This is a genomic window from Halorientalis sp., from assembly GCF_028275115.1.
Taxonomy (GTDB): Archaea; Halobacteriota; Halobacteria; order Halobacteriales; family Haloarculaceae; genus Halorientalis.
In genome coordinates this window covers 1-112,270 of record NZ_JAQCNH010000055.1, presented here as the reverse complement: position 1 = coordinate 112,270, position 112,270 = coordinate 1, and the positions used below count along the sequence as shown (strand labels likewise).

At 66.0% G+C, this 112,270-nt stretch carries 109 protein-coding genes and 2 pseudogenes (1 of these 111 cut by a window edge); 61 read left to right on the top strand and 50 right to left on the bottom strand.

Features of this window, described 5'->3' with window-relative positions; translation table 11 throughout:
* Both Q0964_RS08665 and Q0964_RS08660 read left to right on the top strand, forming a co-directional pair.
* Positions 1-904: the 3' portion of a CHAD domain-containing protein gene (locus tag Q0964_RS08665; protein WP_349254453.1), read on the top strand. It extends 77 nt beyond the left edge of the window; only the last 904 of its 981 coding nucleotides appear in the window; its start codon lies off the left edge, out of view; the stop codon is at positions 902-904.
* Between the two features lie 123 nt (positions 905-1,027).
* Entirely contained in the window at positions 1,028-1,828 is an 801-nt protein-coding gene (locus tag Q0964_RS08660) for a hypothetical protein (protein ID WP_299266035.1), read from the top strand.
* Between the two features lie 328 nt (positions 1,829-2,156).
* Here the strand turns inward: Q0964_RS08660 and Q0964_RS08655 are convergent, their stop codons facing one another.
* Positions 2,157-2,831 (bottom strand): cupredoxin domain-containing protein, encoded by a 675-nt coding sequence (locus Q0964_RS08655; RefSeq protein WP_299266033.1) that lies wholly within the window; start codon positions 2,829-2,831, stop codon positions 2,157-2,159.
* 374 nt (positions 2,832-3,205) lie between these two features.
* On the opposite strand from Q0964_RS08655, the gene Q0964_RS08650 reads away from it, so the two are divergent.
* Positions 3,206-3,511: a putative quinol monooxygenase gene (locus tag Q0964_RS08650; protein WP_299266030.1), complete on the top strand. Its 306-nt coding sequence runs from the start codon at positions 3,206-3,208 to the stop codon at positions 3,509-3,511.
* 273 nt (positions 3,512-3,784) lie between these two features.
* Positions 3,785-4,555, top strand: a complete 771-nt coding sequence (locus tag Q0964_RS08645) for an enoyl-CoA hydratase/isomerase family protein (RefSeq protein ID WP_299266027.1) — start codon at positions 3,785-3,787, stop codon at positions 4,553-4,555.
* A gap of 6 nt (positions 4,556-4,561) precedes the next feature.
* On the opposite strand, the gene Q0964_RS08640 is transcribed toward Q0964_RS08645, so the two are convergent.
* Complete coding sequence (locus Q0964_RS08640) at positions 4,562-4,975, bottom strand: GIY-YIG nuclease family protein (RefSeq protein ID WP_299266025.1); 414 nt, start codon at positions 4,973-4,975, stop codon at positions 4,562-4,564.
* 141 nt (positions 4,976-5,116) lie between these two features.
* Between Q0964_RS08640 and psmA the strand changes: the two genes are divergently transcribed.
* The 7 genes from psmA to Q0964_RS08605 all read left to right on the top strand — a co-directional run bounded on the left by psmA (position 5,117) and on the right by Q0964_RS08605 (position 13,099).
* Positions 5,117-5,857, top strand: coding sequence for an archaeal proteasome endopeptidase complex subunit alpha (psmA, locus tag Q0964_RS08635; RefSeq protein WP_299266022.1), 741 nt, complete (start codon positions 5,117-5,119; stop codon positions 5,855-5,857).
* A complete protein-coding gene (gene psmB, locus Q0964_RS08630; protein WP_349254450.1) occupies positions 5,854-6,573 on the top strand; it encodes an archaeal proteasome endopeptidase complex subunit beta in 720 nt (239 codons plus the stop codon). Before psmA ends, psmB begins: the two co-directional genes overlap by 4 nt.
* A 94-nt stretch (positions 6,574-6,667) precedes the next feature.
* Entirely contained in the window at positions 6,668-8,551 is a 1,884-nt protein-coding gene (locus Q0964_RS08625; protein ID WP_299266020.1) for a DUF4129 domain-containing protein, read from the top strand.
* Positions 8,544-9,281, top strand: coding sequence for a DUF7269 family protein (locus Q0964_RS08620; protein ID WP_299266017.1), 738 nt, complete (start codon positions 8,544-8,546; stop codon positions 9,279-9,281). Before Q0964_RS08625 ends, Q0964_RS08620 begins: the two co-directional genes overlap by 8 nt.
* Positions 9,278-10,576 (top strand): DUF58 domain-containing protein, encoded by a 1,299-nt coding sequence (locus Q0964_RS08615; protein WP_299266015.1) that lies wholly within the window; start codon positions 9,278-9,280, stop codon positions 10,574-10,576. Before Q0964_RS08620 ends, Q0964_RS08615 begins: the two co-directional genes overlap by 4 nt.
* Positions 10,573-12,006: a DUF7519 family protein gene (locus tag Q0964_RS08610; protein WP_299266012.1), complete on the top strand. Its 1,434-nt coding sequence runs from the start codon at positions 10,573-10,575 to the stop codon at positions 12,004-12,006. Before Q0964_RS08615 ends, Q0964_RS08610 begins: the two co-directional genes overlap by 4 nt.
* 40 nt (positions 12,007-12,046) lie before the next feature.
* Complete coding sequence (locus Q0964_RS08605) at positions 12,047-13,099, top strand: AAA family ATPase (protein WP_299266009.1); 1,053 nt, start codon at positions 12,047-12,049, stop codon at positions 13,097-13,099.
* 26 nt (positions 13,100-13,125) lie between these two features.
* Here the strand turns inward: Q0964_RS08605 and Q0964_RS08600 are convergent, their stop codons facing one another.
* The 3 genes from Q0964_RS08600 to gfcR form a co-directional block, all read right to left on the bottom strand.
* The gene (locus tag Q0964_RS08600; RefSeq protein ID WP_299266006.1) at positions 13,126-14,322 is read right to left on the bottom strand and encodes a glycosyltransferase family 2 protein; all 1,197 of its coding nucleotides are present in this window, start codon (positions 14,320-14,322) and stop codon (positions 13,126-13,128) included.
* A 177-nt stretch (positions 14,323-14,499) separates the two neighbouring features.
* Positions 14,500-15,552: an HTH-type sugar sensing transcriptional regulator TrmB gene (trmB, locus tag Q0964_RS08595; RefSeq protein ID WP_299266004.1), complete on the bottom strand. Its 1,053-nt coding sequence runs from the start codon at positions 15,550-15,552 to the stop codon at positions 14,500-14,502.
* A gap of 39 nt (positions 15,553-15,591) precedes the next feature.
* Positions 15,592-16,230 (bottom strand): transcriptional regulator GfcR, encoded by a 639-nt coding sequence (gene gfcR, locus Q0964_RS08590; protein ID WP_299266001.1) that lies wholly within the window; start codon positions 16,228-16,230, stop codon positions 15,592-15,594.
* Between the two features lie 243 nt (positions 16,231-16,473).
* On the opposite strand from gfcR, the gene Q0964_RS08585 reads away from it, so the two are divergent.
* Complete coding sequence (locus Q0964_RS08585; protein WP_299265998.1) at positions 16,474-17,727, top strand: HAD family hydrolase; 1,254 nt, start codon at positions 16,474-16,476, stop codon at positions 17,725-17,727.
* Positions 17,728-17,737: 10 nt separating this feature from the next.
* Here the strand turns inward: Q0964_RS08585 and Q0964_RS08580 are convergent, their stop codons facing one another.
* Entirely contained in the window at positions 17,738-18,034 is a 297-nt protein-coding gene (locus Q0964_RS08580) for a MoaD/ThiS family protein (RefSeq protein WP_299265995.1), read from the bottom strand.
* Positions 18,035-18,153: 119 nt separating this feature from the next.
* On the opposite strand from Q0964_RS08580, the gene Q0964_RS08575 reads away from it, so the two are divergent.
* From Q0964_RS08575 to Q0964_RS08565, 3 genes are read left to right on the top strand one after another with little or no spacing between them, the layout of a single operon-like run.
* Positions 18,154-19,077, top strand: coding sequence for a dihydrodipicolinate synthase family protein (locus tag Q0964_RS08575; protein WP_299265992.1), 924 nt, complete (start codon positions 18,154-18,156; stop codon positions 19,075-19,077).
* Between the two features lie 26 nt (positions 19,078-19,103).
* Complete coding sequence (locus Q0964_RS08570) at positions 19,104-19,370, top strand: hypothetical protein (protein ID WP_299265991.1); 267 nt, start codon at positions 19,104-19,106, stop codon at positions 19,368-19,370.
* Positions 19,371-19,419: 49 nt separating this feature from the next.
* Positions 19,420-20,658 (top strand): mandelate racemase/muconate lactonizing enzyme family protein, encoded by a 1,239-nt coding sequence (locus Q0964_RS08565; RefSeq protein WP_299265988.1) that lies wholly within the window; start codon positions 19,420-19,422, stop codon positions 20,656-20,658.
* A 7-nt stretch (positions 20,659-20,665) separates the two neighbouring features.
* Here the strand turns inward: Q0964_RS08565 and gfo6 are convergent, their stop codons facing one another.
* Complete coding sequence (gfo6, locus tag Q0964_RS08560; protein ID WP_299265986.1) at positions 20,666-21,748, bottom strand: D-xylose 1-dehydrogenase Gfo6; 1,083 nt, start codon at positions 21,746-21,748, stop codon at positions 20,666-20,668.
* A gap of 131 nt (positions 21,749-21,879) precedes the next feature.
* On the opposite strand from gfo6, the gene Q0964_RS08555 reads away from it, so the two are divergent.
* On the top strand, positions 21,880-23,703 hold the full coding sequence (locus Q0964_RS08555) for a histidine kinase N-terminal 7TM domain-containing protein (protein WP_299265984.1): 1,824 nt from the start codon (positions 21,880-21,882) through the stop codon (positions 23,701-23,703).
* Position 23,704: 1 nt separating this feature from the next.
* Here Q0964_RS08555 and Q0964_RS08550 read toward each other — a convergent pair whose 3' ends face one another.
* Positions 23,705-24,265 (bottom strand): hypothetical protein, encoded by a 561-nt coding sequence (locus Q0964_RS08550; RefSeq protein WP_299265983.1) that lies wholly within the window; start codon positions 24,263-24,265, stop codon positions 23,705-23,707.
* Positions 24,266-24,423: 158 nt separating this feature from the next.
* On the opposite strand from Q0964_RS08550, the gene Q0964_RS08545 reads away from it, so the two are divergent.
* Positions 24,424-24,750 carry a hypothetical protein gene (locus Q0964_RS08545; protein ID WP_299265981.1) on the top strand — a complete coding sequence of 109 codons (327 nt, stop codon included), beginning with the start codon at positions 24,424-24,426 and terminating at the stop codon, positions 24,748-24,750.
* A 3-nt stretch (positions 24,751-24,753) separates the two neighbouring features.
* Positions 24,754-26,340 (top strand): methyl-accepting chemotaxis protein, encoded by a 1,587-nt coding sequence (locus Q0964_RS08540; protein ID WP_299265979.1) that lies wholly within the window; start codon positions 24,754-24,756, stop codon positions 26,338-26,340.
* A gap of 128 nt (positions 26,341-26,468) precedes the next feature.
* Here the strand turns inward: Q0964_RS08540 and Q0964_RS08535 are convergent, their stop codons facing one another.
* Together Q0964_RS08535 and Q0964_RS08530 are read right to left on the bottom strand one after the other, a co-directional pair.
* Positions 26,469-27,275, bottom strand: a complete 807-nt coding sequence (locus Q0964_RS08535; RefSeq protein WP_299266178.1) for a hypothetical protein — start codon at positions 27,273-27,275, stop codon at positions 26,469-26,471.
* A gap of 29 nt (positions 27,276-27,304) precedes the next feature.
* A complete protein-coding gene (locus tag Q0964_RS08530) occupies positions 27,305-28,588 on the bottom strand; it encodes an RNA-guided endonuclease InsQ/TnpB family protein (protein WP_299265976.1) in 1,284 nt (427 codons plus the stop codon).
* A 460-nt stretch (positions 28,589-29,048) separates the two neighbouring features.
* Between Q0964_RS08530 and glpK the strand changes: the two genes are divergently transcribed.
* Positions 29,049-30,590: a glycerol kinase GlpK gene (glpK, locus tag Q0964_RS08525; RefSeq protein WP_299265973.1), complete on the top strand. Its 1,542-nt coding sequence runs from the start codon at positions 29,049-29,051 to the stop codon at positions 30,588-30,590.
* A gap of 645 nt (positions 30,591-31,235) precedes the next feature.
* On the opposite strand, the gene Q0964_RS08520 is transcribed toward glpK, so the two are convergent.
* The 5 genes from Q0964_RS08520 to Q0964_RS08500 form a co-directional block, all read right to left on the bottom strand.
* Positions 31,236-31,421, bottom strand: a complete 186-nt coding sequence (locus Q0964_RS08520) for a hypothetical protein (RefSeq protein ID WP_299265970.1) — start codon at positions 31,419-31,421, stop codon at positions 31,236-31,238.
* 403 nt (positions 31,422-31,824) lie between these two features.
* Positions 31,825-32,790 (bottom strand): ROK family protein, encoded by a 966-nt coding sequence (locus Q0964_RS08515; protein WP_299265967.1) that lies wholly within the window; start codon positions 32,788-32,790, stop codon positions 31,825-31,827.
* 90 nt (positions 32,791-32,880) lie between these two features.
* Positions 32,881-34,626 (bottom strand): pyruvate kinase, encoded by a 1,746-nt coding sequence (gene pyk, locus Q0964_RS08510; RefSeq protein ID WP_299265965.1) that lies wholly within the window; start codon positions 34,624-34,626, stop codon positions 32,881-32,883.
* Between the two features lie 237 nt (positions 34,627-34,863).
* Positions 34,864-35,817 (bottom strand): bifunctional 2-dehydro-3-deoxygluconokinase/2-dehydro-3-deoxygalactonokinase, encoded by a 954-nt coding sequence (kdgK1, locus tag Q0964_RS08505; protein WP_299265962.1) that lies wholly within the window; start codon positions 35,815-35,817, stop codon positions 34,864-34,866.
* Between the two features lie 87 nt (positions 35,818-35,904).
* Positions 35,905-36,072, bottom strand: a complete 168-nt coding sequence (locus tag Q0964_RS08500; RefSeq protein ID WP_299265959.1) for a DUF7331 family protein — start codon at positions 36,070-36,072, stop codon at positions 35,905-35,907.
* Positions 36,073-36,360: 288 nt separating this feature from the next.
* Between Q0964_RS08500 and Q0964_RS08495 the strand changes: the two genes are divergently transcribed.
* Positions 36,361-36,879, top strand: coding sequence for an HTH domain-containing protein (locus Q0964_RS08495; RefSeq protein WP_299265956.1), 519 nt, complete (start codon positions 36,361-36,363; stop codon positions 36,877-36,879).
* On the opposite strand, the gene Q0964_RS08490 is transcribed toward Q0964_RS08495, so the two are convergent.
* Positions 36,880-37,245: a winged helix-turn-helix transcriptional regulator gene (locus Q0964_RS08490; protein ID WP_299265953.1), complete on the bottom strand. Its 366-nt coding sequence runs from the start codon at positions 37,243-37,245 to the stop codon at positions 36,880-36,882.
* Positions 37,246-37,420: 175 nt separating this feature from the next.
* Between Q0964_RS08490 and Q0964_RS08485 the strand changes: the two genes are divergently transcribed.
* Positions 37,421-37,822, top strand: coding sequence for a universal stress protein (locus Q0964_RS08485; protein ID WP_299265951.1), 402 nt, complete (start codon positions 37,421-37,423; stop codon positions 37,820-37,822).
* A gap of 225 nt (positions 37,823-38,047) precedes the next feature.
* On the opposite strand, the gene Q0964_RS08480 is transcribed toward Q0964_RS08485, so the two are convergent.
* Complete coding sequence (locus Q0964_RS08480) at positions 38,048-38,626, bottom strand: response regulator (protein ID WP_299265948.1); 579 nt, start codon at positions 38,624-38,626, stop codon at positions 38,048-38,050.
* A 108-nt stretch (positions 38,627-38,734) separates the two neighbouring features.
* Between Q0964_RS08480 and Q0964_RS08475 the strand changes: the two genes are divergently transcribed.
* Both Q0964_RS08475 and Q0964_RS08470 read left to right on the top strand, forming a co-directional pair.
* Positions 38,735-38,959, top strand: a complete 225-nt coding sequence (locus tag Q0964_RS08475) for a DUF7996 family protein (RefSeq protein WP_299265946.1) — start codon at positions 38,735-38,737, stop codon at positions 38,957-38,959.
* Positions 38,960-39,014: 55 nt separating this feature from the next.
* The gene (locus tag Q0964_RS08470) at positions 39,015-39,275 is read left to right on the top strand and encodes a DUF8006 family protein (protein WP_299265944.1); all 261 of its coding nucleotides are present in this window, start codon (positions 39,015-39,017) and stop codon (positions 39,273-39,275) included.
* Here Q0964_RS08470 and Q0964_RS08465 read toward each other — a convergent pair whose 3' ends face one another.
* Positions 39,276-40,106 carry an NAD(+)/NADH kinase gene (locus tag Q0964_RS08465; RefSeq protein WP_299265941.1) on the bottom strand — a complete coding sequence of 277 codons (831 nt, stop codon included), beginning with the start codon at positions 40,104-40,106 and terminating at the stop codon, positions 39,276-39,278.
* A gap of 149 nt (positions 40,107-40,255) precedes the next feature.
* On the opposite strand from Q0964_RS08465, the gene Q0964_RS08460 reads away from it, so the two are divergent.
* The gene (locus Q0964_RS08460) at positions 40,256-41,443 is read left to right on the top strand and encodes a KaiC domain-containing protein (RefSeq protein WP_299265939.1); all 1,188 of its coding nucleotides are present in this window, start codon (positions 40,256-40,258) and stop codon (positions 41,441-41,443) included.
* A 109-nt stretch (positions 41,444-41,552) separates the two neighbouring features.
* Here Q0964_RS08460 and Q0964_RS08455 read toward each other — a convergent pair whose 3' ends face one another.
* Entirely contained in the window at positions 41,553-41,978 is a 426-nt protein-coding gene (locus Q0964_RS08455) for a universal stress protein (RefSeq protein WP_299265937.1), read from the bottom strand.
* Between the two features lie 293 nt (positions 41,979-42,271).
* Entirely contained in the window at positions 42,272-44,188 is a 1,917-nt protein-coding gene (locus Q0964_RS08450) for an ATP-binding protein (RefSeq protein WP_299265934.1), read from the bottom strand.
* A gap of 105 nt (positions 44,189-44,293) precedes the next feature.
* On the opposite strand from Q0964_RS08450, the gene Q0964_RS08445 reads away from it, so the two are divergent.
* A complete protein-coding gene (locus Q0964_RS08445; RefSeq protein WP_299265930.1) occupies positions 44,294-44,635 on the top strand; it encodes a DUF7113 family protein in 342 nt (113 codons plus the stop codon).
* On the opposite strand, the gene Q0964_RS08440 is transcribed toward Q0964_RS08445, so the two are convergent.
* Positions 44,632-45,882 carry a DNA double-strand break repair nuclease NurA gene (locus tag Q0964_RS08440; RefSeq protein WP_299265928.1) on the bottom strand — a complete coding sequence of 417 codons (1,251 nt, stop codon included), beginning with the start codon at positions 45,880-45,882 and terminating at the stop codon, positions 44,632-44,634. The genes Q0964_RS08445 and Q0964_RS08440 overlap by 4 nt on opposite strands.
* A 75-nt stretch (positions 45,883-45,957) precedes the next feature.
* Positions 45,958-46,353, bottom strand: a complete 396-nt coding sequence (locus Q0964_RS08435; protein WP_299265925.1) for a DUF7522 family protein — start codon at positions 46,351-46,353, stop codon at positions 45,958-45,960.
* Between the two features lie 348 nt (positions 46,354-46,701).
* Here Q0964_RS08435 and gpmI point away from each other — a divergent pair, with 348 nt between their 5' ends.
* Positions 46,702-48,270 carry a 2,3-bisphosphoglycerate-independent phosphoglycerate mutase gene (gpmI, locus tag Q0964_RS08430; protein WP_299265922.1) on the top strand — a complete coding sequence of 523 codons (1,569 nt, stop codon included), beginning with the start codon at positions 46,702-46,704 and terminating at the stop codon, positions 48,268-48,270.
* On the opposite strand, the gene Q0964_RS08425 is transcribed toward gpmI, so the two are convergent.
* Positions 48,271-48,675 (bottom strand): hypothetical protein, encoded by a 405-nt coding sequence (locus Q0964_RS08425; protein WP_299265920.1) that lies wholly within the window; start codon positions 48,673-48,675, stop codon positions 48,271-48,273.
* A gap of 200 nt (positions 48,676-48,875) precedes the next feature.
* On the opposite strand from Q0964_RS08425, the gene Q0964_RS08420 reads away from it, so the two are divergent.
* Positions 48,876-49,634: a GNAT family N-acetyltransferase gene (locus Q0964_RS08420; protein ID WP_299265917.1), complete on the top strand. Its 759-nt coding sequence runs from the start codon at positions 48,876-48,878 to the stop codon at positions 49,632-49,634.
* On the opposite strand, the gene nadC is transcribed toward Q0964_RS08420, so the two are convergent.
* The 4 genes from nadC to Q0964_RS08400 form a co-directional block, all read right to left on the bottom strand.
* Positions 49,613-50,428 carry a carboxylating nicotinate-nucleotide diphosphorylase gene (nadC, locus tag Q0964_RS08415; protein ID WP_299265914.1) on the bottom strand — a complete coding sequence of 272 codons (816 nt, stop codon included), beginning with the start codon at positions 50,426-50,428 and terminating at the stop codon, positions 49,613-49,615. The two genes, Q0964_RS08420 and nadC, sit on opposite strands and share 22 nt — an antisense overlap.
* Positions 50,428-51,972, bottom strand: a complete 1,545-nt coding sequence (locus Q0964_RS08410; protein WP_299265911.1) for an L-aspartate oxidase — start codon at positions 51,970-51,972, stop codon at positions 50,428-50,430. Before Q0964_RS08410 ends, nadC begins: the two co-directional genes overlap by 1 nt.
* 14 nt (positions 51,973-51,986) lie before the next feature.
* Positions 51,987-53,108 (bottom strand): quinolinate synthase NadA, encoded by a 1,122-nt coding sequence (nadA, locus tag Q0964_RS08405; protein WP_299265908.1) that lies wholly within the window; start codon positions 53,106-53,108, stop codon positions 51,987-51,989.
* Positions 53,109-53,249: 141 nt separating this feature from the next.
* Positions 53,250-54,779: an amidohydrolase gene (locus tag Q0964_RS08400; RefSeq protein WP_349254449.1), complete on the bottom strand. Its 1,530-nt coding sequence runs from the start codon at positions 54,777-54,779 to the stop codon at positions 53,250-53,252.
* Positions 54,780-54,977: 198 nt separating this feature from the next.
* Here Q0964_RS08400 and Q0964_RS08395 point away from each other — a divergent pair, with 198 nt between their 5' ends.
* From Q0964_RS08395 to Q0964_RS08385, 3 genes are read left to right on the top strand one after another with little or no spacing between them, the layout of a single operon-like run.
* Positions 54,978-55,685 (top strand): hypothetical protein, encoded by a 708-nt coding sequence (locus tag Q0964_RS08395; RefSeq protein WP_299265902.1) that lies wholly within the window; start codon positions 54,978-54,980, stop codon positions 55,683-55,685.
* A 6-nt stretch (positions 55,686-55,691) separates the two neighbouring features.
* Entirely contained in the window at positions 55,692-57,509 is a 1,818-nt protein-coding gene (locus tag Q0964_RS08390) for a spermidine synthase (protein WP_299265899.1), read from the top strand.
* Complete coding sequence (locus Q0964_RS08385) at positions 57,481-57,984, top strand: DUF2617 family protein (RefSeq protein WP_299265897.1); 504 nt, start codon at positions 57,481-57,483, stop codon at positions 57,982-57,984. Before Q0964_RS08390 ends, Q0964_RS08385 begins: the two co-directional genes overlap by 29 nt.
* Here Q0964_RS08385 and Q0964_RS08380 read toward each other — a convergent pair.
* From Q0964_RS08380 to Q0964_RS08370, 3 genes are read right to left on the bottom strand one after another with little or no spacing between them, the layout of a single operon-like run.
* On the bottom strand, positions 57,975-58,583 hold the full coding sequence (locus tag Q0964_RS08380; RefSeq protein WP_299265895.1) for a hypothetical protein: 609 nt from the start codon (positions 58,581-58,583) through the stop codon (positions 57,975-57,977). The genes Q0964_RS08385 and Q0964_RS08380 overlap by 10 nt on opposite strands.
* A 59-nt stretch (positions 58,584-58,642) precedes the next feature.
* Positions 58,643-59,302, bottom strand: a complete 660-nt coding sequence (locus tag Q0964_RS08375) for an HAD family hydrolase (protein WP_299265894.1) — start codon at positions 59,300-59,302, stop codon at positions 58,643-58,645.
* Between the two features lie 40 nt (positions 59,303-59,342).
* Positions 59,343-61,463, bottom strand: coding sequence for a pentapeptide repeat-containing protein (locus tag Q0964_RS08370; protein WP_299265891.1), 2,121 nt, complete (start codon positions 61,461-61,463; stop codon positions 59,343-59,345).
* A 107-nt stretch (positions 61,464-61,570) separates the two neighbouring features.
* On the opposite strand from Q0964_RS08370, the gene hmgA reads away from it, so the two are divergent.
* Positions 61,571-62,782 carry a hydroxymethylglutaryl-CoA reductase (NADPH) gene (gene hmgA, locus Q0964_RS08365; protein ID WP_299265888.1) on the top strand — a complete coding sequence of 404 codons (1,212 nt, stop codon included), beginning with the start codon at positions 61,571-61,573 and terminating at the stop codon, positions 62,780-62,782.
* Positions 62,783-62,798: 16 nt separating this feature from the next.
* Here the strand turns inward: hmgA and Q0964_RS08360 are convergent, their stop codons facing one another.
* Together Q0964_RS08360 and Q0964_RS08355 are read right to left on the bottom strand one after the other, a co-directional pair.
* Complete coding sequence (locus Q0964_RS08360) at positions 62,799-63,158, bottom strand: hypothetical protein (RefSeq protein ID WP_299265886.1); 360 nt, start codon at positions 63,156-63,158, stop codon at positions 62,799-62,801.
* Entirely contained in the window at positions 63,155-63,679 is a 525-nt protein-coding gene (locus Q0964_RS08355; protein WP_299265883.1) for a DUF5817 domain-containing protein, read from the bottom strand. The genes Q0964_RS08360 and Q0964_RS08355 overlap by 4 nt, the downstream gene beginning before the upstream one ends.
* A 90-nt stretch (positions 63,680-63,769) precedes the next feature.
* On the opposite strand from Q0964_RS08355, the gene Q0964_RS08350 reads away from it, so the two are divergent.
* Together Q0964_RS08350 and Q0964_RS08345 are read left to right on the top strand one after the other, a co-directional pair.
* Complete coding sequence (locus tag Q0964_RS08350) at positions 63,770-64,567, top strand: hypothetical protein (RefSeq protein ID WP_299265881.1); 798 nt, start codon at positions 63,770-63,772, stop codon at positions 64,565-64,567.
* A gap of 234 nt (positions 64,568-64,801) precedes the next feature.
* The gene (locus tag Q0964_RS08345; RefSeq protein ID WP_299265878.1) at positions 64,802-65,581 is read left to right on the top strand and encodes a hypothetical protein; all 780 of its coding nucleotides are present in this window, start codon (positions 64,802-64,804) and stop codon (positions 65,579-65,581) included.
* A 15-nt stretch (positions 65,582-65,596) separates the two neighbouring features.
* Here the strand turns inward: Q0964_RS08345 and icd are convergent, their stop codons facing one another.
* The 3 genes from icd to Q0964_RS08330 all read right to left on the bottom strand — a co-directional run bounded on the left by icd (position 65,597) and on the right by Q0964_RS08330 (position 68,057).
* A complete protein-coding gene (icd, locus tag Q0964_RS08340; protein ID WP_299265875.1) occupies positions 65,597-66,859 on the bottom strand; it encodes an isocitrate dehydrogenase (NADP(+)) in 1,263 nt (420 codons plus the stop codon).
* A 141-nt stretch (positions 66,860-67,000) separates the two neighbouring features.
* Positions 67,001-67,354: a hypothetical protein gene (locus tag Q0964_RS08335; protein ID WP_299265872.1), complete on the bottom strand. Its 354-nt coding sequence runs from the start codon at positions 67,352-67,354 to the stop codon at positions 67,001-67,003.
* Between the two features lie 4 nt (positions 67,355-67,358).
* Positions 67,359-68,057: a metallophosphoesterase family protein gene (locus Q0964_RS08330; protein ID WP_299265870.1), complete on the bottom strand. Its 699-nt coding sequence runs from the start codon at positions 68,055-68,057 to the stop codon at positions 67,359-67,361.
* A gap of 325 nt (positions 68,058-68,382) precedes the next feature.
* Here Q0964_RS08330 and map point away from each other — a divergent pair, with 325 nt between their 5' ends.
* On the top strand, positions 68,383-69,276 hold the full coding sequence (map, locus tag Q0964_RS08325) for a type II methionyl aminopeptidase (protein WP_299265867.1): 894 nt from the start codon (positions 68,383-68,385) through the stop codon (positions 69,274-69,276).
* A gap of 36 nt (positions 69,277-69,312) precedes the next feature.
* On the opposite strand, the gene Q0964_RS08320 is transcribed toward map, so the two are convergent.
* Positions 69,313-69,513 (bottom strand): DUF7835 family putative zinc beta-ribbon protein, encoded by a 201-nt coding sequence (locus Q0964_RS08320; protein ID WP_299265864.1) that lies wholly within the window; start codon positions 69,511-69,513, stop codon positions 69,313-69,315.
* Between the two features lie 271 nt (positions 69,514-69,784).
* On the opposite strand from Q0964_RS08320, the gene Q0964_RS08315 reads away from it, so the two are divergent.
* The 3 genes and pseudogenes from Q0964_RS08315 to Q0964_RS18450 all read left to right on the top strand — a co-directional run bounded on the left by Q0964_RS08315 (position 69,785) and on the right by Q0964_RS18450 (position 72,539).
* Positions 69,785-70,327 carry an HIT family protein gene (locus Q0964_RS08315; protein ID WP_299265863.1) on the top strand — a complete coding sequence of 181 codons (543 nt, stop codon included), beginning with the start codon at positions 69,785-69,787 and terminating at the stop codon, positions 70,325-70,327.
* A 46-nt stretch (positions 70,328-70,373) separates the two neighbouring features.
* Complete coding sequence (locus Q0964_RS08310; RefSeq protein ID WP_299265861.1) at positions 70,374-71,309, top strand: cation diffusion facilitator family transporter; 936 nt, start codon at positions 70,374-70,376, stop codon at positions 71,307-71,309.
* Positions 71,310-71,808: 499 nt separating this feature from the next.
* A pseudogene (locus tag Q0964_RS18450) lies at positions 71,809-72,539 on the top strand (sporulation protein).
* A 15-nt stretch (positions 72,540-72,554) separates the two neighbouring features.
* Here the strand turns inward: Q0964_RS18450 and Q0964_RS08295 are convergent.
* Together Q0964_RS08295 and deoC are read right to left on the bottom strand one after the other, a co-directional pair.
* Positions 72,555-73,814, bottom strand: a complete 1,260-nt coding sequence (locus Q0964_RS08295) for a tRNA (N(6)-L-threonylcarbamoyladenosine(37)-C(2))-methylthiotransferase (protein ID WP_299265857.1) — start codon at positions 73,812-73,814, stop codon at positions 72,555-72,557.
* Between the two features lie 48 nt (positions 73,815-73,862).
* Entirely contained in the window at positions 73,863-74,513 is a 651-nt protein-coding gene (deoC, locus tag Q0964_RS08290; protein ID WP_299265855.1) for a deoxyribose-phosphate aldolase, read from the bottom strand.
* An 80-nt stretch (positions 74,514-74,593) separates the two neighbouring features.
* On the opposite strand from deoC, the gene Q0964_RS08285 reads away from it, so the two are divergent.
* From Q0964_RS08285 to Q0964_RS08270, 4 genes are all read left to right on the top strand, one after another.
* The gene (locus Q0964_RS08285; protein WP_299265853.1) at positions 74,594-75,436 is read left to right on the top strand and encodes a DUF63 family protein; all 843 of its coding nucleotides are present in this window, start codon (positions 74,594-74,596) and stop codon (positions 75,434-75,436) included.
* Between the two features lie 292 nt (positions 75,437-75,728).
* Positions 75,729-76,397, top strand: a complete 669-nt coding sequence (locus Q0964_RS08280; RefSeq protein ID WP_299265851.1) for a hypothetical protein — start codon at positions 75,729-75,731, stop codon at positions 76,395-76,397.
* A gap of 45 nt (positions 76,398-76,442) precedes the next feature.
* A complete protein-coding gene (locus Q0964_RS08275) occupies positions 76,443-77,168 on the top strand; it encodes a nucleoside phosphorylase (RefSeq protein WP_299265848.1) in 726 nt (241 codons plus the stop codon).
* A gap of 70 nt (positions 77,169-77,238) precedes the next feature.
* The gene (locus tag Q0964_RS08270; protein WP_299265846.1) at positions 77,239-78,873 is read left to right on the top strand and encodes an HPP family protein; all 1,635 of its coding nucleotides are present in this window, start codon (positions 77,239-77,241) and stop codon (positions 78,871-78,873) included.
* A 3-nt stretch (positions 78,874-78,876) separates the two neighbouring features.
* Here Q0964_RS08270 and Q0964_RS08265 read toward each other — a convergent pair whose 3' ends face one another.
* Complete coding sequence (locus Q0964_RS08265; protein WP_299265843.1) at positions 78,877-80,043, bottom strand: NAD-binding protein; 1,167 nt, start codon at positions 80,041-80,043, stop codon at positions 78,877-78,879.
* A 942-nt stretch (positions 80,044-80,985) separates the two neighbouring features.
* Between Q0964_RS08265 and Q0964_RS08260 the strand changes: the two genes are divergently transcribed.
* A complete protein-coding gene (locus Q0964_RS08260; protein ID WP_299265840.1) occupies positions 80,986-81,264 on the top strand; it encodes a ubiquitin-like small modifier protein 1 in 279 nt (92 codons plus the stop codon).
* A 317-nt stretch (positions 81,265-81,581) separates the two neighbouring features.
* Here the strand turns inward: Q0964_RS08260 and Q0964_RS08255 are convergent, their stop codons facing one another.
* Together Q0964_RS08255 and gatD are read right to left on the bottom strand one after the other, a co-directional pair.
* Positions 81,582-82,535 (bottom strand): GNAT family N-acetyltransferase, encoded by a 954-nt coding sequence (locus Q0964_RS08255; protein WP_299265837.1) that lies wholly within the window; start codon positions 82,533-82,535, stop codon positions 81,582-81,584.
* Position 82,536: 1 nt separating this feature from the next.
* Positions 82,537-83,802: a Glu-tRNA(Gln) amidotransferase subunit GatD gene (gatD, locus tag Q0964_RS08250; protein ID WP_299265834.1), complete on the bottom strand. Its 1,266-nt coding sequence runs from the start codon at positions 83,800-83,802 to the stop codon at positions 82,537-82,539.
* A gap of 108 nt (positions 83,803-83,910) precedes the next feature.
* Here gatD and Q0964_RS08245 point away from each other — a divergent pair, with 108 nt between their 5' ends.
* Complete coding sequence (locus tag Q0964_RS08245) at positions 83,911-84,477, top strand: hypothetical protein (RefSeq protein ID WP_299265831.1); 567 nt, start codon at positions 83,911-83,913, stop codon at positions 84,475-84,477.
* Position 84,478: 1 nt separating this feature from the next.
* Here Q0964_RS08245 and Q0964_RS08240 read toward each other — a convergent pair whose 3' ends face one another.
* Positions 84,479-85,132: an ArsR/SmtB family transcription factor gene (locus Q0964_RS08240; RefSeq protein WP_299265829.1), complete on the bottom strand. Its 654-nt coding sequence runs from the start codon at positions 85,130-85,132 to the stop codon at positions 84,479-84,481.
* Between the two features lie 46 nt (positions 85,133-85,178).
* On the bottom strand, positions 85,179-86,141 hold the full coding sequence (locus Q0964_RS08235; protein ID WP_299265826.1) for a hypothetical protein: 963 nt from the start codon (positions 86,139-86,141) through the stop codon (positions 85,179-85,181).
* Positions 86,142-86,432: 291 nt separating this feature from the next.
* On the opposite strand from Q0964_RS08235, the gene Q0964_RS08230 reads away from it, so the two are divergent.
* Together Q0964_RS08230 and Q0964_RS08225 are read left to right on the top strand one after the other, a co-directional pair.
* Positions 86,433-86,825 carry a DUF5802 family protein gene (locus tag Q0964_RS08230; protein ID WP_299265823.1) on the top strand — a complete coding sequence of 131 codons (393 nt, stop codon included), beginning with the start codon at positions 86,433-86,435 and terminating at the stop codon, positions 86,823-86,825.
* 27 nt (positions 86,826-86,852) lie between these two features.
* Complete coding sequence (locus Q0964_RS08225) at positions 86,853-87,740, top strand: Vms1/Ankzf1 family peptidyl-tRNA hydrolase (protein ID WP_299265821.1); 888 nt, start codon at positions 86,853-86,855, stop codon at positions 87,738-87,740.
* Here the strand turns inward: Q0964_RS08225 and Q0964_RS08220 are convergent.
* Positions 87,733-89,061 carry a hypothetical protein gene (locus tag Q0964_RS08220; protein WP_299265819.1) on the bottom strand — a complete coding sequence of 443 codons (1,329 nt, stop codon included), beginning with the start codon at positions 89,059-89,061 and terminating at the stop codon, positions 87,733-87,735. The two genes, Q0964_RS08225 and Q0964_RS08220, sit on opposite strands and share 8 nt — an antisense overlap.
* A 76-nt stretch (positions 89,062-89,137) precedes the next feature.
* Between Q0964_RS08220 and Q0964_RS08215 the strand changes: the two genes are divergently transcribed.
* Both Q0964_RS08215 and Q0964_RS08210 read left to right on the top strand, forming a co-directional pair.
* Positions 89,138-90,151, top strand: coding sequence for an N-acetyltransferase DgcN family protein (locus tag Q0964_RS08215; protein ID WP_299265816.1), 1,014 nt, complete (start codon positions 89,138-89,140; stop codon positions 90,149-90,151).
* Between the two features lie 75 nt (positions 90,152-90,226).
* Positions 90,227-90,412: pseudogene (locus tag Q0964_RS08210) on the top strand (dipeptide epimerase); the annotation flags it as partial.
* 12 nt (positions 90,413-90,424) lie between these two features.
* Here the strand turns inward: Q0964_RS08210 and Q0964_RS08205 are convergent.
* Positions 90,425-91,942, bottom strand: coding sequence for a glutamate-cysteine ligase family protein (locus Q0964_RS08205; RefSeq protein ID WP_299265811.1), 1,518 nt, complete (start codon positions 91,940-91,942; stop codon positions 90,425-90,427).
* Between the two features lie 166 nt (positions 91,943-92,108).
* Here Q0964_RS08205 and Q0964_RS08200 point away from each other — a divergent pair, with 166 nt between their 5' ends.
* Positions 92,109-92,834, top strand: coding sequence for a MinD/ParA family ATP-binding protein (locus Q0964_RS08200; protein ID WP_299265809.1), 726 nt, complete (start codon positions 92,109-92,111; stop codon positions 92,832-92,834).
* A 102-nt stretch (positions 92,835-92,936) separates the two neighbouring features.
* Positions 92,937-94,859, top strand: a complete 1,923-nt coding sequence (thrS, locus tag Q0964_RS08195; RefSeq protein WP_299265806.1) for a threonine--tRNA ligase — start codon at positions 92,937-92,939, stop codon at positions 94,857-94,859.
* Here the strand turns inward: thrS and Q0964_RS08190 are convergent.
* Both Q0964_RS08190 and Q0964_RS08185 read right to left on the bottom strand, forming a co-directional pair.
* The gene (locus tag Q0964_RS08190; protein WP_299265804.1) at positions 94,856-95,875 is read right to left on the bottom strand and encodes a DUF7972 family membrane protein; all 1,020 of its coding nucleotides are present in this window, start codon (positions 95,873-95,875) and stop codon (positions 94,856-94,858) included. The genes thrS and Q0964_RS08190 overlap by 4 nt on opposite strands.
* A 104-nt stretch (positions 95,876-95,979) precedes the next feature.
* Positions 95,980-96,852 carry a PspA/IM30 family protein gene (locus tag Q0964_RS08185; RefSeq protein ID WP_299265802.1) on the bottom strand — a complete coding sequence of 291 codons (873 nt, stop codon included), beginning with the start codon at positions 96,850-96,852 and terminating at the stop codon, positions 95,980-95,982.
* 56 nt (positions 96,853-96,908) lie between these two features.
* On the opposite strand from Q0964_RS08185, the gene Q0964_RS08180 reads away from it, so the two are divergent.
* From Q0964_RS08180 to Q0964_RS08160, 5 genes are all read left to right on the top strand, one after another.
* Positions 96,909-97,490, top strand: coding sequence for an alpha/beta family hydrolase (locus Q0964_RS08180; RefSeq protein WP_299265799.1), 582 nt, complete (start codon positions 96,909-96,911; stop codon positions 97,488-97,490).
* 89 nt (positions 97,491-97,579) lie between these two features.
* Positions 97,580-99,229 carry a glutamine hydrolyzing CTP synthase gene (gene pyrG, locus Q0964_RS08175; RefSeq protein ID WP_299265797.1) on the top strand — a complete coding sequence of 550 codons (1,650 nt, stop codon included), beginning with the start codon at positions 97,580-97,582 and terminating at the stop codon, positions 99,227-99,229.
* The gene (guaA, locus tag Q0964_RS08170; RefSeq protein WP_299265794.1) at positions 99,229-100,146 is read left to right on the top strand and encodes a glutamine-hydrolyzing GMP synthase; all 918 of its coding nucleotides are present in this window, start codon (positions 99,229-99,231) and stop codon (positions 100,144-100,146) included. The genes pyrG and guaA overlap by 1 nt, the downstream gene beginning before the upstream one ends.
* Before the next feature lie 68 nt (positions 100,147-100,214).
* Positions 100,215-100,760, top strand: a complete 546-nt coding sequence (locus tag Q0964_RS08165; RefSeq protein WP_299265791.1) for a PH domain-containing protein — start codon at positions 100,215-100,217, stop codon at positions 100,758-100,760.
* A 34-nt stretch (positions 100,761-100,794) separates the two neighbouring features.
* The gene (locus Q0964_RS08160; RefSeq protein ID WP_349254448.1) at positions 100,795-101,133 is read left to right on the top strand and encodes a DUF7126 family protein; all 339 of its coding nucleotides are present in this window, start codon (positions 100,795-100,797) and stop codon (positions 101,131-101,133) included.
* Here the strand turns inward: Q0964_RS08160 and Q0964_RS08155 are convergent, their stop codons facing one another.
* Complete coding sequence (locus Q0964_RS08155; protein ID WP_299265788.1) at positions 101,134-101,805, bottom strand: MBL fold metallo-hydrolase; 672 nt, start codon at positions 101,803-101,805, stop codon at positions 101,134-101,136. It abuts the gene before it with no gap.
* A gap of 299 nt (positions 101,806-102,104) precedes the next feature.
* Between Q0964_RS08155 and Q0964_RS08150 the strand changes: the two genes are divergently transcribed.
* A complete protein-coding gene (locus Q0964_RS08150) occupies positions 102,105-102,419 on the top strand; it encodes a cupin domain-containing protein (protein ID WP_299265785.1) in 315 nt (104 codons plus the stop codon).
* A 163-nt stretch (positions 102,420-102,582) separates the two neighbouring features.
* Here Q0964_RS08150 and Q0964_RS08145 read toward each other — a convergent pair whose 3' ends face one another.
* On the bottom strand, positions 102,583-103,239 hold the full coding sequence (locus Q0964_RS08145; protein WP_299265782.1) for a MogA/MoaB family molybdenum cofactor biosynthesis protein: 657 nt from the start codon (positions 103,237-103,239) through the stop codon (positions 102,583-102,585).
* Positions 103,240-103,403: 164 nt separating this feature from the next.
* Here Q0964_RS08145 and Q0964_RS08140 point away from each other — a divergent pair, with 164 nt between their 5' ends.
* The 5 genes from Q0964_RS08140 to Q0964_RS08120 all read left to right on the top strand — a co-directional run bounded on the left by Q0964_RS08140 (position 103,404) and on the right by Q0964_RS08120 (position 110,557).
* On the top strand, positions 103,404-103,556 hold the full coding sequence (locus tag Q0964_RS08140; protein WP_299265779.1) for a hypothetical protein: 153 nt from the start codon (positions 103,404-103,406) through the stop codon (positions 103,554-103,556).
* Between the two features lie 54 nt (positions 103,557-103,610).
* Positions 103,611-104,651, top strand: coding sequence for a zinc-binding dehydrogenase (locus tag Q0964_RS08135; protein ID WP_299265777.1), 1,041 nt, complete (start codon positions 103,611-103,613; stop codon positions 104,649-104,651).
* A complete protein-coding gene (locus Q0964_RS08130) occupies positions 104,648-104,980 on the top strand; it encodes a DUF7977 family protein (RefSeq protein ID WP_299265775.1) in 333 nt (110 codons plus the stop codon). Before Q0964_RS08135 ends, Q0964_RS08130 begins: the two co-directional genes overlap by 4 nt.
* Positions 104,981-105,051: 71 nt before the next feature.
* Positions 105,052-106,824, top strand: coding sequence for a histidine kinase N-terminal 7TM domain-containing protein (locus Q0964_RS08125; protein WP_299265772.1), 1,773 nt, complete (start codon positions 105,052-105,054; stop codon positions 106,822-106,824).
* Positions 106,825-107,155: 331 nt separating this feature from the next.
* Entirely contained in the window at positions 107,156-110,557 is a 3,402-nt protein-coding gene (locus Q0964_RS08120) for a CARDB domain-containing protein (RefSeq protein ID WP_299265769.1), read from the top strand.
* A 37-nt stretch (positions 110,558-110,594) separates the two neighbouring features.
* On the opposite strand, the gene Q0964_RS08115 is transcribed toward Q0964_RS08120, so the two are convergent.
* Complete coding sequence (locus Q0964_RS08115; RefSeq protein WP_299265767.1) at positions 110,595-111,293, bottom strand: SDR family NAD(P)-dependent oxidoreductase; 699 nt, start codon at positions 111,291-111,293, stop codon at positions 110,595-110,597.
* Between the two features lie 424 nt (positions 111,294-111,717).
* Here Q0964_RS08115 and Q0964_RS08110 point away from each other — a divergent pair.
* A partial coding sequence (locus tag Q0964_RS08110; RefSeq protein WP_299265764.1) for a CARDB domain-containing protein occupies positions 111,718-112,270 on the top strand: 553 nt, incomplete at its 3' end.

Here is a 112,270-nt window from a genome sequence, read left to right as displayed (position 1 = left end):
CCGTCCGGTCGTCCCTACCTACAACGATGAGAACGCTCGTTACCGGGACACCGCTCGGCGGGTCTCGGGCATCCGGGACGCAGACGCGGTGGTCGAGGTGTTCGACGAACACGTACGGCCCGCAGCCGATGACAGCGGGACGCTCTCCAGCGATACACTCGACAGCGTCCGGGAGACACTGGTGTCGCGTCGCGAGGAGATGGCGGACAGACAGCGTCTCGAACGACGACTCGGAAACGTTCGCGCCGACCTGGTCGAGAGCCGCGAGCGAACGGCGGCACTGACGGTCGAAGTGACGGGCCACGAGGTCGTCGCCGGCGGGTTACGGAAATCGTACAAGCAGGCGCGAAACCGGATGCAGGAGGCCTACGCGGACCCCGAGTTCGAGCGCTTCCACGAGTGGCGCAAACGGATCGAGTATCATCGCTACCACTCGCGGTTCCTTCGGAGTATCTGGACCGGTCCGATGAAGGCCCCCCGAGCGGAGCTGAAGGAGCTCTCGGACGTCATCGGATACGAGAACGACCTCGCAGAGTTCGGCCTGATAATGCACGACGAGGACCTGTTCGGCATCGACCACCGGAAACCACTCCCCGAGCACACCGTCGACGAGCTGTTGAACATGCGATCGCTGGCGCCGGACGGCAGGTACACCCGTCCGTACTGGTTCGAGACGCGCCGGAAGTCCCCGCGCGTGTGCTTCGGTCACACGGTCCTCTCGGAACCACTGGCAACCGACCGTACAGTCGGACTCGATACCGGTTGTGTCCACGGCCGGCAGCTCACCGCATACGACTACCGGGAGTTACGCTTCGTCGCGTTCTCTCGGACCACTACCTACGAAGAACGGAGTTCCGGCTCCATCGTGACCCCCCGAAGACGGCTACTTTTTCAGTCGCTGTAACGAAAGACGGGTCCCCAGTTTCACTGCCCTGCGGCGTTGCCGGCGGCCACGGTAGTGGACTTCGATGAAAGCTGAGCGTTCGGGCGTGGACTTTATTTTGGTGCCGACAGATATAGGTTCAATATGGGTTCGCTCGAACAAATCGGAAAGGCAGCAGGCGTCATCGTCTTTCCGATTGCGGTCATCATCGCTGTGACCGCGGTCGCTGGACGGAGAGCCGGAGCCCTCGCCGTGTTTGCGCTTTTTGGACTCGTCGGAATCGCACTCCTGTTGGCCGGTGCCGGTCGTATCCGGGCGTGGCTCCGACTCCGTGGGTCGTCGGCGGCCGGCCCTGACAGGGTCGACCCCGGCCCGACCGAGGTTGCGGGAACCGCACGTCCGCTCGAAGAAACCGTCGAACCACCGCGAGCCGACGATGAGACAGAGAGTCTCGTCTACGAACACATCGTCAAAAAAAAGCGACGTGAAACAGACGAGGACGGAACCAGGGAATACTGGGAGGCGACGACGAACGACACGGTGACCGTGCCGTTCGTCGTCGAGGGTGGGAACGATGCCGTCGTCGTCGACCCCGCGGGCGCCGACCTCCTGCTGGAGGATTCGTTCTCCGAGCGTGATTCGGCCCGCCGGGAGTACGTGCGGCGTCTCGACCCCGGCGAAGCGGTTTACGTCGCCGGCGAGGCTGTCCACACCACCGAGGTCGACGGCAACACAGACGGTCGACAGTACGTTATCAAGCGCCCCGAAACGCGCGTCCCGGAGCTGTTGCGGCGAGTGTACGACCAGCCGTTCGTTCTCTCTGACTCCTCGGAGGACGACGCCGAGAGACGACTGCTCTGGAACGGGGTGAAAGCGTCCGGTTTGGCACTCTTTTACAACGCCATCTACGTCGGGCTTCTCGTCGCGCTCCTCGGCGGTTTCTGACGACCGTCGCCGTCGACCGGGGCTCGCCACCTCCGCACCGCTCGCTGGCACGCGGGATGACAGCATCCGGTCGCACTTCGGGCCCGATTACAGTCCGAGTGTCACGTGGGTTCGGCGTGGACCCACGTCGAAATCGAGTCGCTACGGTTGCTCGGCTTCGGCGCCGTGCTCCCCGAGGTCGGGCAGCCGAATCCGGACCGTCGTTCCCGCTTCACTCTCGAACGAGAGCTCACCGCCGAGCGCGCTGACCTCCCATTTGAGCTGCTAGAGGCCGAGTCCCCGGCGACGTCTGAGGGCCGTTTCGGTGCCGGCTGCCAGTGACACGTCGTCACCGTACCTGTACAGTGCCGCGCATCGACGAGTGGACCGTGCAGATGTAGTACGCCAGGTCGGCAGCTAGCGCCTCTGTCACGGTAAACGCGACATCGCCGCCGTTGTCGACCCAGTCCACGTCTCGGTCGTTCTCGTACCGCCCCTCGGCGTCCTGTGAGAGCAGCGGGGTATCGTCGCTCGCCCGGAGCGCGAACGGGTGGAGGGACCCGCCGTTGTTCTCGACTACGTATCGGACCCCCGTCTCGAACGTCATCGTCGGATTCTCGGTCTCGGTTTCGGCCACCCGCCCGCTCTCGTCTTCGGTGACCTCCCAGGCGCTGAACCCGACGTTGTCGATAGTCATGGAGACCGTCTCCGTCGGCGTCAGCGGCTCCGCCGGCGTCGCCGTCTCGGTCTCGGTTGGTGTTTCGGTCTCGGTCTCGGTCGGGGTCTCCGTTTCCGTCGGTGTGTCCGTCTCCGTCTCGGTTTCGGTCGGTGTCTGCGCTTCTGTCTGCGTTGGCGTTTCCGTTTGTCGCTCCGTCGTCGATGTAGCGGCTGTCCCCGTCGGCGTGTCGGCGTCACTGGGGGGCTCATCTTCGGTTCCCTCCTGGTCCGTTCCCGTACACCCCGCGAGAGCACCCACGAGTGCCAGTCCAGCCGCTCCGAGGACTCGCCGTCGATTTCTGTTCACGCCGGCACTAAGAGGTCCTGACACATAACACCGTCTGGCCACCAGGCCGGGAAGATTACGTCTTCCGCCTGTGTGTGCCGGCTCGGTACACGCCGTTGGCGTGGGAGTGGTGCGGCCCCGTTTCCGAGACACGACACGGAGCGGTGACTCCTCCGCGTCCTGAAGAACGCGGCTTCCCGAACTGCACCGCTGTCGGGTGTGTCCCGGAGCATACGCGACTCACTCCCGCCCTGTCCTCCGAGAGACGCGGTCTCTCGTGATCACGAAAATCCGCGGTTCCGACTGGTCGGAACACTCATTCCTCGCGTGGAGGGTGGAATTCTCTCGCTGTATCAAGATAGTTTTTCGTGCCCGGCCCCCCTCTGCCGAGTGCGATGATCGTCGTCCACGCAACGTTCCCTATCGACCCCGAGTATCGCGAGGAAGCACTGGCCCAAATCGAAGACCTGACCCAACCGTCCCGCGCAGAGGACGGGATGCTCGACTACCGGGCGGCCACCGACGTAGAGGACCCGAACGTCGTCCGGTTCGTCGAACGCTACGAAGACGACCAGGCGCTCGCGGCCCACACGCAGACCGACCACTTCGGTGAGTTCGAGGCAGCCCTCTCGGACTGGCTTGCCGGTGAACCCGAGATTCTCCGGTTCGAGGTCGACGCGATGAGCGAACTGGAACTCTGAACAGGCGCTAACGTCCCCCGTCGCTTACGAACGGAGCCTCGTCTCCGGGCGACAGTGTGACCGTCCCGAGGCTGGCCGACGGCGTCGACGACCGGAGTGTCGCGACGGTGGAACTGACGGCTGGGTCGGTCGAGACTCCGGACTGGCCCGACACGGTTGGGACCGGCGGGGACTCGTCAGGGTCGCCCGGGATCGGGACAGTTCCGACCTGGCCGACCACGGGGGCAGTGCCGACACACAACTATTCTAACCCCGGAGCACCTCACCCCGCGCATGGCCGACATTGAGGTCACGCGCGAGGACGACTACGCGACGGTGACGATCAGCAACCCCGACCGGAAAAACGCTATCAGCGCCGAGGCCTGCGAGGAGATGGCCGCCGAACTCCGCTCGCTGGAACACGACGCCGGGGTTCGCGCGGTCGTCGTTCAGGGGGAGGGCGACGCTTTCTGCTCGGGTATCGACCTCTCCGGTGGGATGGACGGCAAAGCCGTCGTCGAGGAACTCGAAACCGGGCTGAACGCCATCGCGGCCGGACTTCTGCGGATGGAGAAACCCACCATCGCCGTCGTTCGTGGTGTCGCAGTCGGCGCGGGGGCGTCGCTGGCGACGGCCTGTGACTTCGTCTACGCCCGCGACGACGCCGTCTTCGGCTGGGGCTTCACCGATATCGGCCTCGCGCCCGACACCGGGGCGACGTACGTCCTGCCACGACTCGTCGGCGTCCGCCGGGCGTTAGACCTCCTGATCACCGCGCGTCGCATCGATGCTCAAGAGGCCGTCGATATGGGCATCGCCACGGAGTCTTTCGACGCCGACGAGTTCGAGGATATGGTGGCCGAACGCATCGCAACCCTCGCATCACGGCCGACGCTGGCGGTGGGGGAGACAAAGCGCCTGGTCCAGCGCGCGACCCACCGCTCGATGGAGGAGGCCCTCCGCGCGGAGGCCCGCGCCCAGGGTCGAATCTTCGAGACCGAGGACTTCGCCGAGGGCGTCGGCGCGTTCTTCGAGGGCCGGGACCCCGAGTTTCAGGGACGCTGAGCGGCCTTACCGGCCGTGCGCGGTCCGGACGGCCGCGACGAGTGCCTCGCGCTCCTCGCTGAAGTGTAGATGCGCGGGACAGTCACAGTCCGATGCGCCGAACCCGTCGACGACGACCGTTCCCGTCCTGGCGACCTCGTCCGCGACGGCACACTCGATCTCGGCCTCGGGCGAGCGGGCCACCGTCTCCACTCCGGCGGCGGTGTTACCCAGCAGGTAATCGACGTGCCAGTGACGTGTCTCGCGCTTACCGGCGGCTATCTCGTGGTGTCGGTCCACCCGCTTGAATCCGCCGGGGCCGAACGCGCTGCCGGTGTACGCGTAGTATCCGGCCGGCAGCTCATGTCGACCGAGTGAACCGATAGTAAGCGTCTCCGGTTCCGGAAGGTTGACCACGATAGTGTACGTTCCTTTGACCACGCCGGGACTTCACTTCGTGCACAGTTCGACCTTCCGGATGTGGCGACTGGCGACGACGATGCCAGTTGGTATCATAAATGGGTTTAAATACGGGAGGCACTAACCCAGGGTGAAGGCCACCCCCGGCTTTCGATCCAAATCATGCAGGGACAATCACAACAGCAGGCCTACGACCGGGGAATCACGATCTTCTCCCCGGACGGTCGCCTCTATCAGGTCGAGTACGCACGTGAAGCCGTCAAGCGCGGCACCGCAAGCGTCGGTGTCCGAACCGAGGACGGCGTCGTCCTCGCGGCCGACACGCGGGTACGCTCTCCGCTCCTCGAGCGCGAGAGTGTCGAGAAGTTGCACAAGGTCGACGATCATATCGGTATCGCCAGTGCTGGTCACGTCGCGGACGCGCGCCAGTTGATCGACTTCGCACGACGCGACGCGCAGGTCAATCAGCTCCGGTACGGCGAGTCCATCGGCGTGGAATCACTGACGAAGGACATCACCGACCAGATTCAGCAGTACACGCAGACGGGCGGTGCGCGCCCGTTCGGTGTGGCGCTGATTGTCGGCGGAATCGAGAACGGCGAGCCGCGCCTGTTCGAGACCGACCCCTCCGGCACGCCCTACGAGTGGCAGGCACTCGCCGTAGGTAGCGACCGTGAAGACCTCATCAGTTTCTTCGAGGAGGAGTACCGCGAAGACTTCGACCTCGACGGTGGAATCGACCTCGCGCTGCGCGCCCTCGATACCGCCGGTGACGAGGGTATCGACGCCGAAGGGGTCGCCCTCGGGACCATCGACGTCGAAACCGAGCAGTACCGCCGCCACGAAACCGAAGAGATCCAATCGTACGTCGACGAGATCGACACTGGAGGTGACGAGGAATGACTGACATGGATATGAACCCCGCGGGCGGGCCGCCGAGCTTAGAGGAAGGACTGCAGAACCCGTACGAACCCGAACTCGGCCAACTGCCCAACACGACGGACAAGGACAACGAAAAGGTCAACGAGACCGGGACGACCACTATTGGTATCGCCACCGACAACGGTGTAGTCGTGGCGACCGACCGCCGCGCGTCGCTGGGCGGTCGATTCGTCTCGAACAAGAACGTACAGAAGGTCGAACAGATTCACCCGACCGCGGCACTGACGCTTGTCGGCTCTGTGGGTGGTGCCCAGTCGTTCATCCGCTCGCTGCGGGCCGAAGTCAACCTCTACGAGACGCGTCGCGGCCAGGACATCAGCATGTCCGCGCTGGCGACGCTCGCAGGCAACTTCGCCCGCGGCGGCCCCTTCTTTGCGATCAACCCGATCCTCGGGGGCGTCGACGACGAGGGAAGCCACGTGTTCAGTATCGACCCCGCCGGGGGTGTGATGGAGGACGACTACACCGTCACCGGCTCCGGCCTTACGGTCGCATACGGGACGCTCGAGAGCCAGTACGAGGACGACCTCTCGATGGAGGAAGCGACGACGGTCGCCGCCGACGCCGTGAGTGCAGCCGCCGAGCGTGACACCGGCTCCGGCAACGGCCTCGTTATCGCCGAAGTCACCGAGGAAGGCGTCGAAATCGACACCTACGAGTACAACGACATCCTGTAGGCCGCCTTCTCTTTCAGTAAAATTATAGTCCGTGCCGAGCGAACCAGCAGCGTACTGATAGTGCCTATCTTCGGCCGTACGAGTGGGGTGTTCGATGGCTGAGGGAGAACGGTCCGCTCGCCGGCGACGGCTCGCCCTTCTCGTGCTGTGCGCGCTTGGCCTGTTCGTCGCGGCCTTCGCCGCGCCACAGGTCGAGGCGGGGCTGGGACTCGGCTCTGGCGGCCCCGGCGAGAGTCCGGATGCCCCGTCTGGCGGCTCCGGCGGCGAGATCGGGTTCGGTGACGCCGTCGAGGAGCTGCTGCGGTTGCTGAGCGACGACGAGTCGGCCGACGGTGAGTTACCCGGCTCCTGTACCGTGCGGTTTGTCGCAGAGCCGACACCCGGCGCTAGGATTTCGGTCGTCGTCACCGACGAGGACGGTCGCGTCGAGGGGGCCCGCGTCTCGCTCGACGGGGCGGTTGTCGGCCGGACCGGCGAGCGGGGCACGGTTCCGGTCGAGGTGCCCTACGAGCAGCAACTCGCGCTCGAAGCGACGCTTCCGTCCGGTTCGACGTGTGCGACCAATCGGGCAGCCGACGGCTCCAGGGCTGCCGTCGGTGCCGCCAGCGCCGCTATCGTCCCGGCAGCGGCGGGCACCGAAGCGTCGGGGTCGGTGCCCGGGAACGCCGCTGACCACGAACGCGCCGACCAGGACGGCGGCGAGGATACCGGCGGCCCCCGTGTCACGCGAGGAGTCACCGTCGACGGTGACGTGCGGGTCGCTGTCGAGGGCGAACCGATCCCGGGTGAGCGGGTGGCCCTCGCGGCGTCCATCGACGGGAAACCGATGCGAGAGGCTACAGTGACGGTCGACGGTGAGCAGGTCGGAACGACCGACGACGGGGGCCGGTACGGACTCGAGATACCGACCGACGGCCGCGACACGCTGACGGTTCGTGTCGAGCGCGGCGAGTTCGGCGGCGAGACGACCGTCGAGGTGACCGAACTTCGTGCGGTCGTGAACCCGGTGACGGTTCTCGCGGTTCCGGGCGCCGACGCGGTAGTGACCGCACGCTTGGGCGACCGGACAGTTGCGAACGCGACGGTGACGCTGGACGGCCAGCGACTCGGGACTACCGACGCAGACGGGCGATTTCGGTTCTCGCTCCCGGCCGACCCGACCGCGGTCGTCGAGCTCCGGTCGGGTATGCTGACCACGCGCCAGTCGCTTCTGGGGCTGTACGCGCTGACAGGGCTCGTCGTACTCCTGGCCGTCCTCGCGCTCTCGTTCGCGGCGGCGAGACTGGCCAGTCGAACTGCCAGCGTCACGACGAGGGCCATCTCGCTGGCAGAGCGCCTGCGTCGTGTCACGCGATGGCTCGTCGCGTTCGCCTTTCGAGCCACCGCCGCGCTGGAGCGACTGCTCGACTGGCTGGCCGCTCGTCTCCGTGCCCTCCGCACCGCGCTCGTGTCGCTGTGGAGGCGGCGACCGCTCGGTGCAGTCCGCGACTGGACGATGGCCGCCCTCGCGTGGCTACTGGCGCTCCCGGGCCGGACTCGGGCCGTGGTCGGGCGTGTGTGGACGCGGCTGTGCGGACTGCCCGGTCCGCTCCGTGGAAGCGGAACCGGAACCGACGACGGGAGCCCGGGGGAGGGTGGCGTGGCCGCCACGTCCAGGACTGCCAGCCGGCGCGCCCCCCCGGGACTGCGCGAGCGCTGGCGGGCGTTCGCCCGGTGGGTCGCACCGGAGCGCTGGCCGCAGCGCACGCCCGGCGAGGTGGCCCGTGAGGCTTCGGAGGCGGGCTTTCCGCGCGGGTCAGTCAGGGACCTCACGCGGGTCTTCCGGGACGTGGAGTACGGCGACCGGCCGGAGACACCGGAGCGCGAGGAGCGTGCCCGGACGGCGTTCGACAGCCTGCGCGACCACCGCGAGGCCGCCGACGACGACGCGGACGATAGCTCGGGCGAGGCCGAGCGGGAGGTGAGCGACGGTGAGTAAGTGGCTGTTCCGGTTCCGACTCGCGTTCGGCGTGACCGCCATTTTAGCGAGTCTCGGGATCGCCGCTCGGGCGACGGTCTCCGGTGCAACGCCCGAGCCGAGTCCGGTGTTGCGTGGAGTCGCAATCCTGCTCGCGCTGGTCGCTATCTGTTGGGCGCTGTGGCGGTTGGGCGGGTCGGAGGCGACCGAGTCCGCTCGGGGGCCGCTCGTGTCGCCCGCTCCCGAACGGACGCCGGAGGACACGGCGCTGTCCGGGCGGGCGCTCGCAGACACCATGTCCGAGGCAGGCGAACGAGCGCGGGCGGAGCGGTCGGTCGCTGCCGGCGTCGACGTGGTCCGGCCAGTAGTGTCGAGGGCGCTCGAGGACGCGCTGGTCGCGGGCGGCCGCGACCGGGCGGCGGCCCGTCAGTCGATCCGGCGCGGGAGTTGGACCGACGACCCCGTGGCCGCGTCGGTCTGTGCCTCGAAGGTATCGATGCCCGACCGACCGATTCGCGCGCGCCTCGCGGGTTGGCTCTACCCCCAGCGGGAACTCAGGCGTCGCGTCCGGCGAGCGGTTGCGGCCGTCGACGAGTCGGCCGGCGACGCCCTCCCGCAGGTTCCCGGACAGGACGCCCCGCGACGCGTTCAGATCGTCCGGCCGCGCCTGGAGACGCTCCAGCGGGACGTGGACGGAAGTCTTCAGCCCGCCGTGGACGACCCGGTACCCCCGGAGGAGGCCGACCGGTGAACCCGACCGCGCGCTGGACGGCCGGACTGGCCGCGGCGGCGGTCCTCGCCACGGTCGGTGCGGCCGCTGGTTACGCCAGCCTGTTGCTCGCGGCCGTCGTCCCACTCCTGTATCTGGCGTACGGCGTCCTCTCGACGGCCGACGCCGACGTGACACTGCGAGCCAACCGTGTGGTCGAACCGGCGACGGTCCCGCCGGGGCAGACGGTGTCCGTGACGTTGACCGTCGAGAACGTCGGCGCGAATCCGCTGCCGGACGTCCGTGTCGTCGACACGGTCCCGGAGGCGCTGGGCGTCATCGACGACTCGCCACGGGCCGGGACGGCGCTGGAACCTGGCGACACCCTGCAGGTCGAGTACGGTGTCGTGGCCAAACGCGGCGACCATCGCTTCGGACGGCCCCACGCTCGTGTCCGGAGTTTCGGTGCCGGCGCGGCCGCCGACAGAACGGTCGCGGCGGCCGGCGACGACCGACTGCGCTGTCGGCTCGACGCCAGCGCCCCCCCCATCGAACAGGAGGGCGACCGCTTCGCCGGCGGGATGCCGACCGACTCGCCCGGCCAAGGACTGGAGTTTCACTCGACACGGCCATACCAGCGCGACGACCCGGCCTCGCGCATCGACTGGCGTCACTACGCCAAACGCGACGAACTGACGACAGTCAACTACCGGGAACGGCACGCGTCGAGCGTCGTGCTGGTCGTCGACGCGCGACCGGCCAGCCGTGTCGTCGCCGGACCGGCCCGCCCGACAGCGGTCGAATTGGCTGCCTACGCGGCGACGCACGCCCTCGAGGACCTGCTCGGTACCGGCCACGAGGTGGGGGTCGCTGTCGTCGGTGCGGACGGTCCCGACGCCGCCGGCCTCCACTGGCTCGCACCCGGACCCGGTCACGACCGGCGAGCGCGGGCTCGCGACCTGCTGGCGGCGGCGACAGAGACGACTGCCGACGAGCCCGAGGTCGACCCCGAAACGCAGGCCAGTCGGGTTGCGACGCTCGCGCCGCCACGCGCCCAACTCGTCCTCTTCTCGCCGTTGCTCGACGGCTGGCCGGTCGAGACGGTCGAGGCGTGGGGCGTCCGCGACTACTCGCGGGTCGTCCTCTCGCCGGACGTGCTGACCCACAACACCGCCACCGGGCAGTTCGAGACGGTCCGACGCCACACCCGGCTGGTGAACTGCCAAGCAGCGGGTGCACGCGCCGTCGACTGGAGCCGGGCCACGCCGCTGTACGTCGTACTCGAAGCGGCGTTCGCGGCGGACGCCCGAGGCGCACTCACTGGGGGGTCGTCGTGATCCTGCTGCTCGGGCCGCGGTTGGACCGACCGTCGGCCATTGGCGACGAGGGACGGGCGCGGGCAGCGAGTCTCGGCGTCGCGGCGGTCGTGGCCGTCGCCGTCACGCTCGCCGCCGGACTCACGAGCGGCCTGCTCGACGCGGTACAACTCGCGGCGCTCGGCGGGACGTTCGTCGCCGCGGGGACGGCGCTCCTCGACCGGGACACTCTCGGCGAACTGGCCGTCGGGCAGTTCTGTTTCATGCCGGGCGGGCTGCTCGCACTCGGCGGCGTCGTCGCTGCGACGCTCGTCGGCGGACCCGGCGGATTCCTGCTCGCGTTCGGAAGCGCCCTCGTCGGGCTCGGTCTGGCCGGTGCCTGGGCGAACGTCACCCACGACACGACCGTTCGTGCCATGAAGCAGGGGTGGGCTGGCGTTTTTCTCCCTTTCGTCGCCGGCGTGATCCTGTCCGTCGTCGTGGGCTTCGCCGTTATACTCTGGGAGTTCGGGGTCGCGCCGAACCTGCCGTCGCTGTCGACGCTACTCTTTCTGTTCGCGTTCACCGTGGGATGTGTCTGGGTGGCGGCGACGCGCCTCCCGCTCGAGCAGTTGCTCGCGGTTCCCAGCGACGAGGTCGACCGACGGCGCGACCGCTGGCGGGCGGCGACGCGGACGGTCGTCGCCGCCTGTCTCGCCGGCTGGTTCCTGCTCGGCGTGCTAGAAACTGTCGGGGCGACGGCTGGACTCTACCGGACGCCGGGGCTGGCGCTCGCCCTCGGCGTGTTGTCGACGGTCTGGGTGCGCCTGCCGGTGTTTCTCGTCGGTGTCGGCGCGTTGCTGGCTGCGCTCGTCGCCGTGGCCGCCCGGCGTGCGACGGCCGGAGACACCGACTGGCTCGCCGGGCCGACCTTCGGGATGGTCGCACTGTTCGCGCTTCCGTTCCCGATTCTCGCGCTGTTGCTCTCCAGTCGCACCGACGCGGCCGGCCTGTCCGGTGCGGCGGTTCTCGCCGCGGTGATCCTGCTTGCGGGCATGCTGTTCATGCTCTGTTACTCGGTCGGGCCGCTCGCGGTGGCAGTGAACGTCCTCCCCGACCGGGCAGGGTCGCTCTCGCTGGCCAGTGCCGGCCTGCTGGTCACGGGTATCGGTGCGGCCGTCCTGCGTGTTCCCGCCCCCGTCGTGTTCGCCTGCGTCGCGGGGTCGATGGTCGTCTGGGACGCGGGCGAATTCGGCCTCGGGCTGACGATGGAACTCGGCCACCGGCCCGATACCCGTCGGCTGGAACTGCTCCACTGCGTTGCCACCGTTGGTCTCGCGGTGGGCGCCGTGCTTCTCGCGACGGGACTCGCGGCTCTGTTCGGTCGCGTCGGCCCGCAGGCCCCGATTCTTTCGGCGACGGTGCTGGCCGTCGCGGGGGTCTTCGCCCTGCTCGGACCGATTCGCGGATGAACCCGAGGCGTTCATTTCGATGGACCGCGAGATACTTCGTATGACCGACGCACTGGGCCTCGACGCGGCGGCCGAACGAAGCGACGCCGTTCTCGACCGGATTGGGTCGGCGGCCGTCGTCGACCGCGAGGTGCTGGAGACGATTCTCACCGCTGTCCTCTCGCGCGGGCACGTCCTGCTCGAAGACGTGCCCGGCACCGGTAAGACCGTGACGGCCCGCCTACTCGCCGAGGCACTGGGACTCGAGTTCTCCCGTATCCAGTTCACGCCCGACCTGCTGCCCGCCGACATCACCGGATCGAACGTTTACAACGAACACGAGGGCTGCTTCGAGTTCGCCGCGGGTCCCGTCTTCACCAACGTGGTACTGGCCGACGAAATCAACCGCGCGCCACCGAAGACACAGGCCGCACTACTTGAGACCATGGAGGAGCGTCAAGTCAGCGTCGACGGCGAGACCCACCAGCTCCCGGACCCCTTCGTCGTCGTCGCCACGCAGAACCCAATCGAACAGGAAGGGACCTTCCGTCTGCCCGAAGCCCAGCGCGACCGATTCGGCGTCAAGACCGCAATCGGCTACAACGACATCGACGGCGAACTGGAACTGCTCGCCCGCCGGGCCGACCGCCGGACGCTGGCTCCGAGCGTCGACCCGGCAGCCGATGCCGCTACCGTCCGCGCGATGCGCGAGACGGCCGAGGCGGTCCGCGTCGACGAAGACGTCCGCCGTTACATCGTGAAACTGGCGCGGGCGACCCGCGACGACGACCGCGCCGAGGTCGGCGTCTCGCCCCGTGGCATCCAGCGGACGTTCGAGGTGGCTCGCGCCCGCGCGGTGCTCTCCGGTCGCGAGTACGTCACACCCGACGACGTGAAACGGATCGCCGAACCCGCCATGGCTCACCGTATCGTCCTGACGACCGAGGCCGGCGTCGAAGGTGTCGACGCCCGTGCGGTCGTCCGCGATGCGATGGCGACTGTCGACGTCCCCGGCGTGGCGCCCGAGGCCGGTGACGTGACGACCGACGGCACGGAACCAGGCCCCGAGGCAGAACAGCAGTCCACGCCGGATCGCTCGGACGACCGACAGTAGCGTTGCGAGCCTGTGCCGCCGCAGCGTCACCGGTCACCGATTTTTTCGGTCACCCGGAACTCACCTGGCGGGCTGAGGATACCTGCGACCGTTCCCATCGAGTGGACGACGGTGACGATGGGTGCCAGCGGGAGGGCCAGCGCCCAGGCCAATTGCTCACGGCCGTAGTACAGCACTCCACGGAGATACCAGAACAGGGTGAACGCGCCCAGCACCCACGACACGACGGCGAACGAACTGCTGACGACCCCGGTCCCGAGAACGGACACCGGGACCGCGACCAGCGTGACGATCGGTGACAGTGCCCACGCGCAGTTACGCACGCGAGTCACGACCTGGTACCAGAACGGGAGCGTGGCCGCCGCTTCGAGGTTCCCGGCGGCCCACCGACGGCGTTGTTGTGTGATCTCCACCAGCGACGGTGGTGCCTCGTTGCGACAGGTCGCCGTCGACAGCTCGAAGCGAAACGAATCGAGTTGCTGAGCGGCCGCCCAGACGAACGCGGTGTCTTCCACCAGGGTCTCCCGGTCCCACGTCACCTCGTCTTCGACCGTGCGTCGGATGGCGACACCGCCACCCCAGGCGAACAGCGGGATCGACAGTCTCGCGAACGCCCGTTGTTCGACCTGAACGCCCATGCGGTACACGTCCGCCAGATACGACAGGAGCGACCCGGTGTTACGCGGTCGTTCCTGAAGCTGCACCACGTCAGCGTCCGGGAGGCCGTCGAACGACTCCAGCCGGCTGTCCTCGTCGAGATACAGCACGAACTCCCGATCACAGTACAGCGCCCGGCGTGCCCACTCGATGGCGCGCCCTTTCCGAACGGCGTCACACTCGAACCCGTCTGGGACGACGTGAACGGCCGCGCCTTCGACAGAGACAGGCGACTCCGCAATCACTCGAACGTCGTCGAACTCCTCGGGGAGCGAGTCGACCGTCGCCTGCACCACCGCGGCCGAATCGACCGTGAGGACTCGCACCTGAACGTCGTCACCGCGGTGAACCCCGGCTGGCGGTTCGTACCCCGAGCCGACGACGTACGTCAACACCATCCAGACCACCACAGCTGCGACGAACAGCACCGTCGTCGCCCACAGGAGTGCGCCGAAGACGGCAGACCAGTCGACGAGCCCGAGTGTCGGCCGTGGCACGACGATACACGCCCCTGCGACCAACAACGCCCCACCGACGACGAACAGGCCGATACGTTCCGCTTTCATTCTCTATCCCTAACAACACTCGCCGCGTCCAACGATCGTCCAATCACGTCCACTATATTTGAATGATAGAAGTCTGGATAGCATAAAATCTATTGGTTCAATACTTTAAATCCGGTATAGGACTTAAACACAGTAATATTGGGCGAAGTACTGAACGGACAGATAGAGCGGGTGGACTCAGACGCTGGGGGGGCTGTCCTCGCCGATCCGGATCTCGTGGGCTTCGACGTCCTCGACGGCGGCCACCTGGCCACCGACTTCGACCGGGCCGTCGTCGGTCTCGAGCATCAGCGTCGCGGTCTGGCGACCGGCACCGAACGCGGCCTGATCGACGGAGCCCTGGACCTCCCGGCGCTCGCCGGTCAGCACGTCCCGGCCCTCGATAGCGGCGTAGAAGTCGCCCTCCGCGTGCCGGAGGTCGGAGATGCACCGGCGAATCGTCGCGTACCGCCGTGGGAACGGTCGGTCGTCGGTTCCTTCGGCGACGGTCTCTGCGGTCGTCCAGAGAACGGTGTTGAGAAAGCCCGAAACCAGAAAGCCCAGTTCAGAACGATTGAAGATCACGCCGTATCGGTCACGGTCACCCTGCAGGGCGTCCTGCGTAGCGTAGACTGAGTAGTCCCCGTCGGCGACGGCGACGACGGGTGTGGTGATTCCACGGCGCGCCCGGACCGTCGTCGCCACGTCGAGGTAGTCGAACTCCGACTTGTCGGGTACGTCGGCGGCCGGCGACAGTAGCAGTTCGATAGCGACGCCGGCCTCGTGCTGGGCGCGCAGGTCGTCGGCGAACCGGTCCAGTAGTTCGGGGTCGAGCGAGAGGATGAGTTCGTACTCCGCGGCTCCGATTATCTCTTCGAGGTATCGCAGTATCGTCGAGCGGGACTTGATCAGCGAGACGGCTTCGGTGTCCCGGGCGGGAGCGGTGTACCGCCGGGAGAGGCCGTCGACGAGGTCGTCGAGTGAGGTCTGGAAGTCCGCGAAGGCCTCCTCGGGGTCGACCGCCAGAACGCGCATCGGTCGGGACTCCTGCAGTTCCACGAGACCGAGGTCGGCCAAGTCGCGCACGGTGTCGTACACCCGGGGCTGTGGGATGTCCGTCCGGTCGGCGATCTCCGAGGCGGTCAACTGGCCGTGTTCCAGAATGGTGAGGTAGGCTGCCGACTCGTACTCGCCGAAATCGAAGCGCGCGGCGACTCGCTCCAGCGTCGCGTGGAGGTCCTCCTCGCTCATGTCCTCTCTCAGGCCGACGACCCAAATCAGTGTGTCCCTTTAGTTATCCTTGCCCACGCGGATAACCTGCACCAGCGAGTACACCGGGACGCCCTCGATGTCCGAGACGCCCTGTTTGTCGACGAGGACGACGCAGGCGACGGGCTCGCCGCCCTGGTTGCGGATTGCCTGCACCGTCTCGGTCATCGTCGTGCCGCTGGTGATGGTGTCGTCCACCACGTAACACTCCCGGTCGCGGATCTGGGCGAAGTTCCGCGAGAACGTCCCACCGAGGTCGTCCATGTCGTCGTCGTCCCACTGGTGTTTTCGGGGCGCGTAGGTCCCCAAGTCCGTGTCGAGTTCGCGTGCCACCGTCGTCGCCAGCGGCGCACCCGCCTTCTCGACGCCGATAGTCAAGTCGACTGCCTCGCCCTGCTTCGAGAGGAGGTCGGCCATCGCCGAGCCGATGTGACCCAGCCGGTTGGAGTCCCGCCCGATCGCGTTCCAGTCCACGTGGATGTCTTCGGGGCCGCCCGGTGCGGCCTCCCGCGTGTTCTTGCTCTCTGGCCCGTCGCTGCGCTCGACCAGCCAACTCGCGGTCTCGCGGGAAACGTTCAATTCGTCGGCGATCTCACCCTTCGAGAGACCCCGCTCGGCCAACTCCGCCGCGCTGGTCATCAGGTCGTCGATGTTCTTCATACCCGGTTCGTTGGCCGCCGCCGGTAATGGCCTTTTCCTGTTTCCGGGTCACCCAGTCGCCCGCTGCCTCGAAGAATTTATACTTATCCGAGCGAGGACTCGAACGGCTGGGCTCGTGGGGTCTTCGACGACACAGAGTGAGACACGTCGCACTGGTTACCACCCTCACCCTGGCGACCCCATCCCCGGTCTTCCTCCTCTCTGTCCCCGCAGTCTTTTAGCTGTCGCTGGCACAGACAGCATATGGAGCGTTACGACCAGCTGTATCGGCTGTTCGACGAGTTCGACACCGGGCAGTTGCGGGCGTATCAGGACTTCGTCGACCTGTTCCCGCCGGTGGACTCCCGGGTGGCTCTGGAGCACTGGCAGAACGCCAGTGACGAACTCGCCGACGGGAAAGACGAGGTCCGCGAGGCGTTCCCCGCGACCGGCGAGACGTTCGCCGACATCGCCGCGACTGTCACCCGAAAGCAGGCGTTTACCGCACTCGACCTCTTCACCAAGTACGACCGTGCGGTCAACGCACTCGTGTTGGACGTCGACGAGACGTTGCGCTCTGCGGGGCGAACCGACAACGAAATTCCACGGGACACGCTGCATATCCTGACCGAATTCCACGAAGCCGGGGTCCCAATCGTCGTCTGTACCGGCCAGACGTTAGAAAACGTCAAAGGGTTTCTCATCCAGGGGCTGGGCAACGAACTCGTCCACTCCGGAGCCGTGAGCGTCGTCTACGAGGCCGGCACCGGCGTGTTCACGCCCGGTCACGGCAGCGATACCAAGCAACTGCTGTACGAGGACCTCGACTCCGGTATTAGGGAGGTCTTCGACACCGTTCGCTCGCGGGCCCTCTCCGAGGCACCCGACCCCCTCCGCCGGGAGTGTCACCTCCAGGGCAACGAATTCAACGTCACGATGAAGCCCAACTTCGAGACCGGGACCCCGCGCGCTCACGAGGTGATCGACGACGCGCTGTGTTACATGCTGGACCTGCTCGGCGAATCCGTCCTGCGGGAGGTCGATCTCCGGGACGACGCCGGGAGAGCGGGTGCCTGGGCGCGGGCCTACTACGCCGCGCGGGACCCCGAAATCCGCACAGTACTCGAGCGGGAGAGCGCCACGGCAGACGTCGACCCGGACGACGTGCCCGACCCCGTCGCCGACGTGTTCGAGCGGATCGACGTCGCTTACTACGAGGCCGACGCCGCCGAAATCGGAACCCTCGAACTCAACAAGGTCGCCGGCGTTGAGGCGGGCTTCAATGTCCTGGGAATCGACGACCCCTTCTGTCTCGTCATGGGCGACTCCAAGAGTGACCGCAGGGTGATGGAGTGGGTCGCCGAGAACGACTACGGACTCGCAGCCGCACCGGAACACGCCTCTCGGGACGTCCTGGACCACGTCATCGATACCGACGAACTCGTCTTCGACGCTGGGGACGCGACCGATGTACTCGAAACGGTGTACGCCCTAAACAGACTGGCTCGGGTAGAGTAGAGGAGAGGCGTCAGGCCGAACCGCTCACTTTCTCGTGTTCGGACGTCAGGTGGAACTCGAGCGAGTCGCCAGGGCGGAGAGCCGTGTCAGCGGTGACCGATTCGTAATCCGTGTCGGGATTGCGGACTGCGATCACGTCCGAGCGCAGACGGTTCCCGTCGAGCATACCGCTGGCGACCTGCGAACCGTACAGTTCCGTCAGACGGTCGATCACCTCGCGGACCGTCTCGCCGTCTCGAACGCCAACGTGTGCCTCTTGGGCCCCAACCCGTGCCGCGAGCGAACGGCTAATCTCGATGTCACACATGAATACAACACTATATTCGCCATAGCGATAAAAAGTTTACTCACTCTCGAAAAAGAGCGTCGGGACACCGCTCCGAGGCCGGGAAAGGGCTTACCAAACTGGGCCTGGATATGAAGACGATGGTAGATTCGACCGCCGGGAGCGCCGATCCGCTCCCATTGCACGGTGTGGTGCCGCCGACGGTCACGGCCTTCGACGACGACGGGTCGGTCGCCCTCGACGCGACAGCGGCCCACGTCCGCTTCGTCGTCGAGGCGGGCTGTCACGGTGTCTTCCCACTGGGGACCAACGGCGAGTTCGCGCTTCTGACGCCCGCCGAACGCCGCCGCGTCGTCGAGACGGTCGTCGACGAGGTCGAGTCTGTTCCCGTTGTTCCGGGTGTGGGCGCACGGAGTACACGTCAGTCGGTCGCTAACGCCGAACACGCGGCCGACGCGGGCGCGGATGGTGTGATCGTCGTCACGCCGTACTACTATCCGCTGGACGACGAGGCGGCCGTCGATCACTTCCGTCGAGTCACTGCAGCCGTGGACGTGCCGGTGTATGGCTACCAGATTCCCGACAGAACCGGCAACCGCCTCTCGCTTTCCGCGCTCGGTTCGATCGCCGCCATCGACGGGGTCGCGGGGTTGAAGGATTCGAGCAAAGACGTAGCGTGGCTCGGACAGGCAATCGACCGCCACCCCGAACTGAGCTTCCTCGCCGGGTCGGATGCGCTCCTGTTCGCGGGGCTGGAGGTCGGCTGTACCGGACTGGTGAGCGCCGTCGCGAACGTCTTCCCCGAACTCGTGGTCGACCTCTATTCGGCATACGCCGACGGCGACGAGGCCCGCGCTCGCAAACTGCAGAGCCGGGTCTACGACGTGCGGGCGGCGATGAAACGCGGTCCGTACATGGCCGGCGTCAAGACTGCTCTCTCTCTACGGGACCTCGATTTCGACGTGGGGCCGCTCCGAGGCCCCCTCCGTCGGATGGACGCAGACGACCGGGCCGCCCTGCGGGCGGACCTCGACGACCTCGGACTGATCCATCCCAAACGTTGATTTGGCTGCCGGGGCGACCCGGAGGTATGTTGCGGTCGCTCAGTCGTGTGGTCGGCCTGCCCGCGGTGGTCGTTTTGCTGTTGGTCGGGGTCGCGATCATGGTCCTGGCTGCGACTCGGGACAGCCCCACCGCACAGCTTTTCGCCGGCCTCGTCGCCGTGCTGGCGGTCGCCGCCAGCCTCGGCATGCTCTTTTTTGTCTATCTCAAGCGGCTCAACGCCGACATCGACTCCGACCGCCACGACCTCCGCCGGGAACTCGACGACATCGTGGAGGACGACGACGCCGAGTGACCGGACTCGCGCCCCCGCGTTTTAGGACTACGCGCGTCGAACCGACACCATGGGAATCGATTACGAGACGCTCCGCGACCCGAACGCCGAGTACACGATGCGGAACCTCTCGGCCGAGTCGATGGGCGTCCGCGCGAAACGCGGCGGTGGCCGCGACGTGGCGATCACGGACGTCCAGACGACGATGGTCGACGGCAACTTCCCGTGGACGCTCGTCCGCGTGTACACCGACGCCGGGGTCGTCGGCACCGGCGAGGCCTACTGGGGTGCAGGCGTCCCGGAGTTGATCGCGCGGATGAAGCCGTTCCTCGTCGGAGAGAACCCCCTCGACATCGACCGACTCTACGAACACCTCGTCCAGAAGACCTCCGGCGAGGGGTCGGTCGAAGGCGTCACTGTCACCGCCATCGCGGGGGTCGAGATTGCTCTCCACGACCTCGCGGGGAAACTCCTCGAACTGCCTGCATACCAGCTTCTCGGCGGGAAGTACAGGGACTCGGTACGGGTCTACTGCGACTGTCACACCGCGGCGGAAGCCGACCCCGAGGCCTGCGCCGACGAGGCCGAGCGTGTGGTCGAGGAACTGGGCTACGACGCGCTGAAGTTCGACCTCGACGTACCCAGCGGGCTGGAGAAAGACCGCGCCAACCGCCACCTCCGGCCCGGGGAAATCCGGCACAAAGTCGACATCGTCGGGCAAGTCACCGAGCGCGTCCGCGACCGGGCCGACGTTGCCTTCGACTGTCACTGGACGTTCTCTGGCAACTCCGCCGAGCGGCTGGCCGACGCCATCGAGAGCTACGACGTGTGGTGGCTCGAAGACCCTGTCCCACCCGAAAACCTCGACGTCCAGGAGCGGGTCACCCGCTCGACGACGACACCGATCACGGTCGGGGAAAACCGGTATCGGGTGACGGAACTCCGGCGACTGATCGAGCGTGGGGCCGTCGACATCGTGGCCCCGGACATGCCCAAGGTCGGCGGGATGCGCGAGACGCGGAAGATCGCCGACGTGGCCAACCAACACTACGTCCCCGTGGCGATGCACAACGTCTCCTCGCCCGTCGCTACGGTCGCCGCTGCCCACGTGGGGGCGTCGATTCCGAACGCGCTGGCCGTCGAGTTCCACTCCTACGAACTGGGCTGGTGGACGGACCTGGTCGAGGAGTCGGTTATCGAGGACGGCGAGGTAGTCGTGCCGGAGAAACCAGGTCTCGGGGTCACGCTGGATACCGACGCCGTGGCCGAACACATGGTCGAGGGCGAGGAACTGTTCGACCCGGCCTGACGGGGGATTACAGTTCGACCCGTTCGCCGCGCTCGCCGGCCTCGTAGATGGCTTCGACGATTCGCATGTCGGTCAGCCCGTGGTCCCCGTCACCCTCCGGCGCTCGGTCGGTGAACACGCAGTCCGCGAAGTAATCGAACTCCTCGCGCATCTGGTCGACCCCCTCGAAGTCCACGTCGACGGTCGTCTCACCGCTGGCGACGGTCACCTGCCGGGGCTCACTCGCGAAGAAGGCCGGCCCGATCCGGGCACGTCCCTCGGTGCCAATCAGTTCGATATGGCTCGACTGCGACGCGTGCTGGCTGGCCGTACACGTCGCGAACACACCCTGTGGAAATTCGAGGGTGAACGCGGCCCGCTCGTCGGGGACGTCGGCGAACGCGTCGCTCGTCGAGTCCACCGACGCCTGGACGGCGATGGGGTCGGCCTCCAGCAGGAAGCGGGCGGTGTTCAGCGGATAGAGACCGATGTCGGTGACGGAGGCACCAGGGCCGGCCAGGTCGGGGTCCAGTCGCCACTGGTCCGGGTCGGGAATCATCGAAAGGAGGGGCTGGGACATGTGGCCGTGGACGGTGACGGGGTCGCCGAGCAGTCCCGCCCGAAGCAGGTCTCTGACCCGTCGGACTGCGGGTTCGGTGTGCATCCGGTAAGCAATCATCAGCGTAACTCCCGCCTCCTCGGCGGCCCCGACCATACGCGACGCCCGCTCGACGCTGGCTTCCATTGGCTTCTCACAGAGCACGGCCTTCCCGAAGTCGGCGGCCGACTGGACGTATTCGAGGTGCGTCGCGTTCGGCGTGGCGACGTAGACGGCGTCGTAGACGTCGGTTGCCGCGCCGTCGTGGAACTCCTCGCCCGAGAGACCGCGCTCGACTCCGTCGAACTCCGCCGCGACCTCGCAGGCCTTCTCGCGGGTTCGACTGACCGCGACGGTCGTCTCACACAACTCCGAGTCGGCGATGGCGGGAATCGCCTCCTCGCGGGTCCACCAGCCGAGTCCGACCACGGCCATGCGGAGCGGGCCCGCATCCCCATCCGAGACCTGCCAGTCCCGGCGAGTGAACTCGTCGAGAACGGCAGCGACATCCATACTCTACCTTCGTCCCGCAGTCGAAAAGACGTGTGGGTCGGGCCGTGACCGCGTCGTCACGACGCACCCCGGTTATCAGGCGTGATACCCGAATGGGTTACCATTAAATCACAACCGTATAAATCGAACGTATGCTCTCAGGCATCCCCGTGACTGTAGGGTTGCTCGTCCTCTCGGGCACGCTCTCGGCGGCGGTCGCGGCGTTCCTCTGGAACGAGCGACCGAAGCCGGGGACCACGCCGCTCATCTTCGTCGAAATCAGTCTGGCGCTGTGGGCGTTCGGACAGGCACTGGTCATCGGCGGGTCCTCGCTGGGGTCGAAGACCGGGGGCTACGCGCTTACGCTGTCCGCGGTTGCGATGATCGGACCGGCGCTGTTTCTGTTCGCCCTGCGGTACACCGGCAGCTCCACCGACGTGTCGCCCGGCCTGGTCGCGGTGCTCGGAGTCGTCCCTGCCGTCGCGCTCGTCCTCGGTCTGACGAACGCGGGCGGCCTGACGTGGGTCGACCCGACACTGGGGACGGTCGGTGGGCAGCCGACGCTGACGGTCGAGTACGGGCCGGTATTCTGGGGCGTCGTCGCCTACACCTACGCGCTCCTGTTCGTCGGCGACTACCTGCTGTTCGGGAAGTTCGTCGGCTCGCGGAACGTCTACCGGAAACGGACGTTCTTTTTTCTGGCCTACAGCGTTCTGCTGACGGGCTGTCACGCGTTGAGTAGTTTCGGCCTGAGCCCGACGCCACACTACACCCTCGTACCGCTCGCGAACCTGGTGTTCGGCTCGCTCTCCCTGCTGGTGTTCGTCGGCTACCGGTCGTACGGGTTCATCCCACTCAAACCGGTCCTCGAACTGTTCGGGTCCCAGTCAAAGAGTCTCGAACCCGTCGCCCGAGCCGCCATGATCGAGGAGATGGGCGGCGGGATGCTCGTGACCGACCACCGCAACCGCGTCGTCGATATCAACCCGATGGGGCGGAAGATCCTCGGTGATCCCGACGCCCGCGTGGTCGGCCGGCCACTCGAAGAAGTCCTCCTGCCCGAAATTTTCGCCGACGAGGACGATACGCGACTCCTCGACTCGGGCGTCGCCGGGAACTTCTCCGGCGTCTGGGTCCGGACGCCGACCGGCGAGCAGCGCTGTTTCGACGTGATGATCACCGAACTCGACGGCGATGGGACGACCGGCCGCGTCTCGCTGATCCACGACGTGACCGAGCGCGAGCGCCGCAAACAGACCCTCGAAGAGCGGACCGCCGAACTCAGACGCCAGAACGAGCAACTCGAGGATTTCGCCAGCATCGTCTCCCACGACCTTCGGAACCCGCTGAACGTCGCGGAGGGGGCCATCGAGTTGACCCGCCGAAACAAGCAGTTCGAGTTCCTCGACCGCGCGGAGAATGCACACGACCGGATGGAAGTCATCATCGAGGACGTGCTGACGCTGGCTCGGCAGGGTCAGACCGTCAGCGAAACTGAACTGGTCTCGCTCGGTGCAGTCACCGAGGAGGCCTGGGAGAACGTCGAGACTCCGGACGCGACCCTCGAGTGTCAGAGCGACCTGACATTCGAGGCCGACCGGACCCGTCTCCTGCGACTGTTCGAGAATCTGTGTCGGAACTGCATCGAACACGGGGGCGACGCTGTGACGGTGACCGTCGGCGCAACCGACGGTACCGCCGACAACTCGGATACGGTCCGGCCACGCGGCCCCAACGGCTTCTACGTGGCCGACGATGGCCCGGGAATCCCCAAAGACGAACGCGAGGCCGTCCTGGAGCAGGGGTACACCACCAGCGAGACGGGGACCGGACTCGGCCTGTCTATCGTCAGTACGGTCGCCGACGCCCACGGCTGGCAGATAGACGTCACTGAGAGCGCAGACGGCGGCGCTCGGTTCGATATCACGGGTCCCGTGGACGACGAGCCCACACTGGAGGACGACCCGGTCCCGTAGTTCACTCGACGTGTCTGACGACGGTGTGGCGACACTGCTCGTGCGGGACGAGGTCGTCGGCCCGCTCTGGCGTCCCCGACGGATACTCGCTGGCCGCCCCGCGGACGACCGACCGCAACTCCTCGAACGTCACCGGACCGCGCTCGTCGATGGCGGCCCGCACGTCCGCACACACCGGCGAGTCGTCCTGTCCGACGGAGTCGACCCAGCGAAACCGCACGTCGGTGCCGACCTGCTCTCTGAACCGCCGGACCCGAGACAGGTTCCGGACCGACGCCACCTCCGTGTCGACGATGGTCCGGGCACGGTCCTCGCCGATGTCGAGCTCCCGGGCGACCCGGTCGGCGATCATCGACCGGGCGTACCCCTCTTCGCGGGCCAGTTCCGCCGCGAGAATCTCGGCGACCTGGCGTGCGTCCTCGCCCGAGAGCCCGTAGTGCTCCAGAATCGCTCCGGCGCGGCGCTCCACGTCGACCACGAGGTCCGGCTCACTGTCGCCGTCGTCGTCGGTCGCGCCCCCCTCGTCGCCGAACAACCCGGTTACCCAACTGCGCAGACCCATACACGCTTCTAATTTCCGTCTCCGATATAAATCTCAGCCGCGTTTCGACGATAAATTCGGTTTCTCTCCGACGCGAGCAAACTGCTGTCTGCGGCTCAGTTATCATCGCTGAATATTTCGGGACAAACGATTAGATAGAGGATTGCGGACACGTATGCATGGCATTGTCTATCGGGGCGCTCGAACCAGGCGAACTCGTCCTCGTAACCATCGCGCTCGTCGGTCTGATTCCCGTCGCGGCCCGGTACACTAGCGACGCGAAGTGGTTTGCGGTCGGATACTGCTGTCTCGTTGTTGGCGCGATTGCGACAAACGCCGAGGCGCTGTTCCTCGGCGACCTGCTGAACGTCGTCGAACACGGCGTCGGGTTGATGGGTTCGGGACTGGCGTTCGCGTACGCCACGTATCGCCGGCGAAAGGATCTGCAGGACCAGTCGACCGATTCACTGGCCGACGACCACGGAACGGGGGCCACGGAGGCGTAGTATATGGTCGCCATTACCATCCTCTTCGATCTGATCGCTGTCGTCGCATTCGGCACCACGGCGGTCGTCGCCGGCCTGAACTATCGCGACTTCGACCTCGAGGCCGGCTTCTGGTCGAACGTCGCGTTCGGGAGTCTGCTGGGCGGCATGTGGACCGCTGTCGTCTTCGCCGAGTGGATCGGCATCAGCGGGAACTTCTGGGAACTGCTGAGCCTCATCCTGCTGTCGATCACCACCGGTGTCTTCGCCATCACCGCGACCGGTTCCCTGTCGTCGGTCGTCGAACTGAAGTCCGAACGTCAGTCGGCCGAACAGCGTCGACGGGAGGCCCAGCGGGCCAAAGAGAACGCAGAAGAGCGTCAGGAGGCGGCCAGAGACGCCCGCGAAGAGGCCGATTCGGCGCGACAGGAGGCCGAGTCGGCGCGACAGGAGGCCGAGGAGATGAGCGCGGCACTCGAGGAGAAAGCTACCGCGTTCAGAATGACGATGCAGACGGCCGCGCAGGGCGACCTGACCCAGCGGATGGCCCCCGGGAGCCGCAGCGAGGCGATGACCGATATCGCCGAGGCGTTCAACGAGATGATGACCGATCTGCAGGCGACGATGGTCGACATCCGGGAGTTTTCGGACGAAGTCGTCACGGAGAGTCGGGCCGTCACGTCGAGCGCGACCGAGGTCAAATCCGCCAGCGAGCAGGTCAGCGACTCCGTTCAGGAGATTGCGGCGAACAACGCCCAGCAAACCGAGAGCCTCGAAGCCGTCTCCGGCGAAATGAGCGATCTCTCGGCCACCATCGAGGAGGCGGCCTCCTCGGCCGACGAGGTTGCCAGCACGGTCGAGAAAGCCGCCGACCGCGGTGAGACCGGCCGAGAGAACGCGGGCAAGGCCATCGACGCGATGGCGGAGATCGAGTCGACGACCGAAAGCACCGTCCGGAAGGTCGAATCGCTGGACGAGGAGATGGCCGCCATCGGTGAAATCGTCGACATGATCGACGAGATCGCCGACCAGACGAACATCCTCGCACTGAACGCGTCCATCGAGGCCGCTCGTGCCGGCGAGGCCGGGGAGGGGTTCGCCGTCGTCGCCGACGAAATCAAAGATCTCGCGGGCGAGGCTGGCGACGCCACCCAGCAGATCGAAACCCGAATCGAAGCGGTCAGGGAGTCGACCGAGGGGGCCGTCGACGAGATGCAACGAATGCGCTCGCAGGTCACCGACGGTACCACCACTATCGAGGACAGCATCGATGCCCTCGAAGATATCACCGAGCACGTCGAGGAAGTCAACACGAATATCCAGGAGGTTAGCCGCGCGACCGACGAACAGGCCGCCTCCGCTCAGGAGGTCGTCTCGATGGTCGACGAGGTGGTCGAGATGAGCCAGCGAACCGAGGACGAGGCCGAAAACGTCTCGGCGGCCGCCCAACAGCAGACCGCCTCGATCACCGAAGTATCCGGGGGTGCCGACACACTCGCCGGGCAGTCGGAGTCCCTGGCCGACCAGCTCGGTGCCTTCGACGTCGGGGAGACCGAACAGTCGAGCGCGACGATTACGGGCACCACCGAACCGTCCATCGACGCCGAGTAACGCAGCAGACCGCCCGACGTTCACAGGCCGACCTGGGCGTTCGCCGTCCGTGATAGCCACTCTTCGACCAGCGCCTCTGCCAGCACCTCCAGCGGGTGCCGAATCTCGTAACCCGTACTACGTTCCATCTACATTGCACAGGGCGGACACTTGGTCATCCCCGTCTGCCCTTCGGCATTGCCCATCTCCTCGCCGATGGTCATGAACGTCTCGTACTTTTTTGCCTTCCAGCCGTAGGTCCCCGAGATGCTCGAACAGGAGTCATCACGTCCTCGACCGTGACGCCCTCTCGACCCTGGAACGGTCCGACCGCCTGCCGGTCGAGCCCTCGATTTCGGGCGTGATACGGCGCGTGATAGGCCAGTTCCTCGCCGTCCGCGGCGACGGCGTTGCCGCACTCGCGCCTTCGAGGTGGCTGCGCCACCTCGCGTCTCCCACCACTCCCCGAACGTCTCCGTGGCGAAGGCGGGAGACTCCCGCTCTGCAGTCAGTCCGAACAGCCTCTCACCGACCGCACGGAGCACACGGTTGTTCGCGAGAGCGTCGGTCAGGCGTGGGACGTTGCCCCCGGGCCACGCGCCGCTCCGGCAGTTGGCGAGGACGCGGTGACGACAGTACTCGACGGAGAGTTTGCGCATCTGATTCTCGACGCACTCGGCGCGAGCCTCGTTGTGCGTCTGGCTGAGAGGCACGTCGGCCGGGCAGGCGTCGTCACAGCGCATACAGTTCGAGCAGTCGATGAGGGAGGGGTCGACCTCCCAGCCACTCTTGCGCTTGAGCCGCCACTGTTCGGGCCCCTGAAACCTCGGACCGGGCAATCCGTCGTCCCCCGTCGAGAGCGAGACGCCGCTGCCGGACTTTTCGGCCGCGAAGTCGGAGTTACCGAGTCCCGCGCCCGCTGCCCGGAGGCTGTTGAACCCCCGTTCGCACCGCAAGAACAGCTCACGTCGTGAACTACCCCTGCCTACTCACTCACGGCTATCGCCGTTCGTTTCTTGAGGCAGGGGCTTCCTGTTTCTACGACGGAACTTGCAGAAACAGACTCTCGGTGAGTCTGCTCCACAGGGGTTCCAGTCTCCACAAGCGTTGCTTCGGAGTGAACCACTCCTAGTTTGTCCAATCCGCGCTCCCAGACATTCAACGCCGCGTTGTAATCACGGTCAGTTTCAAACCCACATGCAGGGCATGAATGTTCCCGAACCCACAGCGGTTTCTTCGTGTTCACACCACACTTGTTACACGCTTTCGTCGTGTCCGCCGGGGAAACTTCCACGACGTGACACCCACGCTTCCGCCCGTGGTGTTTCAGAATCGTAATGAAGTCTCTCCAGCCAACCTCGTGGGTATTTCGACCATTTCTGTTGCCTTCCAACATCGGTTTCACGCTGAGGTTTTCCACGAACACGGCGTCGTATTCCCGTGTGTAGAAGGCCGCGACGTTGTGTTTGAAGTCCAACTTTTTGTTCCGCATTCGCTTGTGGACTTCAGCCACTCGTCGGCGCTGGGCGTCCCAGTTATTACTCCCGTGTTCTTTCCGGGACAGCGAGCGGTGCTCGCGTTCCAGTCGTTCCCGGTCGGCAGACAGGTCTGGTCGCCCGATTTGTCTGCCGTCTGAATCGTGGATGAAGTTGAGGATACCGAGGTCCAACCCAACAGTATCTTCGGTATCTACCTCACTGGGTTCAGGTTTCTCGGGAGCGTCTTGTTCGACGTTGAGACAGGCGTACCACGCGCCGGTTCGGTCTTTTTTGACCGTGACATGCTTCACGTCGGTATCGTCTGGGAGCGGTCGGTGAAGTCGGATAGGTACGGCGATGTTCCCGCCGTTGACCTTCTTCAGTGTCAAAGTTCCACGTCCATTGGGGCCACTCTTCTTATCGAGTTCGAAACCCCGTTGGCGATACGTGAAACTCCTGTACTCTTCTGGTGCTTTCCAATTCAGCGAACCGACATTGAAGCCTTTCTGCTTCAGTTTACCAAGGTTTTCGATGTTAGTGGCTATCTGCTCGACAGCCTGTTGAAGGACTGTCGAGTAGATGTTGGTGAGGTCGGTCCACCAGTCTTTCAGGTCTGGTATCTCATCCCTGACCTGTGTGACACGTTGTTTGACTGTGCCTGCCGATTCAGGGATGCGGTTGAATCGGTGGAGGCTGTGGTTGTAGAGTTGCCGCACGGTATCACGTACCCAGTCCAGTTGCTCCCGCTGAACCTCGTCAGGGAACAACCGATACTTGTGGACGTAATCCATACGCAGTACGTTAATTATCCATCTGTAGAAAATTAAAGGTAAGCATCCCTCGCAGGGCGATTCATCTCCGCCCTACTGCGCTACTCAGCCTCCGGCCTGCGTTGCTCCTTGAGGACGGAGGCTTCTCGCCCAATCCGCTAAACCACAACATCTCAACGGCGGTCGGGAATCCTCGCCATTCAGAGCCGGGAGGACGTCAACGCAGCAGCCTCGGTGTCAGTAAACCATCTTCCGCCGCCGACAGGTCCGCCACGACCCGTCGATGTCCCGTCGCCCGCAGTGACGACGAACGCCCTACGGTGGCGCGTTTTCGACGAACCGGCAGACAAGCGGCGTTTGATCGTGTCTGGACGACTCGACCGGCGCGTCGCTGCGGAACGTTTATACAGGCCGCTGGAAATTTTTATTACCACGCGGCTGCCGATCGTAAATAATCTTGTCGGTGGCACTGAAAAAATCAATGACAGACAACACGTACGTCGGGGCGATCGACCAGGGGACGACCGGCACCCGATTCATGGTTTTCGATCACGGGGGGCAGGTCGTCGCCAACGCATACGAGAAACACGAACAGGTGTACCCGGAACCGGGTTGGGTCGAACACGACGCCGTCGAAATCTGGGAGAACTCGAAGGCGGCGATTACGCGGGCGCTGGACGAGGCGCGCCTAGATGCCACACAGCTCGCGGCGCTCGGCATCACGAACCAGCGAGAGACGACGGTCGTCTGGGACGCCGAGACGGGTGATCCGATCCACAACGCCATCGTCTGGCAGGACCGACGGACGACCGACCGCGTCGAACGTCTGGAAACCGAGGGCAAAGTCGAGTGGATCCGCGAGAAGACCGGACTCGAAGCGGACGCCTACTTTTCGGCGACGAAAGCCGAGTGGTTGCTCAACAACGCCGACCCGATCAAGATGGAGCGCACCCGGACCGAGGACGTTCGGGACCGTGCGGAGGCCGGCGAACTCCTGCTCGGGACTATCGACTCCTGGCTGACATACAACCTCACCGGGAACCACGTCACCGACGTGACCAACGCGTCCCGGACGATGCTGTACGACATTCACGAGTTGGCCTGGTGTGACGACCTGCTGGCCGAGTTCTCCGTCCCCCGGGCGATGTTGCCCGAGGTTCGACCCTCCGCCGACGAGCGCCACTACGGCTCCACGGACGCCGACGGCTTCCTCGGGGCGTCGGTGCCGGTGTCGGGTGCGCTGGGCGACCAGCAGGCCGCCCTGTTCGGGCAGACATGCTTCGACGCCGGGGACGCGAAAAACACCTACGGCACCGGCTCGTTTTTTTTGATGAACACCGGCGACGAGGCCGTCGAGAGCGACCACGGCCTGCTAACGACCGTCGGCTTTCAGCGCTCGGGCGAACCCGTCCAGTACGCACTGGAGGGGGCGATCTTCGTCACCGGCGCCGCGATCGAGTGGCTCGAAGACGTGGCTCTCATCGAGAGCCCCGGCGAGACGGCCGAACTGGCTCGCTCTGTCGACGGCACCGACGGCGTCTACGTCGTCCCCGCGTTCACTGGTCTCGGTGCGCCCCACTGGGACGGCCGTGCCCGCGGGACCATCGTGGGGATGACCCGGGGGACGCGCCGGGCACACATCGTCCGGGCGACCCTGGAAGCCATCGCATACCAGACCCGCGACGTGGCCGAGGCGATGGAGGCCGACGCCGACGTCGAGATGGAGACGCTGAAAGTCGACGGCGGCGCGGTCAAAAACAACTTTCTCTGTCAGCTCCAGTCGGACATCATCGGAAGCCGAATCGTCCGACCGGAGGTCGACGAGACGACGGCACTCGGGTCCGCCTACGCCGCGGGTCTCGCGGTCGGCTACTGGGACTCGCTGGCCGAACTCCGGGACAACTGGGACGTCGACGCGGACTTCGCCCCCGAAATGGACCGAGCCGACGCCGACGACAAATACGGTCGCTGGCACGACGCGGTCGAGTGCTCGAGAGACTGGGCTCGCGACGGTACTAACTGAGCCCGCACATCACACATAGGCCTCACAGAACCCATCCGACGACGGCGGGAGAGCAGCGGTGATACGCCGCTCGTCCGCGATTACGACGCTATCAGTCCCGCCTCGCACGTTCCCGAGCCGACCGGTCGAGGGCCGATACTCGAACGCCTGCTCGACTTCCTCGACCCGGTGTTCGACGGCACTCTCCCACCCGAGACTTACGTTTAGGGCCGGCTGGCGCCGGCAGGACCGCCCGTGACGGCACTGTTCGACCGCCTCTCGACCGAGGTCACTGGCCGGGGGCCGTAATCCACACCGCGACCCACGCCAATACCGGTGGCGACCTCGCGTTCGTCTACGTCGACGCCGGACCGCCGACGGCCCGTTCGGTCTCTATCGCGCCGTTCTCGACGCCCTCGTCGACGACCAGATCCCGACCCGCGGCGTCGGAACCGACCGACTCCGCTCACGGCTCACGCGCGAACTCGCCGGCGGCCGCGGCGTCCTCGTCGCCGTCGGTTGCCTCGCCGAGGCCGCGACACCTGACCTGGCGACCGTCGCCGAACACCTCTCATCGCTCGCCCGACTCTCGTGGGTGGCCGTCGGCCGAACCGAACCGGCTGCGGCCGGTGCGTCGCTCCCGACCGAGTGCACCGAGGTTCCGGCCTATCGCCAGCACGCGCTGACGGACGTGCTGACGAGTCGCGCGTCGACCGACCTGGCCGACCGGGCATCGAACACAGGGGAATCCACGAGGTCGCCGACTGGGCCGACGGCGACGCACACGACGCCCTCGCGGCGCTGTTCGGGGCCGCCGACCGCGCCGCCGCGGCCGGTCGGTCGCGCGTCCACACAGACGACATCGCCGCCGCCATCGGCAACGCGCCGCGCCCGGCCGCTGCGCTGGGACGGGCCATCGCACTCCCGGACAACCGCCAGCGCGTCCTCCGTGTCCTCATCCAGGTGAACGAGGGAACGCGTGCTTCTGTCGAGGCTGCGACCAACGCCATCACGGCCCGAGTCGACCTCTCGTCGGGACCGTCGAGCGGTTTCTCCACGAACTCGCCGAAACCGACATCCTCGAACGCGTCCGTAGCGACGCGTCGGGCAATTACGGCCGCCCGCCCAGCCGCGTCGAACCACGCTTTCCAACCGCCGGCTTCCGCTGCCTCTACGACCGCTGGGACAGTGACCGACTCCCCCCGAATTCGCCCCCGGTCACCAGTGCCGCCTGCGCCACCACTGGCGCAGGAGCTCATCTCCGAATTCGCCCCCGGTCACCAGTGCCGCCGGTCATCGCACTCGCAACTGCTCCCTTGACCACGATGTCGTCACCGTACTCCGTCAACCGGAGTTCCGGCACGTTCGAGACCACCAGTTCTGGCAGGCGCTCGCGGACGGGGTCTAACACCAGTTCGGGGTTGTTTAGCGCCACCGCACCGCCCACAGAAATCGTGATCGGCGCGTACGCGTGGACGAGCGTCGCGATACCGTGGCTGTTCCAGTGGGCCACCCGGTCCAGCACCCGGTCGGCCAGCGGGTCTACACCGGCCGCCTCGAACACCGCTGCCGCGTCGAACCCGTCGTCGTCGAGCGGGAGGGCCGTTTCGAGGTCTTCGCGACTGTGGACGGCCCGGGCGTACTCGGGGATGTTCTCGCCCGAGCAGAACGCCTCCCAGTGACCCGTGCCGCCACAGCCACAGGTGACGGGACCTTCGGAGTCTAACGCCACGTGGCCAACCTCACCGGCGTTGCCGTCCCACCCAGAGAGCAACTGGCCGTCGACACAGACACCGGCGCCGACCCCCGAGGAGACCGTCAGGTACACCATATCGTCGGGCGCGCGGTCGGCGTAGAATCGTTCGGCGAGGACGCCGGCGTTGGCGTCGTTGTGGAGGAACACGGCGTCGCTGTCGACGAGATTCCGGACAGGACCGACAAGTGGAATGCGGTCCGCGCCGGCGACGTTCACGGGGTTCTCGACCGCTCCGGCCGCCATGTCGAGGGGTCCGATCGACCCGATGCCGACGGCGTTGATGCGGGTCGTCGTCGTCCCCGCCGCCTCACAGGCCACCCGGAGCGAATCGAGGACGGCCTCCGTGACGGCGATTCCCCCATCGTTCTGGGGCGTCGACCGCCGACTCCGACCGAGAATCCGCCCCTCCACGTCCGTCACGACGGCCCGGAGGTTCGTCGCCCCGAGGTCGACTCCCGCGTACATTCTCTAATGAATCGTAGCCCGGCGCGCACTTAACACCGTCCGCTCGCCGAGGAACAGGAAGCGAGCGACGACTGCGCCGCACGGGGGCGTTCACTCCGCTCTGCCCGTGACCTGGTCCGCGTAGACCACACCCCGCTCGCCGTCCAGCGTCACGGCGACTCCCGCGTCCACGTCAGAGAGGTCGACGTCCGCGATAGTCGGCACACCCAACTCCCGGGCCACGATGGCGGCGTACCCCGTCACTCCTTCGTGAGCGGTGAGGATGCCGCCGACTGCCGAGAGGTCGCCATCGAACTCACCCTCGTAGTCGGCCGGCACTGCGATAATCGCACCCGCCGGCATCCCGGTGAGGGTGCCGTCTTCGACGTGGAAAACCGGGCCCGACACCACGCCGTCGACGACCGGGCGCCCCGATACGAGCGTCTCGGCGGCGACGTGGACTTTGAGGGTGTTGGCAGTGTCCAACCCGCCGAGTTCGGTCATCATGCCCGCGAGGACGACCACCGTTTCGCCCGGGCCGACGACGCCCGCGTCGATGGCCGATTGCACCGCGGTCTGGATCACTGCGTCGGCCCCGTTCTCGGTGTAACTGGTGTACTCGGGCTGGATGCCCCACGACAGCGAGAGTTGCCGACGGACCCGCTCGCTGGGCGTGGCGGCGACGATCGGCACGTCGGGACGGTACTTGGCGGCTTTCCGGGCGGTGTAGCCGGACTCGGACGCCGCGACGATAGCGCTGGCCCCGACGTCGCGGGCGAGAAACCGCGCCGACCGGGCGAGTGCGTCGGTCCGACTCTCGCCGGCCGGCGGCACGCGCTGTTCCCGGGACTCGGCGTACTCCTCCCTGCTCTCCACGTCCCGGACGATGCGGTCCATCGTCTCGACCACGGTCTCTGGGTGGTCGCCGATGGCGGTCTCGCCCGACAACATGACGGCGTCGGTGCCGTCGAGGACGGCGTTTGCCACGTCGGAGGCTTCCGCGCGGGTCGGCCGGCGCTCGTGAATCATCGAGTCGAGCATCTCCGTCGCGGTGATGACCGGTACGCCCGCGCGGTGGCACTGCCGGATCACTCGCTTCTGGATGAGTGGGACTTCCTCCATCGGACACTCGACACCGAGGTCGCCGCGGGCCACCATCACGCCCGCAGCCTCGTCGGCGATGGCGTCGACGTTCTCGACCGCGTCGGCGCGTTCGATCTTGGCGACCACTGGGATGTCGCCGCCTTCGTCGTCGATGGCCTCGGCGACCTCGTAGACGTCTGCCTCGCTCCGAACGAAACTGGCCGCGACGAGTTCTACGTCCTGTTCGACGGCGACGGCGATGTCGCGGCGGTCCTGCTCGGTGACGACCGGCAGACCCAGGTCGACGCCGGGGACGTTGACACCTCTGTTTCCGTCGAGGTCACCGCCGTCCTCGACGCGCGCGACGACCGACTCCCCGTCGCTCTCCGTGACCACCGTCTCGATTCGGCCGTCGTCGAGCAGCACCCGGTCTCCCGGCCGGGCGGCCGCGACGGACGCCGAGAGACCGACCTCTCCCGGTGTGGCCGTCTCGCCGACAGAGAAACGAACCGCCGACCCGGTCTCGATGCGGACCGCCTCCTCGACGGGGGCCGTCCGGATCTCCGGGCCAGCCAGGTCGTACATGACCGCGACTGGGGCGGACAGTTCGCCGCCTACGTCCCGGATTCGGTCGATGACACCGTGGCGGTCCGCGGGGGTGCCGTGACTCGCGTTCAGGCGAGACACGTCCATCCCCGCCTGCATCAACCCGCGCAGTTGCTCGCGCGAGTCCGAGGCGGGGCCGATAGTACAGACGATCTTTGCGTTGCGCATGGGTAGGCTCTGACCGGGCGGTCTCGTTCGCGATTCTCACCGCAGGCCGATAGGGCTGTGGAAGCGCGCACGCCGCTCACAGGACGAGCGACTCGCCGTGGTCCGCCCGTCGGACGTCGGACCACCAGTTTGCCGCTGCCGTGCCAGCACCGACCCGCGCGCGACTCACCGTGTGTCCAGAGTGGCCGCGCTGGCGGTCTCGCCACCGGCTGACCTGGCGCTACGAGCAGGGACGAGTCACCGCTTGATTCCGCCGGTCGCATCCGCGAGTGCCTGCTCGACGGCCTCCGCCGTGACGACGGCCGCGTCGCCTGGGACCGTCCGTTTCAACGCGGCTGTCGCCACGCCGTCGGCCAGCGCGTCCGGGACGGTCCCACCCTGGAGGCGACCGGCGAGGTATCCGCCCACGAAGGCATCGCCGGTTCCGACGGGGTGGGCGTCACCGGCTGGAATTGCCGGCTGTTCGTGGGTTTCCCCGTCGTGAACAGCGACCGCACCCTCGTCGCCGCGGGTCACGACGACCGTCTCGAACTCGTGGTCGGCCGCGAGTCGTTCGGCTGTCTCGGACGGTCCGCCCGCCAGTCCGAGGACTCGCTTCGCGTCCCGAGCGGCAACGACGAACAGATCGACGAACTCGAGGAGGTCGGTCACCGTCTCCCGGGCTGTCTCGGCGGACCAGAGCTTCGACCGATAGTTCAGGTCGAATACGGTCGTCGTGTCGGCCTCGCGAGCCAGTTCGAGTAGGTCGGCGGTCGTCGTCGAGAGCGTCGCCGAGAGCGCGGGCGTTATTCCGGTCGTGTGGAAGGCGTCGGCGCGCTCGATGCGGTCGGTCGGGAGTTCGCTGGCCGTCGCGGTCCGGACGGCCGTGCCCGTGCGGTCGTAGAGAACTCTCCGGCCTCGAGGCGGGTCGCCGCTCTCCAGGTAGTAGGTTCCCTGTCGCCCCTCTTCGGCGAGGACGACTGCGGGTTCGACGCCGTGCCGACGGAGCGCCCCCAGGACGCGACGCCCGGGTGGTGAGTCCGGGAGCTTCGAGAGCCAGGTCGACTCGACGCCGAGGCGCTGGGCCGCGACGGCGACGTTGCTCTCAGCCCCGGCGGCGCGGACCTCGAGGGTTCGGGCCGTCTCGACCGGCTCGTCGCCGGGCGGGGACAGGCGTAACATCGTCTCTCCGAAGGTGGCGAGTTCCGGCATGGACGCATCGTCGTCGGCCGTGAGCAAAAAGATGCGAGCCAACGGGTCCGCTGCTGGCCGGCCCGTAGCCGTCGCCCCTATGTAGCGTTACTGCCAGTCTTCGACTGCCACCGCGCCGTCGGACTGGAGCCAGGCGCGGTGGTTGTGCCGGTCGTAGATAATGAGTCCTCTGGCGGCGTCCAGTTCCACGAACTGTCCGGCAGCTACCGGCGCGTCCCGTTCTGCGTCCGCGTCGTCGACGGGTACTCGTGCCATGGTGGCTCCCCTTCGAATAAACGTAGACGCTGAACGTTGTTAACTGTTACCATATTACATGGTAAGTCGGTAAGCTGCGGGTAATCGCGGTGTTTCAGTTCCCGATACGCCCCGGTAGTGGGGTGAGGGTGGCAGCACAGCCTGCTGCCGGACCGCTACGAACTCCCGGCCGTCCACTGGTGACTCGTCGCCAGTGACACTCGGTGATACCGGTCGTGTCGTGCGTCTATCTCTCGCGCCCAAATCTTTATAATTCAGTGAAACGATTACCACGAACACCTGCGTACAATGACAACTGAAGCCACTTCCGAGAGGGTCACCGTCGACCTTCACGTTCGTTCACTCACACCTCGGGCCGGGCACGGCCGACAGGAGGTGGTGATTGAGCGGCTCGAACGGCTCGCGGACACCGGGCAAATCCACGAGTTCTCCGTTCAACTCTGGGGACGACAGGTCAGCCTCTCTACGGCTGCCGCGCGCACCGACGCGGGCCAGAACGTGCTGGACCGCGTCGAGCAGTTCCGCGACTGGGCCGCGGACACGGATCGTTCGATCAGTTCCTTCTTCGAGACGCGGCGAATCTCCTCAGAGATGACCGAAGAGAGTTACGTCGCCCTCGTACTGCCGATGTTCACGCTCGCGGAGTACCACGACGACGACTTGGCGTACGTCGCACCCTGCAGTGACGGCGACGGCGTCTGCACCGTGACCGACCGACTCGACACACTGGAGCACGAGAGCGTCGTCACCAAAACACTCGAAGCCGACGGCGATGGGCGACCGATTGCCGAGGAAGCCGAGGAGTAGTCAGGCCGGGGACCCCTCGTCAGGTGCTGGCACGAGGTGGTCGCGACCCCACTCACGCATCGCCGCTATGACGGGTGTGAGTTCCTCGCCCCGTTCGGTCAACGCGTACTCGACGCGGAACGGTTTCTCGCTGACAACCGAGCGCGTGACGATTCCGCGCTCCTCCAAGTCGTCTAAACTGTCCGACAGTACTTTGCTCGAAACGCCGTCGACCGCCTTCTTCAGCGCGTTGAATCCCAGCGGTCCCTTCTTGAGCAATCGGTCGACGATCACCGGATGCCACTTTTTGCCGATCAGCGAGGCCGTCGCGGTCACTGCACACCACTCCTCACCGGCACACCAGATTTCGATCGGGTCGTCGTCCATACGTCGTAGAAGAACGTCCATCGACATATAGTTACGTCCCGACACTTGGTTGTACTGAGTAACTATCAGGGACGTTCCTCACAGTTCACTCGGTGAGTCCGTCCCGACCCGCGCCGTTCTCAGAACTTGATATTTTACACCGCGATTTAACACACTGCCGGGTCAGTAAAATGGTATGTACGAGATACTGATGCCAATCGACACCGACACCGACCGCGCGCTCAGACAGGCCCGGGCGGTCGAAGACCTGCCCGGTGACCCCGACGGGGTTCACGTCACCGTGTTTCACTCTTTCACCGACAACCCCTCTGGCGCGTCGATTACGCAGTTGCAGGCGGCGAGACGAGTCGAATCACACCTCGAAGACGCCGGCTATTCGGTAACGCTCGACGAGCGTTCTGGAAACCCGGCCGACTCGATCCTCGACGTCGCCGCCGAGGACGACGTAGACCTCGTCTGCATCGGCGGTCGCAAACGGTCCCCCACGGGGAAAGTCCTGTTCGGGAGCGTCACCCAGAGCGTGTTGCTCGACGCCGACCGGTCGGTACTGGTCTGTCGACAGAACGTCGACACCTGAGGTGAGCGCCGTGACTACTTAAATAGCCAAGCGTTTCCGGGTAAAATTTAATTATGCAGGATGTATTACAGTTGATTGCCGGTGGGTGGGTGGTTCATCGCTTCCGATTCTCACCGGTGGGAGACATGCCCACGTCTCCCTCAACAGCCGTCCCGCAAGCACCACGTGCCAGCTTGCCGCGATGCCGTTCCTCAGGCGGCATCACGGCATCTTCTGACGCCCGAGTCACCGACCAGGTTGTCGGCCGATTTCGCGAAACGCTATCTCGAACCCCTCGAAGTTCGACAGCGAGTCCGCCATCTCCGCTTCGAGCCGTTCGGCCCGTTCCCGCAACGTCGTCACGTCGTCGTTCTCTTCGAGTTCCTGTGGCGTCTTCTCGGCCTCGAGCAGGGCTAGCTTCGAGGCGACCTCGTAGTACTCCGTGAGCCGGTCGTCGTAGGCGTCGGCGGCGAGCTGTTGGTTGACGGCTCCGACGAGGTCGTCGCTCTCGACTGGCTTACAGAGGTAGTCGTCGAACGGCATCTCGATGATGTCGAAGTCAGGGTCGACAGCGGTGATCATAATGACCCGACAGTCGAGTCCCCGGTCGCGAAGTTCTTCGAGGACCGCGTCACCCGAAACGTCGGGCATCCGACGGTCGAGCAACACCACGTCGACGTCTCCGTCGGCCTCTTCGAGCGCCTCCTGACCGCCGTAGGCGACTTGGACATCGTACTCACGCTCCAGTTTGAGCGCGTACACGTCGGCGACTTCCGTTTCGTCGTCAACAACAAGCACTGTTGCCGCCGCCGAGTCATTCCCCATACGAAGAACTATGCTACCGACGGCTTATAACTGTGCTCGACGGCCGTCACAGCTGACACCGAGTCAAAACCAAACCATTCAGGCCGCTCCAGCACTCGGCACATACATATGAGCGGCCACGAGACCGACGCAGCGACGGGCCCGTCAGAGAAAGCCAAGTTCGCACTGGTACTGAGCAGCGGCGTTGTTTTCCCGGGACTGGCCAACTACGCCCTCGGGACCGCTGGCTACAGTACGCTCGGCAGCCTAGTGTGGGTCTTCGGATACTTCGGGGCTGTCCTGCTCATCTGGTACATCTGGGTTCGCCCCCTCGACCTGACCGGTGCTGCGTGACTGCGGGCGCGTAACGGAAGTTTTTAGACCGCCACAAGGTCAGTTTTAGCCAACGATGCTCACGCTACCACTGCAGGTAATTGACAACTTCCTGCTCCAGTACAACGTCGGGCAGGCGCTCCTCGCGGTCTTTATTCTGTCTGCCTTGGCAGCGCTGCCGCTGAAGTCTCAGCGTGTCTACGCCATGCAGTTCCTGGGCTTCGGGTTGTTGTTCCTGCTAACCCCACAGAGCATGCTCGCGAAACCCCACTGGAAGTTCTTGGGCATCGCTCTGCTCGTGCTGGCGCCGATGGTGTACATGACTGCAAAGAAGTAATCAGTCGAGTTTTTCCAGTCCTGTAAAGAAATCGAGCGGCGGCCCTGCAATCCTGACGGGGTTGTCGGCCCGCGAGAGTGTGACTGTCTCCGGCGGCGTCACCGCCTCGCTCGTCCGCCCGTCCCCGACGACCACCGCGTTGTCTCCGTTCGCCACGGTCACTTCGATTTCGCTGTCGGCATCGACCACGAGCGGCGGCATCTCCGAATCGCCCGCCATCTCCGTGACGATCAGTCCGGACACGTCGGGGTGGACGACCGGACCGTCCTCGCTGAGATTGTACGCAGTGCTTCCCGTCGGCGTCGCGATCAACACGCCGTCAGCGTGGCCTTCGGTGTAAGTCGTGCCGTCGACCGTGACCTCAACTTCGACCCCTTGTCCGTGTCCGCGCTGTGGGCCGAGAACGGCGACCTCGTTGATTGCCGGTGGAATCGTCCAGTCGTCGCCCCGAGCCTGCAGTCGATGCATCGACCGGGTGTCGGCTCCGCCACCCTCGCGGAATCGCCGGACGACGTCGTCGACCGTCGAGACGGCCTCGTCGGGCGACACCGCGTTCAGAAACCCTACCTCGCCGAGATTAACGCCCATGATGGGCGTCGCGCCCGCGCCCCGGACGGTAAAGAGGAAGGTGCCGTCGCCACCGATGCTGACCACCAAGTCACAGCCGTCCATCGTATCGACTGCGACGCCCCCGACGTCGGGATCGAGTTGCGCGGCAGTCGTCTCGTCGACGACTGTCGGTACGCCCATGTCGCTGAGGTGCGTCCGAATCTCGTTGGCCAGCGCGGCGGCGCGGGGGTTGTCCCGTTGGGCGACGATGCCGACGTTCATCCGTTTCGAGGTTGGCAACGAGCCAATATAAACCGGGCGGACCCGACCCGGCCGGTGTGAGCGTATCGGCCGGTGAATACCGGGTAACATTAATCACGCAGCATACCCAGAACCGAACATGGCCACCCGTCGGTCAGTGAGGGTCCCGCATGAGTGAGAACGACGACTGGTTCGAGAGCGCCGTCGACGAAGACGACGCCGACTCCAAAACCACTGACGACGGGAACGACGACACGTCCACCGACGAAGGCTCCCCTTTCGGTAACGAAGCCGACAACCCATTCGGTACTGCGAACGAGGGCGACGATTCGCCCTTCGGCGACGAGAGCGACAGTCCCTTTGAGCGCGGGGACGATGCCGGCAGCTTCGACGAGGAACACGGCGACGGGGGCGAGAGCCCGTTCAGTGCCGAGAGCGGCGATGGCGCCGCGTTCGGTGACGCCGAGAGCGACGACCCGGGTAGCGAGGGACCATTCGGCGGTGGTGGCGATGGCGGCGATGATCCGTTCGGCGGTAGCGGTGAGGGCGGCGACGACGACCTGTTCGACGACGACTTCGCCTCGGCGTTTGGCTCGGCCGGTGACGGTGGTGGCGGCGGTGGCGGCAGTGAGTTCGACGAGGAGGATTTCGAGTCCGATATCCCCCGCCTCGACGTGGGCATCCAGGGACTCGACGACATGATCCAGGGTGGGATTCCGCGTCGCCATCTCACCGTCACCATCGGCTCGGCAGGGACCGGGAAGACTACGTTCGGCCTCCAGTTTCTCCACCACGGCCTGGAAAAAGACGACACCGAGAAGGCGGTGTTCATTACACTCGAACAGAGCCACGACGGCATCATGGCGACTGCCGACGAGCGCGACTGGAACTTCGAACAGTACGAGGCGGAGGGCGAGCTCGCCATCATCGACCTTGACCCGGTCGAGATGGCGAACAGCCTCCAGAACATCCAAGCCGAACTTCCCGAACTCATCACGGACTTCGGTGCCGACCGTCTCGTGCTGGACTCGGTGTCGCTTCTGGAGATGATGTACGACAACCAAGCCAAACGCCGGACGCAGGTGTTCGACTTCACCCGCTCGCTGAAAGAGGCCGGCGTCACCACGATGCTCACCTCCGAAGCCAGCGAGTCTCACAAGTACGCCTCCCGCCACGGCATCATCGAGTACCTGACCGACGCCGTTTTTCACCTGCGGTACGTCCGCCAGGAGACCCGCGAGACCCGCATGGCCGTCGAGATTCAGAAAATCCGCAACGCCAACCACTCCCGAGAGACCAAACCGTACGAGATTACCGGTGACGGAATCTCGGTGTACCAGCAGGCCAACATTTTCTGACGAGCTTTTCGTACTTCCTTCGCGCCCCACAGGGGCGCTCGGTCAGGCAACAATCGGCTCGCTCTCCCGCTCACGGGCCATTCCTCCCCACTCGCGCATTTCGGGTCGTTTACCGCGCGACGGTGACTGGAACCGTCGCGTTCCGCACGACGTTCTCCGCGACGCTGCCCAGCAGGATTCGGGTGACACCCGAGCGCCCGTGGCTCCCCATCACGATGCGGTCGATGTCGTGTTCCTCGGCGTACTCGACGATGGCGCGAGCGGGCTTACCGACGACTGTGTCCGTCTCGACGACCACACCGGGCTTTCTCTGCACCTCGAACTCCTCGAACAGTTCCTCGGCGTCCTCCTTGGCGTGTTCGTACCACTCCTCCGAGGCGGCCGGGAACGACGTACTGGCGCTGTACCCCGCTTCGGCCGGATTGATGACGTGCAACAACACGAACTCTGCCTCGGGGTGTTCCCGTATGGCGAAGTCAGAGGCCTCCCAGGACTGCTCGGAGCCGTCGACGGGGACCAGTATTCGCTTTCCCATGTTATTAATTACCACTCTTGGGATTTGAAAGTTCCCGCCGCGAGTCTGCCGCCCACTCGTGTCACCTGACAAGATAGAGAAACGCCCTCTGTGCGAAGCCGGCACGTACGCCGCCGCGCCGACCAGTCCGGAGACGGCAGCGACGGCCCTGCGACGACAGACCGGCGGACGCTGCCAGCAGCCGACACTCCGTCTCTCAATCGGTGACCGTATCGAAGCACTGAGGGCCAAATCCGCCCGAGCGGTCGACAACGGGCGAAGGGCCGAGAGAGGCATCCGGCACGGACGGCTGATCAGTCCCGGCCGTGTTTGGTCACACACACGGGGAGACCGATCAACTCGACGGGTTCTGAGTTGTCCGGCGAGTAGACGACCATCTGGCCCTTCTCCATGTACGGCACCTTGGCTTCCAGATTGGCGGGGATGTTCACCGCGGAGATTGCGTCCTCGTCGCCGAGATTGAGCACCACGGTAGTGTTGATCTGCTTGAAGACGGGTTCGGCGATGTCCTGTGGGTCCTGGGTGATGAGAAACAGGCCGAGTCGTTCCTTGCGGCCCTGCTTGGCGGCCTCGGTGAACTTCCCGATTACCTTCCGGGCCTGCACGCTGTCGGCGTCGGTCAGGAAGTTGTGGGCCTCGTCCATCCCGACGACCAGCGGTGTCTCCTTGATCCGGTCGTAGTGGGGGTCGTTCGAGAGCTTCTGGTCGACCAGGAGACTCGACAGCGCCAGCACGACGGTCTCGGTCGCTCGTCGGTCGTTGACGTGGTAGGTCGGAACCACCGTCAGCCCGCCGGGGCGGACGAAGTCAGTGACCAGTTCGGTGATCGGCCGGGCGTCCTGGTCGAACACGTCGCCGAACCCGCGCACCCGGCGGCGCACCGCGTCGAAGGTCGCCTCGTGGACGCGCCCACTCTCGTCGAGTTCCTCTTTCAGCGCGGGGTCGTCGAGGAACGAGACGAACTGCTGGTACTGCCCGTCGGCCCCGTAATCGTCAAAAAAGCGCGTCAGGAGGTATCGCAGGCCCGAATACTGGTTGTCGTTGAGGCCCCCGCCCGACACCAGCCAGGGGTTGCCCCGCACCATCGAGAAGGGGATGGTGAAGGCCACCTGCTCGGCGCGGTGGTGGTCGGCGGCGTAGCTCGCCCCGCCGACTTTTGGGACGAACGCGACGGTGTCGTCGTGGCCGCCGTAGGCGACCCCTTCCCCCTCCAGCCGTCGCCGGCCGTCGTCGTCGAGATTGGGATTGTCGTCGTGCATCTGCGCGTACTCGTCCTGGGGGTCGAACTGGACGACTGCGGCCTGCACCTCGCGGTCCTCGCCGGACTCGACGGGATAGGTCCGCTCCGCGTCGAGGTACTGCCTGAGGATGTTCTTCGAGCCGTGAGTCTTCCCGGACCCGGTCCCCCCGGCGACGAGCGTGTGGCGGAAGACGAGCGGATCGCCGGCGTCGTAGTCGTCTTTTAGTCGGTAGTCGATGGTCGGTGGCTCGGCCGCGGTCCGGACGCGTTCACCACCTACTGCGAGGTGGCCCAGGAACACGCCATCCTCGGGCATCTTCAGGCCGGTCTTGATCTCCGATTTGTCGGTCGCGGGCCGCACCACCGTCTCGGGTTTTGGCACCCGGTCGGTCATGCGGCGTTTCAATTCGCCGCCGTCCGACGGCTCGTCGCCGCTCGACTGACCCGGTGGGCCTCGCGCCACTCCCTCCTCGAAGAGAACGGCCACCGGTTCCAGCGTGGCCATGAACTTGAAATCCTGTTCGTCGATGCCGCGCTGGCGCATCGCTCGCCGGGCGTGAATCTCGGTGGCGTCGTCGGTGCGGAACTCCTGGGCGTACTCCAGTGCGGTGATCCGGCAGAACAACCGCTCACCGTCCGGGTAGGGGACGAGCAGATACTTTCCGATCCGAACGGACGAGCGGTTCGCGACGGTGACGTAGGCGCGGAGGTTGGTGTCGTCCGGGTCCTCGCTGATCGTCAACCCCTCCGACGCTGAGAGCACGCCGATGCCCCGGTCTTTCCCTGCGGGCGACACGTCGACCGTCTCGAACTCGAGCGACTCGTCGGCCGGTTCCCCCTCGTCGGCCATCGGCTCCGTCGCGGTTGTCCCGTCGGCGGCCGCCCCCTCGGCGACCACTCCGTCGTCGCCACTCGCAGACGTCTCGTCCGCGCCGCCCTCGTAGTCGGTGAAATCGCCCAGATCAGACATACCAGCCATATCGGACTGGCGGGTCAAACGCGTTTCCCCCGACTGCGGGGTCGGGCCGGTCACAGCGACGCGGCCTTTTTGCCCGCCGGTCGCGTACTCGTATCTATGTTACTCGTTCGAGGTTCCGCCGGGGGAACCAACCTGACCGGGACGCTGTACGAGCGCGGCGAGTCCCCGCCGTCGTTCAAGGGTGCGCCCGACGGGGACGCCCCCTACGTCTGGGTCTGTGACGCCTTCTACGAGGTCGAGAGCGGCGGCCAGTCGACCACCATTGGCGGCCGCGACCTCAACGTCGCTTTCGAGTCGCCGATGCCCCACGGCTTCGAGACCCGCGAGCGCGCCATCGAGGCCGCCGAGGAACACGTCCGTACCCAGTTCGCCCGCGTCGGCGTCGACAAAGAGGCGGTCGAGGTCGAAGTCACGAAGACCGAAGCCGAGACTCACTAGAACTCCGCGCCCTCCCAGCGCACGTCGTCGTACTCGCGCTGGCGGTCGCTCGAAAACGTCTCCTCGAGCTGGCGCTGGAGCGCCGCCTTCTCCTGTCGACTGATGCGCGCCAGTTCGTCGGCCTTCTCGACGGCGAGCGGCGGCCCAGTCTGTGCGGCTACGTCCCCGACGACCTGCATGGCCAGGTCCTCGCGCAGGCCGGGGTCCTCGGTGAACGCGTAGGGGGCTTCGACCCGATAGATCAGCTCCTCTCGGGGGTCGTAGATGACGAAGAAGGTGACCTCGTAGGCCTCGGGGTCGAGTTCCTTCGTCAACTCGAGGTCGAGCGAGCTCTCGACGGAGAGCGGGCAGTCCGCGCCGGCCCGGGAGACGAACCAGTTGGTGAAGGTGAGCACGTCGGTGTCGGTGTCGCCGTCGCCGTCGGTCCGGCGGAGAATCTGCTCGAACAGGGCGGCGTCGTTGACCCACGGTGCCGCGGACTTCCGGCGCACCGTTCTGGTAATCGCCTTCGAGGCCGTACTCTTGACGAAGCCGACGAGGGGGACGTCGCGGGTGACGAACTGCTCGACGAGGTCGACGTATTGCTGCACTACGTCGCGGGGGCGTTCGTCCTCGACGAGCAACTCCGCGAGCGTGGGGTCCTGGTCGGTCCACTTCAGGAGCCCGGTCGGGTAGATCGGCCCGTCCAGGACGAGGAGGTCCGAGACGACCTCGGCGTTGAGAGTGGCGTGTTTGCTCTCGGCCAGGTAGAGCGCCAAGGCGTGGACGACGGTCTGCTCGAACCGATCGACGCGGGGGGCCTGGAGGATGCGCCCGCGACCGTAGCCCCGGTCGAACAGGCTCCAGTCGTCCTCCGTCACGTCGACGGTGCCGTCGTTCGAGTGGACGGTGCTGACGATGGTGCGACCACGATGCAGGTCCAGATCGGACGGGACGGCGGCCATCGCGGCCTGCGCCACGTCGATGACGAGCCCGTTTTTGAACGTCGTGGGGTTGATGGTTCCCGAGTCGAGGCCGTGCTGAGTGGGGAACGGGGACTCCATCAGTGCCGCGTCCTCGGCGTCGACCAACCGACAGCGCTGGTCACCGAGCGGTTCGAGGATCGGTGTCCCCTCGTCGTAGAGGGGGTCGAGGAACTCGGTCCAGACGGTGCCCGCGAGGTCCCGGTGGTCGCTGGTGTCGACGCCGCTCTCGATGCGGTCGGCGAGCTTGGCGATTCCGTCGAAATGCACCGGGTCGAGGGTCATTACCCGGTCGAAAGAATGGGGGCGACAAAAGTGTCCGGGGCCGAACCGGACGCCGCCTCCGGGTCGACCGCCATCTCACTCGTCACGGCCGGTTTTCTCGTCCAGAATCTCCTTGATCGCGGTGACGTAGGAGTTGAAATCCCGGATTGTCGCGCCGTCAGTGGTGAGGAACACACCGTCACGGTCGCTGGTCACACGCAGGAGGAAGCCGTTCTCGAAGACGCGAATGGTGTAGCGGTACTCGCCCAGTTCGGTGCCCTGGTACGCGTCGGTCGTGTTCTTGAAGCCCCGCCACTCGTGACCGATGAAACTGTCCAGGTCGGCGTCGCGTTCGAGGTCATCGCGGAGATACAGTTGCTCGAAGTTCGAGCGCGTAAAGTAGGTCAACGAGCGGAGGCTGTCGCCCGCTGCCGTCCGTGCGGTCGTCACCAACTTATCGGCGAAGGCCTCGTCCACGATGGTCGTCTCCATGGGTTAGCTCTGGCCGTCTGGTTATATAATCTCGGTGGTCTCGTACACTGCTGCCGTGGTCCGAGACACGTCGTGTCCCGTCCGGTTTCTCCGTTACCGCCCCGATAGGAGTGGACCGGCGCCCGCGTCCCCGACCGCGTCGAGCCCCCGACCACGGTCAAGAACGTTGTGCCTGTCGAGCGAACCTGTCGTCCTCTACTGTTATACCAATCCGACGTGGACGTTTCGAGAGTACAGTTCGGCCTCGAAACCGCGCGAACGTCGTCCGAAACCGGCCCGACCCCGTCCGGACGGCGGGGTAGCGGCCGAGTCGAAGGGTAATTACGTCGCCCCCGACACCCCCCGCGTATGCAGGTGGGTCTGGTCATCCTCGACGGTTGGGGACTCAATTCCGACGAGTCGGTCCGGGATGCGGTTCGTGCCGCCGACACGCCGAACGTCGACCGTTTTCGCGAACGGGGGGCATCGACCACTCTGAAGACACACGGCCGCCGAGTGGGGCTGCCCGAAGGGCAGATGGGCAACAGCGAGGTCGGCCACCTCACCATCGGTGCCGGCCGCGTCGTCAAGCAGGAGACGACTCGGATCGCCGACGACATCGCCGACGACGAGTTGGGTAGAAACGAGGCGCTTGGCTCGGCGCTCGACTACGCCCGTGACCACGACGGCCGCGTCCACTTCGTGGGGCTGGTCAGCGACGGCGGCGTTCACTCCGCTCAGTCCCATCTGCATGCGCTGATCGATATCGCCGCCGAACGGAATGTGGAGACCGTCACGCACGCGTTCACGGACGGCCGGGACACCGCGCCCACGAGCGGTGCGGCGTCCCTCCGGTCGCTGTCGGCCCACGCCGAGGAGCGTGGGACCGGCCACGTTGCGACCGTCACAGGCCGATACTACGCGATGGACCGGGACCGGAACTGGGAGCGGACGAGGAAGGCCTACGACGCCATCGTGAACCGCGAGGCCGAGCACCGCGCCGAAACTGCGGTCGACGCTGTCACCGCCTCCTACGACCGGAACACCACCGACGAGTTCGTCGAGCCGACGCTGGTCGAGGGCGGTCCCGCCCGCTCCGACGGCGACACCGACGGGCAACGCGCGGCGAGCGGCCGTCCCGCGCTGCGAGACGGTGACTCGGTCGTGTTCTTCAATTTTCGCTCCGACCGGGCCCGCCAACTCACCCGGATGCTGGCCGACATCGATTCGGACTGGGACTTCGCGACCGACCCGCCGGAGACGCGACTGGTCACGATGACGGAGTACGACAGGACCTACGACCTGCCCGTCGCGTACCCACCCACCCAGCCCAGGGACGTGCTGGGCGAGGTCCTCGCGGACACCGGCCACACTCAGTTGCGAATCGCGGAGACCGAAAAGTACGCCCACGTCACCTACTTCCTCAACGGCGGCCGCGAGGTGGAGTTCCCCGGCGAAGTTCGCGAAATTGTCCAGAGTCCGGACGTGCCCACCTACGACCAGCGACCCGAGATGAGCGCGCCGGCCGTGACCGACACGGCGACGACCCGCATAGAATCCGAGGACCCCGACGCGCTGGTCCTCAACTACGCGAACCCGGATATGGTGGGCCACACCGGCGACTTCGACGCCGCCGTCGCGGCCGTCGAGGCAGTCGACGACGAGGTCGGTCGGCTGGTCGAGGCCGTGCAGGCCGCAGGCGCTGACGTGCTGGTGACCGCCGACCACGGCAACGCCGACGACCTCGGTACGGTCGAGACCCCTCACACCGCCCACACGCTCAATTCAGTCCCCTTCGTCTATCTCGATGCGACCGGCGGAGACGGCGGTCGGACGGCCAGAGACGGCGGCACGCTCGCGGACGTGGCACCGACGCTGCTGTCACTCGCGGATATCGAACGACCCGACGCGATGACCGGTGAATCACTGCTCGAGTGATTACTCGCCGGCGGCTGGCAGTTGCTCGGGCACGGCCGCCGAAACAAGTCGGTAGCTCGCGACCGCACCTAACAGCGCGAGCGTCGCGGCCAGCGCGGTCGAACCCGAGACGAACATCCCAATGAAAACCAGGGGGGCGCTCCCCGCGAGAGCGACGCCGGCTGGGATGGGGTCGACCCCAACCGTCCGCCGCTCACCCGCGTCGCGCGGGATCGCGTCCGGAGCGAGCAGTAGCGGAACCAGAAGGAAGATACCGGCGGCGGTCACGACTCCTGCGAGCAGCCCCGGGAACGGGTCCGGGAACACGACGTATCCGACGACGCCGAGGCTCCCACCGGCCGTGACGGCGAGGGCGAACCGTATCGCTACGACCCCGAAGCCAGGGGCACTCGTCTCGTCTGTCACGTCCGCACAGAGCGGGCCGGGCCACTTAACCGACCGGAAGCGGATCGGTCGGACTGCCTACCGACGAAGCGTCCCGGACACGCCGACGAGGAGTCAATCGGGGCCAGCGCGCGACCCCAACCGGTCACGCTCCAGTCTGCTCACAGGTCCTGTCAGACGACAGTAAGTTGTATACGACGGGAGCCCTTAGAAAGGTCAATATGAGTCCTTTCGGTTCTCTCGATCTCGACGACGACGACCGGATGTCGATCTATCGGTACATCGAACGTCACGGGGTCGTCGACACGAGCGAGGCCGCCGAATACGTCGGTATCGACCCCGAAACCTTCCGGCACCACGTGTCGATCCTGAAGCGGGACGGCTACCTCCGCGAGGAGGGCGGGAAACTCCGGATCGAGCTTGCGGAGGGCGAGCGCGAGGAACACGAGACGGCGGGTCTGAACTATCTTATTCGGCCGGCCCGGCAGGAGGACACCTCGGGACTGCTCGGCGTCGTCCGCGAAATCGCAGACAGCAGGAAACACATCGTCGCCGAGAGCGTCGCCGAGCAGATCGAGTACGAGGACGCCCTGCTCCGGCACAACGTCGGTGAAACGCGCGTGTTTTTCGTGGCGACCGTCGAGGACGAAGTCGTCGGCTGGTGTCAGGTCGAGGTCCCACGGCTGGCGAAACTCGCTCACACCGCCGAGATTACTGTCGGCGTCCTCGTCGAGTACCGCCGGTACAGCATCGGGAGCCACCTGCTTCAGCGCGGCATGGAGTGGGCCCGTGCCAACGGCTCTCGGCGCGTGTACAACTCCCTGCCCGAGACCAACGACCTCGCCGTCTCCTTTCTCCAGGAGAACGGCTGGCGCATCGAGGCCGTCCGGGACGACCACTTCGAGATCGACGGCGAACCGGTCGACGAGATTATGCTCGCGGCCGACCTCGGCGGCCCTCATCCCGTCCGGAACGAGTAATCTAGCGTGTCCGCCGAGTGTGTCAGACTCCCCATCGAGATGACGTCCACGCCCGTCGCCGCGTAGTCAGGCACGTCCTCGACACCGATCTCGCCCGAGGCCTCCGCTAGCGTCTCGTCGTCGTGTTCGCGGAGGTTCGCTACCGCAGTCGCGGTCTCCTCGGGGGGCATGTTGTCGAGCAGAACGACGTCCGCGCCGGCTTCGGCGGCTACCGGGGCTTCGTCCGGTCGTTCGACCTCGACTTCTACCTTCGTGGCGAAGGACGCCCGCTCGCGGAACTGTTCGACGGCTCCCGTCAGTCCCATCTCGGCGATGTGGTTGTCCTTGACCATCACCATGTGGGAGAGGTCCAGCCGGTGAGTGTCGCCGCCGCCGGCGACGACTGCGCGCTTCTCGATTCCGCGCAGCCCGGGTGTCGTCTTCCGGGTTGCTGCGACGGCGACCCCGTCACTGACCTCACGGGCAGCGGTCACCGCCCGACGGGTCTTCGTCGCGACCCCGGAAGCGTGACCCGCGAGATTGACGGCGACACGTTCGCCGCGCAACATCTCACGTGCGGGACCCGCCACGCGCAACACCGTCCCGCCGGCTTCGACGCGGTCACTGGCCTCGGCGGTCCGCTCGGCCCGCACGCCCAGATAGTCGAAGACGGCACAGGCGGCGTCCAGGCCGGCGACGACGCCCGGCTCTTTGGCGACGAGACGGCCCGTGGTCTCGCCGGGAACGTCGTTGGTCACGTCGTGGTGACCCAGGTCCTCCCGGAGCCAGTTTTCGACCTTCGAGTCGGGAATCATCAGTCGTCCGCTCGTGGCTCCGGCGTCCTGTCGCCGCCGTCGGGACTCGTCTCGACCAGGTGGTGACAGCCGACAGACTCCTCGTTCTCGGCGGCCTGGCGGGCGATCAACAGCGCAGTGATGCTGGCCGCCCGGAGTTCGTACAGCGACCGCGAAGTTCGGGTGCGGGTGTACGCGTCGACCTCACCCTTCAATCGGCGGAGAACCGACATCGCGCGTCCCAAGTCGTCGGCGTCGCGTTCCAACCCGACGTACTCGTCCATTACGCGCCGGAGTCGGTGGAACTTCTCCTCGGCGAACCGTTCGGGGAGTTCCGGGTCCCGCTCCAGCAACTCCGGTGCTTCGATCACGTCTATTTCCTTCCCGGCGGCGTCCTCGCCGGCGCGCAGGCCCCAGACGAGCCCCTCCAGCAGCGAGGTGGAGGCGAGCCGGTTCGCGCCGTGGACACCCGTGCGGGCACACTCCCCGACGGCGTAAAGCCGGTCGAGACTGGTTCGGCCGTGTTCGTCCACGCTGACCCCGCCACAGAGGAAGTGCTCGGCCGGCGCGACCGGGATGCCGTCCGCCCAGTCGACGTCGTGGTCCTCGCACTTCTCGACGAGGCCGGGGAACTCGCCGGCGAAGTCCAGTGGCGACACGTCCAGCAGAACCTCTCCGGTGGCGTCGCGTTCCGTCTTCACTGCGCGTGCGACTACGTCGCGGGGCGCGAGTTCGGCGTCCTCGTGGTAGTCGAACATGAACCGTTCGCCGTCCCCGTTTCGGAGGACTGCGCCCTCACCGCGGACGGCCTCGCTGACGAGGAACGGACTGCCGTCGTCCACACACACCGTAGGGTGGAACTGGACGTACTCCATGTCGGTCACGTCCGCACCCGCGAGCGCAGCCATGGCGACGCCGTCGCCCGTCGAACCGGCGGGATTGGTCGAGTGCGGGTAGAGGTCGCCGATGCCGCCTGTCGCCAACACTACCGCGCCCGCGTACGTGGGTTCGAAATCACCACCCGACTCCAGTACCGCGCCGTGGACCCGCCCTTCGTGGCGGATCAGTTCGAGCGCGGCGGTGTCGTCCCGAACCGTCACGTCGTCGTGGTCTTCGAGGTAGTTCAGGAAGGGGATGTGAATATGCCTGCCCGTCGAGGCGTCGACGTGGAGGATACGATCCTCGGAGTGGGCGGCCTCGCGGCCGAAGTCGAAGTCACCGTCGGACGACTCGGGGGCCGCCTCGCCGTCGGTGTCGAACGACACGTCGAGCGTCGACAGCAACACGTCCTCGACAGCCTCGTTGGCGTCCTCAACCAGCGCGCTCACGGCGTCGGGGTCGGCCGTGTCGCTGGAGGCCTCCAGGATGTCGGCTTCGAACTGCTCGGGGTCGTCACGAGCGATGGCGATGCCGCCCTGTGCCCACCACGAGGAGGCTCCCTCAGGGCGGGTGGCCTTCGTCGCGACCGTCACGTCTGCCCCCTCGCGGGCCGCGGCGAGGGCGCTGGCCAGGCCGGCGATGCCGGAACCGATCACGAGTACGTCGGTTTCGTTGTGGTCTGTCATGTCGATGTTCCAGATTAGATCTCCAGCATCCGGTCGAGTGCGACCTGTGCGAGTTCCTTCTCCTCGGGCGCCACTTCGATGACGTTGCGCTCGCGACCTTCGAGCAGTTCCTCCAGCACCCACGTCAGGTAGTTCGGGTCGATCTGACGCATGGCGTTGCAGTCCATACAGGCGTCGCCACAGAGGGGCAGGACCTCCACCTCCGGATGCCAGCGGTCGAGGTGTTTGGCGAGGTGGATTTCCGTCCCGATAGCCCAGGTGTCGCCGGGCTCGGCGTCCTCGACGGTCTCACAGATCGTGGAGGTGGAGCCGACCACGTCAGCGGCCTCGACGACCTCGCGGCGACACTCGGGGTGAACGACGACGTTCGCGTCCGGACGCTCCTCACGGAGGTCCTCGATGTGGCTCGCGCGGAACCGCTCGTGGACCTGGCAGTAGCCGTCCCAGAGGATGATGTCGTTCTCGGCGGCCGCGCTGGCCTCCTTGCCCTCTGGGTCCCACGGGTCCCACTCGACGATTTCGTCTTCCATGCCGAGCCTGTGTGCCGTGTTCTCTCCGAGGTGTTTGTCGGGGAGGAACAGAACCTTATCACCCTTCTCGAAGGCGTACTCGAAGGCCTTGTGGGCGTTCGAGGAGGTACAGACCAGCCCGCCCTGCTCGGCACAGAAGGCCTTCAGGTCGGCGTAGCTGTTCATGTACGTGATGGGGATGATGTCGTCGTCGGTCTCGGCGGTAATCTCCGCCCAGGCGGCGTCGACCTGCAGCGCCTCGGCCATCCCGGCCATCGGACAGGACGCCTCCATGCTCGGGAGGATTACCGACTGGTCGTCGTCAGTGATGATGTCCGCGGACTCGGCCATGAACGTCACGCCGCCGAAGATCACGTAATCGGCATCGGCGTTGGCGGCCTCTTTGCTCAACTGGTAGGAGTCGCCGACGAAGTCGGCGTGCTTGACAATCTCGCGGCGCTGGTAGTTGTGTCCCAGGATGACGACGTCGTCACCCAGTTCCGACAGGGCAGCCTCGATGCGCTCCGTGCGCTCGTCCTCGTCGAGGTCCCGGTACGCCGGCGGGAGCTGTTCCAGGTTGTCGTACTTAAATAAACTCAGGTCCGTCTCGAACTGCGCTGTTTCCATTTCAGGCACGTAAACCACCGATTGGTGTTGCACATCCTACGGTATCCGGTATTGAAAAGATTTTGCCTTCAATATGGGGTACCGGTGGTATTTCATGCAGATTTTGCCGGCGTCCCTGGCGCGAGTGGTGTGTTTCGCGACTCAGCGTTCGTCGTAGACCACGTCACCGTCGACCACTGTCATCGCCACGTCGATGTCGGCGATGGCCTCGTCGGTCACGTCCCACGGTGAGGTGTCCAGCACGGTGAAGTCGGCCCGCTTGCCTGCTTCGACCGTTCCCAGTCGGCCCTCGTCGAAACCCGCGCGTGCCCCACCGCGGGTGTACGCTCGGACGGCTTCGGTCACCGAGAGCCGCTGCCCCTCTGTGGGGGCGGTGACGGCCTGCTGTATTCCGAACAGTGGACCGAGGGGCATACAGTCGCTCCCGAACGCGAGGTCTACGCCAGCGTCCAGCAGGTCTCGAAACCGGTCGCACGTCCGCGCCCGCTCGGGCCCGAGACGGGACTCGTACAACCCGCCCGCACGAGCCCACTTCAGGAAGTTCGGCTGGGCCGACACCACGAGCCCCGAGTCGGCCAGCCGCTCGATTGCGTCGTCGGTGAGGAGTTCCGCGTGTTCGACCCGGTGCCGGGCCGTCGCGTCGCGGTCCTCGAACGCGTCGAGGACGGCCGAAATGGCCGCGTCCCCGATGGCGTGGACGGCCGCCTGGAACTCGCCGTCGACGCGCTCGGCGAACGCGCGGAGGTCGTCGGGCGCGGTGTCCCACTGACCGGTGGCGTCCCCGTTCGCGTCACTCCCTTCGGCGTCGGCGTAGGGGTCGTCGAGCCTGGCCGTCCGGCCGCCGAAACTCCCGTCGGCGAAGGCCTTGATCGCCCCCATGCGAACGCGCTCACCCCCGTGATTCGTCGCGAGTCCCGCGGTCTCGACGCCGTCGAGCAGGTCGTGCTGGTAGTTCAGCCTCACGCGCAGGTCCAGGTCGCCAGCGCGGTCGAGGTCGCGGTACGCGCGGGCGACAGCGGGTCGCGCGACCATATCGTGGACGCCGGTGACACCGCGTTCCAGCGCGCACTCCTGCCCGGCCAGGAGGCGGTCGCGAGTCCCCGCACGGTCCGGTTCGACGGCGTCGGACACTGCCGTTACCGCGTCCTCGACGACGACGCCAGTCGAGCCGCCGTCGTCGGTCCGCACGTCCCCGGCCGGGAGGGTGAGTCGGTCCAGCGCGACGCCGTTGAGCGAGGCGACGTGCAGGTCCTCCCGGAACGCCGCGACCGGCCGCTCGTCGCTGACCGCGTCCAGTTCGTCGCGGGAGAGGTACTGACCGTCCCAGGTGCTCTCGTCGTAGCCGAAGCCGAGGATCCACTCCTCGTGCGCGCCGGCCGCGTCGGCCAGTCGGGCGATGCAGCACTCCGGGTCGGCAGCGTCCCGCAGGTCGGCGTGGCGCGCGTACCGTCCGACCAGCGGCAGGTGCGTGTGGGCGTCGACGAACCCGGGCAGGAGGACGCGCCCGTCGAGGTCGACCACGTCGGTTTCGATGCCGACGAGAAACTCGATTTCTGACGCCTGGCCGACGCGAACGACGCCACCGCCCCGGACTGCGACGGCGCCGGCTGGCGCGCCCGTCAACGTGCGAACGGTCCCGTTGGTAAAGACTCGATCTGCGGCGGCTGTCACGTGCATTACCGCGGTCGGCATCGACTAACAGTTTCGGGTCGTCCGTACGAGGTCGGCCTCGTCGCCCGAGCGGCTCGGTGTCGCCACCCACGGACACCCTCGCCGCACGCCAGAGAGCCGTACGCCGGCAAAGCGGTCGCTTCGGCGTCCGTTCGAACAGTAGCATTAAAGTATCGGTTGCCGTGATGACAAACAGAGATGGACCGCCGCAAGTTACTCGCTACGACCGGAACCCTCCTCGGCACGACGAGCCTGACCGGTTGTTTCGGCCTGTTCGGGTCGGACGAACTGCCGCCGCCGCGGAAGTCCGACGTGTTCGAACCGGTCGAGGTGTCGGCGAACGCCATTACCGTGCCGCTCGAAGAGCAACCCGAGGTCGAAGCCGCCGCGACCTCGAACGGCAACGCAGTCGACGCGGCCGCCGTCGGGTCGCTCGCCCCAATCGGAGTCGCCCGCGCAGCCAAAGGTCGCGGAGCCGTCGGTCGCGGCAGTGGGAGTTCCTTTGCGGCTGCTCCCACTGGCGCCCACGGTCGTGCCATCTGGCACGGCGAGGACGACGACGACGACTGGCGCGACAACCACCAGAGTCAGCTCGAGATGTACCAGGCGGCCGTCCCCGCCGTCGGGTTCGCTCGCGTCGGTCGCCCGTCCGACGACGAGGACGACCTGCCGGGTGCTGGGCCACCGGGCAACTGGAACGCCCGGATGGAAAACCCCGGTGACCAGGCCAGGTGGGAACAGGACGTCAGTCCGGGGTGGTACCGCGTCGGTGCCCGCCTCCAGGCACAGAACGGCAACCGCAACCTGGGCTGGTCGGCCGTCGACTTCGAGGTCATCGAGAACGGTGGCGAGTACACGACCGGACAAAAGTGGAAAGTCGAGCCCCGGTTAACCACGTCGAACTGACCCGTCGTGACGACGCCCTCCAGACGCAGCACGGTTTTCGGTCTCACGTTTGTCGTCGCCTTCTGTAGCATCGTCTACGAACTCGTCTACTCGGAACTGCTGACGGTAATCTTCGGCGGGACAGTCGCCCGATACTCGATCACCATCGGCCTCTTTCTGTTCTCGCTCGGTATCGGGGCCTTCGCCTACCGCTACGTCGACGACGACCCGGCGAACTTCTTCCGGCTCGAAGTGTACCTCGCGCTGACCGGTCCCCTCGGACTGGTGTTCATCGTGGCCGTCAACTCCGTTCCCGTCACGGGCTCCCAGACGGTGGAACTCGTCGCCGAGACCGTGTCGCTGTGGCTCTCGCATCTCCCTATCGTCGTCGTTGGCGTACTTTCCGGACTGGAGATTCCCTTCCTCACTGACCTCGCCGACGCGGAAACCGACGTTGACTTCGGGACGCTCGCGGTCGTCGGTTCACTCGGCCGTGGCTCCCGGCGACTCGCCAACGGACTGCTCGGTCTGCTGTTCCGGGTCCCCGGTCCGGACGACGCGGCGGCGGGTCCGCCCGACTCTGGCGGCGAACCCGACGAGACGGGGAGCTTCTCCGCGATTCTGGGGATGGACTATCTCGGGAGTCTCGTCGGAACGGTCACCTACGCGCTGGTGTTGTACCCGTCGTTCGGGCTGATCGCAGCCGTGTTCGTTCTCGGTCTGCTGAACGCGGCGGCCGCCCTCGCCGTCTACCTCCTGTACCGGGACCGGCCGGCCGACGACCCGCTGGCCAGGGCCTCGTTCGGAACCGGCGTCCGGGCGCTACTGGTCGTCTGTGTCGTCGCGTCGACCGCTTACACGGGTGCGCTTGCGGCCAACGACCGCGTCGAGTCGGAACTCAGGACACTGTACCTCGAGGAGGGAATCGAAGACGAGTACCCCGACCGGAACATGGCGGTTTCGATCATCGACCACGAGACGACCCGATACCAGGATATCGTCCTCTACGACCGCGAGTGGACCGGTACCGGACTGACGAATCGGTTCCCCAGCGGGACCGAGACCTGTCTCCGGCTGGACACGGCGATCCAGTTCTGTGAGAGCTGGGTCGACTCCTACCACCACGGCCTCGTGGACGTGCCGGCCGCGTTCGAGCCCCTGGCCGACCGAAACCTCAGCGACGACCGCGTCCTCCTGCTCGGCGGCGGCGACTGGATCGCCGCCAACTACCTGCGCGACCACGGCGCGACCGTCGACATGGTCGACCCCGACCGGGAGTTCCAGCGCTACGCCAAGCATCACCCGTTTTTCCAGCAGTACCACGATGGCGCCTACCGCTACGAGAACCTCACCGTTCACCACGAGGACGCGTACGCCTACCTCCGTGGGACCGACCGCCAGTACGATCTGGTCCTGTTGGACCTGCCCGGGGCGCGCAGCGACGACCTCCTGCACCTCTACTCGACGGAGTTCTACCGCCAGGTTCGCCAGCATCTCACCGACGACGGACTGGCGGTAACGTGGGCCTACTCCCGGTACGACTTCCCGAAACACCGGAGCGCCTACCTCACGACCGTCGCGGCCGCTGGCTTCGACTCCTATCTCCCGTATCGGGCCTACGGCGACTCGAACGGCGACGGACGCGACGAGCGAGGTGAACTGTTCTACGCCCTCTCGCCGGGACCGACGCCCGCCCTCGTCGTCGATGCCGGCGGGACGTACGTCGACCGCCACCGCGACCGCTACGCAGACCGAGAGTGGCACCCGGTCCCCTCGTACCGCGGCCTGGCCCCAAACAGCGTGTTCAACCCTAACTATGACACCATCGTCGACTACGGACCCTGAGGTTCACACGGACCGGCTGTTCGTCGGCTTCGGGAGCGACCGCCCCGACTGCTCCCGGCTGACGGTCTTCGCTGAGACGTCCGTAGAGCTGTGTGGCACACCCGCCGAGGTGGCCGTCATCGGTAGCTCACACTACCTCTACGCGCCGGACCTGTGCTTTCGCGAGATCATCTCGTGTAAGTCTCTCCCCCACGACGCCGTGGCAGAACTCCGTGTGCCGGACGGCGACGACCGTCGACTCCGATACGCCGGCGAGTCGGTGACCGCCGAGATTACCGTCTCGGTCCGGCACATCGACACCTACCCCACCGACGGGGCGTTCGACCTGATTCACGAGTTCGAACCCGACGCCTACACTGCCATCGCAGTAGACGGCGACAGCTACGAGACGTACCACACCTACCCAGAACACGGTTGCTTGGTGTACTCGGAGACGGAACTGGAGCGGCCCGGCGACGACGCGACTCAGCGATAAATCTCTCGACGCTCCCGGTCCGACAGGTTGACGCCGGTGTCCGCAGGCTCCCGGCAGAACGAACACTCGTCGGAGCTGGCGACCGTCCCGAGGGTGAACTGCAGGCCGAACACGCTGAGGACCTTCTCCTCGCGGCGCTCGATTACGCGCTCGGCGTCGTGGCCGCAGTACCGGCAGTGGTCACGCTCGACACTGGTCTGGTAGGAGACGAGGTCGACCCCGAACCAGCCAAGGCTGGCGTAGGCCTCGTCGCGGGTCGTCCGTACGAGGTCGGGTTCGCGCTCGGTCTCGAAACGCTCGCGGGAGATGGAGTTGGCCTCCCCCTCGTCGCGCTCGCGCTGGAGCGCCATCTCCTCGCCCAGCGCCAGCGAGTTACGGTCCCCGGTGCAGTCGAGGACGACCGTCTCGTCGCTCCCGCGGACGCGGACTGAGTTGTTGTCACCGGCCAGCGCGAGTCTGAACTCGTCGGTTGCGGGTGTCACGTCGACGGCACAGCGCTCGCCGGTGACCGCCAGGCTCTCGACGGTGCCGGCGTCGACACTCTCACGCTCGCTGCCGACCGTCGCCTCGTACTCGTCCGTGTCTGGTGCAGGGCTCATGTCTGGGCGGGTTCGTCTCCAACTGGGGCGTCACAGGGCTTGAAACTTCCTGGTCGCCGTCAGGTACCACAGATTCGGTGGAGGTCGTCGAGTGAGTCGATGTCCCACGTGGGCCAGACGTTGAGGTCCCAGTCGGTGCGGTGAGGGCGGCGGATGAACGCCGAGTCGATGCCGGCGTTCTCGGCGGCCCGAATGTCGGACTCGTTGTCGCCGACGTACAGCGCCGAGTCGGCGTCGAGGTCGGCGAGTGCCCGCTCCAGATAGTGTGCGTTCGGCTTCCGGAGATTGAGGCTCTCGATTGTCGCCTCACGGCCGTACGCGGCGTCGAACAGGCCACCGATTTCGAAGTGATCGAGCAGGAAATCGACCGTCGCCTGCTGATTCGAGCTGACGATTCCCCGGTTGATGTCGAGGTCGGAAATCGTCGACACGTCGCCGTACGGCGTCTTCCGGCCAGCGCGTGCCTCCTCCTGCTGGGCCTCGGACACCGTCCGGTCGCGGGTGCGCCAGAACGTGTCTGGGTCGAGGTCGTACGTGTTACACACTGACGAAACCTGGCTGGGGGTCGCGCCGATGGTCATGTCCTCGACGTGGTCGGGGTCCGGGTCGGTGACGCCGAACTGCGCGAACGTGTCAGCGGTGGCCTCACGAAGTACCTCGAAGTGTGTCCGACCGACGAGAACACCGTCGTTGTCGAAGACGACGGTATCATAAGTCATAGTATCTGTTGTGGCGGCGACGGAATAAGGGTTTCCGCTACTACATCTCTGAGCGCTTGATGAGCGCGTACAGCACGAGGCCGCCGAGGATGACGGAGAGGTACACCTCGGCCGCCACCAGGATGCGGGACGCCCACCCGTCGGCCCCGATGTTGCCGTAGCCGATGGTGAGGAACGTGATGTAGCTAAACGAGACCATCGTGTAGAACTCGCCGAACCCGGCGGGCGTCGTCAGTTGCGAGAGCGAGTCGAGTTGGTGGCTCGGGGCGGTCTCGAAGGCCGGGCCGCCGAAGGTGTAAAAGAAGGCGAAAAAGAAGGGGACGACCGCGAACACGGCGAAGATGCGGAAGATGCGCATGCCGTGGCCACAGGTAACCCCGAGGAAGGCGTTTTCGGCGGCGCGCACGCCGTTTTTGAACCGGGAGCTGATGTCGCTCGCGCCGTCGGCGGCGATGGCGAGGTATTTCTTTCGGGCGTACTGCTGGCGTTTCACCCGGAACTCACCGGCGGCTTTCATATCGCCGGCCGCCGAGGCGCTGTTTTTCGCGTTGAGGTAGGTCGTCTCGATCACTTCGGGCGTCATCTCGACGGCGTAGGTCCGGTCGGTGGTGTCGTCGAACTCGTGGAGGACCCAGTCGTTGCGGTCGAGATAGTCCGTGTGTGTCGAGAAGTCGAACTCGTTGCCGTCGAACTCGCTGAAGACGGTGTTACAGAACCGGAAGTAATCGAGCAGACGCTGGCTCCCGCCGCTCTCGTCGGCCGACTGGAGGGTGATGTCGCCGATGGACGCCCGCGTGAGGTCGTATCGGACCCACCCGTCTTTGGGCTGGGAGATCGTGCCGCCGCGGAGCGTCGTGTCCGTGAGGTTCACGTAGGGCTCGCCGTCGGTCGCCAGCACCAGCATGTCGATGCGGTCCTCGAAGGTCGCGTCGTCGAAGTCGAGCGTTTCGGCGAACTCGACGCGCATGAAGTTGGCCGAGGTGAACTCCGTCCCGGAGAAGTTGGCGTCTTCCTCGAAGGTTACGCTGTCGAAGGTGGCGTTGTCCTCGAGCTGGTTGGCGTGACCCTGGAACTCCGCGCCCCGGAAGACGGCCCTCCCGCGAAAGGTTGCCTCCGAGAAGTCGGCGTCCTCGACGAACCGGGCCTCGTCGAAGTCGGCCTGCCCGTCGAAGGTCGCGTCCACGAAATCCGCGTCGGCCATGAACCACGTCTCCTCGAAGACGGCCTCGCCCTGGAAGGTCGCGGCCTCGAAGTTGGAGTACCGGAACTCCGCCTCGCCGAACTGGGCCAGGCCGGCGAAGGTCGCATTCTCGAAGGACACGTCGTCTTCCAGCGAGCGCGCGCCACCCTCGAACACCGCGCCCTGGAAGCGTGCCTCGTCGGCGAAGTGCGCTCCGGCGAAGGTGGCGTCCTCGGTGAACCGCGCCTCGGCGAAGTTCGCCAGTGTCTCGAAGCTGGTGTCCGTGAACCGAACGTCGCCGTCGACACGGCACTCGCGGAACCGCGCCGGGCCCTCGAAGGTCGCACCGTCGAACGTGCTCGCCCGGAGTTCGACCCGCTCGAAGACGGCCTCGTCTTCGAAGGTGGTTCCGGCGAAACTCGTGTTGTCGTCCATGGCGTTCGAGCGACCGGCGAAACTCCCGCCCCGGAAAGAGACGAGATCCTCGAAGACCGCACTCTCGAAGCAGGTGTCGTCACCGCAGGTAATCTCCTCCAGACGCGTCTCGGCCTCGAAGACGGTGTCGGAGAACTCACAGTCGCGGTCGAACCGTGACTCCTCGGCCGCCACCGGGCCGGTGACCGTCGAGTCGACAATCTCGACATCGTACTCGAAGCGAGCGTCCTCGATTTCGAGACCGCCGATCTCACACTCCTCGAAGACGAGCGGGAGCATCACGTCCGCGTGTTCGACGCTGATTCCGTTCCGGAAGGTGCAGTTTCGGAACTCGACCGGATGGTTGTTCTCCCGCCCAACGTCGAGATAATCGAGTTCGAGATAGGGGAAAGATCGACCCTCGAACACCTTCTGCTCGCCTTCGCCGTACCGAATCACCTCGATCAGGGCGTTCTCCACTGCTGTCGCGTCGATCCCCTCCGCTGCCCGCTCGCTGGGTGACAGCTCCAGGATCGACCGACTCTCCGTGAGTGGTGTATCGGTCATCTGTCCGACCGTTGTCGACCGCGCTCAAAAGTTTTTGGAGACTGAAACGACGGTGTCGGGGGCTGTTCAACGGAAACCATTAGGGTGCCACCGCCTCAGAGTCGGGTATGACCGATCCGTCCGACCTCGCTCGCCGCGTCCGCGAGGGCGAACTTCGGCTCCACGAACTGGACGACCACGCCGACTCCGAGACGGCCGCCAGGGCACGCCGACTGTTCGTCGAGCACGAGACCGATACCGACCTCGAAACCGTCGGCGAGTACGCCTTCGACGCCGAGACCGCCGAACCGAACATCGAGAACATGATCGGCGGGACGCAGGTGCCCGTCGGTGTCGTCGGCCCCATCGAAATCGACGGCGGCGCCGTCGGCGGTGAGCGGTACCTCCCGCTGGCGACCACCGAGGGCGCGTTGATCGCCAGCGTCAACCGCGGCTGCTCGGCTATCCGGGCCGCCGGCGGCGCGACTGCGCGTGTCCTCAAAAACGGTATGACCCGCGCACCAGTGTTCACCGTCGAGGACGTGGGTGAGGCCGCGACGGTCGCCGCCTGGGTCCGTGAGCACACCGACCGGTTGGCCGAGGCCGCCGAATCGACCACCAGCCACGGCGAGTTGACGGACGTGACGCCGTACGTCGTCGGGGACTCGGTGTTTCTGCGGTTCACCTACGACACCAAAGACGCCATGGGCATGAACATGGCCACTATCGCGACCGAGGAGGCCAGTGGCGTGGTCGAGGCCGAGACGCCCGCGTCGCTGGTCGCGCTGTCGGGCAACCTCTGTGCCGACAAGAAACCCGCCGCGATCAACGCCGTCGAAGGTCGCGGACGAACCGTCGCCGCCGACGTGTACATCCCCCACGACCTCGTCGAGGAGTGGTTCAACACCACCGCCGACGCCATCGCGGAGGCCAACACCCGCAAGAATCTCCTCGGTAGCGCCAAAGCCGGTAGTCTGGGGTTCAACGCCCACGCCGCCAACACGGTCGCCGCCGCCTTCCTCGCACTGGGCCAAGACATCGCACAGGTGGTCGAGGGCTCGAATGCCATCACCACCGTCGAGGAGCGCGAAGACGGTCTCTACGCTAGTCTGACTATCGCCTCGCTAGAAGTCGGCACTGTCGGCGGTGGGACCGGTCTCGCCACGCAGGCTGAGGCCCTCGACGTGGTCGGTGTCACCGGCGGTGGCGACCCAGCCGGGAGCAACGCCGACGCGCTGGCGGAGGTAATCGCCACCGCCACGCTGGCCGGTGAACTCTCCCTGCTCGCGGCGCTGGCCTCGAGACACCTCTCTAGCGCCCACGAGGAACTGGGCCGCTGACCCGCCCTGCGACCGATCACCGGTTCCGAGAGACCTGGACGAACAGCGCGACGGACCCGCCGACGACCACGGCCAGGCCGAGGACCAGTGCCGTCTCACTCCCGACCGCGGGCGCGAGCGCGAGCAACCCCCAGCCGACGCCGCCGACGGCGTGGGCGATTCCGATCAGGCGCTGTCCACGTCGCAGATAGACCACGCCGCCGAGACCGAAGCCCAGCGAGAGGACGACCGTCGAGAGCGCGATGGGTCTGACCTGGAGTCCGCCGAGCGCGAGCGGCCCGACCACCGGTTCGACCAGAAACAGCAGGCCCGCCAGTCCGACGAGCGTACCGACGGCCGCGGACGCGTAGTCGATCTCGTAGTCGGCGAGACTCATAGCCGGCGGTAGGTGCCGTCGCGCTCGGTCACCTCGCCTCGACGGACGAGTTTTTTCAGTGCGTCCCGGACGTACCCGGCCGGCACGCCGCGCTCGGTCGCGTAGTCGACCACGCTCGCTTCGGTCGGAGCGTCCTGCTCGCGGAGCGCCGCCAGTACCGTGTCCTTGCGGCTCTGTCCGCCCCCTACCCCGCGCCCGGCGCGGTCTGCGGCCGCACCGACTGCCGCCGTATCGACGCCCGATTTTTCGAGGTACTCCGTCTCGTCGACGCCAGCCTCGTCGAGATAGCGGTCCATCTCGGTGAACGAATCGAGGTCTGCGAACGCGTCCTCGTGGCCCTGGCGCTTGGCCAGCATCGCCGCCCGAACTTCCCGGGCGTGGTCCGGGTCGTCCGTCGTGACGAACTGCTTGAGTTTCGAGAATGCCCTGGTCGTCCCACAGCGGGGACACTCCGACCGTTCGGGCCGTCCCTCGACGACCCGGAGCGCGTCACACTCGCTACACCCGACGACCGCGTACATACTCGGAACTGAGGCCTGTTCCCGGAAGAATGTGCCGTCCGATTCAAGACGCGAACGGTTAGGTGTATCCGGTCCCTACTTGACACACGAATGGGACACGCCCACGCCACGGCCGCGGCTGCGCTGTGCCTCCTCGCCGTTCTGGCTGGCTGCGGGGGTGTCCTTGACGACAGGGCGACGCCTGCGCCCGTCGAAGTCGGAAACGCGTCCGTTCCTACCGGGATTACGGCCGACGAGGTCGACGCGTCGACGCTGGCCGCGAGCCACGACGTCGTCCTCGGGTCGACGAACTACACCGTCCGGGTCAGTGAGGTCATTACGACGAACGGGACCGTCCTGCGGAACGCCACCCGAAACCGACGTGTCTCCCAGGGTGCGGACCGGTACCTGTTTCGGCGCACCCAGTACGCCAGCGGCTTCCCTACCTCGTCGCTTGCCCCGGTGTTGACCTACTGGTACGACGGGACGACCGTCGTCCAGCGAATCGGGACCGGCGCGGGCATACGGGTCGACCGGTTCTCGGCTGGTCCGTCCGGCCCGCTCAATGACCCGACGAGCCACCGAGGCATCGCCCGTATCTTCAAATCGTTCGAGTTGCAACCTAACCGCACACTCGGGGATGGGCCGGTCCGGCTGACCACGGTACGGCTCAGTAACCCACAGACCGCACCGACGCCGTCGTTCGTCGGGTCGCCGCGAAATGCCACGCTGACCGCGCTCGTCGACGACCGTGGATATATCCGTAGTTACCGCCTCGCGTACGACGCCGATGCGAGCGCCGTCTCGGAACCGGTTCGGGTCGTTCGCCGCGTTCGCTTCACCGACCTCGGCGCGACGACCGTCGAGCGACCGACCTGGGCCGAAGCGGCGGCGCAGTCCGAGCCCTGACCGGACCGAACGGACCGTTCGAGCCGATTCCATAATAAAACACTCCCACTCGGTGTCGGAGACGAACCGACCGGGACCGGGACCAGCCCTGGAGCCGGCCGCGACCGGCGCTCCCGTCACCGTGACGCCCGCCTCCCCCCCTGCCGTCACGACCCGCCACTGAGGCGGACGAAACCGCTCCGAGCGGTGGCACGAACCACAAAACACACCTGGGTTTCGGCGGAATCGGCCAGTATGCGCGAGTCTTCCCTGTTCGCCCTCGGCGCCGGCGGCTACGTCGCCGGCACAGTCGGGACAGCGCTCGTCCTGACCGCCTCCACGCCGTCGTCGCTCGCCGTCGTCGCCGGCGTCGCTGTCGGGATTTCGCTGGCCGTCACCGCCGCCGCGACGCGCCTGTCGACTCCCAGCCGCGTCGAGCGGTTCCAGTCCTCGCGTGTGCAGGTATCGGTGGTCGTCGGCTTGGTCGTCCTGACGGCAGCCGTCGTGACTGCCCACCACGACCTGCTGGGGCTTGGCCGGGACGTGTTCTGGCCCGGTGTTATCGGCCTCGGCGTCGCCTTTCTCGGCGCGGTGACGGTACTCCACGCCGGGGAACGCCGGTACGCCGCCCGCGTCGAAGCCGAGAGCGACGTACACGTGGTTCTCCCGGACCCGAGTGCGAACGGGCCGGGAACACGGTGGCAACTGGCCGCTCTGGCTCTCGGAGTCGTCGCCCTGGCACTTGCGCTGCTTGGCGACGGCCTCGACACGACCTGGCTGTTCGCCACACTCGCGGGGCTGATTCCATTCCTTACGGCTCAACGCCGCTCGGAACTGGTCGTTCTCGACGCGGGGCTGAAACAGGGCGTGTCGGTCCGACCCTGGGACGACTTCGAGACCTACGAGATGACTGACGACGAACTGGTCATCCGGGACGACGGCTGGTTCCCACGAGAGTACGTGCTTCCGCGTGCAGATATCGAGAACGAGGACGCGGTGGTCGCTGCGCTGTCGCAGTATCTGGCGAAGTCTTAAGTCCCGACGGTTCGGCTACGCTATGTCGCGGATGTTGTCGGCGACGCGTTTTGCGTACTCGCTGCAGGCGAGTTTCTCGCCGCCCTGGATCTGACGCTCGATGTCGTACGTGACGTGTTTGGACTTGATCGTCTCCTCGACGGCGTCACGGATGAGTTCGCCAGCGTCCTTCCAGCCCATGTACTCGAGCATGAGTTTCCCCGAGAGGATCATCGCTGTCGGATTCACCTTGTCCTGGCCGGCGTACTTCGGGGCCGACCCGTGGACGGGTTCTGCCAGACAGCGGCCATCGCCGAAGTTCGCCCCGGGGGCGATGCCGAGGCCGCCAATCTGTGCACCACAGGCGTCGCTGAGATAGTCCCCGTTGAGGTTTGGCATCGCCAGCACGTCGTACTGCTCCGTGCGGGTGAGAATCTGCTGGAGCATGTTGTCCGCGATACGGTCGTTGACGACGACGGCGCCCTCGGGCTGTTCACCGTCACGTTCCTCCCAGAGCGTGTCCTCGGTGATGACTTCGCTGCCGTAGTCCTCCTCGGCAACTTCGTAGCCCCAGTCCCGGAACGCGCCCTCGGTGAACTTCATGATGTTCCCTTTGTGGACCAGCGTGACCGAATCGCGGTTGTTTTCCAGCGCGTAGTCGATGGCTTTCCGGACGAGACGTTTCGTCCCGAACTCGCTGATGGGCTTGATGCCGATACCGACCGGCCCCCCGTGGATGGTGTCGTCGTATCCCATCTTGTCTTCGACGAACTCCCGGACCTCCTCGGCGCCTTCGGTGCCGGCCTCCCACTCGATGCCGGCGTAGACGTCCTCGGTGTTCTCCCGGAACGTAACCATGTCCATCTGGTCCGGGCGTGTGACGGGCGATGGCACGCCCTCGATGTGGTACGTAGGCCGAACGTTCGTGTACAGGTCGAGCCGTTTGCGAAGCGCGACGTTCAGTGAGCGAAAGCCCGCGCCGACCGGCGTCGTGAGCGGGCCCTTGATGCCGACGTTGAACTCTCGGAACGCCTGCAGGGTATCCTCTGGCAGGTTCTCGTCGTACTGCTCGCGGGCAGTTTCGCCGGCGTAAACGCGCATCCAACTGATCGAACGGCCGGTCGCCTCCGCCGCCGCTTCGAGTACCTTCTGTGCGGCTGGACCGACATCGACGCCGATACCGTCGCCGTAGATGATGGGGACGATGGGGTTCTCCGGGACAGAAAGCTCGTCGTTGTCCGGGTCTACCACCTCGATTTGGTCCCCGTTCGCGGGCACGTCGACCTTCTCGTAGGGCATATCTCTGAACATCACACGTCGGGCTAAAAGGCCTACCGCTTCCCGGGAGACTGTACAGAACGACCGTGAGATTCTCCATCGACAGATTCGGAACGACCCGCACTAAATGAACCGGCCTGTCACGGTCCACGCCGATATCGGCTAGTCTGCGTGGGTCCTTCCGGTCGAAGGCGAATCGTCGTCGCCCATCGCGCGTCCGCTGGTCATCGGCTGTTCGGTTCGGGCCACGAGCAGTTCCCGCCCGTCTCTGACCGGTTCGCGCTCGGTGGGGGTGACCCGCGTGGAACCGCCATCCGGCCCCGTCTTCGACGCGCCCGGGTCGTCCGCGAACACGTCCGTCAGGAGTGCCCGAAGTCGCCGGCAAAGCGGCTCGTCGACGGCTTCATTGTTTCCGACGTAGCGGGTACGGGAGTGTCCGGAAAAGCGCCCGACGACGGCGCCCACCGAAACGGCGTCACTGACGGCCTCGATTGCTGGCTGAAGCCGTTCCCGCACATCCTCAGACGGTCGGGTCGACGATTTTCCGGTCGGCGCGCTGCTGGTGGGTCCGGGTGGCGTCGACGCTGAACCACTCGCCGGCGCGGGTCGCGAGCGCGGTCAAGGACCCGCCGTACACACAGCCGGTGTCGAGACCAACCGCCCACGTCGTATCGATCGGCTCGCCGAGGACCGTGTGACCGAAAAACACCCGTGGTGGTCCCTCGTACTGCTCGAACCAGAAGGGCCCGTCGTACCCGTTCCCGGCCGGAATCGACCGGGTCTCGAGCAGGTCCTCGGCGCTGTGGCTCGTCAGCGGTCGCGTGGGGTCGACGCCCCCGTGGACGACGAGGCCGCCGTCCCAGGAGAGCGCGACCGGTGCGTCCTCGATGTACTCCCGCACGGGGTCGAGCTCCGGACGCGACACCTCGCCGTTCAGCAGTTTGGCCTCGTTGTTCCCTCTGACGGTCGTGGCGTTGTCGCGGTCGCGGACGAACTCGACGACCGCGCGGCTCGCTGGCCCCTTTCGCACGAGGTCGCCGACGAAGACCACGAGATCGTCCTCTGTGGGGCCCATCGCCGCCCAGAGTCGTCGTAACTCGTCGAGACAGCCGTGTACGTCGCCCACAACGTACAGTTCGTCGTACCGGTCCGCGTCGATGTGGCGGTGGAGCGACGAAACCGGGTCACAGAACTCGACGCGCCCACCCGGTTCAGTCATGCGCGCTCCCTGCCCGGTTCCACGTACGATACCCGTCACGTCCCGTTGCTCCGACTACGTCCATATACTCTCTTTGTGCTACTGGTACTAAGGATATTACTAATACTAGTACCCTCGTCTGTATGTAACTATATAGGCGCGGACGCAAAATCGGGTTCCACCTGGGTGTGAACCCTGCTGCAGGACGGGACGCTCTGTGTGGTCGGGTAGGTACCGAGCCGGGTGTCTCGGGTCGGTCCCTGCCGGTCCGGGCGGGGGTCCCGAGACGCACCGGTGTACCCGCCGGAACGCAACTCCTTTGCCGTTCTTTGCCGAACAATTGGGTATGACCGACGTGGACTTAGACGCCGAGGAGTACGAAAAAAACCGGGAAGCGGGCGAAATCCTCGCACAGGTCCGCAACGAGGCCGCCGACCGGGTCGAAGTCGGAGTGAGCCACCTGGAAGTCGCCGAGTGGGCCGAGGACCGAATCCGCGAACTCGGCGGCGAACCGGCGTTCCCGGTGAACATCAGCATCGACGAGGAAGCCGCCCACGCCACGCCCGGCGTCGACGACGCGACGACGTTCGGCGAAGACATGGTCAACCTGGATATCGGAGTCCACGTCGACGGCTGGCTAGCCGACACCGCCGTCACGGTCGACCTCTCCGGAAACGCCGAACTGGCCGAGGCGTCCGAGGCCGCTCTCAACGCCGCGCTCGACGTGGTGGAAGCGGGCGTCGAGACCGGTGAAATCGGCGCGGTCATCGAAGAGACCATCGACGGCTACGGGTTCAACCCGGTCGTGAACCTCACGGGCCACGGTCTGGGCCACTGGCAACAGCACACGCCGCCGAACATCCCGAACCGTGCGGTCGACCAGAGTATCGAACTCGAAGTCGGCGACGTGGTCGCCATCGAACCCTTCGCAACCGACGGCGGCGGCAAGGTCCGGGAAGGCAGCGAGGAGGAGATCTTCGCGCTCGAATCCGAGGGCTCGGTCCGGAACCGCGCGGCTCGACAGGCACTGAACCAGGTCACCGAGGAGTTCAAGACGCTACCGTTCGCCACCCGCTGGCTCGACGTTCGCCGGGCCGAGATGGCCCTGCGTCGACTGAAACAGGGGGACATCCTCCACGGCTATCCTGTGCTGAAAGAGGAAGCCGGGTGTCTGGTTAGCCAGAAAGAACACACGATCATCGTAACCGAGAACGGCTGCCAGGTTACGACGCGGTTGTAGCGGCCGCGCTTCGTTTTTGTGATGTCGATGCCAGCCTCAGGCGTCGTTCATCCGTAACACGGTCCGCGCGCTACAGACGCGACACTCGCTGACCCGGTATGGCTCGCGCGAGTACTCGGCGTTTTTCCGGGCCGCGCTTTCGGTGAGGATTTGCACCGACACCTCGTGCGGTGTCTCGCGACGACACTCCTCGCACTCCTCTGTCATCCCGTTGTTGCCGTCGTCTATCGCTGACATCGTATCTCGCTCTTCCGCCGAGCAGAGTATAAAAACCCCAATCCGTTCGGCTTCGTTCACGTGATTTCCGCTCGCAGTCTCGTGATTCTCTACGAAACGCTACGAGAAGATACGAAATCGTTTATCGACGGCTCTCGAGTCGCCGAACTGGTATTAAATTGGAGAACGGCCGAACGGGTTATATACTATGACTGCCGCCTGCGGAGTCGGGCGGGGTACCGCCGGCGGTGCTCTCCGTGGTGATTAAGCCACGGGCGGCCACAGGGCTGGCATGGAGCAGGTGTTCGCACCGTGGCGGATCGACTGGATCGAGCGACCCGACAAGAACGAGGGAATCGACGGCTGTGTGTTCTGTGCGTTCGCCGCGGACGACGACGACCGGGAACACAACGTGGTCGCCCGGAGCGACCACGCCTTCGTTCTCCTGAACAACTACCCGTACAATCCGGGGCATGCGATGGTGATCCCTCACCAACACACCGGTGACTACCGCGACCTCGACGACGCGACCCTCACGGACCACGCCCGCCTCAAACAACGGACCATCGAGGCCATGGAGACGGGTCTCCGGCCAGCGGGATTCAACGCCGGACTCAATCTCGGCGGCGGGGCGGCAGGGGGTTCCATCGACGACCACCTGCACACCCACGTCGTCCCGCGCTGGGAGGGTGACACCAACTTCATGCCGGTCATCGCGGAGACCAGTGTCATCGTCGAAGCCGTCGAAGACACGTACGGCCGCCTTCGTGAGGCCTTCGCCGAGCAGGACGGCGCGACGGTCCCGGGTGACGACCGGGCGGTCGAGTTCGTGTAGCCAGCCGACAGGGCGACTTTTCTGCCCGGGTGTCCAAACCCGAACGATGGCACGCTCGACGGCGCTACGACGGGTCGGCCTCGTGGTCCTCGGGGCCAACGTCCTGCTCGCGCTGGCAAAGGGCGGAGTCTGGTACGTCACCGGGAGCCTCGCCGTCGGGTCCGAGGCCGTCAACAGCCTTGCCGACACCGTCTACAGCGTCGTCATCGTCGCTGGGCTCTACCTCACTACCCGGCCGCCGGACTTCGAGCATCCACACGGGCACGAGCGAATCGAACCGTTCGTAGGGCTGTTCGTCGCGCTGGGCATCTTCGCGGCCGGTGCCGCTGTTATCTGGCAGGCCCTCACAGCTGTCCTCTCGGGCCCGACTCCCACCACGTCCAGTCCGGCCGCCGTCGCCGTCCTCGTGGTGGCTGCCGTCGCGAAGTTTCTCCTCTATCGTTACTGCCAGGCCGCCGGTGAGAACTACCGCTCGCCCGCCCTGGTGGCGACTGCGCTAGACAACCGCAACGATATTCTCACCGCCGTGGCGGCGCTGGGCGGGGTCGTCGGCGCGGCGCTCGGCTTCCCGCTGTTAGACCCCGTCGCCGCCACACTCGTCGGGGTCGGCATCCTCTACACCGGCGTCGAGGTGGTCCGCGACAATCTGGACTATCTGGTCGGGGCGGCCCCGCCCGAGGACCTCCGGGCCGAGATCGTCAGGCGGGCGCTCGCACACCCCGATGTCGAGGGCGCACACGACGTGATCGCTCACTACGTCGGCCCGGAAATCGACGTGAGCCTCCACATCGAGGTCGAAGGCACCCGGACGCTGCTAGAGGCCCACAACATCGAGACGGCGGTGATCGGGTCGATACAGGAACTCTCGGAGGTCGACGACGTGTTCGTCCACATCGACCCGAAAGAGGCCGGCGAGTGGAAACCCGACGAGGAGGTCGACCGGTTGACCGACCACGGCCCCAATCCCGACGGCCGGTCCTGACTGTTCGGCTTTGCGAGACCGCGAACGGTGACGACAATCTCGGCTCCCCGTCCGCCAACGTCGCCGTCACTGACCGACACCGTCTCGTCCACGTACGCATTCTACGCCGTGTTTTTTGATCGGGTTCCGGTGAGTCTCCGCCTGCGTTGGCGGGAACGGTCGGACGACGCCCGTCGCGAGCGCCGGCACTCGAGACGCACCCTCCGAGCCGCGACGACGGGCCGTGCGCCCGTGTCTACCATGCTGGCTCCCTCGAGCGTTCGGTCTCACGCGTCGGTATCGGCATCGTTCCGACCGACCGGCCGAGTCTGGCGGTCGTCGCCGTGTCGCCCCTGACCGGCCGCTGGTGCCGGATTCGACTCGAGGCAACTCCTGTGGGTGGAACTCGGCGAGGGAGACGAGGAGGCCGCCGAACGAACCCCCTGCCGGTAGTGTCTGGACTCCGATAACCTGCAAATATACAACTCAGGTGAGCGAACCAACAGGCGTAATGAAATGAATCCTGTCGAGCGTCGGAACCGGTTCCGCGGCGGTCGACCTCGTTCTCTCGGATACCACCGTCACACAGGGTGAGACGGTCGACGCCGACGTCGAGGTCGTCGGCGGGAGTTCCGACCAGACGACCGAGGAGGTGTATTACGCGCTCCTCACGCGGTACTCCGCAGACGACACGCGCCGGACGGGCGTCGTCGACGAGGGCACTCTCGTCGAGGGGTTCACCGTCGAGGCCGGGGACGAGTGGGCTGTGGACGTGGAACTGAAGATTCCACCGGCGACGCCTGTGACGATGGGCGGTGCGAGCGTCTGGGTCGAAACCGGTCTCGACATCGCCTATTCGGTCGACCCGGACGATACGGACGACCTGCGGGTCCAGCCAGACGAGCGCACTCGTGACCTGCTGGAAGCGATGGACGCACTCGGTTTCCGCTACGACAGTGTGAAAACATCGCGGACGAACACGGCCGGTTGACGACCGAGTACAACTTCGTTCAGGAGTTCGAGTTCGAGCCCCGGACCGGCGAGTACGTCGGTGAACTCGACGAACTCGAAGTCGTGCCGCTGCCCGACGCGGACAGCGTGGAGTTCATCGTCGATGTCGACCGCGACGCCGACGCCTTGGTCGAGACGACCGGTGCCGACGAGTCCGTGACGACGGTCTCTTTCGAGGGTGTCGACGACGAGGAGAAACTGGCCCGGAAGTTCGAGTCGGCTATCGACCGCGGGCTCTGACCGCACCGAGTTGGGTCAGACCGGCTCACCGAACGCGTACACCGTATTGTGGCTCGCAATCTCCACGTCCACGGTGTCGCCCACTGTCAGCCCTCGCTCTTCGGCGTCGGCGATGACGACCTGCCGGTAGGCCTCGTCGTAGCCCACCAGTGACGTCTCGGTGCCGTCTTCGGTCAGCAACACCGACTGCTCGGTGCCGACCATCTCCTCGTGGGCCTGTCCTACGAGGTCCATCTTCAGGTTCGTCAGCGCCTTCGAGCGGTCCTTCTTCGTCTGGCCGCCCAGCCCCTTCATCTCGGCGGCGTCGGTCTCGGGCCGTTTCGAGAACCGCGTGACGTTGATCTTCTCGGGTCGGGTCTCCGCCATCAGGGCCAGACTCTGCTCGTGGTCTTCGGGCTCCTCGGTGGGGAAGCCGGCGATGAAGTCCGTCGAGAGCGTCCAGTAGTCCAGACGGTCGTCGAAGGCCTCGACGACCTCGACGTACTCGGCGACGGCGTGCTGGCGGCGCATGTCTGCGAGGACGTCGTCGCTCCCCGACTGGACGGGCGCGTGCAGGAAGTTGTAGAGTTCGTCGTTCTCGGCAAACACCGCGGCGAGGTCCTCGCGGACGCCGTGAACGCCCTTCGGGTTAGCCATCCCAACCCTGACGCGGAACTCGCCGTCGATATCACAGACCCGGTCGAGCAGTTCGGGCAGCAGACTCTCGCCCTGATTGGTGTCCCAGCCGTAAACGCCGGTGTCCTGACCGGTGATACGAATCTCTCTCGCGCCTGCGTGAACGAGCGCGCGGGCCTTCTCGACGTTCTCTTCGATCGAAGGACTGTCGATTCGACCGGTCGCCTGCTTGGTGATGCAGTACGAGCAGTCGCTCATACAGCCCCGGGCGATGGGGAGGATGCCGACGACCCCGTTCAGGACGGGTTCGGTCCCGTCGGTGACGGTCGGGCACTCGCCGTTCAGCACGTGGTCAGGCACCTCGTCCCAGTGGAGAATCTCGGCGTCGACATCCTCGTCGTGGAAGAGGTCGGCCTGTGCGAGCGCCATGCAGCCAGTCACTACGAGGTCTCCGGGAGTCTCTGCGTCCAACTCTTTGGCCCGCCGGAGCATATTCTGTTCCGTTTTTTCGAGAACTGTGCAGGTGTTGAGGATGGCCACGTCGGCCGCCTGTGGGCCGTCGACAGGGTGGTGGCCCCCCTCACGCAGCGCCTGCTCGATCTGTTGGGTCTCACCTCTGTTTGAGGTACACCCGTACGTCTCGATGTGATAGCGGGCCATTCGCTACCCATTACTCCGTGCTCGCCGAGCAAAAACGCGACGAATCGGTCACGCGCTCTCGGACCCGCCGGTCGCCGCCCGCCACTCTTCGACGATGGCGACGCCGCTGCTAGCCCCGATTCGTTCCGCCCCAGCGTCGAGCATCGCCTCCGCGCGCTCCCAGGAACCGATTCCACCGCTCGCCTTCACCGGCAGGGACTCGCTCAGCAACTCCACGTCGGCGACCGTCGCGCCGCCGTCGGTGAACCCGGTGGCGGTCTTGAGCATGTCGGCGTCGGCCGCCGCGGTAAGTTCGGCCGCCCGTGTTTTCTCCTCGTCAGTCAAGAGCGGGGCTTCGACGATGACTTTCACCGGCAGGGGCGTCGCCGCGACGACCTCGGCGACCTCGTTCCGGTAGTCGTCGTCCTCGCCGGCGAGCAGACGACCCGCGTTGGCGACGAGGTCGAGCTCGTCGGCGCCGTCCTCCCAGGCGAGTTCGGCTTCCTCGGCCTTCGTCGACGGTGTGTGCTGCCCGTGCGGAAAGCCGATTACGGTCGCGACCGTCGTCTCGGGTGCGTAGCTCGACGCCAGCTCGACGTAGCACGGGGGAATGCAGGCGTTCGTGCCGTACGCGATTGCCTCGTCGAGAACGGCTAGTACGTCTTCGCCGGTGGTCGCCGGTCCCAACACCGTGTGGTCGACCCGCCCAGGTACGTCCATACACGGGATAGCGTCCCGCGGAGTAAAAATCGACGTGGCCGACCGGAAGGCTTTCGGCCGCTGCGCGACCCCCGTTCGCCATGTTACTCCAGATACTCCCCGAAGGGCTGGTCGTCCCCGGGGTGCCGTATCTCCTCGGCCTGGCGGTCGTCGGTACCATCGTCGGTGCAGCGCTTTTGACTCGTCGTCCACCGGTCACGCAGCGACTGGTCGTTGCGTTCACGCCCTGGATGACGGCCGGTGCCGCGTTTCACGTTCTCTACCAGTTACAGCAGCGTCCGGACGTTCAGCCGCTGCCGGCCGCTCTCGCGCCACTGTTCAGCGCGCCTGCGGTGTACGCGACGACGTTCCTCGTCGCCAGCCTCGTCTGGGCCGGACTGGCTCTCGCCGACCGACGGGCCTCGACCCCGCTCGCGGTGACCGGAGGCGTGACGACGCTGGCCGCTGCCGCACTGGTCGTGCAGACGGCGACGGCTCGGGGGACGTTTGCCCCGGTCGTGCCCCTGGTCGCGCTGGTCGTGTCGACAGTCGCCGCGGTCGTCACCTACGCACTCCTCTATCAGGTCCGCTCAACGGCCACGGCACGGACCGGTACACTTGGAGTGGTCGCGGTGTTCGGTCACGCACTTGACGGCGTCTCGACGGCCGTCGGTGTCGACCTGCTCGGGAGCGGTGAGCGGAGCCCGATTCCGGCGGCGATTATGGAGTTCGCCGGCTCGTTACCGACGGCGTCGGCCATCGGCCAAGGGTGGCTGTTCGTCCTCGTGAAACTCCTGATTGCGGCCGCCGTCCTGCTGTTGTTCGCGGACTTTATTCAGGAGGATCCAGTGCAGGGCAACGCAGCGCTCGGCGTAGTCGCGGCCGTCGGACTCGGGCCGGGAACGCACAATCTTCTGTTGTTCGCCGCGGCAGGACTGGCGTAAGCTTTGCTGTGGAGTGAGTTTTCCGAAAGGGAAGGAGAGTGAGGGTCGGTACCGGTCAGCCCCGTGGTGTTGGGTGTGGTCCGTCCGGTGAGGTTTCGGACGCGCGGTGGTTACCTGGAGTGGCGTACTCCTACTCCCACCGGACGCCCTCATCGCATATCTATTCTCCCGAGAGTATAAAGATTACTGCTCGTGAACCTTACTTCGTAAAGACGAAATTCGGACCAGACAGGCCCGACGCGGACGTATAAAATCCCATAGATTAATGCGTATGGAAGAAATATGGGTTTATATGCCCTCTGACTCCGGTTCCGAGGAGTATCCGCGGGCACCCGCCCAGAAGGCGCGGGACGAGAACATTCTGAGTGTTTTCGAGGGGACGGACGATCCGGTCCTGACCACCTCGGAGGTCGCGGAGGAGCTGCCGATCGGGAAGCGGGCCACCCTGAACCGGTTGGAAGACCTCGTAACCCGGAACGAACTCGACTCGAAGGACGTGGGAGTCGGCCGCGTGTGGTGGCGCGCAGTGCCCGAACCGGACTCCGTAGCGGCTGAACCGGAGGCAGGGCCCACCGACACGGCCGATGGCGGACCTGCACCTGCTACCCCGGACCAGGCGTCTGGCACGCCGTCGTCCCCGTCGGTTGGGGTCGACGACACCGACGAACCGCTGGAGACCGACAGCCCACGCTGGGCGTTTATCGGGAGCCTCGGCCGGCATTCGGTCCTGGCAGGCGTATTCCTGCTCGGTCTGTTGCTCGTAGAGGGAATCGTCCAGCAGTCACTGCTACCGGTGTCGCCGGTTCCGATCTTTCTGACTGCGGCTGTCTTTTTCCTCATCGGGTTCCCCGCTCGTGGCGCGTACCGAGGGAAAAAGTACTTCGAGTCGACCGACCTCTCACTCTCGCAGTTCGTCGGCCCGGTTGGTCGCCTGCTGGGCCGTGACGACTCGAAGTCCTGAGTGCCGACCCCTGCCCATTTTGTAGTCGCTGGCTAAATCACGAGTATGGCCAAACAACCACACCTACTGGTCGAACCGGGAGACCTGGCGGACGTCGCGCTTCTGCCGGGTGACCCCGGTCGCGTCGACCGCATCGCCGACACCTGCGACGAGTCGGCGACGGTCACGCAGAACCGCGAATACAAACTCGTCAACGCCACCTACGAGGGGCAGGACCTGACGATCTGCTCGACCGGAGTCGGCTGTCCGTCGGCTGCTATCGCGGTCGAGGAACTCCACGCGGTCGGCGTCGAGACGGTAATTCGGGTCGGGACGACCGGCGCGCTCCAGTCCGGCATCGAAATCGGCGACATGGTCGTCGCGACCGGGGCGGCCAAAGACGAGGGGACGACCGGTCGCTACGAGGCCGATACGGTGCCCGCAGTCCCCGACTACGCCGTCCTCTCGGCACTGGTGGACAGCGCGGAAGCGAACGACGAGGACGTCCACGTCGGGCCGGTCACCACGGACGATGCTTTCTACGCCGAAACCGAGGAGTACGTCGAGCGCTGGGAGGCTGCGGGACTGTTGGCCGTCGAGATGGAGGCCGCGGCGATTTTTTCACTGGCCCGGCGCAAGAACATGGCCGCGGGTGCCATCTGCACCGTCGACGGCAATCTGGTCGACGGCACACAGAAAGGCGAGACAGAGGACGACGAACTCCCGGCGAAGGCCAAAAACAACATCCAGCGAGCGATCGAAATATCGCTGGACGCCGCGACGACCGTCTGAGGTCGGTGCCGACCGCCTCGATACCGATCGTCGGCGGGCGTTTGAAGTGGACGGCTCGCTAATCGGTGCTATGCGCGACCGGGTGCGTGAACGTCTCGCGTCGGCGCGGGCACGGGTACGCCGGTTCGAGCGCCGCGAACTGTGGACCGTCCGTCGCTGGCTGGAGAACACACGGAACCTAGCTCACCTCTCGGTACTAGTGTTCGTTCCGCTGCTCATCGCCGTCGTCACGTGGCTCTCGAACCTGGTGTCGGTGCTGCCCTTCCTGCTCTTTCCGCCACTGGCCGCGGGGACGTACACGCTCTTTGCCAGACCGGAGAGTGAGTACGCCTCGCCGACACGATTCGTCGGTGGCCTGACCGTCGGCGCGCTCTGTGGCTGGTTCGCGTACGGTGTCGCGACTGGACTCTGGGCGACGCCCGGCCGGACCGCCGTGGACCCCGGCGCCGCGGCGTTTTCCGTCTTCCTGACGGGACTCGTTACCTGGCTACTCACCGTCGAAGAAGCATCCGCGTACTCAAGCGCACTGTTAGTTCACGTCATCGACGTCAGCGGCGCGAACTCCCTTACGCTCGACGTGCTGGCGGGCGTGTCGGTTGCGCTCACGCCGCGCCTGGCGCACGTCGGGAGTGTCCTCGCCTCCTCGACGCTGGTCGCCGGCGTCTTTCTGGTGTGGCGCGAGGCCTTCTTCGAGGAACGGGCACGGTATCTCTACCAGTCGACCAAAGGCGACGACCACGTACTGGTTCCGATGCGGACCGACGAGGCCGAGGCGACGGCGATGTTGGCCGCGGAACTGGCGGGTGCCCACGAAGCCGGGAAGGTCGTCCTGCTGGACCTTGTCGACGACGAACAGGTGGCCGCCGCCGAGCGACGGTTGCTCGAACGGAGGGACAGCGTCGATACCAACGGCGCTCGGACGAGTGACGCGAGTGAGGCCTCCCTGGGGCACAGACCCGACGGTGGCCACACGGACCCGGAGGCGAACTCGGACGCCAGCGACCCGGTCACTCCGACCGCAGACGACGAACTCGAGACAAACCCGCTCGACGAGATGGCCGAGCATCGCGCCGCCTCGACTGCCGCCAGCCGACTGGAAGAACAGGCCGCACAGATCGAAACGAAAGTCGGCGTGCCGTGCGAAGCCGTCGTCACCACGACTGGCGGGACGCCCGCCTCGACGGTACTCTCGACCGCACACGAGACGAACTGCGACCTGATTGCGACGCCGTACGAACAGCACCACGGCAGCCTCTCGTCGTTCGTCCGGGTCCTCTTTCGCGGCGACGTGGACGTGCTCGTCCACCGGTCCTCCGCGGGCCAGACCCGCTGGCACCGCGTTCTCGTGCCAGTTCGGCAGGCGGGCGACGTGGCCCACGCGATGATCGACTTCGGACTCAGACTGACCGGCCGGACCGGCCGCGTTGGCGTCGCACACTGTCTGCACGGCGACGGGAACCGCCGCCGCGCCGAGAACATGCTCTCGGATCTGGTCGAGACGTTCGAGGGCTCAATCGAGACGCGTGTCTCGCGCGACCACATCAAGGAGTTCCTGTCCGAAACCGCAACCAACCACGACATAGTGTTTCTGGGTGCGAGCATGGACCGGAGTCGCGCCTCGCGGCTGGTCTCCCCGCCGACGTTCGAGCGCATCCGCGACCTGGACTGCGACGTGGCCATCGTGGACCGCAACCGCTACCGCTGACGGTCAGTTGTTCTCCCCGGTCTCGTCACCGCTCAACTGCCCGGCCAGCGACTCCACGTCGTCGTCGCCCAGTGCCGACTCGACGAGCAGGTGGCCGCCGATGACCATGGGGCTGATGACCGTGTCTGCGCCTGCTCGCCTGAGTTTCTCGACGTTCTCCCGATCCGTCGCACCGGCGACGACCCGGACCTCGGGGGTGAGTGACTTGGCGGTGAGAATCGCCAGCGCGTCGTTGGCGTCGCTGTCGGTTGCGGCGACCATCGCGCGGGCGTTCTCTATGCTCGCGCGCTGGAGCGGTTCCTCGTCGCTGGGGTCGGCCGACAGCACCGCGACGTCGCGGGCGCTGAGTGCCGCCGCCGCGTCCTGATCCGGTGTGATGACGACGAACGGTGTCGACCCGGAGAGTTCTTCGATGATCGCTTCCGTCATATCGCCGTAGCCGAGAACGATGACGTGGTCCTCGAGCAGTCCGAACTGTCGTTCTGTCATGATACCGAGTGTGTGCGCGAACCGCGCTTCGACGGCCGGGCCCAGCAGCGACCCCAGCGCGAGGGTGAAACTCGCCACGCCCAGAATCAGCACGGAGACTGAAAAAAGGCGGGCCTGTTGTGTGACAGGGACCGCGTCGCCGTACCCGACCGTGCTCGCAGTGACGATGGTGTAGTAGACGGCGTCGAGGAGGGTCTCGACGTTCTCGAACTCCGCGCGGAGCCGATAGGTTCCGGCGGTCCCGTACACCGTCGTACCCACGAGCGCGGCCATCGCCGCGAGTTGCGTTATCGAGAGGTCCACCCGCCGGTCGAACCGGCCGTAGTCGCGCAAAACGAACGGGAGCGAGAGCAGGGAGAGGGCGACGAGTGCGAGCGGGTAGCGGCTCTGACCCGACTGAGCCAGTCCCTGGACCGCAGTGGCGGGCAACAGCAGTGCGGTCGAGTACCAGGCGACGCGGAGCCCTCGCCTGAGGCCGAGCGCGCTCGCGAGCATCAGGAATCCCGTGAGTGCGCCGGTGAAGCCGGCAGCCTGTTCGACACTCTCGGGGACGTACGCGTCGAGAGGGCCGACCTGTGTCGTCCCAATATAGACGACACCCGTTGCGAACGAGAGGACCGCGACGAGCGTCACCAGCAACACCGTCACCCGAGTACCGAACAACGCGCGCCGGGACGCCATACGCTCTCGTCCGACGTGAGAGCTGATAAAGCCGCCGGACCGGACGGTCGCCACCTGGCGGTACTGTCTTCGACGAGGCGGTCTCAGCCAGCCCGTAGCGTTCGTTCCGGTCGAGATTCTGCTCGGAATCTATCTTGATACAGCGAGAGAATCCCGCCGTTCACGGCGGGCGTGAATCGCGTCCACCTCAGGACGCATTCACCCGTTTTCTCCATCCTGAGATTTACTTTCCTTGAACATATATCATGATATACACCGAAGCGGCCTCAACCGCCCGAGTAACCGAATACTATTGGATTCGGGAAATCCACGTTCGAGGGAATCCCCTTCGGGCCGCTGGATTCCTAATTACGGTAACTCCGAATCCCTCTGTGGATAGGAGTAACGGCGGTCTGGCCCCGCCAGGAGACCCGTTATGCCGACCGGTCTGCAAACCAGCAACTCTCCCAAACCTGCGGTGTGGTTCGGGGAGCCTCGCCGTCGTCGGGCTACGCCCGACTGCTTGAGGGAGCTTCGCTCCCGCTCCGTTTATGACGAGGAGGAGGCCACGTCGAGTTTCTCACCGGTGTCGTCCCCGCGCCGGTCACGCGGACTCCGGGCTTCGGGTTCAATTACGTCACCGGGGTCTCGATCTGGTCGCGGCGGGACAGGTCCACATCGACGTGGTCGGCGACGTGTCGGACGTGGAGGGACTCGCCGCTGTCCGACGAGTTCAGAGCCGAGATTCGCGGGACGTCGTCCACAGTCCTGGTAGCCCTGTGCGCCTCGGAACTCGAAGCGTGCGTCGCCGAACGAGCGAACGGTGACCGTCGGGACCCGTGAGCCGCGTGACTCGTCCGTCGAAAGGCCCGTCGAACGTGGGCTGGGTAGGACGCGCCCGCGAACGGCGTGGGCGACGAGCGAAGCAGAACCGCTTTTATCGCCGCGGCCGCTCCTGCCGGTATGGAGTGGAAGCTGTTCGCCAACCTCAAGGAAGTCGTCGGCCAGTCGGACGTCGCGGTCGACGTCCAGCCGGGGGCGACCTTCGGCGACGCGCTCGACGCACTGCTCGACGCCCACCCCGAACTCGCCGCGGAGGTTCTGGACGACGACGGCGAGTTGCGCGACCACATCCGCGTCCTCCACAACGGGGACAACCCGTTTGTCTCCGCCGAGGGCCGGGACACCGAACTGGAGGCAGGCGACGAACTCGCGTTGTTCCCACCGGTCAGCGGCGGGTAAACTCGAAATCGGTCACGCGGCTCATGACCCTCGGCCAGCACGGCCCGGGCATGGCTGACACCGGTCACACAGACGACGTCCTCGGACGCGACGAACGACCCGAGACCGACGGACCCGTTCGTGAGAGGGGTCTCCAGAGGCGTCCCGGCAAGCCACGAGTCACCCGAAGCACCCGTCAGTGCCTCAGTGAGGGCGGACAGCACCGGCGAACTGCACAACACGACACCGCACGAGGCCCTAATCGTCGGGTCGCACAGCGTGTCGGCCAGGCGAACAGCTCTGCCAGCGCCCTCGAACAGTTTCCACAGTTGAGACAGTCACGCGCCGCGACCGGTCAGATCGGCCTCCAGCACGAAGTCGGGTTCCGCCCCGAGTTCGACGCCCGTGTAGGCCGCGTCGCTGACCGCTCGTGGCGTTTCGGGTATCAACACGCGGGTCCGATCCGCATCGACCGCGGCCGCGTCCCGCGATATCGCGGCGAACAGCGCACGGGCAGCCGGCACGTTCGCCCACGCGGCGACGCCGTACTCCGCGACCCGCTCGTCGCCCTCGCCAGGTTCGTAGTCGCGGGCACGGTAGGCCATCCCTCGCGTCCCGCCGCGTTCTGCGTGCACTGTGAACACTCTCTTTTCGTCGGCGAGTCGCCGAAGCCTCTCACGAGTCAACTCCCGGACGGCCCAGGATTCGTCGGACGCGAGCGTCAGCCCCCGGAGCGCTCGACTGGCGTCGCTGCGCTGCCAGTAGCCCCAAGCCGCGCTCGCGCGGTCGGTGACGGTGTGGTTCGTGTCACTCACAGCCCGGGCATCGGGTTCGGGATGCACCCACCGGAACTCGGTGGCGGGCTCGAACCCGACGCCTCTGGAAGTGGCTAACCCGTCCACGTTCCAGGAGAAGACGAGGGTACGACAGACGGTCGCGCCCCGCCCGACCGCCCAATCGAAGACGGCTCCGGTGAGGCGGTGTGCCAGTCCCAGTCCGCGGGCGTCGGGGGCGACACGCATCCCCTGTGCCCAGGCCTCGTGGCCGGAGAGGAGTACCGCCTGTAGGACACCTGCAGGGCTGCCGTCGACCGTCGCCACGAACGTCCGCTGGTCGGGACCGTCGGTGGCGACCCACTCGGGGAACACACGTGGGAGGTAGTCACTGACGTCGCGGTCCGGCCAGGTGTCGTCGGTGAAGCCGACGACCCCGTCGTGGTCGTCGGCGCGGGCCTGCCGGACGCCGACGGCTGGAGCGTCCGTTTTCTCGTCGCCGCCCCCTGAGTCGCTCATCTTAGGTCCATGGCCGTGACTGGGTCTGTATCTCGCCGGCCAGCGGGTCGCGCATGGCTCCGGCGGGGTCGTCGGCATTCCCGAGCGCCCACATCAATTTCACCTTCGCGGTCCCCGGGAGCATGTCTTCGCCTTCGATGACGCCGGCGTCGAGCAGGTCGCGACCGGTGTCGTACACCCGGTCACAGACCCGGCCCTCCAGACACTGGCTGGTCATCACGACCGTCGTCCCGGCGTCGACCACGTCTGTGACGGTGTCGATCCAGTCGGTGTTGACGTGGCCCAGTCCAGTGCCCTCGATGACGACACCGGGTGCGCTCTCGGCTGCGGCTTCGAGCATCTCGGGGTCGGTTCCGGGCGTGAACTTCACGAGACTCACGTCGGTTTCCAGCGCATCGTGCAGTGCGAGGTCTGTCTCGCCGCGCTCGGCGTACTCCCGGCGGAGGGTGACTGCTTCGGTCTCGTGGCTCTCACAGTTCTCGTAGTCGACTTCGCCCAGCGGCTCCGAGCCGACGGTCTCGAACGCGTCCCGGCGAGACGTGTGGTTCTTGCGGACGCGGGTCCCGCGATGGAGCGCGCAGCACTCGTCGGCCTCGTCGGCGTGCATACAGACCGTGACCTCGGCGCAGTCGGACTTGGCCGCCTCGACCGCACAGACGGCGTTCATCACGTTGTCCGAGGAGGGTCGATCCGCGGAGCGTTGACTGCCGGTAAAGACGACGGGGACGGGGGTGTCGAGTATGAATGCGAGGGCGGCGGCGGTGAACTGCATCGTGTCGGTGCCATGCATGACGACGACGCCGTCCGCGCCCGCTTCGATCTCCTCGTGCACGGCGCGTGCGAGGTCCTGCCACACGTCGGGGGTCATATTCTCCGAGAGGATGTTCGCGACGACCCGTCCCCGGTAGTTCGCGCGGCCGGCCAGGTCCGGAACCGCCCGTAGCACGTCCTCGGCGTCGAACTGTGCGGTCACCGCGCCCGTCCGATAGTCGACCGTCGAGGCAATAGTGCCGCCGGTCGAAATCAGCGAAATCGTCGGCAGGTCGTCGTCGAACTCGATAGCCGACTCGCCCTCGGCGTCCTGTGCGCTTTCCACGTCGTAGGTGTCGGCTTCGAGCACGTCGACCGTCGCTTCCTCTCGGGTGACGCCGACGTTGTACCCGCTCTCCAACTTGACGACGAGGTTCTCGTCCGTTGTCGATGGCAACAGCACGCCCTCGTACGTCCGGTTCGCGCGCTCGACGCGAATCCGGTCCCCTGGGTTCATACTTCCGTCTACCGCGCCGCCGGACTTGAAACCATCCTTCCGGCCGTCTGGCCCCCGACTCTGCCACCGCGGGAAAAGACTCACATCGCCGGGCGAACAATAACAGGTATGGCCGAACGTTCCGACCAACGGACCCGGCCGGCCGACGACGCCATCGAGGACCCGCTTGACGACGCGACGCTGGGACTCGACGACGAACCGGCGACCGGGACCGAGCCCTCGCCACCACCCTCCAGCGACACCGGCGACTCGGGAATCACCGGCCGACTCCGCACTGCCGTTCGCGCGCCGTTCAGCGCGCTCTCGTCGCGCCTGACCGCCCCCGTCGAGGGACTGTTCTCGCTCCGGGCGTTCCTGCTCCTGTCGGTCGCCAGCGTCGCCGGCATGCTGCTGGCGGGGATGGCCCTCCCTTTCGGCTCCATCGGCGGGCTCCTCGGAGTCGCTTCGGTGGCGTTCGGGACCGGTCTGATGAGCGGGCGTCGCCGCTACGTCGAGGTGTCGGCCAGCGGCGCGCTCGCGTCGGGGATTAGCTGGCTGTTCGGGAACCTGGTTCTGACGGCGGTCGGGCCGGGCGTGCCGCTCGTCGCCGTCGGCGTCGGGTTCGGCGCACTCGCAGCACTCCTCGGTCACTACTTCGGGCGGGACCTGCGGGCCGGGCTGACCGGGGATGTTTAGTTCACTCGACGAGCTGCCACCGGCCGCCCTTCCGGGCGAGAATCCCGTTCTCTTCGAGTTCGGTCAACGCCTCGTGGACGACCGGCGGTGGTGCCTCGACGGCTTCGACGACTGCTTCGGTCGTCTCCGGCCCGTCGACCAGTGCGCTCAAGACGTCGGCGTACAGACGTGTGTCGTCCACGTCCAGCCGCTCGCCGAGTTGTTCCATGACGGCCGCGAGTCGGCCCTGAACCCACCGCTGGGCCATCGATAGTTCGTTTTCCAGTTGCTCGAGTCGCGCGAGTTCAGTCGCTACGTCGGTCAGGTCCGCGGGATCACGTGTATTCAGGTCGATTTTTAGGTGGCGACAGCTGGCGGTCACGTCGAGGCTCTGACTCGCCGGATAGGCGCTTTTCGCGCCGAATCCGTACGGTGAGACGCTGACCTCAAGCCGGAGATTCTGCGAGATGAAGTAGTATTTCCGGCGCTGGTCGTCGGTTCGACTCTCGATGAGACCGGCCGCTTCTAGTTTTCGGAGGTGGTCGATGACTGCCTTTGGACTCACACCGAGATACTCGCTGATCTCGGTCACGTAACAGGGCTTCCGGGCGAGCAGCCGCAGGATACGTCTACGGTTTTCGTTTCCCAGGAGATTGAGCAGCTCGGCCGAATCCATTTACCTGACGTAAGCGATGATCGAATAAAAGGCTAACTGGCCGCAGTCAGCTCCGACCAGGCGGGCCGCCACCGTTTCCGCCGCCGAAACGGCCGTTCTGGCCGCCGTCCGATTCGTCGTTCTCGGAACTGCCCCTGCCTGGAGTGTCGTCAGCGTCGTCTTCCGTCCCTCCACCATCGTCGGCCGCGCGCTCAGCGGTATCGCCCGCTCCGTCGGTGCCGACACCGCCCTCGCTGCCATCCGCACCGGACCCGTCGCGCTCGCTGTTGTTCGGGTCCCTGTTGCCCGTCGAGTCACCGACCGCCGAGGAGTCGTCCGCATCGGTGGCCGGTCGGTCGCTGCTCCGTCCCCGGTCGTCCGGCGGCCCCGGTTGGTCGTCGCCCGTCGTGTTTCTCGACGAACTCACGTCGTCGGGCGGGCCGGCGTGGTCTGGCCGGCCGACGCCGAGGTCCTGCGCGACGGCCGCGACTTCCTGCCCGCTCAGGTTCCGTACCTCTGTCTTGAGCCGGTCGAGTTGGGACGTGTTCACGCCGACACTCTGTGCCTTGTCACTCGTCTCGTTGATTGATTCGTCGAGCGCGCCCAGCTCTGCGGTGAGTCTGCTCGCCTGTGCCCTGTAGGCGACCCGCGGGACTGTGCCGTTCTCGTGTCTCGACTGGAGTCGCGACATCCGGTCGCGTAACCGCTCACTCCGGCGCTCCAGCCGATCGATTCGGGACTCGACGACGGCCGGCCGCTCGCTGCTGTCCGTCCGGTTGTACTCTGCGGCCCACATGCCCGCCTCGACGGAGCTGTCGGCCTCCACAGTGCTCGCCTGCATGAACGACGAGATCCGGGTCCCGAGACTCGCGGTATCGGCCGTCGCATTGTCGGTCCCGTTCGCCTGGACGGCTCCCGCTCCGTCACTCGCCGGCGCGATGCTACCGACGGCACCGATTACCGGAACGGCGACGAGCGCGATGCCAACCACGGCGGCGATTGCGACCAGCGGCGTCCCATGCGCACTCATACTGAACGTCTCTACTCCCGTAACGCAGAAAAAAGCGGACACCCGTCCTCACTGTTCACTCGCCTCTCTCACGACTCCAGACCGTCCAATAGCGTTTACACGGCCTGCTCTGCTGCCGAGCCTGGATGGAACTCCGAGCGGCTCCGTCGTAACCGGCGGCGCCACCGGCCGTCCGTCCCGATATCAGCACCGGAACCCGTCTGTCAGGCTCGAAGGCCGCCGAAAACGCGACGATATAAGCGCTCTGGCCAAGACTTTTTTACGCTGATGTGGTACCTGTCATCATATAGCATGTTCGAGCGGTTCTCGAGCGGGTACTACCTCGGTCGGTTGTACGTGACGCCGGGCGAGAGTGAGACCGCAGCTATCAGTCGTGTACAACACGAGTGGGTCACGGAGGAACTCTATGCCGACGGCGACGGCGAGGGTGCGGAGCGACTCGACCGGCCGCTGGTGATGAAAGTCGACGAGCGACACTTTCCGGTCATCGGCGCGGCGGACATCCCGCAGGACACACTTGCCGTGCCACCGTCGGTGCTCGAAGACACGCGGGTCGAGAATCCGCCGACGCTGACGGAAGTCCTGTTGGCGAAGGCCGACCGCGCCCAACAGTTGCTGGCGATGACCGACGGATGCGTTGCAGTCGACGACCTCGACGACGGCTCGGGCGGCCCCGCAATTTAAGCCCTCTCCCCACCGTCCTTTCCGGTGATGCTCGACGAGTTGCTGGGGCGTGCCGAACTCAAAGACCGAATCGAGGAACTCGAAGAGGAGAAGCGTCACCTTGAGCGACAACTCGAGGCCGAGCAGGAGCGGCGCGCCGACGCCGCCAGCGCCCGCCAGGACGCCCAGGAGCGGGCCAACCGCCTCGAAGACCGCATCGCCGATCTGGAAGGCACCGTCGAGCGCCTCGACAGCGCGGAGGCATCACTCGACTACCGCCGACGCGAACGGCTCCAGGACGACCGGCTGACTGCGGTGCTGGACCGTCTCGATTCCGTCGAGACCGACCCGGAGGGTGCGCTGACGGCTTACGTTGCCGACGACCCGCCCGACGCGGTGCGGGACGCTTTCGCTGGACGTGCGACGCTGGTCGCCGAGGCCGCGCCCTGCCTCGCAGTGACCGACGACGCCGGCCTCGTGAGCGCGACGCTCTCCACGCCGGCCCCGCCCGACCCGTTCGTCGAGTGGGACGACGGGTTCCAACTGGCCCGGTCGTGGTTCACACCCCGCGAGTCGTTCACCCTCGCGCTGGTCCGGTCGGACCTGTTCGCCATGGGCGAGTACGCCGGACGCGAGCGAACCGCATTCCACGGGTTTGACTCGGCCCTCACGAGCCAGCACTCCAAAGGCGGATTCTCGCAGGCCCGGTTCGAGCGACTCCGCGACGAACAGATCGACTCACACCTCGACCGCTGTCTGGAGGCCCTGGAGGAGCGGACGACCGACCCGTTGTACGTCGTCGGCGAGCGCACGGTCCTCCCGGAGTTCTCGACGGTCGCGGACGTGACAGCCACAGTCGACGCAACCGGGGACCCGGAACCCGCGTTGAGGGACGCGTTCCGGGACTTCTGGACCGTGCAGTTACGCACTATCTGAGCCGCGCGGCGAGCAACGACACGACCGCGAGAGTCAGCGCGACCAGTGCCGTCGCCGTGGAAAAGCCGGGTCCGCTCGCGTCGGTGACGGTCACCGTTCCGGTCGAGCCGTCGGTCGACTCGTCGGCTCCGGCCGTGTCAGCCGTGGTCACGTCGGCCGGGTCTTCGCTCACGGAAGCGTCGGTCGCGGGTGTACCGGGCGTCTCGACGCTCGCGGGTGTACTGGGCGTCTCGACGCTCACAGGCGTCTCGGGCGTCCGAATATTGATAGGCGTGTCGGTCGGCTCGCCGACCGTCCCGATGTCGACCGACTCGCTCCCGGTCTCCAGTGCGGCGTCTCTGACCGACTCGGAGAGCGGCGTGACCGACAGCGGGACCGGGAACGTACCACTCCGGAGCGTCGCGGACAGCTGTCTGGCCTCGTCTATCGACTCGGCGATGAGAAAGACCGAGGGGTCCTCCTCGTACTCCTGGAAGTTGATCGCCCAGGCTAGACCCCCGCCCAGCGACCTCGCGGAGACGACCTCGCCGTTGAACACGGTGAACAGACAGTACCCCTCTGCCTCGCCGGGGTTTTCGGCGGCGTCGTCCGGGCATCCCGTGACGCCGTCGTCGGTGAAGCCGGCACGCTGTAGCGTCTCGGCGGCCGCACGCGCCGATTCGACGTCGAGGAACACCTCGACGGTCGGCCGGTTGGTGAAGGGGCGACTCGCCGCCGCCGGCCCGACGCGGACGAAGTCCTCGTTGGAGAGGATGTTCCGCTCACGGTAGACGGTCCGGTCGTCTTCCGTGACCGGGTAGCGTGCGAGGACCTCGACCCGCCCCTGGTTCTGGAGAATCGCACCCACCGCGGTCCGGTTCGTGCCCGTGACGACGACGTGTGGAATCCCGTCGACGGTGACCGTCCTTGCGGTGGCGTTGATTCCACTCGTTTCGAGTCTGGCCTGTAGGATGCCGACGACGGTCGCCCGCGTGCGGTCGGTGGCCCCTCGACGCACCGCGTTCGGCGAGAAACCGGTCGCGGCGAACCCGTCTGCGATAGTAGCCGTCGTCAGGTTGGCACCGAACACCTCGGCCGTACCGTTCGCCGGCTGCAACAGGACGTTGTCGGCCGGGATACTGAGGTTGGTGGCCACATTTTGACGGGTCTGCTCCGTTGTATTCCCGTCGATGGTGATACCCGTGACGGCCCAGGTATCGACTTCGACGCCGACGACCGTCTCGTTCCTGTCGGCCGCGGACTGTGCGCCCGCCGCCGGCGTGGCGACGAGTGTGAGTACCAGCACGCCCCCCACCAGGAGCGCTGTCGTCAGACGGCGCATACCCGGAGTGATGTAATATTGATACAAAAATCCCCAGGTGTCAGCGTTTATTGCCCGGCCGACCGAGCATCTCCGCATGAACGTCGCCGTTCTCGCACACGAGCGGTTCCCCGACCGCGCGAAGACTGCCGTCGGCGTCCTCCGATACGCCGAGTACGATGTGACTGCCGTCCTCGACCGCGACTGCGCCGGCGAGCGCGTCAGCGACCACCTCTCGGACGGACAGGACGCCCCCATCGTTGCGGGTATCGACGACGTGCCCCACCCGGTGGACGCACTGGTGGTCGGTGTCGCCCCGGTCGGCGGCGATTTCGACGAGTCCTGGCGGCCCGACGTGCGTAGGGCCATCAAACGCGGCTGTGACGTTCTCTCGGGGCTGCACTACTTCTTCGGCGACGACGAGGAGTTCACCACACTCGCCGACGAACACGGCGCGGAACTCCGGGACCTGCGCCGGCCACTCGAGGACTGCACCGTCAGCGAGGGCCGCGCCCACGAGGTCGACGCCGAGGTGGTGTTGACCGTCGGCACCGACTGTTCGACCGGGAAGATGACCACGAGCGCCGAACTCGTCGCGGCCGCCCGCGAGCGCGGACTCGACGCCGCCCTGGTCCCGACGGGCCAGACCGGTGTCCTGTTAGCGAACTGGGGGGTCGTCGTCGACCGCGTTCCGAGCGACTTCGTCGCGGGCGCGGTCGAGCGGATGGTCCGCGAGCGCGGCGACGACCACGACCTGCTGGTCGTCGAGGGACAGGGGTCGGTCGTCCACCCCGCCTACTCGGCGGTGACGTGTGGTATCCTCCACGGGGCGATGCCGGACGCGCTGGTCTGCTGTCACGAAGCCGGCCGCGAGGCGATTCACGGCTACGAGTCCGTCGAGATCCCACCGCTTTCCGAGGTCGCTGCACTGTACGAAGACCTGGCAGCCCCCGTCGCGGATACGACCGTCGCCGCCGGTTCGCTGGACACGAGTGGGCTGGACGACGCCGACGCAAATCGGGCGGTGATAGAGTACGCGACGGCCATCGACGCGCCGGCGACCGACCCCGTCCGCTTCGGCGCTGGCGAACTACTGGACGCGCTGGACTGACCTGTCATACCCCTGACCACCGACTTCGAGTGGTACGCTCTCGAACCGCACGAACCGTTCGACAGCGCGACGACCGGTTGCATGACCGAAACCAACGCGTCCACCGCGACGGCGGCTCAGTTCACACCGCTTTCGGACTACGCCGACCTGGACGGGTCGCTGTTGCTCGCGAACGATTCCTTCGAGGGTATCGATATGCCGGGTGGCGAGGGCAACCTGTCGAACGCGGGCCGGGCAGGGACGGGTGCGCGGGAGACGTGAGGGGCCCGGCGCTCACAGCCAGTCTGCGAACGTGTCGTGGTCCCGGGACAACCGGGCGTATTCGGACTGGACCGTCGCGAGCGCGTCTTCGAGACTCGCGCCGGCGTCAAGTTCCGCGCGGGCGCGGTCGATTTTCCACTGACTCGGGGTCGTCCGGGCCTCCCAGCGGGCTTCCAGCGGGTCGAGGTAGCGGCTGGCGGTGGCGTCGTCGATACCCTGTTGTTCGAGGCCCCGACGGGCGTACTCGAAGACTTCGGCGAAGACGGTCTCGCTGTCGCTCGTGGGTTCGCCGTCCGCGGTGATCCAGGCCAGTTCGCCGTCCAGTCCGTTCTCGACGGCCTCGTAGAAACTCCGTTCGGCGGCGTCGTGGTCCAGATCACCGAGGGGGTGATCGGCGGCGACCAGGCCCCGGAGGAGGCCGCCGACGAGCGCCTGGAAGCCCACGGTGTCGCGGATCGACGGCTGGGTCGGGAGCGGGCGGTACTCGATGCGGATCGAGCGGCGGCCGCCAATGCCGTCGACGTGTTCGCCGCCGATGACACCCCGAAGCCAGCGCCAGAAGGTCCCGCGCTTGTGGTCGAACTCCCAGATATCGCCGGTGAACCCTTTTTTGGCCCCCTCGACCCACTCCGCGAGGAAGGGTGCGAGCAGCGGGTCCGCGACGACGTGGTCCACGGCGTCTCTCGGACTGTGCAGGTCCTCAGGGACCCGAACTTTCGGCGGATCGGTGTGGTTGACCGACTGCTCGAAAGCCGCGATGCGTAGCTCGTGGTGGGTCTCGGCCAGCAACTGCTCGGGGTCGGCGCCCTCGTCGTACATATCGCCCGGGAGAAACGGAGAGTTGGTTCCGAGCGCCAACACCGGGCCGAGCGTCCGGATCCCGAGGTTGTGGTACCGCGGGAACTGCGCCGCGTCGGGAATCTGGACGTGCGGTTGAATCGAGGTGGCCAGTGACTCGAAGAGGATCGTCGGGAACTCGACCGACGTGCCGGGCACGTCGAACGGGACAGCCCCACCGGCCAGTTCTACGCAGTGGCGGTCGATGGCCCAGTAGCGAGGGACCGACCGCATGTTCGTCGGGAGGTCGGTCCCGTCGTGGTCGGCAGTGTCGCCGAGGTACGCCACGCTGCCCTCGGCCGGCGGCGTCGTCCACATCGCGTCGAGCACGAGGTCACAGCCGTGGTCACTGGCTGCCGTCTGCGCCAGGTCCCACTGCTCTTCGAGTGCCTGTGCCTGCGCGTCGAGCCCATCGGCGGTAAACGGGTCCGGGTCCGTGTTCAACTCGGCGTTGTGGCGCCCGAGTTCCTTGTTACACTGCTCGAATACGCCCTCGGGAATCGGCGTGAGTCTGCCGTCGTCGTCGACGGCGTACACCTCCAGTTCAAGCCCGATGGCGAACCCCTCGGTGTCGAGGTCACCCCGCTCCAGCGCGGCCTGGAGAAACGCTGCTTGGTCGTCGACGCGGTCCTCGAAGGTTTCCCGCGTCGCCGGGGAGAGCGACTGCCCCACCAGCTCGACTGAATCGGTCATTGACAAACTGTCCCGCGAGCGACGGATTCAGTGTTGCGGATTCCCCGCGCCCGCCGAACCGGCAACTCCAATCGGGTATCGACAGCGTTCATCCTCATAACATTTAAACTACCCTTCTTTACTCACCGTATCTATTTGAGTTATCGGACGGTATTGTCGATAACACATGGCTGGGGACGTGTACACGGTTGCGGGCGGCAAAGGTGGAGTGGGCAAGACGACGACGGTGGTAAACACGGCGATCGCACTGCAGGACGCGGGCAGACGGACTGTCGTCGTGGACGCGGATCTGGGGATGACGAACCTGAGCGAACTGCTCGGCATCGACCACGAACCGCGACTCCACGACGTACTGGCCGGCGAGGCCGAGTTGGCCGACGCCATCGCCGAGGGCCCGAAAGACGTGTCTGTACTGGCGGGCCGGGGCACGCTGGAGGCGTTCGCCGAGGCCGATCCCTCGAACCTCCAACCGGTTTTGCGCGCCTTACGACGCTCCTACGAGACGGTCATCGTCGACACCGGTGCGGGGCTCTCCCACGAGACGCTGGTACCAGCAGGAATGTCGGACGGTATCGTCCTCGTGACGACGCCCGACGAGGTGTCACTGACCGACGTCAAGAAGGTCGGGGAGCTGGCCGAACGCGTCGACGGTCGAGTCGTCGGCGCCGTCCTGACGAAAGTGCGCGACGACATCGACGTGTCCGCGGTGGGCGACGAGCTCGGACAGGAGATTCTGGGCGTAGTGCCACAGGACGACGTGGCGACCGAGAACGAGCCACTCGTGGTCACCTCGCCGGACAGCTACGCCGCACAGGCCTACCGCCGCCTCGGGGCGAAACTCGCTGGCGGGAGCGACGAACCGGCGGCGGAACGCCCAGTCGAGTCCCGATAGAGACGGCCACCGCCGGAGCGACCGGCCTATCGCCGCCGTCGACCCAGTGTTTACCGCCGGGCTCTCAATACACTTATCCCGTGGTGTCGACTTGCCACGGGTATGAGCGAGGTCACGGTCACGCTCCCCGACGGGTCGACCCTCGAGATGGAGCAGGGGTCGACGGTCGAGGACGTTGCGTTCGAAATCGGACCGGGATTGGGTCGGGACACCGTCGCCGGGGTCGTCGACGGCGAACTCGTCGACAAGCACGCCCCCATCGACGACGACGTGGCACTCGAGATCGTCACAGAGAGTGCCGACGAGTACCTCGACGTGCTCCGCCACTCCGCGGCTCACGTGTTCGCACAGGCCCTGGAACGGCTCTACCCCGAGGCGAAACTCACGATCGGCCCCTGGACCGACGACGGCTTCTACTACGACATCGCCGGCGTCGATATCGACGAGGACGACCTCGAGGAAGTCGAGACCGAAGCCCAGGCGATTATCGAGGCGGACCTGGACATCGAGCGAGACATGGTGTCCCGCGAGGGAGCCTTCGAGCGCTACGAGGACAACCGATTCAAACGGGAGATTCTGGACGACGAAGCCGCCGGCGACGACCCCGTGCAGTTCTATCAGCAGGGCGAGTTCTACGACCTCTGTCAGGGGCCCCACGTCGAGTCGACCGGCGAGATTGGCGGGTTCTCGCTGCTGGAGATGTCCGCAGCCTACTGGCGCGGCGAGGAGGACAACGAGATGCTCACCCGCGTCTACGGCACCGCCTTCCCCTCCGAAGACGACCTCGAGGAGTACCTCGAACAGCGCCGGAAGGCCCAGGAGCGGGACCACCGCAGGATCGGCCAGGAGATGGACCTCTTTTCGATCGACGAGACCACCGGACCAGGCCTGCCCCTCTACCATCCGAACGGAAAAACAATCCTGAACGAGTTGTCCGACTACGTGGCCGGCCTCAACAGGCAAAACGACTACCGCGAGGTCGAGACGCCCCACGTCTTCCGCACTGAACTCTGGAAGAAGTCGGGCCACTACGAGAACTACGTCGACGACATGTTCCTGCTCGACGTCAACGACGAGGAGTACGGACTGAAGCCGATGAACTGCCCCGGTCACGCGACCATCTTCGACCAGGGGCAGTGGTCCTACCGTGACCTTCCCGTCCGGTACTTCGAGGACGGGAAGGTCTACCGCAAGGAACAGCGAGGCGAACTCTCCGGCCTCTCGCGGGTCTGGTCGTTCACCATCGACGACGGCCACCTGTTCGTCCGTCCGGACCAGATCGAGGCGGAAGTCGAGGCGATCATGGACATCATCCTCGACATTCTCGATACGTTCGATCTCGACTACACCGTACAGTTCGCCACCCGCCCCGAGAAGTCCGTCGGCAGCGACGAGATCTGGGGACGTGCGGAGTCCCAGCTCGAGTCGGTCCTCGACAGCGCGGACATGGAGTACGTCGTCGAGGACGGCGACGGGGCCTTCTACGGCCCGAAGATCGATTTCGCCTTCGAGGACGCACTCGGACGGGACTGGGACGGGCCGACAGTACAACTGGACTTCAATATGCCGGAGCGGTTCGACCTGACCTACGTCGGCGAGGACAATCAAGAACACCGACCGGTGATGATCCACCGCGCACTCTACGGCAGTTACGAACGGTTCTTCATGGTCCTCACCGAACACTACAACGGGAAGTTCCCGACCTGGCTCGCGCCCGAACAGATCCGAATCCTCCCGATCAGCGACGACCACATCCCGTACGCCGAGGAGATCAAACGCGACCTCGGCGACTTCCGGGTGACCATCGAGGAACGGTCCTGGACGGTCAAAAAGAAGATTCGCCAGGCACACGAAGACCTGGTCCCGTACATGCTCATCCTCGGTGACGACGAGGAGAGCGAGGGGACGATCTCCGTGCGTGACCGGAAAGAGCGCGAGCGAAACGACGTGGACCCGACGCTCTTCCGCGACCACCTCGACGACGAGGTGGGAAAACAGCGGACGGAACCGGACTTCCTGGACTAATCCTCGCCCCGCAGGACGAAGGGCCCAATCGCCAGCGTCCGTTTGGCGACGGTCACGATACGGAGGATGTACGCGACCAGAACGACGAACGGCACCAGCGCGACGGTCGTCGCGGCGCTCGTGACCCACACCGGTCCGCCAACCCCGAGCGCCGACCACGAGGCCACTCCGTCGTCAAAGTAGACGATCATCGACACCGCGACCACGAGCGCCGGCAGTGCCGTGTACAGCAGGATCCGCGAGAGGTCGATCAGTTCCCACTGGAAGTACAGCGTCTTGATGTGTTCTCTGGCCGGTCCGAACAGTTCGAGGACGTCGAGCAGGTCCTGGAATGCGTCGTCCGCCTCCGGCGGGAGGTCGTCGGCGTGGGCTGCGCGCAACCGTCGAGCCTCGTAGATTTTCTCGGAGTAGCCGAAGTCCAGCGCCGCCGAGACCACCCCGAACGTACCGAACTGGGCGTCCGCGAGCCGGTCGCCGACGAACGCCGCGTTGTCGGCGACGTCCCCGGTGAACGACTCGACCCGGTCGCGAACGTCCGGGTCGGCCGCCTCGACGCCCGCGAGTCTCGCGCTCCGCTCCCCGACGGACTCGACGAGTGCCTGCAGGAAGGCACTCGGGTCGGCCGGAGCCACGTCGACTTCGAGTTCGGACTCGATCTCCCGCCGGGTGTCGAGGGCCCCAGTCATGCGTTCGCGCTGGTCACCCAGTGGCCCGAGTTCCTGTGCGAGAACGAGTTGGTTGATAGCGACGACCAGCGTGACACCGGTAATAATCGCAGTGACGAGGGCCTGGAACAACGTCTCGATCGGGTCGGAGCTCTCGATAACCAAGCCGAGCGGAGTCGGATCGACGGCCCCGACGACCACCAGACCGGAGAATATCAGCCCCAGAATGACCACGCTGACCTGCCACCGTTTCGCTTCGAGCAGTATCCACAGCCGTAGCCGGCCTCCCGGAACCCGGCGCCGCATCGTCTCGGGGTCGCCCCGGGAGCCCGTGTCGCGGTCTCCGTTCATACCCCCGCGTCTCCCTGGACTCAAAAATCACTGTGGGTGACGCAAAGACCGCCGAGGGTGACCGTCGTCGCGAGCGCGCCTGTCTCGCGGTTGGCGGTGGCGGGTCAGTTTTTCTCCTCTTCTTTTAGCTCTTCGAGTTCGGTGTCGAGTTCCGCTTCGTTGACCGCCGCCCCCTCGGCGTCGGGGGCCTCGATGTCCGCGGCGTCCGTATCAGCCTCGGTGCCCACGTCGGTTTCGGCGTCCACGTCGGCCTCGGATTCGCTCGTCGTGGCGCCCTCGTCCGTCCCGACCTCGGACTTGAGCGTGTCGAGTTCGGCGTCGACCTCGCCCGTGGTACGAATTTCCTCGAGCTCCCGGTCCAACTGGTCTTTGTCGCTCAGGGCGTCCTCGAAGGCCCCACTCTCCTGCAGTTCGTCCATCGCGGCCGAGCGCGCCTCCATCTCCTCGGTCCGTTCCTCGGCCCGCTGGATGGCCCGACCGACGTCCGCCATCTCGTCGCCGGCGCCCGTCACCGCCTCGGAGACGCTTTTGGAGGCCTCGGCGGCCTTGTATCGGGCCTTCATCGTCTCCTTTTTGGTGCGGAACTGCTCGATCCGGTTCTGGAGGTCGTCTTTCTGGTCGATCAACTCGTCCTGCTGGCGCTGGAGTTGCTGGATCTGACTCTCGAGGTCCTCGATCTGGTTCATCTTCTGTTTTTTTTTCTCCAGCGCCCGGCGTGCGAGGTCCTCGCGGTCCTGTCGAACGGCCTCGCGGGCCTGGTCGTTGTGTTTCTCGACGTTCTCTTCGAGACGGCGCTGCTGGATCTCCAGCCGCTTTTTCTGGGTCGTCAGGTCGGCGATACCCTGCTTGACGTTCTGGAGTTCGTCGCGCATCTGTTCGTAGGAGTAATCGAGGGTCTCGGAGGGGTCTTCGGTCCTGTCGAGGAGCCCGCTGACCTTCGAGCGGATGACGTAGGAGGCGCGCGAGAGGATTCCCATATGGACTACTTGGGTACCGCTGCCCTTAAATCTCTCACACCTGATTCTCCTACGACATGAGCGAACAGCGCCGTCTCGCCGGCGACCGCGAGTTACGGGTTACCGTCGACACGCCCGGGGCAGACCGGGCCGTCGTCGCCTGTCCGCCCCACCCCCGAATGGGCGGGACGCGGTCGGACCCGCGACTCCGTGCCGTGGGGGAGGCGCTCTCCGACCGGAGCGTTGCGTGCCTGCGGTTCGACTACGGTCCCTGGGACGAAGGCGAGGGCGAACGCCGGGACGCCCTGACCGTCGTCGCGTCCGCCAGCGACGACTACGACGCTGTCGCGCTTTTTGGCTACAGTTTCGGGGCCGGCGTCGCGTTGCTCGCGGCGGCCGAGTCGGAGCCGAGTGCCGTCTCCGTTCTCGCGCCACCTGCGTCCCTCGGCGGTGCGGACACGGTGGCGGCCCTCGACGCGCTCTCCTGTCCCGTCCAGGTCGCGGTCGGCGAGCGTGACTCGACCGTGGACTGGGAACCGGTGGCTGAGCGCGCCCGCGAGCACGAGGCGACGGTCGAGTCGGTCCCGGGCGATCACTTCTTCGCAGGGCAGAACGACCGGATCGGCGAGTCCGTGGCCGGGTTCCTCTCCGGTGAGTGAACGGCCGGTCGCCCGAGCGGAAAGTGTGCATTCGTTGCACACTCGGGGCTTCCCGTAACCGTTTTGACCGCGCCGCGCGCACCGTCGGTATGCCGACCGAATCAGAGACGAACTACGACCCGGAACTGGGTCGGAAGTTCATCTTCGTCACCGGCGGCGTGATGTCCGGACTGGGGAAAGGCATCACTGCCGCGAGTACGGGACGCCTGCTGGCAAACGCCGGCTTCGACGTAACGGCGGTCAAGATCGACCCCTATCTCAACGTCGACGCTGGAACGATGAACCCGTATCAGCACGGCGAAGTGTACGTGCTGAAAGACGGTGGGGAGGTCGACCTGGACCTGGGGAACTACGAGCGGTTCCTCGACATCGACATGACTTTCGACCACAACGTCACCACGGGAAAAGTCTACCAGCACGTCATCGAGAAAGAACGGGCCGGCGACTACCTCGGCAAGACCGTCCAGATCATCCCGCACGTTACGGACGACATCAAGCGGCGCATCCGCGAGGCCGCTGCGGGCCACGACGTCTGTATCGTCGAGGTGGGCGGCACGGTGGGGGACATCGAGGGGATGCCGTATCTGGAAGCCCTCCGCCAGTTCGCACACGAGGAAGACGACGACGATATTCTCTTCACCCACGTCACCCTCGTGCCCTACTCGAAAAACGGCGAACAGAAGACCAAGCCGACACAGCACTCCGTCAAGGAACTCCGCTCCATTGGGCTCCAACCGGACGTGCTCGTCGGGCGATGTGCGGACAAACTACACACCGACGTGAAAGAGAAGATCGCGCTGTTCTGCGACGTGCCGACGGACGCCGTCTTCTCCAATCCGGACGTAGAAGACATCTACCACGTCCCGCTGGTGATCGAGGCGGAAGGGCTCGACGAGTACGTGATGGACCGGCTCAACCTACAGTCCGAGGCGCCGCCCGAGACGGAACGGGACAACCACTGGCGGGAACTCGTCACCCGCGACACGACCGGCGAGGTCGAGGTCGCACTGGTCGGGAAGTACGGGCTGGAAGACGCCTACATCTCGATTCACGAGTCGCTGAAACACGCCGGACTGGAAGCCGGTGTCGACGTGGAGACGACGTGGGTCCACAGCGAGGACCTGGCTGACGGGTGTGACGACGAACTCGACGACGTGGACGGCGTCGTCGTCCCCGGTGGCTTCGGTTCCCGTGGCATCCAGGGGAAAGTCGAAGCCTGCCGGTACGCCCGCGAGAACGACCTGCCGTGGCTGGGGCTCTGTCTGGGCTTCCAGATGGCCGTCGTCGAGTACGCACGGAACGTCCTCGACCTCGAAGACGCTCACTCCGCGGAGATCGAGGAGAACACGCCACACCCGGTAATCGACCTGCTGCCCAAGCAGTACGACCTGGAAGACATGGGCGGGACGATGCGACTCGGTGCCCACGAGACGGATATCGACTCTGGGACGCTGGCCCACGACGTCTACGGCGATACCTCCTGCACCGAGCGCCACCGCCACCGCTACGAGGTCAACCCCGAGTACATCGACGACCTCGAAGACGCCGGCCTCGTTTTCTCGGGCCACACAAACAACCGCATGGAGATTCTTGAGCTCTCGGATCACCCCTACTATCTCGGGACGCAGTTCCACCCCGAGTTCCGCTCGCGACCCGGCCGTGCCAGCCCACCCTTCGTCGGCCTGCTGGAAGCGGTACTGGACGAAGCCGACCTCGCGGTCCAGGAGGTCGAGGCCTGATGGTCGACGTGGACTCCTTCGTCGAGGAGAAAGTCGACGAAATCGCGACCGAGGTGGGCGACGCGAACGCTGTCATCGCCCTCTCGGGTGGCGTGGACTCCTCGACGGCCGCCGCCCTGGCCTACGAGGCCATCGGCGATCAGCTCACTCCCGTCTACGTCGACACCGGGTTGATGCGGAAAGGCGAGACCGAGCAGCTCCGCGAGACGTTCGACTACATGGACTCGCTGCGGATAGTGCAGGCGAAAGACCGCTTCCTCGATGCGCTCGAGGGAATCACCGACCCCGAGGAGAAGCGCCACGCCATCGGCGAGCAGTTCATCCGGGAGTTCGAGACGGTCGCCCGAGAGGTCGACGCCGACTATCTGGTCCAGGGAACGATCTACCCCGACCGTATCGAGAGCGAGGGGACGATCAAGTCCCACCACAACGTCGGGGGTCTGCCCGACGTGGTCGACTTCGAGGGCATCGTCGAGCCGATGCGGGACCTCTACAAGGACGAAGTGCGGGAGGTTGCGCGCGATCTCGACCTCGAGGCGATCATCGCCGAGCGGATGCCGTTCCCCGGCCCCGGCCTCGCCGTGCGGATCATCGGCGAGGTGACCGAGGAGAAACTCGCAGTCGCACGCGAAGCCAACCACGTGGTTGAGGTGGAACTGGAGGACCACGACCCGTGGCAGGCGCTGGCGGCCGTTCTCGGAAAAGCCACGGGCGTCAAGGGTGATAACCGCGTTCACGGCTGGGTCGTCGCCGTCCGTTCGGTCGAGAGCCGCGACGGGATGACCGCCCGCGCACAGAACGTCGACTGGGAGACCCTCCAGCGCATCCAGAGCCGCATCACCGGCGAAAATGAGAACGTCGCACGCGTTCTCTACGACGTGACCCACAAGCCGCCGGCGACCATCGAATACGAGTGACCGGCCGTGGCGTGACGGTGTAACCCAACCCCCACCGCTTTTTTCGCTGGCGCGAGTTCAGAGAGCCGATGCCTCCCGCTGCCCGACGCGCCGACACCGCGGCGCAGCCCACCGTTGACCTGCCGGGCCGCCCGGCACCGATCCAGGCCGAGATTCGCCCGATTCCAGTTTTGAACCCGCTGGCCGTCGCCGTCGCCGGACTGATATACGCGATCGCTCTCGCCGTCCTGGTGTCGCTGTGGTTGGGACTCGGACTGGTCCTGCCGCTTCCGTCGCCGCAGATATCGCTGCACACGGGACTGGTCCTCTGGCTCGCTGGGATCGGACTCGCGGTCGGCCGGGACGGAGCCCGGAAGGCCCGGATGTCCGTCACGGTCAGCCCGGGGTGGATCACTCGCTCGTTCGGGGCGCGTGCGGTGACGGTGCCGCGGGCGGAGGTCGAACGGGTGCGGATTCGGACGACACTCGCCGACCGACTCGCCGGGACCCGCACCGTCGACGTGTACGGCGCAGACGGACACAGACTCCGAATCCCGCGCGTTCCTGCCGCGGGGGCCGTCGAGGGGGAACTCGTCGTATACACAGAGTCCGCGACCCGCGGTCGGCCGACGTGACGCGACCGTGAGAGCCAAGCCCTGGGGGATACAGATGGCAACTATGGACGCAGTCATCGCCGGTCCCGACGAACACGACCTCGGAGCGGCACTGTCGGCAGCGGGTTTCTCTGTCACGCGAGCCGCGGGCACCGCGAACCGCCCGGCGCTGGAGGAAGCGGGGATTCACGACGCGGACCTGTTCGTCATCACCGACGCCGCGCTGGCGACTGCGATTCCAGTCGCGACCGACCTCACCGCCGACCTCAGAATCATCGCGTACACCTCCGATTCACTCCCCGAGTTCGTGAAAGGACAGGCGCACATGGCTCTGGACCCTGCGCTGTTCGATCCCGAAGACGTAGCCGAGGAGGCCGCCAACGGCGGGGAGTGACTACAGCGAGTCGACCAGTCGGTCGAACGCTTCGCGGCCACGCCGCTCGAAGGGGGTGCCGTGGCCCATCGCCGCGACCGAGAACCCGGGTGCACGGTCGGCCAGGTCCCGGACGCTCTCCGCGACGGCGTCGGTGTCGTAGCTCATGAGCCACGGCGAGGCGCGCAGTTGCCCGCCGGACTCCGTGACGAGGTCGCCGAGGAAGGCGGCGTCGAGAGTATCGCTGACGTAGGTGACGTGGCCGGGCGTGTGGCCGGGCGTGTGATAGGCAGTGAAACTCCCGACCGCCTCGCCGTCCGCGACGGTTTCGACCGAAACGGGCGGGGATTTCAGGAACGGACCCAGCGCGTTCTGGAGCGCACCCTTGTGATTCGAGAGCGGCGGGCGCTTCTTTCCGGTCAGGTATGGTTCGTCGGCCGCGCCGACGTAGACGGTCGCGTCGATGCCACGGAGGCGGCCGAGACCGCCGACGTGGTCGAAGTCGTAGTGTGTCAGCAGCACTCGATCCACGTCCTGCAGAGAGTAGCCCGCCCGACCGACGCCGAGGACGAGGTTGCGTCCGTCCCACGGGTTGCCCGCGTCGACCAACGTGACCGCCCCGTCGTCGACGAGGTAGGCGTTCACCCCGCGCAGGTCGTACCACCAGATGTCGTCCCCGAGTTCGGTTACCATCGCCGCAGTCTGGGGGCGCCAGTGGCTAAAAGCCATGCTAATCGACAGTCCTGCGGGGCCGTGCCTTGGCGAAACGGCGATTTTAGCCGAATCGTGGCGGCTGTGGACGCGCCGGCAGTCCGGTTCGAGTCGGGGGCGGCAGCGTTCGACGACGGTCCCGCCAGCGCCGACAGCGAAGCCGGTGTCGCCGCGGACGACAGTCGGAAAAAAGGGGACACCGGTCCGGGAACGACGCCGGACCCGAACGGCGAGTCACCGACGGAACCGCTAAGTCCGGTCCGGCCGACACTCCGGATACGATGCTGGACCGACTGCCCGACCTTGACCCCGACGCAGACGAGGTGCTCGACGACGAACTGGCCGTCAGCGACGACGTGCTCGTGAAAGTCTTTGCCCTGGGACCGGGGGCGGAACTGGACCCACACGTTCACGACGGGGCCGCAAACGTGTTCCACGTGCTCGACGGGACGGTGACCGTCGTGCAGGGCGACACCGAGGAGACGATTACTGCCCCCGGCGTGGTGTTCAACGAACGGGGCCAGTCACACGGTGCGCGAAACGGGACCGACGACGTGGTGATCCTGACGGCGAGTCTCTGCCCGCTCCCCGGGTGAGACGCCCGAACGGCGTGGCCGGCCGCCGACGACCGACGACGGGAGGCCCCGGACACCGCCGGTCCCGTACCGGGCCCTCGAACCGGCCGGGACCTGGAACGCTCGCGGCGGCACCGAGACCGGTGTGACCGGACCAGTTGCTGCCCGAGGTGGCCGTCCCGGTTCAGTCCCGCTGGGCGAGGCCGGCGAGGTGTGGGGCCTGTTCGAGAACGATCTCTTCGGTGCCGAGTCGGGTCGCGTTCTCGCTGCCCGGGAGGCAGAACACGACGGCGCCGTCGACGACGCCGGCGGTGGCGCGAGTCCCGACCACTTTGGTTCCGATCTCCTCGTGTGAGAGGAGTCTGAACAACTCACCGAAGCCGGGCAGCTCCTTGTCGAACAGCGGGCGAACGGCCTCGATGGTCACGTCGTCGGGTGTGACACCGGTACCACCGCTGGTGACGACGGCGTCCACATCGCTGCGACCGACGAACGCGTCGATGGTGTTTTGCACGCCGTCGTAATCGTCTCGAATCACGTCTCTGACGACGACCTCGTGGCCCGCGCCGGTCAGCGTGGATTCGATGGTATCGCCTGCGGGGTCGTTCTCCCGCGTCCGTGAGGACGAGACCGTCACGACGGCCACACCGAGGGACTCGGGGTCGTGTTCGTGATGATCGTGGTCGTGGTCGTGGTCGTGGTCGTGGGAGTGACCGTCGTCGTGGTCCTCGTCGTGTCCGCCCCCGTCGTCCGTGCCGACCGCCTCAGCCTCGTCGTCGGCCTCGTCTTCGTCGTCCTCGCTCGGCGAGCGTCGTGTGTCGCGTGACTGGAAGTCGACCATACCGATTGTTCCGGTCGCGCCACCTAAACACTCCCGCCCGCCGCCCCGCGCCAGTCCGGTCGACGTCCCGACAGGGTGTGCGGAGCCGCCGTGGTGAGCGCCAACAGTCCAATATGTGCCGATGGAGAAAATATTAATAATAATGGATACTGATGGGGTAGATAATGACACGGTATCACTTCGTCTGTCACGACTGCGAGGCGGAGGCGATCGTGCCGGACCGCGAGTCGGCAGCGGGTCGGCGGGACGACCACGTCTCACGGACGGGGCACGAGGCGAGTTTCGCGGCGTTCGTCGCCGCCTCCGACGGCGCATAGCTGAAAGCGTGGCCAGTCGTCAACGTTTTGCACCCGCCGGCCAAGCAGATTGATATGCAGGCAGTCAAATTTTCCGAACACGGCAACACCGACGTTATCGAATACGGCGAGTTCTCCGACCCAGAGCCGGCCAGCGACGAAGTCCTCGTGGACGTGAAGGCAGCGGCGCTCAATCACCTCGATGTCTGGACCCGGCGTGGGCTCCCGGGAATCGACCTGCAGATGCCACATATCCCCGGCAGCGACGCGGCCGGCGTCGTCACCGACGTGGGCACGGACGTGGACCGGTTCGCGGTGGGCGACCACGTTGCCGTCTCGGCCGGTGTCTCCTGTGGCTCGTGTGAGTTCTGTCGCGACGGCGAGCCGACGATGTGTGCGGACTTCCACATCCTCGGCGAACACGTCCGCGGCGTCCACGCAGAGCAGGCGGCCGTGCCCGCCGACAACCTCGTCCCGGTCCCGGAGCACGTCGACTGGGAGGTGGCCGGTTCGGCCTCGCTGGTCTTCCAGACCGCCTGGCGGATGCTGGTGACACGGGGAGACCTCCAGCCCGGTGAGACGGTACTGGTGCTGGGGGCCAGCGGTGGCGTCGGCCACGCGGCTCTCCAGATCGCGAAGTACGTCGGTGCGGAAGTGTACGCGACCGCCAGCAGCGATCAAAAACTCGAGTACGCACGCGAACTCGGCGCGGACGAAGTGATCAACTACGAGCAGGACGACTTCGACGACGTCATCCGCGACATCACGGGCTACCGTGGCGTCGACATGGTGGTCGACCACATCGGGGCCGCCACCTGGAGCAAATCGCTGGCCAGCCTCGCGAAGGGCGGCCGGCTGGTGACCTGCGGGGCGACGACGGGACCCAATCCCGAGACGGACGTGAACCGCATCTTCTGGAACCAACTCGAAGTTATCGGTTCGACGATGGGCACGCCCGGCGAAGTCGACGACGTCCTAGAACTGGTCTGGGACGGCGAGTTCGAGCCTCGCGTCCGGGACACCCTGCCGATGAGCGAGACGAGCCGCGCTCACGAGATGCTCCAGGACCGGGAAGGGTTCGGCAAGGTCGTCGTCCGGCCAGACAGCGAGCTGTGAGCGACGACAGCTACGTCCACGAACCGGGTGCCGTTGAGGGAAGCGACGGCGATACCGACGACGGTGTGGAATCGGCCGAGGTCTACCCACGGAACACCGTCGGCGACGTGGACGAAGAGTTCGACTGGCATGGCTGGCTGCTGGTCGCCGCCGTCGTCGTCGCATTCCTAGTCGTCCCGGGTGCGCTGTACCTGCTGCCTGCGGCCCGCGGGAGCGTCGCCGCGCTCGGACTGGGCTGGCGAAACACATACCTCGTCCTGCCGCTGGTCCCGGCGCTCGTGCTGGGCGCGCTCGCAGTCTGGTCGGCGGTCCAGTCTCGGTCGGGGTAAGCCTGATTTCAGTTTTGATACCGACGAGGGAACCCTTATTCTGGGGGTTTACGTTGTACTGCTAACACGCGATGCAAATTCAGTACACGCCCTACGCTGCGCCCGTGTTCCTGTCGGCAATCGTAGGGCTCGGAGTCGGCGCGTTCGCGCTCCAGCATCGTGACCGCCCGGGTGCGACGTCGCTGGCCGTGTTCATGATCGGTGCGAGCCTCTGGTCGTTCGTGGAGGGAATGAACCTCACGGCGGCGACGCTGGCGACGAAGCTCCTCTGGACTCGCGTCGGATTCGTGCTTACCTGTGTGATCCCACTCGCGTGGCTGGCGCTGGTGCTTGAGTACACTGGCAACGACGAGTTACTCACGCTACGGGTGCTCGCGCTCCTGTTGATTGAACCGGTTGTCATCGTCGGCGTGGTCCTGCTTCGGCCGGCGCTTCTGTGGACGGAGACGTCGCTCATCGAGACCGCTGGCTTCGCCGCGTTCAGCGCGACACACGGGGTCCTGTTCGACGTCCACGTCATCTACTCGTACCTGCTGATACTGCTCGGTGGGGCCCTGTTGTTGCGTATTATTCTCTTGGCGGAGGGCGTCTACCGGATACAGGCTACCGCGCTGCTGATCGCGATGTTCATTCCGCTCGTCGCAAACGCGTTGTTCGTGTTTCAGTACCTCCCGCCGGGCGTCGATCCGACGACCGTCGGGTTCCTGCTTAGTGGGCTCATCGTCGCCGGTACGATCCTGCGCGGCCAGTTGCTGGAACTCGTCCCGGTCGCGCGACGCCTCGCGCGCGACGAGATTCTGGAGAATATGGCCGATCGCGTGATCGTGCTGGACGACAACCAGCAGGTCGCGGACATCAATCCCGCGGCCGCGGAACTGTTCGACAGGACGGAAGCCGCCGTCATCGGGGCGCAACTCGAGACGGTCCTTCCGGCGCTCGCCGACCTGCTGGAGGAATGCGCCGAAACCAGTGTTCAGACGGAACTCGCACTGGAGAGCGACGGGGGAGTCCGGTATTACAACGTCCGGATATCGCCGCTCAATCGGGCCCACGGTGTGGTTGCCGGCGTGTTGATCAGTCTCCGTGACGTGACCAGCAAACGCCAGCAGCGCCAGCGACTCGAGGTCCTCAACCGCCTCCTCAGACACAACCTCCGCAACGAGATGAACGTCGTCGCTGGTAACGCTGAACTCGTCGAACGGCAACTGGCCGACCCGAACCTCCGCGAGCGCCTCGATCTGATCGCGGAGACGGCGACCCGGATTACCGATCAAAGCGACAAGGTGGGGCAGGTCTCACGAACGTTCGACGAAGACGGGACGGCAACGGTCGACCTCGGGGAGACGGTCACGAGAGAGGTTTGCGACGCTCGCAACCGCTACCCGTCGGCGGCGATCGCCGCCGAGCTGCCGGACGACGTGGACACCGAAACCGACCCCGCCATCGCTATCGCACTCGATGAACTTCTCACCAACGCTGTCGAACACAGCGACACCGACGAGCCGGCGGTAACCGTCCGGGTTCGCGAGGGCGACGGCTTCTCGGCGGTCGAAGTCGCCGACGACGGACCGGGTATCGACCCGCACGAACTGTCCGTCCTCGAAGAGGGCGAGGAGACGGCGCTCAAACACGGGAGCGGCGTCGGGCTCTGGGTCGTTTCCTGGACCGTCGAGCAGTTTGGCGGTCGCCTGCAGTTCGAGAACGGCGACCGCGGCTGTACCGTCACGGCGTGGTTGCCCGACGCCAGCGAGACGGCGGAGCAGGACACCGACCAGTCCGATGCGATGGCCAAAATCAGACGGGCGATGGACGCAACCGAGAACCGGTTCTCGGCAGACGACTGAGCCACTCCCCTTCCACACCGCTCGCTGGTCCGTCGACCACGCTCCGTGTCGGTCGCCAGCAGCGGCCGACGACGGAGAAATTCTTTCTACCGCCTGTATCTGCAATAAAGTACCGTCGATATCCGGGAGAATTAACAAATATGATACAATTGAAAACGGGGTTGTAGTGGCGACGATACGGGGACGATTTCCGGGTGGATCGGTCGCAACCGCGTCGTGAGGGGGTATCCGGTTGCAACGTTCGCTCGCTGACACTGCGCGACATCGCAGGGGGGTTTGGGACCTGTCTTCCATCCTGACGCCGCGTCGCCACCGAGAATCAATCTCATATATGAATACAGGACAACGGATCCGCGACGTGGGGAGTTCCGTGGCGCTCGCGACGGTCGTCGTGATCGGTGTTTTCGCGATCGGCACGGCACCAGTGGTAGCGACAGGCGACCAGGCAAATATCGCACAGGACTTCGGGTTCGACGACGGTGGCGACTCGGGCTTCGATTTCGGAGGTAACGACAACGAATCCGACGGCGACGGCCCCGAGTTCGACTTCGGTGACGACGACGACGGACCCGAGTTCGACTTTGGTGACGACGACGACGGCCCCGAGTTCGACTTCGGTGACGACGACGACGGCCCCGAGTTCGATTTCGGTGACGATGACGGCGATGACGGCGACGGCAACGAGTCCGATTTCGGCGACGACGACGGCGATGACGGCGACGGCAACGAGTCCGACGGCGGCACCGAACCGGCCGCGCCCGTGGACTTCCAGCTCTCCGGTGTCTCCGACGACGGGCCGGTGACAGCAGGCGACACGCTCGACCTGACCGCGACCGTCGAGAACGTCGGCGACCAGCAGGGGAGCCAAACAGTCTCGCTGTCGGTCGACGGGGTCGAGCGCGACAGCCAGTCGCTGACCCTGGCCGGCGGGGAGAGCCAGCAGGTGACGCTGTCGTGGGAGACAGCCGCAGGCGACGCGGGTAATTACACTGCCACGGTCGAGACGGCCAACGACTCGGCTGGGACGAGCGTCTCGGTGACCGAACAGCCCAACCCCGCGAACTTCGCGGTCTCACAGGTCTCGAACACCGGCCCGGTGATGGCCGGTGACTCCGTCGAGGTGACCGCGACGGTCACGAACACGGGTGACCAGCAGGGGACACAGACCGTCTCCCTCGGCGTTGGCGGGAGCGTCGACGAGCGCGTCGACAGCCAATCGCTGACGCTGGCCGGTGGGGAGAGTCAGCAGGTGACGCTGTCCTGGCAGACCCGGGCCGGCCAGACGGGCGATTTTTCCCTGTCGGTCGTGAGCGCCGACGACTCGACGTCGACCACCGCCACGGTCGAGGCCCAGTCCGACCCCGCGAACTTCCGGCTGTCGAGTACCAGTAGCAACTCGCCGGTGGTAGCAGGCAACGCCGTCGAGGTAACGACGACCCTCACGAACACCGGTGACCTCGAGGGCACCCAGACGGTCTCGCTGTCGGTCGGTGGGGTCGAACGCGCGAGCCAGTCGGTGACGCTGGCAGGCGGTGCGAGCCAGCAGGTGACGCTGTCGTGGGGGACGGCCGCAGGTGACGTGGGTGAATACACCGCGACGGTCGCGACGGCCAACGACACCGGCACGACCGGTGTGACAGTCGAGGAACAGCCGGACCCGGCGAACCTCCAGGTCTCGAGCATCGAGTCGAACTCGCCGGTGACGGAGGGTGAGACGCTGACGGTCGACGCGACCGTCGAGAACACGGGCGATCTGGAGGGCACGCAGACGGTGAGTCTCGGCGTCAACGGTGTCGCCGAAGACAGCCAGCAGGTGACGCTGGCCGGCGGCGCCAGTCAGACGGTTACGCTGTCGTGGCAGACAACCACGGGCGAGACGGGGACCTTCCAGACCTCGGTCACCAGCGCCAACGACACTGTGTCGACGGACGTGACCGTCGAGGCACAGCCCGACCCGGCCACCTTCGCGCTGTCAGGCGTCTCCAGCAACTCGCCGGTGACGGCGGGCGACACCGTCGAAGTGACCGCCACAGTCGAGAACACGGGTGACCTCGAGGGCACCCAGACGATCCAGCTGACCGACGGGAGCGCGGCGCTGGACTCTCAGGACGTCACGCTGGCGGGCGGTGCGAGCCAGCAGGTGACGCTGTCGTGGACGACCCAGAGCGGGGACGCTGGTGAGTACGACCTGACGCTCCGTAGTGACGACGACACCGCGACGGCGACCGTCTCGGTGACCGAACAGCCCAACCCCGCGAACTTCGCGGTCTCAGAGGTTTCCGAACCCGGATCGGTGACTGCCGGCGGCACCGTCGAGGTGACGGCGACGGTCACGAACACGGGTGACCAGCAGGGGACCCAGACCGTGTACCTGACCGTCGGCGGTGACGTCGACGACCGGATAGACAACCGGGAACTCACGCTGGCGGGCGGTGCGAGCCAGCAGGTGACGCTGTCCTGGCGGACTCAGGCCGGCCAGACGGGCGATTACGGCCTGTTCCTTGTGAGCGCAAACGATTCGGCCCAGACGAGCGTGACCGTCGAGGCACAGCCCGACCTGGCCAACCTCACCGTCTCGGGCACCAGCAGCAACTCGCCGGTGACGGCGGGCGACACCGTCGAGGTAACGACGACCCTCACGAACACGGGTGACCTCGAGGGCACCCAGACGGTCTCGCTGTCGGTCGGCGGGACCGAACGCGCGAGCCAGTCGCTGACGCTGGCCGGTGGAGAGAGCCAGCAGGTGACGCTGTCGTGGGGGACGGCCGCGGGCGACGCGGGCGAGTACACCGCAACGGTCGCGACCACTAACGACACCGACTCGACGGGCGTGACGGTCGAGGAACAGCCCGACTCGGCGAACTTCACAATCACGGGAACCAGTAGTGACTCGCCGGTGACCGAAGCGGAGACACTGACGGTCGACGCGACCGTCCGAAACGACGGCGACCTGCAGGGATCACAGACGGTCGACCTGACGGTCGCCAACACGGTCCGTGACAGCCGGACTGTCCAGTTGGCCGGCGGTGCGAGCACGACGGTCTCGCTGTCGTGGACGACCGCGAGCGGTGACGCGGGCGACTACACCGCGACGGTCGAGACGGCCAACGACAGCGAGACGACGCCCGTCACGGTTGAGTCGGCGACGATCCAGCCGACCAGCTTCGATGGCGTCGCGGAGGACGGGTACGTCGAGATTAACGGCTCCAGCGGACAGCGATTCGACCTGCAGCCGTGCCCCGACGGACAGCCGCTCAACAACACCTACCAGTGTCTGAGCGTCGACGCCACGGTCGACGGTGACTCGTGGTCCGCCGCGCCGTCGGACGTGACGTTCCCGAACCAGACGGCAGAGGGTCCCTTCGGCGGCCAACTCACAATCGTCGTGACGACGCCGAACGGCCTCTCGGGGACGATCGACCCCGAAACCGGTCGGGCGACGGTCAACGGAACGCTCCAAATCAGAGTCCCAGGGCTCGGCGCTGGCTGTGGAACGAGTTTCGTCGTGAACGCGACGACCGGAACGAGTGGTGGACTCACCGGGACGCCGCTCAGCGTCAACGGCACGACTGCCAGAGCCACCATCGTCGACGGCTCGTTCAGCGTGCCCGGTGCGTCGGGTTGTGGCACGTTCCTCAACGACGCGCTCAACGGTCAGGTCGGTATCCCGAGTCCGTCCGGTCAGAACGAACTCTCGCTCGACCTCTACCTGGACCTCCAGGAAGCGAGCTGAACAGGCAGCTAACCGAACACTGAATTTTTTCGGCCGCTCACCAGTCGATTACCTGCCGGTCTCGCCAGAACTGCCCACGAGGGCCATCGGGTTTGAACCGCGCGAGCCACGCTGGTGTGTCCGCCCCCTCCTCGGGGCTGCGCTCGGCGTTCGGGCCGCCCATGTCCGTCCGGGTCCAGCCGGGACAGGCGGCGTTTGCGATGAGGCCCTGGTCGCCGTACTCCGCGTCGAGATACGCAGTCAGGGCGTTCAGGCCGGACTTCGAGATTCGGTAGGCGGGCATCCCGCGGCCGGCGTCACTCCGGAGCGCTGCTAAGGCAGAGGAGACGTTGACGACGCGGCTGCCGTCGCGCCAGAGCAGGAGCGGCAGGGCGTACTTCGTGAGCAGAAGCGGGCCGCGGAGGTTGGTGGCGAGCGTCTCTTCGATTACCTTCGTCGGCATCTCCGCGAGGGCCGATCGGCTGTCCATCACACCGGCGTTGTTGACGAGGATGTCGAGACGTCCCTTCTCGTCGTCGATGCGGTTGACGGCCTCGACGACGGCGTCCTCGTCGACGAGGTCGAGTTCCAGCGGAAGCAACTCCGTACCAGTCACGTCCCCGAGATTTCGGGCGCCCGCGTACACCGTGGCCCCGCGGTCGGAGAGGTCCGCAGCGATGGCTGCCCCGATGCCGCGGGTCGCGCCAGTGACGAGTGCGACCTGCCCACCTAGTGAGTTGTACGTCTCGACCGCCACGTCCACTAAATCGACAGCTACCGTCAAAAAGTCGACCCGCCAGTTACCAGCAGTGAAAACTCTCTCACCAGCTTTCCACTGCCGTCTCGCGGTTTTGTTCCATCACTAGCTGGGTAAATTTCTTACTGACTGAAGAGAAATATTATATGTGTGGAACGAGCTATGGACATCTGGGGGTAGCGGAATGCAAACCTTGCAAGCAAATCGTAAGTTACTGTACTCAGCCGGGTTGACGGCACTACTTATCGCTATTGTGGCGATGGGGATGGTGGCGGTGCAACCCGCAGCGGCGACAGGCGTATCGACACAGACGACAGACCAAGCGGAATTCGGAAACGTTACTACGGAGGTAACGAAAGAGACCCTCTTTACGGGGAAAGTTTCCAAAGTACAAGTCACATTCACCGCTCCTGAGGGGGAGACGGTGGAGGTCAACGTCGCGGGCGATACCGAGACCGTGACGGCCACCGGATCGGAGCAGAGCGTGACCGAGCGCGTCGGAGCGTTCTTCTTCTTCGGTGAACAGTACCCGGTCGACGTGTCGGTGTCCATCGGAGGCGGCGAGACGGTCGAGGGGACAATCAACGAGGACGACGGCGTGGTTACGCTCAAGTCCGTGGGCGCTCCCGACCCATCGCCGACGGCGGACTTCCAGGTGTCGAACCTGCAGGCACCCGCCGAGGCGACCGTCAACGATACGATCACCGTGTCGGCTGACGTCCAGAACGACGGCGGTGCAGAGGGCACCCAGTCCGTCAAGTTCGGCGTGGACACGGACGGTGACGGCTCGCTGGAGACGCTCGCCTCCCAGAGCGAGACGCTGGCCAGCGGGGCCAGCACGACGGTGACGTTCAACGTGGACACGACCGGCCTGGCGGCGGACACCTACACGCACGGTGTCTCCACCGCCAACGATACGGCTACGGCCCAGATCACGCTGAACCCACCGGCGACGCCGCCGAACTTCCAGGTGTCGA

Coding starts and splice junctions, on each gene's coding strand:
- Q0964_RS08660 (WP_299266035.1), top strand. CDS start 1,028: ATGGGTTCGCTCGAACAAATCGGAAAGGCAGCAGGCGTCATCGTCTTT.
- Q0964_RS08650 (WP_299266030.1), top strand. CDS start 3,206: ATGATCGTCGTCCACGCAACGTTCCCTATCGACCCCGAGTATCGCGAG.
- Q0964_RS08645 (WP_299266027.1), top strand. CDS start 3,785: ATGGCCGACATTGAGGTCACGCGCGAGGACGACTACGCGACGGTGACG.
- psmA (WP_299266022.1), top strand. CDS start 5,117: ATGCAGGGACAATCACAACAGCAGGCCTACGACCGGGGAATCACGATC.
- psmB (WP_349254450.1), top strand. CDS start 5,854: ATGACTGACATGGATATGAACCCCGCGGGCGGGCCGCCGAGCTTAGAG.
- Q0964_RS08625 (WP_299266020.1), top strand. CDS start 6,668: ATGGCTGAGGGAGAACGGTCCGCTCGCCGGCGACGGCTCGCCCTTCTC.
- Q0964_RS08605 (WP_299266009.1), top strand. CDS start 12,047: ATGACCGACGCACTGGGCCTCGACGCGGCGGCCGAACGAAGCGACGCC.
- Q0964_RS08600 (WP_299266006.1), bottom strand. CDS start 14,322: ATGAAAGCGGAACGTATCGGCCTGTTCGTCGTCGGTGGGGCGTTGTTG.
- trmB (WP_299266004.1), bottom strand. CDS start 15,552: ATGAGCGAGGAGGACCTCCACGCGACGCTGGAGCGAGTCGCCGCGCGC.
- gfcR (WP_299266001.1), bottom strand. CDS start 16,230: ATGAAGAACATCGACGACCTGATGACCAGCGCGGCGGAGTTGGCCGAG.
- Q0964_RS08585 (WP_299265998.1), top strand. CDS start 16,474: ATGGAGCGTTACGACCAGCTGTATCGGCTGTTCGACGAGTTCGACACC.
- Q0964_RS08580 (WP_299265995.1), bottom strand. CDS start 18,034: ATGTGTGACATCGAGATTAGCCGTTCGCTCGCGGCACGGGTTGGGGCC.
- Q0964_RS08575 (WP_299265992.1), top strand. CDS start 18,154: ATGGTAGATTCGACCGCCGGGAGCGCCGATCCGCTCCCATTGCACGGT.
- Q0964_RS08570 (WP_299265991.1), top strand. CDS start 19,104: ATGTTGCGGTCGCTCAGTCGTGTGGTCGGCCTGCCCGCGGTGGTCGTT.
- Q0964_RS08565 (WP_299265988.1), top strand. CDS start 19,420: ATGGGAATCGATTACGAGACGCTCCGCGACCCGAACGCCGAGTACACG.
- gfo6 (WP_299265986.1), bottom strand. CDS start 21,748: ATGGATGTCGCTGCCGTTCTCGACGAGTTCACTCGCCGGGACTGGCAG.
- Q0964_RS08555 (WP_299265984.1), top strand. CDS start 21,880: ATGCTCTCAGGCATCCCCGTGACTGTAGGGTTGCTCGTCCTCTCGGGC.
- Q0964_RS08550 (WP_299265983.1), bottom strand. CDS start 24,265: ATGGGTCTGCGCAGTTGGGTAACCGGGTTGTTCGGCGACGAGGGGGGC.
- Q0964_RS08545 (WP_299265981.1), top strand. CDS start 24,424: ATGGCATTGTCTATCGGGGCGCTCGAACCAGGCGAACTCGTCCTCGTA.
- Q0964_RS08540 (WP_299265979.1), top strand. CDS start 24,754: ATGGTCGCCATTACCATCCTCTTCGATCTGATCGCTGTCGTCGCATTC.
- Q0964_RS08530 (WP_299265976.1), bottom strand. CDS start 28,588: ATGGATTACGTCCACAAGTATCGGTTGTTCCCTGACGAGGTTCAGCGG.
- glpK (WP_299265973.1), top strand. CDS start 29,049: ATGACAGACAACACGTACGTCGGGGCGATCGACCAGGGGACGACCGGC.
- Q0964_RS08515 (WP_299265967.1), bottom strand. CDS start 32,790: ATGTACGCGGGAGTCGACCTCGGGGCGACGAACCTCCGGGCCGTCGTG.
- pyk (WP_299265965.1), bottom strand. CDS start 34,626: ATGCGCAACGCAAAGATCGTCTGTACTATCGGCCCCGCCTCGGACTCG.
- kdgK1 (WP_299265962.1), bottom strand. CDS start 35,817: ATGCCGGAACTCGCCACCTTCGGAGAGACGATGTTACGCCTGTCCCCG.
- Q0964_RS08500 (WP_299265959.1), bottom strand. CDS start 36,072: ATGGCACGAGTACCCGTCGACGACGCGGACGCAGAACGGGACGCGCCG.
- Q0964_RS08495 (WP_299265956.1), top strand. CDS start 36,361: ATGACAACTGAAGCCACTTCCGAGAGGGTCACCGTCGACCTTCACGTT.
- Q0964_RS08490 (WP_299265953.1), bottom strand. CDS start 37,245: ATGGACGACGACCCGATCGAAATCTGGTGTGCCGGTGAGGAGTGGTGT.
- Q0964_RS08485 (WP_299265951.1), top strand. CDS start 37,421: ATGTACGAGATACTGATGCCAATCGACACCGACACCGACCGCGCGCTC.
- Q0964_RS08480 (WP_299265948.1), bottom strand. CDS start 38,626: ATGGGGAATGACTCGGCGGCGGCAACAGTGCTTGTTGTTGACGACGAA.
- Q0964_RS08475 (WP_299265946.1), top strand. CDS start 38,735: ATGAGCGGCCACGAGACCGACGCAGCGACGGGCCCGTCAGAGAAAGCC.
- Q0964_RS08470 (WP_299265944.1), top strand. CDS start 39,015: ATGCTCACGCTACCACTGCAGGTAATTGACAACTTCCTGCTCCAGTAC.
- Q0964_RS08465 (WP_299265941.1), bottom strand. CDS start 40,106: ATGAACGTCGGCATCGTCGCCCAACGGGACAACCCCCGCGCCGCCGCG.
- Q0964_RS08460 (WP_299265939.1), top strand. CDS start 40,256: ATGAGTGAGAACGACGACTGGTTCGAGAGCGCCGTCGACGAAGACGAC.
- Q0964_RS08455 (WP_299265937.1), bottom strand. CDS start 41,978: ATGGGAAAGCGAATACTGGTCCCCGTCGACGGCTCCGAGCAGTCCTGG.
- Q0964_RS08450 (WP_299265934.1), bottom strand. CDS start 44,188: ATGTCTGATCTGGGCGATTTCACCGACTACGAGGGCGGCGCGGACGAG.
- Q0964_RS08445 (WP_299265930.1), top strand. CDS start 44,294: ATGTTACTCGTTCGAGGTTCCGCCGGGGGAACCAACCTGACCGGGACG.
- Q0964_RS08440 (WP_299265928.1), bottom strand. CDS start 45,882: ATGACCCTCGACCCGGTGCATTTCGACGGAATCGCCAAGCTCGCCGAC.
- Q0964_RS08435 (WP_299265925.1), bottom strand. CDS start 46,353: ATGGAGACGACCATCGTGGACGAGGCCTTCGCCGATAAGTTGGTGACG.
- gpmI (WP_299265922.1), top strand. CDS start 46,702: ATGCAGGTGGGTCTGGTCATCCTCGACGGTTGGGGACTCAATTCCGAC.
- Q0964_RS08420 (WP_299265917.1), top strand. CDS start 48,876: ATGAGTCCTTTCGGTTCTCTCGATCTCGACGACGACGACCGGATGTCG.
- nadC (WP_299265914.1), bottom strand. CDS start 50,428: ATGATTCCCGACTCGAAGGTCGAAAACTGGCTCCGGGAGGACCTGGGT.
- Q0964_RS08410 (WP_299265911.1), bottom strand. CDS start 51,972: ATGACAGACCACAACGAAACCGACGTACTCGTGATCGGTTCCGGCATC.
- nadA (WP_299265908.1), bottom strand. CDS start 53,108: ATGGAAACAGCGCAGTTCGAGACGGACCTGAGTTTATTTAAGTACGAC.
- Q0964_RS08395 (WP_299265902.1), top strand. CDS start 54,978: ATGGACCGCCGCAAGTTACTCGCTACGACCGGAACCCTCCTCGGCACG.
- Q0964_RS08385 (WP_299265897.1), top strand. CDS start 57,481: ATGACACCATCGTCGACTACGGACCCTGAGGTTCACACGGACCGGCTG.
- Q0964_RS08380 (WP_299265895.1), bottom strand. CDS start 58,583: ATGAGCCCTGCACCAGACACGGACGAGTACGAGGCGACGGTCGGCAGC.
- Q0964_RS08375 (WP_299265894.1), bottom strand. CDS start 59,302: ATGACTTATGATACCGTCGTCTTCGACAACGACGGTGTTCTCGTCGGT.
- Q0964_RS08370 (WP_299265891.1), bottom strand. CDS start 61,463: ATGACCGATACACCACTCACGGAGAGTCGGTCGATCCTGGAGCTGTCA.
- hmgA (WP_299265888.1), top strand. CDS start 61,571: ATGACCGATCCGTCCGACCTCGCTCGCCGCGTCCGCGAGGGCGAACTT.
- Q0964_RS08360 (WP_299265886.1), bottom strand. CDS start 63,158: ATGAGTCTCGCCGACTACGAGATCGACTACGCGTCCGCGGCCGTCGGT.
- Q0964_RS08355 (WP_299265883.1), bottom strand. CDS start 63,679: ATGTACGCGGTCGTCGGGTGTAGCGAGTGTGACGCGCTCCGGGTCGTC.
- Q0964_RS08350 (WP_299265881.1), top strand. CDS start 63,770: ATGGGACACGCCCACGCCACGGCCGCGGCTGCGCTGTGCCTCCTCGCC.
- Q0964_RS08345 (WP_299265878.1), top strand. CDS start 64,802: ATGCGCGAGTCTTCCCTGTTCGCCCTCGGCGCCGGCGGCTACGTCGCC.
- icd (WP_299265875.1), bottom strand. CDS start 66,859: ATGCCCTACGAGAAGGTCGACGTGCCCGCGAACGGGGACCAAATCGAG.
- Q0964_RS08330 (WP_299265870.1), bottom strand. CDS start 68,057: ATGACTGAACCGGGTGGGCGCGTCGAGTTCTGTGACCCGGTTTCGTCG.
- map (WP_299265867.1), top strand. CDS start 68,383: ATGACCGACGTGGACTTAGACGCCGAGGAGTACGAAAAAAACCGGGAA.
- Q0964_RS08320 (WP_299265864.1), bottom strand. CDS start 69,513: ATGTCAGCGATAGACGACGGCAACAACGGGATGACAGAGGAGTGCGAG.
- Q0964_RS08315 (WP_299265863.1), top strand. CDS start 69,785: ATGGAGCAGGTGTTCGCACCGTGGCGGATCGACTGGATCGAGCGACCC.
- Q0964_RS08310 (WP_299265861.1), top strand. CDS start 70,374: ATGGCACGCTCGACGGCGCTACGACGGGTCGGCCTCGTGGTCCTCGGG.
- Q0964_RS08295 (WP_299265857.1), bottom strand. CDS start 73,814: ATGGCCCGCTATCACATCGAGACGTACGGGTGTACCTCAAACAGAGGT.
- deoC (WP_299265855.1), bottom strand. CDS start 74,513: ATGGACGTACCTGGGCGGGTCGACCACACGGTGTTGGGACCGGCGACC.
- Q0964_RS08285 (WP_299265853.1), top strand. CDS start 74,594: ATGTTACTCCAGATACTCCCCGAAGGGCTGGTCGTCCCCGGGGTGCCG.
- Q0964_RS08280 (WP_299265851.1), top strand. CDS start 75,729: ATGCCCTCTGACTCCGGTTCCGAGGAGTATCCGCGGGCACCCGCCCAG.
- Q0964_RS08275 (WP_299265848.1), top strand. CDS start 76,443: ATGGCCAAACAACCACACCTACTGGTCGAACCGGGAGACCTGGCGGAC.
- Q0964_RS08270 (WP_299265846.1), top strand. CDS start 77,239: ATGCGCGACCGGGTGCGTGAACGTCTCGCGTCGGCGCGGGCACGGGTA.
- Q0964_RS08265 (WP_299265843.1), bottom strand. CDS start 80,043: ATGGCGTCCCGGCGCGCGTTGTTCGGTACTCGGGTGACGGTGTTGCTG.
- Q0964_RS08260 (WP_299265840.1), top strand. CDS start 80,986: ATGGAGTGGAAGCTGTTCGCCAACCTCAAGGAAGTCGTCGGCCAGTCG.
- Q0964_RS08255 (WP_299265837.1), bottom strand. CDS start 82,535: ATGAGCGACTCAGGGGGCGGCGACGAGAAAACGGACGCTCCAGCCGTC.
- gatD (WP_299265834.1), bottom strand. CDS start 83,802: ATGAACCCAGGGGACCGGATTCGCGTCGAGCGCGCGAACCGGACGTAC.
- Q0964_RS08245 (WP_299265831.1), top strand. CDS start 83,911: ATGGCCGAACGTTCCGACCAACGGACCCGGCCGGCCGACGACGCCATC.
- Q0964_RS08240 (WP_299265829.1), bottom strand. CDS start 85,132: ATGGATTCGGCCGAGCTGCTCAATCTCCTGGGAAACGAAAACCGTAGA.
- Q0964_RS08235 (WP_299265826.1), bottom strand. CDS start 86,141: ATGAGTGCGCATGGGACGCCGCTGGTCGCAATCGCCGCCGTGGTTGGC.
- Q0964_RS08230 (WP_299265823.1), top strand. CDS start 86,433: ATGTTCGAGCGGTTCTCGAGCGGGTACTACCTCGGTCGGTTGTACGTG.
- Q0964_RS08225 (WP_299265821.1), top strand. CDS start 86,853: ATGCTCGACGAGTTGCTGGGGCGTGCCGAACTCAAAGACCGAATCGAG.
- Q0964_RS08220 (WP_299265819.1), bottom strand. CDS start 89,061: ATGCGCCGTCTGACGACAGCGCTCCTGGTGGGGGGCGTGCTGGTACTC.
- Q0964_RS08215 (WP_299265816.1), top strand. CDS start 89,138: ATGAACGTCGCCGTTCTCGCACACGAGCGGTTCCCCGACCGCGCGAAG.
- Q0964_RS08205 (WP_299265811.1), bottom strand. CDS start 91,942: ATGACCGATTCAGTCGAGCTGGTGGGGCAGTCGCTCTCCCCGGCGACG.
- Q0964_RS08200 (WP_299265809.1), top strand. CDS start 92,109: ATGGCTGGGGACGTGTACACGGTTGCGGGCGGCAAAGGTGGAGTGGGC.
- thrS (WP_299265806.1), top strand. CDS start 92,937: ATGAGCGAGGTCACGGTCACGCTCCCCGACGGGTCGACCCTCGAGATG.
- Q0964_RS08190 (WP_299265804.1), bottom strand. CDS start 95,875: ATGAACGGAGACCGCGACACGGGCTCCCGGGGCGACCCCGAGACGATG.
- Q0964_RS08185 (WP_299265802.1), bottom strand. CDS start 96,852: ATGGGAATCCTCTCGCGCGCCTCCTACGTCATCCGCTCGAAGGTCAGC.
- Q0964_RS08180 (WP_299265799.1), top strand. CDS start 96,909: ATGAGCGAACAGCGCCGTCTCGCCGGCGACCGCGAGTTACGGGTTACC.
- pyrG (WP_299265797.1), top strand. CDS start 97,580: ATGCCGACCGAATCAGAGACGAACTACGACCCGGAACTGGGTCGGAAG.
- guaA (WP_299265794.1), top strand. CDS start 99,229: ATGGTCGACGTGGACTCCTTCGTCGAGGAGAAAGTCGACGAAATCGCG.
- Q0964_RS08165 (WP_299265791.1), top strand. CDS start 100,215: ATGCCTCCCGCTGCCCGACGCGCCGACACCGCGGCGCAGCCCACCGTT.
- Q0964_RS08160 (WP_349254448.1), top strand. CDS start 100,795: ATGGCAACTATGGACGCAGTCATCGCCGGTCCCGACGAACACGACCTC.
- Q0964_RS08155 (WP_299265788.1), bottom strand. CDS start 101,805: ATGGTAACCGAACTCGGGGACGACATCTGGTGGTACGACCTGCGCGGG.
- Q0964_RS08150 (WP_299265785.1), top strand. CDS start 102,105: ATGCTGGACCGACTGCCCGACCTTGACCCCGACGCAGACGAGGTGCTC.
- Q0964_RS08145 (WP_299265782.1), bottom strand. CDS start 103,239: ATGGTCGACTTCCAGTCACGCGACACACGACGCTCGCCGAGCGAGGAC.
- Q0964_RS08140 (WP_299265779.1), top strand. CDS start 103,404: ATGACACGGTATCACTTCGTCTGTCACGACTGCGAGGCGGAGGCGATC.
- Q0964_RS08135 (WP_299265777.1), top strand. CDS start 103,611: ATGCAGGCAGTCAAATTTTCCGAACACGGCAACACCGACGTTATCGAA.
- Q0964_RS08125 (WP_299265772.1), top strand. CDS start 105,052: ATGCAAATTCAGTACACGCCCTACGCTGCGCCCGTGTTCCTGTCGGCA.
- Q0964_RS08120 (WP_299265769.1), top strand. CDS start 107,156: ATGAATACAGGACAACGGATCCGCGACGTGGGGAGTTCCGTGGCGCTC.